The sequence below is a fragment of the Bacillus sp. BS3(2021) genome (genome assembly GCF_021043345.1).
In the GTDB taxonomy this organism is placed as follows: Bacteria; Bacillota; Bacilli; order Bacillales; family Bacillaceae; genus Bacillus; species Bacillus paralicheniformis.
The window spans coordinates 519,044-634,386 of sequence record NZ_JAJNDM010000001.1 but is presented as its reverse complement, the minus strand read 5'-3'; the positions used below and the strand labels follow the sequence as shown (position 1 = coordinate 634,386).

Here is a 115,343-nt window from a genome sequence, read left to right as displayed (position 1 = left end):
TTGTAAACACAAAAACCCTCCTCACGTTTCTTGATCTTATTCGATTATATTAAAGAACAAAGAAACGGACAAACATGGACACTCATTCATTTTGTCCATTATCATGCCGCGTTATTCGGAATCAGACTTTAAAAGGCGAAAAAGAACGAGATTCCGGCTGCCAGGAGGTTCGGCATGGCGAAAACGGCGAGTGCGTTTGCCAGTTTGCCGTTCCACTCCCTGTGCTCCTTCGTTTCCGAATCGTGATTTCCCTTGAACCGGTCACCGCTGACAAATACGCTGGAACATAAAGCAGACAGCAGAATTGCGCCTAGTCCGGCGGATCCCGAAACTTTGAAAATCAACGTCCAATCCCCGGCCGCAGCCGAAATCAATACAGCTATCAAACAAACAAAAACACCGGCGAGAAAAGCCTTTTTCATCAATCATTCTCCTTCAATCGGTTCTATCCATCATCCTAGCGGAACGTTTTGTAAAAGACAACCAAAAAGATTCCCCAAAAGGAAAAGCAAAAGCGCCCGAAAAAGCGGCGCTTTATTAACATCAATTATTCTGTTTCTTGTGAGGCGGCTGCCTCAGCGTGCTTCATCGCCGCATCCTCTTCTTTTACAAAGATGATGCCAAGCTCATGATGCTCTCCTTCATATGAAGCTCTTTGTTCAAAACGAATTTCATTGTTTAAACCGACGACTTCAAGTTTGAAGAAAGCACGGTTCTTTTGAAGCGCTTCGTAGAAGTCCGCCGCATTTTTCACTGAAATCCCGTTAACCTTCGTGATGATTTCGCCGATCTTGAGACCGAGATCGGCTGCCGGCGTGTTCGGAATAATGCCGAGCACCACGAGCCCCTGGTCTCTCTTTGAAAAATGGAAAGGGGCGGAATTATCGTTCATCCGCTGTTTCCATGATAAAAAGGCCCTTCCTGCGATCGCCGCTCCGGCGGCAAGAGCGGCAAGCGGCGTCCACCATACGCTTCCGGCCGCGAGCAGCAGAATGATAATACCAAGCACGCTGATGCGCTTCGCTGTAATTTTAATGCTTTCAATCGGAAGCGATCCTTGAACTCTTTGGCCGAAGCCGATGAAATAAGGAATCCAGAGGAGCTCAAAGCCTCCGTTAAATGACAGAACGGGCCACCACGGAACCGATGATTCGATCGCATGTCCCGGAATGAGAATGAACAACGGCAAAAGCCAGGTTCTGCCCGCAATCTGCTGGCCGATCGGGAGCCCCCTTTTGCTCATAACGATCGCAGGGGAAGTTTTGATATGTGCCGTTTTGTAGACGAGCACTCCTTCCGCTACCAACAGAAGTCCGAGCAAGACGGCAGCAGCCGGCCAATTCGCGAGGGACAGCTGTGGAAGTAATGCGTCAAGCGCTCCGAAACCGGTGTATTCGATACATAAACCGGCGACGATGCTCACGCCAAGCGTATATGCCGCTGACAGCAGACTCTGTCTGAAAGTTAAAGCTGCGGCAACGCTGACCGCCGCTATTAAAAGCAGCATACCCATCGGCAGATACAGCCCTAAGCCGAACGAAACAATGGACAGCACGAGTCCTGCCAAGAGTCCTTTGGAATATGTAAACTTAAACTCGTCATAAATATCTTCAATACGCGTATGAAACGTCTTTCTTTCACGTTTGATCCGGGCATAGCCGTAAGCAAGACTCATGATCATCATAAAATAGAAGAGCGGGTGCAGAAAAAACAATCCTGCTCCTTTTAAAAGTTCAATTAAGCTTTCTTCAACTGACAAGGGAACGTTCACCGCCTCAGCCAAGCATTTCAGGCCGCCTTAAATACGGCAGCTTTTTAACGTTGGATATTTTAGGGAAACCCAGCTTGTCTAAAGCGTCGGCACGAGGAAATGACGCGCGGCCGTTCAGGCGGGATGCCTGAGCCGTCAGCCGCAGAAACTTTCGTCATGATGCTTTAACGCCGGTGCTTTTTAAGCGCATTCGTGACGACAAATGCTGGCACCTTTAGGCAAGCTGGTGCATTTTATTATTATTCTAACAAATAATAAAATGCTTGGGTATGGTAAACGTGAGGTTTATTTCTCCTGGCTCATCCAAAGCGTCACATTCGACAAAGAAAAGTCTTTCAGGTAATGATTGACTTCGACATCTAGAATATCTCCTATCAGCTGCATTGACCGCTTGATATCGGTCAGATTGATGCCGAGCCGCTTGTGGTTGTCCATCAAGTAGTTGAAATAAAGTTCCGCGCAATCCTCATTGATATCCTCCACACTTTCGACCGAAGTGTAGTTTACGAGGTATCTGCTGAACAGCATAAGCAACCCTACTGCCTTTGTAGCGGAAAACGTAACGTCTTGTGATCGAACTTTTAACTGCTCCACTAATTCATAGTATTTTTTCTCTCTCACAATACTTGCCCTTTTCAATCGTGTACCCCCATTTATTATTTATATATAAGAAAAGCGCAAGCGTCAGACGACTCCACCAACAGAGACGAAGAACGCAAACCGCGCTAACATTCTCCGCAAAAAAAATGCACACATTATAATTCTTGAAAAAGCTTTGGTTCTATTTTAAAAAGTTTTCCTTAGTTATACAACTTGCAAAAGTTACATTTTTACTGCATCTTTACATCCTTATAAAGTCTCCCATACACTTATGTTATCGGGTCAATTCTATTCATTATGAATGTTTTTTTTATGAAAAAACAAAAATTTTAGGTAAAAAGATTGAGAATTTATTTTCTGAGAATAAAAAAAGTGAGGACATCCTGTGTCCTCACTTTTTGTTAAACAGCACTTTTAATGCGGTTTGCAGCTGAAGATCGTTCTTTTCTTTCATCTTTTTCTCTTCAATCCGCAGGTTCATTGTATTTGCCGTTTTTTGGTCAATGATGCCCGTTTGTTTCAGCTTGTTTTCAGCCTGAAACGCCATGACGGCTTTTTTTGTGCCTTCACTGTAATAGCCGTCTTCCCGGCCGGGGACAAACCCGAGTCCTTTCAGCAGGTGCTGTGCCCGCTTAATTTCATTGTTGTTCATATCCGGCTTGAGAGGCTCCTTCAGCTGTACAGGCCCCACCGAGAAATATGCAGGCTGGGCGACTGGAACGGTCGGCTGAATTCCCTGCTTATGGATCCAATTCCCTTTAGGCGTCAGCCATTTATACAGCGTCAGCTTAATATTGCTTCCGTCTCCCATCGGAACCGCTTGCTGGACGGTTCCCTTTCCAAAGGAAGGATCGCCCACCACGTCGTAACCCTCGGCTTCTTTTAATGCACCTGCAAGAATTTCCGACGCTGAAGCGCTGCCCTTGTCCGTAATCACGCTCACAGGATATGGTTTTTTCTCTTTTAATTTTGAGAAGTATTGTTTTTTATTTCCGTTTCTTTCGGCGATTTGTATATATGGATGATCTTTTGTCACAAAATGTTTTAAAATGTCTTCAACGCTTTGCAAGTATCCGCCCGGATTGCCTCTTACATCCAAAACGAGCCCTTTTATTCCCTTTTTCTCAAGCTTTTTCAGTTCAGCAGTAAAATCTTTTGCCGTATGTTCGGAAAAGGAAGATATTGCGATATAGCCGACAGGTTTGTCCTGTATTTTTTTAATGGAAGCAAATACCGTTTCCAGCGGAATTTCATCGCGCTTAATTGTAAATGTCAGCTGATCTTTCATGCCGGGCCGATGAACTTTCAGCGTAACCGTCGATCCCTTTTTGCCCCTGATCTTTAATACGGCGTCATTCAAATCCATTCCGGCCATGGAATCGCCGTCGATACTGATGATTTCATCGTTCGGCTTTAATCCGGCTTTCTCTGCCGGAGACTGTTTAAAAGGAGAAACGATAATGATTTTCCTGTCTTCCATTCCGATTTCTGCGCCGATTCCTTCAAAAGAGGAATCAAGGGAATCTGAAAACCGCTTTGCCGTCTGTTTATCCATATAAACCGAGTATGGGTCATTCAATGTTGAAAGCATGCCCTGTATGGCTCCTTCCAACAGCTTTTCCCTGTCGACCTGCTCTACATATTCATTTGAAATCAGGTCATATGCTTTCTCAATTTTCTCCAATTCGTTTCTGGCGGCAGCCGCTGATGCTTTTGGAACGGCATCATGAAACGGAATCGGACCGGCGCCTGTTACCAAGCCGCATAACAGGCTGAGTGCAATGATGAGCCGTGCAATCTTCTGATTCATCCTATACCTCCTCTTCTGCCTGCACTATGTTTTGTTGCTTGAAGTATTATGCGCAAAAACCGCCCGTATCATGTAATCGATTTTCCATTCACAGCAAAAAAACTGCCGGATTGCCGGCAGCTTTTGCTTATATAGTCTTCACACGCTTGATGATTTCTTCTGTCACTTCATCCGTCGTACTTGAACCACCGATATCAGGCGTCAAGTAACCGCTTTTTAGAACGTCTTCGATCACGTCAAGCAATCTGGCACCGAGTTCTTCTTCTCCAAAATGATCAAGCATCATTTTAGCTGTCCAAATTTGGCCGATCGGGTTTGCAATTCCTTTGCCGATAATATCCGGGGCAGAGCCGTGCACAGGCTCAAACATGGACGGATATTTGCCGTTTACATTGATATTGGCGGCCGGCGCCACGCCTATACTCCCCATAATCGCCGCCCCGATATCGGTCAAAATATCACCGAATAAGTTGCTGGCAACAATGACGTCAAGCTTCTCCGGCTTCGTTACAAAAAAGGCCGACAGCGCGTCAATGTGCTGCGAATCAGCGGTAATGCCAGGGTAGTCTTTTGCCGTGTTCGCAAAGACTTCATCCCAAAAAGGCATTGAATATACGATTCCGTTCGATTTTGTTGCGCTTGTGACATGCTTTTTCCGTTTAGCCGCCAACTCAAATGCAAAGCGCATCGCCCTCTCCGCCCCTTTTCTTGAAAAAACGGCATTTTGGATGGCGATTTCATCTTCATCTCTGAAGATTCTGCCTCCGATCGAGCTGTATTCCCCTTCACTGTTTTCCCTGACGACAAGAAGATCGAAATCTTTTGGATTGGCCAGCGGAGACTTGATTCCTTGCAAATATTTCGCAGGTCTAACATTGATGACCTGTTCAAATTCGCGGCGGATTTTAATGAGCAGCCCCCATAGGGAAATATGGTCGGGGACAAGCTTGCTGTTTCCTACCGCTCCAAGGAAGATGCTGTCGAACTCTTTCAGCTGCTCCATACCGTCATCGGGCATCATTTCCCCGTGTTCCAAATAATACTCGCAGCTGTATGGAAACTCCGTAAACCGAAATGAGAGTCCTCCGTGAACATCAGAAACCGCTTTCAAAACTCGCTGTGCAGCAGGTACGACTTCTTTTCCTACTCCGTCACCGGGTATGCTGGCAATGTTGAATACTTTCATTAGATCATCCCCTATTCAAATAGTCGACTGTCGACAGATGTCACTTTCATTCTATACCTTGTGTTATTTTCTGACAAGAACAAATTTTGAAGCATCTCGATTTGAATAACAAAAAGCCGATTCGGTCCATTTCCGGACGAATCGGCTTTCATTTTTAAAGCGGTATATAATTGGCCGGGTCAACAGCATTGGATTTCGCGTTGTTCCAAAGGCCTTTATGAATTTCAAAGTGAAGATGCTGCCCGTAGGATTGGCCTGTATTTCCCATCGTTCCGATCACTTGTCCCTGTTCAACACGCTGGCCTGTCTGCACTTTAATCGAAGACATGTGAGCGTAGACCGTCTGATATGTTTGCCCGTTGATATTATGGGTAATAAACACAACATTGCCGTAGCTGGACGAGTAATGGGCGTTATAGACCGTTCCGGCGGCTGCCGCATGAATCGGAACACCTGAACCGCGCTTGGCGATATCTACGCCGAAGTGATTCCCGAGCGAACGATTTCCGAACCCGGAAGTAAATGTGCCGGAAGCAGGACGGATAAAGCCCGAGCTGCTTGGTGCCGACGGTTTAGAAGAAGAGGCTTCCGATTGGCCGCTTGAAGCCCGGCGGCTCGCTTCAGCTTCCTGCTTTTTCCGATGCGCCTCTTCAGCTTTGATCGCTTCATCCTGACGCTTTAAAATTTCTGCTTCATTTTCGAGTGAACCAAGTTCTTCATGCGCATGATCTTTATCTTGCTTCACTTTTTTCATGACGTTTGCTTTCTCTTTTTGCTGCTTGTCGAGCGTCTTTTTTAAATCTTCCAGGTCTTTGAGCGCTTTTTCAAGGCTTTCAAGATCCTTGCTCAGCTTTGTCTCCTTTTCCTCAACAAGCTGAAGATCGCGCTTTTGCTCTTCCATCAGGTCTTTATCAGCTTCGACAATTGTCGAAACCGCACCCGCACGGCTGATGAAATCCCCAAAGCTTTTCGAGCCGAGAAGCACATCTATGTATTGAACGGAACCGCCGTTTTCCTGCATGGAGCGAACCCGGTCTTTCAATATTTTATTGCGTTTCTCAATCTTTTCTTTAAGCTTTTTGATTTGCTTTTTCAGCTCTTCAATGCTTTTCTTTGTTTGGTCGATTTCTTCGTTTTTCTTTTCCAGCTTTTCATTCGTGTTCGTCATCTGACGGTCGATTTTCTCGATCTCGCTTTTCAGGCCTGCTTCTTTTGATTCAAGCTTTGAAAGCTCCTGTTTCTTTTTTTCGAGTTTTGACTCGTTTTCAGATTTTTTGCTTTGAACGTCGCTCTTTTTTTTCTCCAAGTCTTCATAAGCTAAAGCATGGTTGCTTTTTAGGGGGATCAGCACTGCCGACGATCCGAGCACAGCGGTCAGCCCCAGCGTCATAAGCTTTCTTTTCAACCTTGGTTCCTCCTTGCCTTCAGAATCAAGGGAGCCCGGCGCTTTGCAGGCATCCCAGCTTTAAACATGATACAACCGGCGAGAGCGCCGGTTTAAACTTTTAAGAATTTGCGAATCGACATCAAGCTTCCCCATACACCGATAACGGCTCCGATCAGCACAAGGATCGCTGAAATTTGGAAGACGAACGGATTGTACGGCAAGAGCTGTATGAATGTGCCCTGAACTTTCGGAGCGATCCACTGAACGGCATGATGATACGTTCCGAGCAAAATAGCGATCGGAATGATAGAACCGCATACGCCTAAGAGCAGACCTTCAATGAAGAACGGCCAGCGAATGAACCAGTTTGTCGCGCCTACAAGTTTCATAATCTCGATTTCTTTGCGTCTTGCAAAAATCGTGATTTTGATCGTATTAGAGATTAAAAACATCGCCGTAAACAGCAGGCCGACAACCAATGCAATCCCGATTACTTTGGTGACACCACTGATTTTAAACAGGCGGTCTACCTGCTCCTGCCCGTATGTCACCTTATAGACGTTGGTCAGCTTCTCAAGCTTCTTGGCAGCTTTCGGCGTGTCTTTTGGATCTGTGGTCTTTACGACAAACGCATCGTTCAGCGGATTTTCCTGCTCGAACATCGCAAAGAATTTCCCGTCTTCGCCAAAGCTGTCTTTCAGGTTTTTCAGCTCTTCATCTTTAGATGAATATTTGACACTGCTGATTTCCGGTATTTGTTTAATTTCTTTTTCCAATGTATTTTTTTGATCCTGGTTGGCCGTCAAGTCAACAAGCACTTTGACTTCGACTTCCTGTTCGGCTTTTAATGTCATATTGTATACGTTCAGCATGATGACCATGAACACGCCGACCAATATAAGTGTTACAGTTACAGCACTGATGGATGCGAAAGTCATCCACGCGTTTCTCCCGAGAGATTTTAAGCTCTCGCGCAAATGCCGTCCGAGAGTTCTAATCATAAGAACCATACTCCCCTCTAGCTTCATCACGCACAATGACCCCGTCTTCGATTGCGATGACCCGTTTCTTCATGGTGTTTACGATTTCTTTGTTATGAGTCGCCATAACGACTGTTGTTCCGCGGTTGTTGATCTCCTCGAGCGTCTTCATGATTTCCCAAGACGTCTCAGGGTCAAGGTTTCCCGTCGGCTCGTCAGCGATCACGACATCAGGGTCGTTGACGATTGACCGTGCAATTGAAACCCGTTGCTGTTCTCCCCCGGACAGCTGATCAGGGAATTGCCTTGCTTTGTGCTTCAGCTGGACAAGATCAAGCACTTCAAGCACTTTTTTTCTGATCACCTCTGGACGCTCCCCGATGACCTCTAAAGCAAATGCAACATTTTCAAACACCGTCAGCTTTGGCAGCAGTTTAAAGTCCTGGAATACAACGCCGATTTTCCTTCTGATAAAAGGAATCTCTTTTTCTTTGAGCTGCGCCAAATTTTTATTGTTTATGACAATCTTCCCTTTGGAAGGCTTTTCTTCGCGGTAGATCATTTTAATGAAGGTTGATTTTCCTGCTCCGCTCGGTCCTACAACATAAACAAATTCCCCGGGATATATAGAGATGCTTATTCCGTTCAGCGCCGAGACCCCGTTGGAATAAGTCTTATATACATCTTTTATTTCGATCATGTAATCACCTAATCTTCTATGTTTATACGGTCATACTCTTCGAAAGGACATGTCGTTTTGTGTCCTGCTAAATTCACGGTAAATGGTATTGATCCAAGCCCTTTTTCAACAACACCCATTATACGTCAAGATTAGACAAAATGATATTACAGTTTTGTTTCAATGCCGACATAAGTTATAGGAAAAACGCAAAATCAGACAAAAAATTTGTACTTTGGGCCTTTCATGTGATAAAAGAACTTGTTTTTCTTCGTTCTTTAATAGGTATAAAGGCCTTTTCAACAAAAAAAGAACCTTTTTCACCCGAATGTGAAGAAGGTTCTCTTCGCCTCCTGACCGGCAAGGCATTCTTATTTTTTCTCTGAAAGCCACTTCGCGACCGCTTCAGCTTCTTTTTCGTCTACAAGATTGCCAGGCATTCCGCCGCGACCGTTGACTACAATGTCTTTAATTTCGCTTTCCTTATACTTGCCGCCAACTTCTTTCAAGCTCGGGGCGGAACCGCCGGACAAATCCTTACCATGGCAGCCTGTGCAGTTTTGCTGGTAAATCTCTTCCCCGTCCGTTGCAGTTGCTTGCCCGCCTGTGTTTTTCTCTTTGCTTTCATTGTTATTGCCCCCGCAGGCAGCCAGCACAAAAGAAACAGCCATAAACAGAGTAAACAGCTTCATTTTCATTTTTTTAAGTCAGCTCCTTTAACAAGTCAACCTTTATTATAACCTCGATTACGCGCGTTTAAAACCCTCGCCAAGCACCTCTGAAGCATCCATCGCAATGACAAATGCAGACTCATCAATGTGTTTCACAAGTTGTTTCAGCTTTGTGAACTCGGTCTGGCCGACCACGCACATCAAAATGGGCCGCTCATCATCTGTATAGCCTCCGACCGCTGATATTTTCGTAATCCCTCTGTCAATTTTATTCAGTACCGCATGTCGAACTTCCTCTTCCCGGTTGGTAATGATCATTGCCATTTTGGAACGGTTCAGCCCGACCTGGATAACATCGATGGTTTTGCTTGATATATAAACGCCAAGCATAGCATACAGTCCCTGTTCGATGTTAAAAACAAACATCGCCGACAGGACGATCGTTCCGTCGATCAGCGCCAAACATTTGCCTTGCGAAAGCCCGGTGTACTTATGAATGATTTGCGCAGCCAGCGCAGTCCCGCCTGTAGAACCCCTTCCGAGAAAGACCATCCCGATACCAACTCCGATGCCGACACCGCCGAAAATGGCGGCTAAGAGCGGATTCTCTGTCGCCGGAGCAATGTCCCGTGTCATATATACGATAAAGGGGAGAAAAACAGACCCGACAAGCGTTTTAATGCCGAATTTTCCTCCGAGTATGAGAATCCCGGCAATAAATAAAGGAATATTAAATGCCCATTGCACATAGGCAGCTTCAAAGCCGAATGATTGCAAAATGGTGCTGATGCCGCTGACTCCGCCGGCTGCAATCCGGTTGGGAAGCAGAAACATATTAAATGTCATAGCGACGACAGCTGATCCAAACAGGATATAGCCGTAGTCACGCAACACCGCAAACAATTGATGTCTCGTTTTATCCATATTCATATCTGTCATCCTCCGCACGATTCGTTACCAATCGAGAGTATAGCATTTAGCTTATTGTAAGTAAATAACAGCCAAATAACGTATTAATCGGATAAAGCGGCAGAGGGACAAAGCTTCTTACGGCTTAGGCTGAACATATCCAGGCGGATTTACCCGCAAAAAAAAAGACACATCTCACAATATGGATGTGTCTTTCTCCAATTTAGGAAAGCTTTGAACGCAAATATGCGTCGATGAAAGAGTCAATGTCTCCGTCCATAACCGCCTGCACGTTCCCCATTTCCGTGTTCGTTCTATGATCCTTCACTAGGGAATACGGATGGAAAACGTATGAGCGGATCTGGCTTCCCCAGCCGATTTCTTTTTGTTCGCCGCGAATTTCGTCAAGCTGTGCCTGCTGCTCTTCGATTCTGCGCTGATACAGCTTCGACTTCAGCATTTTCATGGCACGTTCGCGGTTTTTAATTTGTGAGCGCTCCGTTTGGCAAGTGACGATGACGCCTGTCGGCAGGTGGGTGATCCTGACGGCGGAGTCTGTCGTATTGACGTGCTGCCCGCCGGCGCCGCTTGCCCTGTACGTATCGACTTTAATATCTTCCGTACGGATCTCAATGTCGATTTCTTCGTTGAATTCAGGCATGACATCACAAGACACAAACGACGTGTGCCTGCGCCCTGATGAGTCGAACGGAGAAATTCTGACGAGCCTGTGTACGCCTTTCTCGGCTTTTAAATAGCCGTAGGCATTGTGTCCTTTGATCAGGAGAGTGACAGACTTGATTCCTGCTTCATCCCCTGGGAGGTAATCAAGGGTTTCCACCTTAAATCCTCGGCGCTCTGCCCACCTGGTGTACATTCTGAGAAGCATTGAACCCCAATCCTGTGATTCGGTGCCGCCGGCTCCCGGGTGAAGCTCAAGGATCGCATTGTTTTTATCATACGGCTCGCTTAACAATAGCTGCAGCTCAAATTCGTTAAATTGCTTTGTTAAGCTTTTCAGCTCGCTGACCAGTTCATTTTGCAGGTCTTGGTCAGGATCTTCTTTTAAAAGATCGTGTGTCATTTGCAGTTCTTCATGAGATTCGCTCAACTTGTTATACGTGTTGACATAATCTTTTAACGCATTCGCTTCATTAATGATCGTCTGCGCTTTCTGCTGATCTCCCCAAAAATCAGGGTCAGCCATCTGCTCGTCTAATTCGCTGATTCTTGCTTCCTTTGTTTCGAGGTCAAAGAGACCCCCTGAAGTCCGCTAATCGAGTAGCCATATTTTCAAGTTCCTGTCTGATTTCTGCCAATTCCATTATTCTTTCACCTCATCATAGATTTCAGCCTGTTCAAAATAAAAAGAGGCGTGCACCTCTTTTTATTCTGTTCTTCCGCAGCAGTTTTTATATTTTTTTCCGCTCCCGCAGTAGCAAGGATCATTGCGTCCGATATCCACCGCTTTGCGGACCGGTTTTTTCTTTGCTTGTTTTTCCTCATCGCCTTCTTTCGGCTGATGGGCTGTCGTCTGTCCTTGAATGACCTCTTCGCGCTCAAGGTTGTTTTCAATTTCAGCCTTCATGACGAATTTGGCTACATCATCTTCGATGGCCGCGATCATGTTTTCAAACATTGCAAAGCCTTCCATTTGATACTCGCGAAGCGGGTTTGTCTGAGCGTAAGCGCGCAGATGAATTCCTTGACGCAGCTGATCCATCGCATCGATGTGATCCATCCATTTCGTATCCACTTCGCGGAGAACGATGACTTTCTCAAATTCGCGCATTTGTTCAGAACCGTACCGCTCTTCTTTCTCATCGTATTTCGTCTTGATCCTGTCATAAATGAGCTCTGTAATCTCCTCAGGCTCTTTTCCGAAAATGTCGCTTTTCTCCACTCCGCCCTCATCAAGGAAATTCGCATTTACAAGCTCGACAAGGCCTTCAAGATTCCACTCTTCAGGCAGATGTTCCTTTGGCGTGTATGAAGCAACAGCCCTCTCAAGTGAAGCTTTAATCATATTTTCGACGATGGAGCGGAGGTTGTCGGAATCGATGACCTCAAAGCGCTGTTTATAGATGACCTCACGCTGCTGGCGGAGCACGTCATCGTATTGCAGAAGCTGCTTACGGGCATCAAAGTTGTTGCCTTCCACACGCTTCTGTGAAGATTCGACCGCTCTTGAAACCATCTTGCTCTGAATCGGCGTCGAATCGTCCATTCCGAAGCGGTCAAGCATCGCCATCGTCCGTTCTGCACCGAAGCGTTTCATTAATTCATCTTCCATGGAAAGATAAAATTGGGTGATACCAGGGTCCCCCTGACGGCCTGAACGTCCGCGCAGCTGGTTGTCAATCCGCCGTGATTCATGGCGCTCTGTACCGATAACGGCCAGTCCGCCAAGCTCTTTTACGCCTTCGCCAAGCTTGATGTCCGTACCACGTCCCGCCATGTTGGTCGCGATGGTGACCGCGCCTTTTTGCCCGGCATCTTCGATAATCTGGGCTTCCCGCTCGTGGTTTTTCGCGTTTAACACCTGATGCGGAATGCCTTTATTTTTAAGCAGCTTTGAAATCAATTCAGATGTTTCAACCGCAACCGTACCGACAAGAACCGGCTGACCGACCATATAGCGCTGGGCGACATCCTCTGCAACAGCTTTAAATTTTCCTTCCATGGTCCGGTAAATTAAATCCGGGCGGTCATCACGGGCGATCGGCTTGTTGGTCGGAATCGTTACAACCTGCATGTTGTAGATGTTGCGGAATTCTTCTTCTTCCGTTTTTGCCGTACCCGTCATCCCTGCCAATTTTTCATACATGCGGAAATAGTTCTGGAAGGTGATCGTCGCGAGCGTCATGCTCTCATTTTGGATCTCAAGTCCTTCCTTCGCTTCAATGGCCTGGTGGAGCCCGTCGCTGTAGCGGCGGCCTTTCATCAGACGGCCTGTGAAAGAGTCGACGATAACGACCTGGCCGTCTTCGACGACGTAATCGACGTCTTTATGCATCGCCGCATGGGCTTTAAGCGCCTGGGCAATATGATGGTTTAAGGCGACATGGCGGACATCAAACAAGTTTTCGATGCCAAATGCCTTTTCTGCTTTTGTCATCCCTTCTTCAGTCAGCTGAACGCCTTTTGTTTTCACATCGTATGTGTAGTCCTGATCCACTTTTAACGTGCGGACAAACGCATTGGCCTGAACGTAAAGCTTTGTGGATTTGGCCGCTTGTCCAGAAATGATGAGCGGCGTTCTTGCTTCATCGATCAAAATCGAGTCGACTTCATCGATGACTGCAAAATGAAGCGGACGCTGAACCATCTGCTCTTTATAAAGCACCATGTTGTCGCGCAAGTAGTCAAAGCCAAGCTCATTATTCGTAGAGTACGTAATATCGGCTGCATAGGCTTCACGCTTCTCGTCTTTTGAAAGGCTGTTCAGGTTTAAGCCGACTGTCAGCCCGAGAAATTCATAGATTTTTCCCATCTCTTCAGCATCGCGGCTCGCCAGGTATTCGTTGACCGTCACGATGTGAACGCCTTTCCCTGACAAAGCGTTCAAATAAACAGGCATTGTGGACGTCAGCGTTTTACCTTCCCCCGTTTTCATTTCGGCGATATTCCCTTCATGAAGGGCAACGCCTCCCATCAGCTGAACCTTAAACGGGAACATGCCTGTCACACGCCGGGAAGCTTCCCTGACAACGGCAAACGCTTCAGTCAAAAGATCGTCAACTGTTTCGCCTTTTTCAAGGCGCTCTTTGAACTCGATTGTCTTTTGTTTCAAAGCTTCGTCTGAAAGCCTCTCTATATCTGCCTTGAGCGCATCAATCTCGTTCGCTTTCTTTTCATAACGGCTGAGCGTGCGTTTTGTCGGATCAAACACTTTATTTAAAATTCCAAGCATAGAATAACGCTCCTCTTTATTTTCCTTGTTTAAGTATGAGTAAACAGTAATTTTTATATATGCAATATCATATCATACCTTTTGTCATTTCCAAACAATTTACCGCGGGGAAACGGAAAAAATCCCCTCTGCGGAAGATCCGGGAGGGGACTTGATATATTTATTCGTTCGGTTCGATCAAACCGTATTTTCCGTCGTTTCTTCGGTAGACCACATTGGTCAGATTGGTTTCGGCGTTCGTGAATACAAAGAAGCTGTGTCCAAGCATATTCATTTGTAAAATCGCTTCTTCATTATCCATCGGTTTTAAATTAAAGCGTTTTTGACGGACAACCTGCGGCTGTTCATCCTCAGCGTCATCCTGCACGGCCGTTCCGATGCCGTTTTCTTCGGCAAAAACATACTTCGGAGAACCTTTTTCGCGGAATTTCCGGTTCACTTTTGTTTTGTGCTTGCGAATTTGACGCTCCAGTTTGTTCGTTGCGAGATCGATTGCATTGTACATATCTTCGTGGTGAACTTCCGCACGGAGAGAGAGGTCTGTCATTGGAATTGTCACTTCCACCTTAGATTCCTGATCGTTGTAGAATTTCAAGTTGACGTGAACAATCGCATCAACGTTATTTTCAAAATAACGCTCAAGCTTTCCAATTTTCTTCACGACGTGTTCTCTTAACGCTGGTGTTACCTCAATGTTTTCTCCTCTGACGTTGTACTCCATCAAAAGAACGCCTCCTTTATATTAAGGATATGTAAATACATTTCGTCTTTTCCCTGCTGAATTCCTGCATAAACGTAAAAATTATGTGAAAAATCCGTGAATTTTGACGAAGATTGTCTCCTGTCATTTGAACCCCTTTATTAAATCTTAAATATATTCACATGCGAATAAAATCAGAACGCCATTTTTGCTTTTTAAAAAATATGGCATACACCTGTCAGGTGTATGCCGTCAATGGATAACGTAAGGTCTCATGCATTGGTGGATCGTTTTCATCCATTCCCGATAAAGCGGTAAAAAATGATGGGTTAAGTCATGCTGAAATTCAGCAGACGGATAATTGTAATAAATCAGACTGTCAAACTCACGGAAGACTCTGTCAAAAAAACGAATCGAAGATTTGGCACAGCTTGTCTCCAAAATCGACAGCAATACAGCGTGCGACGAATCCAACTGAAAAAAAGCATAGATTAAATCGTTAAAAATCCGCTCTCCTTCTGTCTTCGCCAAATCTTGATTCGCTTCTATTAAATAGCAAAACCCCTCTTCAATCGTAAACAAAAGCTGATAATAAGTCGTTAAGAGCATGTAATCGTCGGTGCTTGTCAAAGCGATCACCTATTTGCGCTTGTCATAATATGTGCCGTCAATCGTCATGTTGGCGTACGGATTGATATAGGAATGATGCATGGCTCGCTTCTGCTTCGCCTGAAGCAGCTCATGTTTGACAGCCTGCTGCAGCCTTTTCAGTTCGGCCATGAGCAATGGCTCCATATCCGTCACTTGCCGCAGCTGCTGCTTTTCTGTCTCAGAAAGAGGCGGCTTGATCTCCTTGATCAAGCCATCGCGTTTTTCAAGAAAAGCTTCGATTGCCTGAACCAGCTCATCACTTTCCGGAGCGTCTTTTATTTGAGCGAGCATATGTTTTGTTTCGCTGTACAGCAGCTCAATCTTTTCCATTATGCCAGCCCGCCCGATCCGAACCGGCCCTGCCGTTCGATTTGAAGCGCTTGCTTCCAGGCATCGCGTAAATCTTTAACATACCCTTCGACTTCCGTCACGATATCTTTGTCATTGCGAATGTTGGCTTCAACCAGGCGGCGGTGGATATACTCGTACATTGCCCCCATTGATGCGGCCAATTCGACTTTCCGGTCAAGAGTGATATTGAGCTCCTGAATAATCTTTTGAGCTTTAACAAGGTTCGTATTTTTCGTTTCCATATCCTCTTGTTCAATTGCCTGTTTCGCCAGCTTCATAAATTTAAGGCAGCCATCAAATAGCATAAGCGTCAATTCTCCAGGGGTCGCCGTGTTGATTGAATTTTGCTGATAAGCTGCATACGGGTTGTTTAAAGCCATTCTTGATCCTCCACAATATTATTGTCCAAGCATTTGTAATAAGTATGTCGATTGTTCGTTCGCTTTTTGAATCGCTTTTTCCATCGCCGTGAATTTTGTGTAATAGCGATTTTCGACTTGTTTCAGGCGGGCGTTCATTGACGAAATGTCAGATTCAACTGTATTCAAGTTTTTCCCGATTGTAAATTGATTGTTTGTCATTGCTGAATTTCCGGCTTTATCCTCAATCTGCTTTTTCGTATCGGTCAAAACTGTCTGAAGGCGTCTCATGATGCCTTTTTCATTATAGTTTTCAGTGCTGCTCGTTCCCGCCATAAAGAGATTAGCCACACTGTCGGGATCTTCTGCGATCTTTTCTTTCAGTTTTTTTTCATTTATCTCTAAATGACCGCGCTGACTGTAAACGCTCGATGTCGTAATTCCAAACTGAGTGAGCTGCAGCGATTCGCCGTTTACAGAAACATTTGAATAAAAATCAGTACGCATTTGGTTGGTGGCACCGCTTAAAATCGTGTCACCCCTTAACAGTCCGCTTTTCGCTTTTTCTTCCCACAGCTCAATTTGCTTTTCCGTCATATCTTTTTTCTGTTCTTCTGTCAGCGGTGTATAGTCGCGGTATTTCTTTTCCGTGAGCTTGCCGTTGGCCATATCGATCAGTTCATTGTACTGTGTAACAAAATCTTTAATCTTTTCGTATATACCGTCCACATCAGTAGATACATCTATCGAAACGGGGCTGTTTGTCGTATTCTTCAGCTGATATGTCACATTATTAACGGTAAAGTTGTTCGTTGTCTTCTCAATCTGCAATCCGTTGATGACAACTTCGGCATTTTGACCTGCCTGACTGGCTGTCAGCTTGTTGTCTGCGTCAAGCGCAAAACCGAGCTGATTGGACATAAAGCTTGCCGTCGCATCATCAGCTGCCTGGATGCTGCCCCCTGCGCCGGTTGCTTTTGATGTGAAAGCGATCGTTTCTACGTATTCAGAACCGTTATAAATCTTTTCTTTCATAGCGGTTACGCCCAAATTTGATTTATTGACTTTGGAAACGATGTCATCCAGCGTATCCGTGCTGCTGACGCTGATTTCAACTTTTTTTGCAGTCGTTTCTCCAGGAGCTGTCACTTGGAAAGTTAACGTTTGATCGCTCCCTGTATACCCTGAAAGGCTAGAAGTCTTATAGGTGGCGGCGGTTGCCAGCTTGTTGATTTGAATCGTGCCTGATGCCGCATTCGTGGTACCTGTTGCCGTAACAGCCGACTCGTTAGAGCTTATCACCTTTTTCGCGCCGTACGTGCTGGGACGGAGCATAAGGTTGATTGATTCCTGCAAGCCTTTGATTTTCGTATTGATTTCACGATAACTGTCACGCTGCCATTCCAAAGTCTGTTTCTTTTGTGTGAGCTTATCGAGCGGGACGCGCTCCGTTTTCATTAATTTGCTGACAATATCGTCTACATCCATCCCTGAAGCCAAACCTGATATTCTGATCGCCATATCATCTAACACTCCTGTTCTATGTAGTTTTATCGACAATTAATCCCATGAACTCCGCCATCGCCGCATAAAAATCGAGCCACTCTTTTGGCGGGATCTCACGGACGACTTCCTCTGTCCGATTGTCCACGACTTTCACATAATACTCTCCCAGTTTTTCATGAAGCACAAACTGAAGGTGGACTTGCGACGGCTCTAAAAGGTTGTTTGCACCTTGTACGGTTTTCTCAAGCTGAGCAAATGTAAATTCTGCAGCGTCCGTCTGCTGCGGGCGTTCTACAGCTTCAGACTGTTTATTCATCATCTGCGTTTTGTAAGCATCAATAATGGGTTCTAAAGATGACAATCTATTGATCGACAATTTTTACCATCCCCTATGCTATGATCTAAAACTTATATCGGCTAAGGGAGAATGAGATTAAACATCTTTATGGAAAAAAATTATGAGAAAGGCAAAGCGGCTTAAATAAAAAAAGAATCCCTGCAAAGGATTCTTGGACAAATATAAAAAAAGACCTTGGCAAAGGCCAAGATCTTTTTAAAATTAACGAAGCAACTGAAGAACGTTTTGCGGCTGTTGGTTCGCTTGAGCAAGCATCGCTTGAGAAGCTTGAGAAAGAATGTTGTTCTTCGTGAACTCGCTCATTTCTTTCGCCATGTCAACGTCACGGATACGAGACTCAGCAGCTGTTAGGTTTTCACCTGAAGCGCTTAGGTTGTTGATTGTGTGCTCTAGACGGTTTTGAACTGCACCGAGCTTAGCACGTTGTGCAGAGACTTGGTTGATCGCTGAATCAACGATTTTAAGTTGAGTATCAAAACCTACATCTGTTGCATCTGCTGCATTATCAGCAAATTTAGTTACATCGATATCTTTAACTGATTGGTTAGCTAACATAGTTTGACCAGTAGTATCTGCAGGGTCTTTAACTCCTAATGCATCAGTGCTCATTTTTTCAATGTTAACAGAAATTTGTTGCTTTGCGTTAGCACCAATTTGGAAAACTAAAGATTTGTCACCTGCCGCTGGGGCTGTTGGATCTGCCGGTGCTTTGAAAGTACCGTCTAACAATTTCTTACCGTTGAATTCTGTACGGTTTGAAATTCCATCAACCTCTTCTTTTAATGCTTTGATTTCGTCTTGAATAGCTGTTAAGTCCTCAGTTTGTTGTGTACCAGTGTTTCCAGCTTGAACAACTAGTTCACGAACACGTTGAAGGATTGAGTGAGTTTCAGTCAATGCACCTTCAGCTGTTTGGATAAGAGAGATGCCGTCTTGAGCGTTCTTAGAAGCCATTTCTAGACCGCGGATTTGGCCTCTCATTTTTTCAGAGATTGCAAGACCTGCTGCGTCATCTCCAGCACGGTTGATGCGAAGACCAGAAGAAAGCTTCTCCATGTTCTTTTGGCTTGCGCCGTTGTTTGAAGACAGACGGTTCAGCGTGTTAAGCGCTGCAATGTTGTGGTTGATTCTCATTGTATATTTCCTCCTTGAAATGTGTTTGATTGCACGTCCATGTGCATATTTTGGAGCATTCAGGCTGTCCTTCCTGCTACATACTTTATATCGGAGATGCCTTAAAATTGTTTATAGCAAAAATAAAAAAATCCTCACTTTTTTTGTGAGGACAATTTCGCAAGCAAATCGTTTGAGATGGAAGCGGCCCGGCTGTTTTCTTCCTGGATCGCCAAATAGATTTCCTTGCGGTGAATTTCGATATGCTTCGGCGCGTCAATGCCGATTTTCACCTGGTCGCCGTCAACGGATATGATCTTCACTTCGATATCGTCTCCGATTTGAATCGCTTCATTGAGCTTGCGGGATAGAACTAGCATGCTTCCCCTCCTATCGGCTGCTTTGTTTGATAAGAAGAGTCATGCAAAATCACTTGTTTGGCAAGCATTTTTCTGCGGTTTACGACAATCGGCGCCATCAAATTGGCCGTTGATTTCTCGAACGGCTCTTCGATCGTTAAAATCGCCATCACTTCAACGTCTTCGGCAGATTCGATTTCAAGAAGTTCAACCGTCGTTTCATCAAGATCAAAGCCATAATCTTTGAAAAAGACGAACGGACTGGCGACAATGAATGCAAGCTCTTCCGACTGCACCGACTGAAGGACGACAAACGGCGAATCCTCGGACAGCGGCAGAATGACAAATTTCTTTTCGCCTGTAAATCCGGGCAGGCCGTTTTTAAACATGATCGTCTGATCTTCTTGAATTTGTGTTTCTCCGTGATACTTCGTTTTGATGATCATCATTCACGATCCTTTGCTAAATTACTTTTGTTTTGGGTATTCCACATCTATTTTTACCTCCGGATATTGGAGCATGTCAACCTTCACACTGCCTGGCGTATAGTTAACAACCGGTTTATTCGGCGTTGCTTCGATAACAGGCTTACGCAGCGTCGCTTCAATGTTCACTTTAGCAGGTTCATATGCGATCTTCACCCTGTCAAATGACGGCGTAAAATGAACGCCGATTTGAATCGGTTCAGGCTCGCTGATTCGTCTCGCCTGGTCTGCAAGCGGATTGCCTTCGATTTCAATCCGCATCATCTCGTCCCCTTCTTCAGCGGTCCGAGCCATTCCGGCAAGCCAATCCTGATAGCCTTGCTGCGCCCCTTCTTCAATCCTTTTAAAGATATGCTTTCTTTCTAAGTCTTCCCATGCTTTAGTCTGGTCAATCGTGAGCTTCGAAGGGGTAGTTGTCATCTCCAGTTCAGCCGGCGGCTGCTCGATTTTCAAGTCGGCGCGCGGCTGTTCCATTTTCAAATCCGGCGGCGTTGTTGTTAAACCGATGCGGCCCGGGATATTTTGCATGATCAGCCTCGGCATCTCCATTATGATATCCTCCTTTTGCTGAAAAAAAGCAACTCGGATAGAGTCGCTTTTATCTTAAAAAGTCAACCAGTGTCGGCTGAACGATTTTCGCGTTTATAGCAAGTGCAGCTCTGTGAACCGATTGCTGTGTAATAAATTCAGTAATGATTTCTTCAAGCTCAACATCTTCGTTGTCTGACAAAACTTTTGTCGCCGTCTCTTCCTGTTCGCTCAGCCGTGAATTGATCAATTCGAGCCGATTGTAGCGCGCTCCAATATCAGACCGCTCATTGCTCATCTGATTGGAAAACTGGTCAATGTCTGAGAGGGCGTTTTCCATCCCTTCCATTGTTCCCGCTTTTAAGGCGTTCTCGAGAGACTCAATCATTTCAAACACATTTTGTCCGCTGCCTGACTGCCCGCCGAAAGCCGAAATCGGATTTGAGTTTACATTTAAGGTTGCGTTTGGCGAAACATTGATGTTGACGTCAGAGCTGCTTGTATAGTTTTCAAAATTGTATGTGTAAGTACCATCGGCGTTTTTTGTGATCGGAGCGACGTCAGAGTTCGTACCGTTAAAGAGGTAGCGGCCGTTGACCTGCGTATTGGCGATCTGAATCAGCTGGTCTTTCAGCTGGCCGATTTCGACTCCGATCGCATTTAGTTCATCCCCGCCGTTTGTACTGTTTTGAGCCTTAACAGTCAGCTCCCTGATTTTCCCCATGATATCAATGCCTTCTGTAATGTTCGTTTCCGTGTTTTCAAGCCATGTAAAAGCTTGGGAGGCATTGCTTTGATATTGTTTAACCTGGGACAATTGCGTATTGTACTTCAGGCTTTTCATTGCGACGACGGGATCATCGGACGCCTTTGAAATCTTTTTTCCTGACGAAATCTGGGATTGAAGCTTATCCAGCTTTCCATAGCTTGAATTGATGTAGCGCAAAGAGTTTTTTGCGATCATCCCTTGGGTTACCCGCATGAATCTTTACCTACCTTCCCACGACACCCATGCCGTTAATAATTTTATCGAGGACTTCGTCCTGCAGCGTTATCATTCTCGCAGCTGCGTTATAAGCATGCTGGAATTGGATCATGTTCGACATTTCTTCGTCTAATGATACGGCGCTTACAGACTGCCTGTTCAACTCAGCAGTGTTTACAAGCGTTTCTGTATTTTTAGCCAGTCTGTTTGTTTCCTGAGCTTTTACACCCATTTCACCGATGATGCCTGCATAATAGTCTAAAACGGTCGTCGTTTTGTCGCCGATTTGAATTTTCTTGGTGAAGACATTAGCGAGATTTGTCGCGTTGGAGTTGTCGCTCGCTTCACCATTCAGCGATGCAGCGACTTTATCGCCTTTTGAATTCATGATCTCATCGGCTACTTTGATTTTGCCGGCGGCTCCCTTTGCAGGCTCAGCCTCTCCTCCGGTAAATTCAAAAAAGATGCCTCCCGGTTCTCCCGATGAAGTAAACCCGCTTTGATGGACTGCATTAAACTCTTTCGCAAAAGCAAGCGCCAGCGTATCCAGATCTGCGAGCATTTCAGGATACAAACCCTTTTCTTTACCGTTTGACATATATCCGTAAGACTCGATTAAACCGAGCAGCGATCCTTTGCTAGTAAACGAATCGATGCCGATGTCCGTCCCGCCGAGGGAAACACCTGTCACAAGGCCTGTATCGTTGTCGTAATTTACTTTGACAGTTTCAGTCGTAAAGTTTGGTCCGTCAAGAACCTTGCCCAGAGACTGGCCGTTTTCGTCCAGGATTTCGATTGATGCAATGCCTTCAGCGGTTGCAAGTGGGTTGCCGCCAGTCTTCGTATAGCTGACTTTGATATTAACCATTGAAGACAGTTCATCAAGGAGCTGATCACGTTTATCGTACAAATCATTCGGGAGATAGCCGTTCGGCTCGACTTTGGCAATTTGCTCGTTTAAGCTGTTCAGCTGTGACAAAAGCGAGTTGATCGTCATCACATCTTGATCAATCTGGTCGCCTAAATTTGATTGAACGGTTGTCAGCGATTTATACAGAGTGTTAAATGTCTCGGCGACCGCCTGCCCTTTTTGTCCGACGACAGAAGCAGCGCTCGGCTCGTGAGCGTTGTTCGTCAATTCCTGAATGGAATTCCAGAATGAATTCAGAACCTTGTTTAATCCGGTGTCATTCAGTTCATTCATAATCCCTTCCATTTGGTTAAAAGCGTCCACTTTTGCATTGTAATAGCCTGCCTTTGTATTCTGCGTCCGGTATTGATAGTCCAGAAAGCTGTCTCTTACCCGTTCAACCGAACCGACCTCAACGCCTGTACCCATCTGGCCGGCAAGCCCGACAGAGTTTCTTGATACGGACGGATAAGGGGTTGACGCTTTAAATGTGACACGCTGTCTTGAATACCCTTCGGTATTGGCATTGGATATATTGTTCGCTGTCACGCTCAGAGCTGATTGCTGCGCGGACAAGCCTCTTTTGGCGATTTCCAGCCCTAAAAAAGTTGGGTTTGTCATCTTTTTCACTCCGTTCTAAGCTTTTGAGTCGAATAAAGAAAGCCGTTTTGTCCCGCCTGTCTGATTTGACTGCTGCTCTTTTCCATAATTCGAACCGCTTTCTTTCGGAAGGAGCATATCAAATGTAAGCGAGATAAATTGAAGCGACTGAAAAGTCAGCTGCTTATTCAAATCGTTCACATCCTTTAAACGGATGACGAGCTGTGAGAGCTTGGCATACAGCTGTTCCAGCACCTTTTTCTCGCCGCCCGCAGCTCTGCTGATACATGCGCTGATGGTCGCGTCCGAGCTGCCGATACAGCTTTTAGTTGCTTCAATGCGGGACTGCTCCGTTTGTTCAATGGCTTGCACATACTTTTGTTCTTTCGTCACGATTTCTGAAAGTGCCTTTATTTCGTTCGTCTTCAGCGCCTCCGTTTTTTGTTCCGACAGAGACAGCAGATGTTCATGCAGCACGCATAAGCGCTCCAGCTCTTCAATCACCCGTTTCACTGAACTGACTTCCTCCTTTTATTGCTGTTTATAAAAATTAACCATTTTTTCAGCTATGCCTTTGCCGTCCACTTTGTATGTTCCATTCTCCACGGCTGCTTTCAGCTGGGCAATTTTCTCCTGACGCTCCTTCATTAAATCAGGGCCTTTTTGCAGCTCCTTTGCTTTCGCAGAAATCTCAACTTTATCTTCCGGCTGTGCTGCAGCCTGGGAAGAAGCTGTTTGTTTTTCAAATGATTTATGATAAGGATTAACAGGTTGTGTTCCATATTGGTTGATCTTCATGGGATTCCTCTCACTTTCCGCCATAGTTATCTATGATCATACTCATTTTATCGTCTGAGCTTCAAGTTAGTTTAGGGAATCAGTCATTTTTAGGATTAAAGGTATAGTACGTGCCTTTAGAACTATTTCTCTTCTCTTTTTCAAGCTGCTCCAGCTGGTCTAATTGACTCATTTGCGATGCTAAATCTTGATCGCATGACAGGCAATAACGCCCCTCCCGAATAAGTGTGCCGCACCTTTCGCACGGATAGCCGAGATTCGGAAAATTGGAGATTTGAATGCGTTTCTGTCTGATGAACTTCAATATTAACTCTTCTTCGACACCTGTTTTTTCTACGATCTGAAACATTGTAGACTGTCGGTTTTCCTGTTTTTTCAGAAATTTATAAACGGTTTCAAACGCACGTTCTTCTTCTTTCAAGCATGAAACGCAAACGGTTTGAAAACTGCTTTTCATAAACAATGCATTACATCTTGGACAATTCGCCAATTGACTCATAAATTTTGACCCCTATCCTTAAATTCTATCTTTTATATCGGCAGGGAAAAAAAATGATTTAGCTTCGAATTAATGTAAATGATGATACAGATTTTGCCTCACCGGATGTCATCAGACAATCAGCGCCATGATGAAGGGTCGCCCCTGTCGTATACAAGTCGTCGATCAATATGATATCCAGATTCTTTACCGATCCCTTTTCGGTTCTAAAAACCGTTTTGGGCTTGATCCGTTCTTTTCTGCTTTTTTTGGATTGTTTTTCATTTTCGATTCTGATCAAAGGATGCATAACGGGTTTTTTTAATAAGGAAGCAAGCCTCTCCGCCTGATTGAATCCCCGCTCCGCTTTACGTTCTTCACTGAGTGGTATCGGAACTAAAACAGCTGGAGTGTGGCGGTAATATTGGTGGAAAGCATTGATAAATGAAGGAGCAAAAGCGAAGACCAGTTCAGCATCACCTCTGAACTTAAAACGGGCAAGGACTTCTTTCATGAAGGTATTGTAGATATAGACAGAGCGGTTTTGCCTCAAAAGAGAGCGGGTTAACGGATCAGCTTCCCATTTTAGGCAGTCACCGCAAAGTTCTTCGCTCTCTTGGGGGCGCCCGCACTTAGGGCACACCGTTCTTCCTTCGATCCTGATAAAATTGTCTTTACATGCCCTGCATATTTTCTCTTCTGATCGTAAAAAGAATAAAGCGCGCCATGAAAGAGAATGTAAAAGAGGCGCTTCACAAATTAAACAATGCAGTTCATTTCCTCCCTTTTCGATTGCTTTCGCAAAGCGGGTTGTCATTCACCTTTCTGGCAGCTTCAGCCAAGGTGACGAGCATTGATGTATTTTTTTGTTTGTCAACGAGCTCTGCTTTTATGTAAGTCAGCTTCGACTCATCTGTTACATATTGCGGTTTTACTGCATTTAAAGCCAAGGCGAGCACATCCTCTCTGCACCTGCTGCACTTACAGCTCATGTGCAGCTGTTCGATATACTGATCAAACAACTCTTCCAAAACAGCCTCTTTAGCATTGACTAGCATCCGGCACCGCTCCTCATTTTATATTCATAGGTATACTTTACCATGAATATCAGACTAGTCAATCAACATTTCCTTTTTAGACAGTTTATTCATATATTGAATATGACGTCGTGCCGCATTCATCGACTTTGTCCTGCCGTGATGAAAGAAACAGACGTCTCCATCTGTGTGCTCGGGATGCCTGCCGGCTCTGCCGGCCATTTGGACAAGAGCGCTTTCCGAAAAAACAGCCGACTCTGCCCCCAATACTCCAACCTGTGCTTTTTTGACGGTTACACCTCTTTCCAAAATCGTTGTCGTCACGAGCACCTCAAGCTTACTTTTCCTAAACCGGTTCACTTTTTCATTTCTCTCAGGGTCTTCGGCATAGACTCCTTCTGCGCGAAATGTTTCCTTTTTCAGCAGACTGACCACGGTTTTAAGAACAGGGATAGAGGGAACAAACAGAAAAACCGGATGCTGCAGTTCCTGGTGCTTAAAAAGCCATTTTTTGAGGCGAAAAGGAACTTTTCTTCGTTTCAAACCCCTTTCCCAATTTCCGCACCAAATCAATGTAGGTTCAGGCAGCGGGCTGCGGTGGAATCTTGCGGGAATACGGACGGTGTGCAGCTTTCCGCTCTCAGCCCTTTTCTTCATATCTCTAGAAGGCGTGGCGGTTAAATAGATATGTGCGCTTTGCCGTTTTGCCGATTTTTTAACAGCGTATTGCAGCGTATTATCAATAGAATACGGAAAAGCATCCACTTCATCTAAGATGATCACGTCAAATGCTTCTTTATAGCGGAGCAGCTGGTGGGTAGTTGAAATGACAAGCGGCGAGAGAGTTCCAACGTCTGGGCTCCCTCCGTATAAAGCGGCGATTTCCACCCCGGGAAAGGCGTGGCGAAACCGCGGTTCAAGCTCAAGCACAACGTCTGTTCTCGGAGTGGCGATACATACTCTCAAACCGTTGTTCAGCGCGAATTCGATCCCTTGAAAAAGAAGTTCCGTTTTTCCCGATCCGCAAACCGCCCAGATCAACAGCTCTTCTTTCCTGCGTATAGCATCGATAATAGATTTTGCCGCTTTTTCCTGACCGGCTGAAAGTACGCCTTTCCACTCCGTGTAAACAGGCGCCCATTCATGTCTGCCATGTCCACGCCAAGTCAACAGAGACGTACACTCGCTCACCCTGCCCATCATGACACAGGCTCGGCAGTACACGCAGCATTTATTGCACCTATAGCAAGGATATCGAGCGAAACAGAAGCGCTCGTGCTGGCCGCACCTCAAGCAAACAAAGCCTCTCTTCGTTTTTTTAATGCCTTCCTCCGTTTTTATCAGGCCTTCTTGGATATGCCAATCAATGACAGGTTCCGGAAAAGGAAGTTCGCTTTTCAGAAGGTGGCGCTGCTCCAAACATGACCGCAATTCACAGGAATAGGATGCCGGATGTTCGATGTGAATCACCTCCAATCTGCCATTCAGTATCTATCATCCATGTTTTCTTGTAAAACAGTCAAAATCTAAAAATCTCCCTCCAAAACCGTAGAAAAAGAAAAAATCTCCGTTTTGCAAAACGGAGATTGGCTTTTATACTGTATACCAGGCGATACCCATTGCTCCTTCACCAAGGTGGGTGCCGATCACAGGCCCGAAATAGCTTTTATAAAATTCGACATGTGCGTATTGCTGCGACAATTCTTCGATTATTTGATCGGCTTCTTCTTCACGGTTGGCATGAATCACAACCGCTCTCAACGGCTTTCCTTTTTCGGCATCTTCGCCAAAAAGCTCAAATAAACGGTTCATCGCTTTTTTTCTCGTCCGGATTTTTTCGAAGGGAACGATCAGCTTGTTCTCAAAATGCAAAATCGGCTTTACTTTTAAAAGGCTTCCGACAAAAGCCTGGGCGCCGCTCAGGCGTCCTCCCCTTTGCAAATGCGAAAGGTCGTCAACCATAAAATAAGCCCTCATTGAGGTTTTCATATGATCCAAGTGGCGAATGATTTCTTCCGGAGCCGCTCCTTTTTCCGCCATCTCAGCCGCTTCGATCGCATAAAAACCTTGAGCCATGCAGCTGATTTCTGAATCAAACGGATACACTTTAATTCCTTCAAGCATACCGCGTGCTGATACAGCGCTGTTGAATGTTCCGCTGATGCCGCTGGAAAGGTGGATGCTGATGACCGCATCATATGTTTCCCCGAGTTTTTCATAGAGAGAAATCAGCTCGCCGTATGCGGGCTGGGAAGTCGTCGGGAGATTTTCGTGAGCTTTTACTTCTTTGTAATAGTCCTTCCAGCTCATATCGATTTCTTCCCTGTATGAAGTCTCTCCAAAGATCACATTGAGAGGTATCATATAAATATTGTAGCGCTCACGCAGGTCTTTAGGTATATATGCCGTACTGTCTGTTACTACTGCTGTTTTCATGAAATAAACCTTCCTTATGAAAGATACTCTTTTCTATTCTAAAAGAAAAAGCAGCTTTTTTCATTATAAAGTTTGATTTTCTGCTAAAAGAAAAGACCTGCCTTATGGCAAGTCCACCTTTATCTCATTTCTACCCAGCCATTTTTAATGGCTACAACGACAGCCTGCGTTCTGTCGTTTACATTCATTTTTTGAAGGATGTTGCTGACATGGTTTTTAACCGTTTTTTCACTGATAAATAATGATTCGCCGATTCCGCGGTTGCTTTTTCCGTCCGCCAGCATCTGCAGAACCTCGCATTCCCTTCTGGTAAGAATGTGAAGAGGTCTCCGGATTTCCGGATACACTTCATGTTGAGCGTGAGATGATACACCGCTTGTTGCAAGACGGCGGAATTCATTCACAAGATTATGAGTAACCTTAGGATGCAGATAAGATCCGCCTTCAGCCACAACTTTCACGGCTTCGATCAGCGTGTCGGCATCCATTTCTTTCAGCAGATAGCCGCGGGCTCCTGTTTTTAATGCATGTGTAACATAGTTTTCATCGTCATGGATAGATAAAATAATAACCTTTGATTCCGGATACAAGTCGACCAGTTGTTTTGTCGCTTCTACGCCGTTTACATTCGGCATATTAATATCCATGATTACCACATCAGGATGGTAGTGCTCGACAATGCGAGCCGCTTCATCTCCGTCGTCTCCTTCGGCCACTACCTCAAAGGTAGGTTCGAAATCCAAAATCCGTTTGACACCTTCACGGAATAACTGATGATCGTCAATAATTACAATATTTACTTTAGTCACAAGCTACGCCTCCCCATTCTCATTGTTAAACACACCGCTTTTATGGTCAATATGTCTTTTGTCTCTATTTTACAATTATCTTTACAAAGACAGCGGAACTTTAATCAAAATAAATGTCCCAAGACCTATTTTCGAATCGATTGTCATTGAACCTTCGAGCAAATCGACTCTTTCTTTCATACCTAGCAGACCGAAAGATTTGTTCTTCTTGCCTTTAACTTCTTTTAAGTCAAAGCCGTTTCCATTGTCTTTGATAATCAACGTCACAAAATCTTTTGTCACTTCTACTTTAACATGAATCTCAGTTGATTCGGAGTGTTTTAAGGCGTTTGTCACTGCTTCCTGTGCAAGCCGGAAAAGTGCAACCTCAAACCGCGGTGCTATTCTTCTATCTTCGGATTCACCGATGCATTGGAAATGGATCTTTGCTTTTCCATGATAATCTTCGATCGTGTTCAAGTATTTTCTGAGCGTCGGTATCAATCCCAAATCATCTAAAGCCATCGGTCTTAAATCATAAATGATTCTTCTGACTTCATAAAGAGCATTTCTGACGTTTTGCCGGAGGTTTCTAATTTCCTGAAAGCCTTCTTCTGTTCCTTTGTCTCTGAAGATGCGTTCGATCAGCTCAGATCTCATCATGACGTTGGCCAGCATTTGCGCAGGGCCGTCGTGGATTTCCCTTGAGACCCTTTTTCTTTCTTCCTCTTGGGCTTCGATGATCCGCAGTCCGAAATCCTGTTTGGCCTGCGCATCTTCTAGGAGAACGCCAACCTGGCGCAGATCCTGATTTAAATAGTTTAAGACGACGGTAATCTGGCTGACAAGCCCTTCTGAACGCTCGATGATTTCCTGAAGCCCCAAAAGGCGCCGTTCCAGATCATCACGCTTCTCTCTCAGCTGCTTTTCACGCTGCTGGATCATCGTCAGTTCAACCTGCAGTTTGTGGGCTTTTTCATAAGCTTCGCGAATCTCTTCTTCACTGAATTTATGAAAGTTTCTGCTGACCTCAGACAAGCGGTTTCGCGCATGGCGGGCATGCACTTCCAGCCTGTCTCCAAGATCGATGACTTCGTTGACCTGCTGTTTAATCTGCTTCAGCTCTTCTACCAAGCCTTCATATTGCTGACGGGACTGCTCTCCGATTTGAAAGACCTCATCCTTGCTCCCATCAACCGTTTTTAACATCTTCATAATGATTGAATCTAAAACTTTGGAGTCCATTTTGGAAACACTCACCCATTTTCCCTCCGTAACAGCATTGTCATTTACTTTTATCATAAATTTCATTGAACTGAAATTCGTGTCGAATTATAATGAAAGAATGCGTATTCTGGTTTTTTGGTCTTTTTATGGTTACCGATCCATTTCTATTTAATCATAACAAAATACGCGCCAAAATTCTAAGTCTGTTCGATTTTTAGGAGAACAGCCGCATGGCTTGTCAGGAGGTAAGCAGGCATGCTGCAAAGTTATCTCACTGTTGCAGGTGAAGGGACCCATGAAATCGTGATTGAAAAATCCCGGTTTATATGTCACTTAAGCCGCGTCAGTACTGAAGAAGAAGCACAGAACTTTATCAATCACATAAAAAAGCAGCATTGGAATGCGACGCATAATTGCTCGGCTTACGTCATAGGAGAAAATGATCAAATTCAAAAAGCGAATGATGACGGAGAACCGAGCGGGACAGCTGGAGTTCCGATGCTTGAAGTTTTGAAGAAACGCAACCTTAAAGATACGTGCGCCGTTGTGACGAGGTATTTCGGCGGTATTAAACTCGGCGCTGGAGGGCTGATACGGGCTTATGGAAAATCCGTGTCAGAGGGGCTGAACCATGTCGGCGTTGTCGAACGAAAGCTGATGCGGGTGATGCACACGACAGTGAACTATACATGGCTCGGCAAGCTTGAAAACGAGCTTCGCGAGTCCCCTTATCAAATAAAAGACATTCATTATGCCGACGATGTCGAATTTGAAACGTATGTGAAGGAAAGTGAAAAACAGGCATTTACGGAATGGATAACCGAATTAACAAATGGCAAGAGTGAGAATAGAGAAGGCATTCAAGTTTATTTGGAAGAAGCTTTTAACAATTAAAGGAGAATTATTATATGGCTGAGCGTATTAAAGTGAAAGTGCGAAAAAAAAAGAATAAAAAGAGAAAGCTGATTAAACGGTTTATAGTCCTTATGCTGCTCGCACTTCTCGTAGTCGGCGGAGTGGGCATATATAAAATTATTAACACGATTTCCGCTGCTGACGGCACTTATGATGAGCTTGAGCGCGGAGAGAAGTCAAAGCTCAGGGACGATGTCGTTAATATTCAAAAAAAGCCGTTTTCGATTCTTTTTATGGGTGTTGAAGATTATTCGACAAACGGCGAGCACGGACGGACGGATTCCCTGATTGTCGTGACGCTCGATCCTAAAAAGAAGTCGATGAAAATGCTGAGCATTCCGAGGGACACAAGGGTGCATTTGGCCAGTGACACAACCGGCACAAAAACAAAAATAAATGCGGCCTATGCAAAAGGCGGCAAGGATGAAACAATCGAGACGGTAGAGGACTTCCTCGGAATCCCGATCGATTACTATGCCACAGTCGATTTTGACGGGTTCAAAGATGTCATCGATGAAATCGGCGGAATCGATATTGACGTCCCGTTTGATTTCAGCGAAAAAAGCGATGTCTCCAAATCCAAGAGAATCTATTTTAAAAAAGGGAACATGCATCTAAATGGAGAGGAAGCTCTTGCCTACGCAAGGATGAGAAAACAGGATAAGCGGGGAGACTTCGGGAGAAACGACAGACAAAAGCAAATCTTAAAAGCCGTTCTTGATCAAATCTCAAAACCGCAAAACCTCGCTAAAATTGATAAAATAGCCCAAAAAGCAAGCAAAAACATTCAGACAAACTTCAAAATCACACAGGCTCTGGCGCTTCAGCAAATCTACAGCGGCTTTGCTGGTGATGATATAAAAACATTAAACATCACAGGAAAAGATCTTACGATCGCTGATGTTTACTACTTTGAGCCTGACCAGCAAAACCTTGCAAACGTGCAAAATGAATTGACCCATCACTTGTATCCGGACTCAACCGCTGATTCAAGCGGAACATCGTCTGAATCTTCCGCAACCGCTGACGGGACAGACAGCTCAGCTGAATCGTCTGCTGCTTCTTCTTAATGAAAAAACCTCTTGAAAACTGATGACAGTTTCCAAGAGGTTTTTTAGTTATTAAAATTATTTCTTATATTTATTGACTTCAAACATCAAAATATTATTAAAGACGACATAATCCTTTTTGCTCTCAAATGGTCCTTTATTATTATCATGTTCATCAATTTCATAAAAACCTGGACCCTCACCGGCATCTCTCTGCTTGTACCAACTCAAAAAAGCATTCACTTCTTTTATTGAAAGCTGATACTCCTTTTGAAGGCCGTTTACCATCGTAATAACAAGCAGCGCGTCTCCTTCTTCTGATTGGTCTTTGTCATCTGTTTTGCCTTGGTTGTCGTCATTCGGATTCTTTGAATCTAGTGACAGCATTTCAACAGACCTAAATTTAGAAGAATGCAACGAATTAAGGTTTACACTTTCACTTCCACCTATTGCATATAAATCCTTTCCAACAGCAACTGTTGCTGCACCTGCCCGTTTATATTGAAGATTTTGAATTTCCTCTACTGTATCACTTTTTGGATCATATACTTGGACTTTAGAAGTAACAGAATTTTTGCCTATAGCTCCGCCTGCAATATAAATTTTGTTACCAACCACTGCAGCTGATACATATGTAGCCAGACTTTTTAAGTTACTCTTCTTAACCCAATTGTCTGTTTTTGGATCATATTCATAGATAAATCCTGAAATAAGTGAACCACCACTGTTATGCGTTCCCCCACCTATATAATATATTTTTCCGTTGACAGTAGCAGCTGCTGCACCTGAATTATTTCTAGGTTGACGATATTTTGTGTCCCACTTCTTCGTTGCTGTGTTATATGCAAAATGCGTTGGCATACTTGGCCCTTGTTGAGTAAATAAGTGAATCGTATTATCTATAACAGCCGCTGAAGATAAATAACTTTTTACTGGGGCATCAACCCCCCTTTCCCAAGTGTCAGTTTTATAATCATAAATTTCAACTTTTTCAGTGTTTGCATAATTGCTGGTATTAAATGTATTACCACCAATCACATATATTTTATGATCCACAACTGCCACTGCAGCACCTGCTCTTTTGGTAGGCATATCCGTTTTTTGCGTCCACTCATTTGTTTTAGGATCATAAACATATGTTGTGTTAGTCGCTATATTTTCAGATCCGAATCCTCCAATCACATAAATCTTTCCATCAACAACAGCAGTAGCCGCGGCGCTTCTGACCTCCGGTAAATCAGCTTTACTTACCCAGCTCTTCCCGCTGTTTTCCTCTGCTGACGCACTTCCAAACGGCGACAAAACAGCTGAAAACAAAATTACAAACATAAAGAACAGCTTTTTCACAAAAAACACTCCTTATAATAAAATATTCCTCCATTTCCTTTATCGTCTAATCAGATGGATATTTAACATTAGCTTGTATTTAAAAGACAAAAAGACCTGATTTCAAAAATGAATGAAATCAGGTCTTTTCTCAATTCCTCTTCACCATCCGCCTGTAAAACTTCGTAAAGGGCTTGTACTGCTCATTTACAAGGCCTGTCACCTCTGCGATGATCTGCATGAACAGAATTAAGCCGAAGATGATGAAGATGGACACCCAGAGCGTCGCGGTTTTTAAAAGAATGGCGCTCAGGCTGAAGACGACGCCGATTAAATAAATGACGATGACGGCTTTCCGATGGGACAGGCCAAAGGCCATCAGCCTGTGGTGAATATGCGATTTGTCGGGCGCCGAAATCGGCTGTTTGTTTAAAATACGCCTGATGATCGCGAATGTCGTGTCAAATATCGGCACTCCTAATATAATGATTGGAATGACGACGCTGAACAGGGTCACGCTTTTATACAGTCCGAGCAGCGACAGAACCGAGATCACATAGCCCAAGAAGAGCGAGCCCGTGTCTCCCATAAAAATTTTCGCCGGGTGGAAGTTATAGAACAGAAAGCCGATCGTGCTTCCGATGACAACCAGCGACAGAGAGAAGATCAAGATTTTATCGGCAGAAAAAGCCATGACGGCAATCGTCGAAAGGCCGATGACGGATATACCCGCAGCCAGTCCGTCCAATCCGTCGATTAAGTTGATGGCATTGGTGATCCCGACGATCCATAAAATCGTCAGAGGGTATGCGAGCCACCCCAAATCAAAGCGAAGATCCCAAAATGGAATCGATAAAAATTCCATTTTTAAGCCTGTACTGACGATGATGCAGGCTACTAATATTTGAACGATAAATTTAATTCTCGCGCTTAAATTGTGTTTGTCATCTACAATGCCCAAAATGACAATCATAAAAGCACCGAGTGTAATTGCTGTTATTCTGTTTTCATAAAGGCCGCCGGCAAGCGAACCGGTCAATACTCCTATAAAAATGGCTAAACCGCCCATTCTCGGCATTACTTTATCATGTATCTTTCGTTTATCCGGCTGATCCACGACCCCGGATTTGATTGCTAGACGTTTGACAAGCGGAGTAATAATTAAAACAGTAATGAGAGAGACAAAAAACGCAAGTACAGTGCGTTCATAAGACATAAGGAAGTCTCCTTTTTAAATGAAGTCTGGTCGTATTAAAGATCATACCTTTTCATTATACAATTTCATTATTTATTATAACAAGCTCCAGCCAAAAGAAACATCATGAATTAATATCCCCCGCCGCAAATTATGCATCTTTATTCAAGTTCAATTTATCAAGCATCGATAAAAATAAATGATGCCAGTCTCTTTCATGTGCGATCTTTCTGCGCAGTTCCACATGGGAGACATCTTCATGCGCAAGCTCCAGCTCTTCACACAGCGCTGTAAATTCAACGGGGTCGTTTCCTGTTAGATGACGGTAAACGTGTTCCTGTTCAACCTTTTTTGTTGAAGGAAGGTTCATACCGGCGACAGGCTTTCCGGCAGCCAAAAATTCAAACAGCTTTAAAGGGAATACCGCATTATTATATGGCGACGGTTTATACGGCATGATCCCGATATCCACTACATTCATATAAGCCGGTACTTCCGACGGCGCAGCGGGCCCCGTCCAAATGACATTTTCTTCTTCAAGAAGCGCTTTAAAATCTTCATCTCCGTTTGTCCCGTCAGGACCGACAAATAAAAACGTCCACTCTTTTTTGGTTTTGGCAGCTTCTTTGATGAGCTTAAAATCGAGCTTCGGCTTAATTCCGCCGATAAAGCCGAGGACGGTGCCTTCCCTTCCGTTCAATACATCGGCTTTTTGCTTATTTTTCGCAAACAAGCTGTATTCCACACCATTTTCGATTGTAAAAACCGGCTTTGTCTCTCCTTGAAGCCGGTCTGCTACGTTTTGGTGCAAATATTCAGAAGTGCAAAAAATCGTATCAGCAGCTTTAATGATTCTGCCTTCAGCTTCAAAAATAACCTTTTGCCTGAATCCTGAGACAAGGCTTTGGCTTCCGCTGATCGGCGCCGCCCACAGGTCACTGCAGTCATAGATGACCTGATCCCACTGATAAAGTGATGACAGCAGCGGAAAACCGGGGAATGTGTACCATAAGCACACCTTTTCCCCCTGAACGTCTTCTTTCAGCCGGTCAAGCAGCGGCTTCAGCTTGCTTTTATAAAAAACATCCTTGTAGCGGGCAAACCTGAATATTTTCTTTTTCAAAAAATCTTTGACTGCAAATTGCTTGATTCCGTTGTCAAGCAATGTAAATGTCTCGCGGGAAGGATTTTCAGACGGACAGACCCAAATGACTTCCTTCGTCTCCTGGCGGCCAGCCAAAAACTCAGCAAGGCGGTGCCTTCTGTACCTTAGCTGATCCTGTCCCCATTCACCTGTCGCTACTATGACGTGTATGACTTGATCTGCTTTCACTTTCAATCACCTTTTCTGTCAATGCCGTTATAATCTTTTCATGACTGCGTTCTTAGCGTAATGGAAAAAGCACCATGTCGCTTTCATCAAGTGAAGGCGTTCGATTTCCCTGTACACATACCAGGTTTTTCGCGCCGCCTTCCACTTGTTTCTGGAGATCGATGTTTCAACGATGCGGTATTCGGCGAGGGGTTCGTGCAGGCCGAATGCCTTGAATCCTCGCTTTAATACGGACAGCCATGTCGCCAAATCCTGACGGGTTCTGATATTCGGCATCCGGATATCACCCGTTTGCTCTCTGTCAATCATTACCGTCAAACAGCCGATAATCGTATTTTTTAATACATCATCATATGTAAGGCTGACGGGTGCATGAATGGTTTTATGAAGCGGTTCGCCGTCTTGGCTGATCAGCTCGTATGCCGTAAATGTGAAAGCGTGCTGATGCTTCCTCATAAAGGCAAGCTGCTTATCCAGCTTTTCTGCTTTCCACACATCATCGCTGTCCAAAAAGGCGACATAGCGCCCTTCGGCTTTGCTGAGCGCTGCATTTCGAGCCGCTGCAGCGCCTTGATTTTCTTTCAGAAAAATGGCATGGATCCGTTCATCATCTTCTTCATAGCGCTTCAAAATGTCTCTTGTCCCATCTGTTGAGCAATCATCGGCAATGATCATTTCCCAGTCGGAAAACGTCTGATTTAAGACGGACTGAATGGTTTTTTCGATAAATTCCTCCGCGTTATAGGAAGGCGTAATGACAGAGATTAAAGGTTTTTGCCTCGTCATGGTCCTGATCCACATCCCCAATTAAAAATTTAACGTTCTCTGAATACTTCCGGAACGACAATGATAAAAAACGACAGCGCTAAACCGATCAGTACGCCTAATACCGCTCTTTTTTTAGGCGACATGCCGGCAGCCTGGTTATCCAGCACGATCAAGGGCTCAATTTCTTCAGCAGCCTTCATATCAAGCTTGCTTGTTTCAAGTTCATACAAAAACCGCTGTTTATCAACTTTGGAATCAGCGCTGACTGTTTCGCCTTCAAGCGCCTTTATATTCTTTTCGATGACTTCTTCCCTTTTTGAAAACAGCGCCTTATCGCCTTTCATATAGGCATCTTTAACTTTTCCTAAAGTATCCAATGTTTTCTGTTTGTCAGGCCCTGTATAACTTAAGTTAAAAAGTGAATCCGTTCTGATTTCAATCGCCAGATCGTCTTTCAACTGCGCCAGATCCTCTTCCGGCATATCCGGGAAAATGTCCTTTAAAAAGGCTTCGTTTTTCAACAGCAGCGGCACCTGCTTTGCATTGTTGTACTTCGCTTCTCCATAGTTCCCGGTTGATATCGTTACAGTAGCCGTGTAATCGGACGGAGCAACGTTCCCCTTCGGCATAAAATAGCCGACAAGACCAAGAATAAGAGGAAGCGCAATAATCGCCACAATAAACTTTTTCACTCTACCAGCAATACGTTTGATTAAATTCATCACATGAATTTCTCCCTGTTTTTAAATTCGATTTTCAAAAATCACCTATACTGTTCGGTTTCATCCGTTCCGCTGACTCTAAAGGTATTAACCGTCGCAATCACAAGGGCGAGAAACACCCAATGGAAATATAGATTCGAGACGGAACTCGGACTGATGCTTGATACAAGGAAGGCGACGAGCGCGGCTGTCAAACCTTCAATGAGAAGCTTGTACCGCTTTCCAAGCGATCTTTTATAATATCGGTAAAGCACGGTTATTAAATAAATGTACATCGTTAAATAACCAAGCATCATCACAACTCCAAAATTCGTCATGATCTCTACGAGCCAGTTATGAACCTCCACGACCCGGTCTGTATCGAACAATGCGTGATGTTCCAAATAATAAGGTACATTGCCGGCGCCGACGCCAAATCCGTAAGTATCCAGCACATAATGCCCGGCGTTTTTCAACAAGTTTGCCCTGGCGACATTGGATGGCAGCGGCTCGCTGAAATCGTGTGTAGTTTGCGGAGCCAAAAAGTATGTATAAAAAGCTCCGGTGATCTTTCCTGCAAACAGTGTGACAAAAGCGATACATCCTGCAGCTGCGGCGATGAGCGCCCATTTTTTAAGCACCTTCGGCAGCAAAATAAACGCATAAACGGCAAGTCCGGCTATAATTCCCAGGATGCTGGCTCTTGATCCTGTCAGGAAAATCAAGTAGGCCGAACAGAACGCAAGGAGCAGCCCCGCTATTTTTAAATAGCTGTTTTTAATGTTTTTGAAAAAAGATAAATAAAAGAAAAAGCTGATGGATAGAAATGTCGCAAAGTCATTCTGATTGAAAAAGACGGATGTCGGATAGTGCTGTTTATAGTGCGGCCCGTTATAAAGAGTCGAGCTCGGCAGGTGGTTTAATGTAAAGTGGTTGTAAAACCCGATGACCATTAAAAATACGGTCATGACCAACCATATGTAATAAAACGCGAGAATTCGATCCATTTTTTGAAAAAACATAACAATCAGAAAAACAAAAAACATTCCCATTGCCAATAGGAACAGATATTTTACGCCCTCAGTAGCAGACTTGACCCAAAGCAGCGAAATCATTCCATAGCAGAACCAAAACGTGAAAAACATCAGAATGCCTTTAACATGCACCTGCTTCCACTTTTCAAGGTGCTGGCTGCCTTTCAACATTTCCGCTATGAATAAGAACCCTGCCAGAATCAGAAGAATTCGATATGGAAACAGGCTGAAAAAGCCCAATTTAATCGTAAAAAAAGCATTGTTGGCAAATGTTGCAGCGATAAGCAGATATAATACGGGCATCAGCAATTGCTCGGACGACAAATACTTCCGGAGCACAATGATCAAAGTCAGCGCAATCAAAATCAGACATGCTAACAAGACTTTTTTTGCATTGGACTGGGCCAATACAACGAATGCTAACCCTGCGGTCAATGCGGCGAGCCAAACCAAAACATTGACCGCGGAACGTTTGAGACTCATTTTTCCCCCTCCTTCCGCTTCTTTCTGGAAAAGGGCTGCCGACATCAGCCAGCAGCCAGTGATTTACATATTCATTTCTTTTTTATAATATGAAATGGTCTTTTCCAGTCCTTCAGCGAGCGGCATTTTTGGTTCCCAGTTTAAAATTTTCTTTGTTTCTTCATTACACAGTGTGCTGTGGCGGATATCCCCCGGTCTTTCATCTTGATAAATCGGAGACAGCGCCGAGTTCGTCGCTTTTTTCATCTCTGCAAACAGCTCATTGACTGTGATCGAAAAGCCGTTCGAAACGTTTAAACAAACGTTTGATTGAGCTTTGAGCGCCTTGATATTGGCGGAAGCCACATCACCGACATAAATAAAATCGCGCGATTGTTCTCCGTCTCCAAAAATCACCGGAGCCTTGCCGCTTGTCAGCAAATCGGAGAAAATCGATACGACGCCGCCCTCTCCTTTTGCGTCCTGGCGCGGCCCGTATACATTGCTGTACCGCAAAATGCAATACTCGGTTCCATACAGATCATAGGCCAGCTTTAAGTAGTTCTCCACCGTAAGCTTCGTCAGCCCGTAGGGTGAGCCTGGATTTGTTTTATGACGAGTGTCGACAGGCAGATATTCAGGATCTCCATAAACAGCTGCTGATGATGCAAAGACAATCTTTTTCACGCTGCATTCACCCGCTGCCTTAATGATATGGAGCGATCCCTTGATATTGATGTTTTCATCATTTAAAAAATCGCTGACAGACTCCGCCACGCTTACTTGTGCAGCTAAATGAATAATATAATCGGGATCAATGCTTTTGATGACGTCGATGACTTCCGGCTTTGTTATATCCTGCTCATAAAAGTCAACCGCGAGACCTTCAATGTTGGAGCGGTGTCCCGTAGTTAAATTGTCAAGAATTGAAACCCGGTAATTTTCTTTCAGAAGCTGTTCAGCGATATGCGAGCCTATAAATCCGCATCCGCCTGTCACTAGTACTTTTTCCATTGTTATCCCCCCGTTGTTTATACGTTGGTCAGGATTCCTTCTCCCTGTACTTCCGGCCGGCCGATTGAATGATAGATCATACCTTCGTTTCTCATTTGTTCAATCTCAAATATATTACGTCCATCGATCAAGACGGGGTTTTTCAAGGTTGCCTTAAGTTTGGTAATATCCATGTTCTGTACTTCCGGCCACTCCGTCAATATGACGCAAGCGTCCGTATCTTGAATCGTCTCGTACAGATCTTCGCTGTAAACGGCTTGATCCCCGAGAAGCTTTTCTGCTTCGGGTACAGCTATCGGATCAAACGCTTTGACTTTAGCACCAAGACTTCTCAGCATCGGAATGACATCCAGAGACGGCGCCGAGCGCATATCGTTTGTATTCGGCTTGAACGCCAGCCCAAGAATCGAAATGGTCATACCGTTTAAGTCACCAAACACATCAAGGAGCTTTTGCACAATGTGGGCGCGCTGCTTTTGATTCGTCTCAATAACGGCTTCAATCATTTTAAAAGGATAGCCGACTGACTTCGCGATGTGCAATAAAGCCATTGTATCTTTAGGGAAGCAAGAGCCGCCAAAGCCGATTCCGGCTTTCAGAAATTTATTGCCGATTCTGCTGTCCAGTCCGACACCTTCAGACACCTTTGATACATCAGCTCCGACCCTTTCACAAATATTCGCGATATCATTAATGAACGAGATCTTTGTAGCCAAAAATGCATTTGCAGCGTATTTAATCATTTCTGCACTTTCAAGGTTAGACTTGACGATTTTCGTTTGAAAAGGCTTATGGAGCTCTTCAATAATCGCAGCAGCCTTTTCACTTGTCGCACCGATGACGGCTCTTTCCATATTCATCGTATCGTAAATAGCTGTTCCTTCACGAAGGAACTCCGGATTCGAAACGACGTCGAAAGGGAATTCCCCTTTTGAATTGCGTTCTATAATGGCTTGTACGAGCTTTCCTGTTCCAACAGGGACAGTGCTTTTGTTGACGACGACTTTATAGCCGTTCAGATGCTTCCCGATCATTTCGGCAACAGATTTGACAAATGTCAGGTCTGCTTCCCCTGTTTCCGACATCGGTGTTCCGACTGCAATATAAATAATCTCTGCTTCTTCAATCGCCTTGGGAATATCGGTAGAGAAAAATAAGCGATGTTCGTTTACGTTTTTATCCACAAGTTCTTTTAGGCCGTTTTCATAAATCGGCATCACTCCTGCTGAGAGTCCTCTTATTTTTTCTGCATCAATATCGCAGCAGACAACCGAGTTTCCCACTTCGGCAAAACAAGTTCCAGACACCAGCCCGACATATCCCGTTCCAATGACAGCGATTCTTTTCAACATTATCATTCCCTTCTTTCAGCTGACCCTTCAAATCCAATAGCTTGATTTAGGTAATGATCTTTATCTCTTTCTATTGAAAAAATCTGGGTTTTCCGTTTTCCCAATTCTTATTTTTATTAGCTTAGACGCAAATAAATGGGTTTAAACAGTATTATATTCAACACTCATAAGCATATTAACCGACAGATCCCAACTTAATTTTTGTTCTCAGCAACATCCCCATACACATCCAGTAACTTGCCGGCATTTTCAAAGGCGTCATAATCATCGTGTACCGTTTGATACAGCTCTTCAGCGATGTCTTCTTGCCAATCCGCACCTTCCAAATAACCTTTGACAGCTTCTGTTATGCTGGAAGCCGAGCGCGGCTTGATCAGCAGATGTTCGTGTTTCCCGAATAAAGACGGAACCCCTCCGACCGCCGTACAAAGCACCGGAACCTTGAGGGCGAGCGCTTCAATGACGACAGTCGGCATCCCCTCAGAATACGAAGGAAGCACAAACAGATCTGATGCAGCCAGATATTCTGATATCTCATGGTTTGCGACCTGCCCCGTCAATATCGCTTTTTCACCGGCGGTTTGACGAATGTGCTGCTTCTCCGGTCCGTCGCCGATAAACACAGCTCTGTAGCTGTCATCAAGCTGCTTGACCGCTTCCGCCAGCTCGGCTACTCCTTTTCCTTTCACCAAGCGGCCGACGAACGTCAGCAATTTTTTGTCTTTCGGCAGGCCGAATTTCTCCCTCAATTCAAATGTTGAAGCGGAGGGTTTTTGAAACCGGTCCAGGTTGACGCCGATAGGAAGAACCGAGCATTCAGCACCGGTCATTTCTTTTGTTTTGGCTTTCAGCTCATCGCTGACAGCCAGAACTTTTGCCGCGGAATGCACAGCTGTTTCAAATGCTCGAAATGCACCTTTGCTGTATTGGGGATAAATATTGACATCGCTTCCGTGCAAAGTCAGAACATAAGGAACTTTCAGCCTCTGTGAAACAACGGCAGCGGCACCCCCGGATGGCATCGCGAAATGGGCATGGATAAGATCCGGCGCAAGCCCGTGCTTCTCGATCGTCCTCAATACGGACTTTGCAATCCGGCGATGCGGCTGAGCCCATTTTAGCTGTCCAGGCAGAGCCGTATACGGCGGTCTGTAGACCGGGATGCCTTTTCTTTCTTCATATTCCGGGACTGTTCGTGCTTGACGGTATTTTTTTTTCAGCAGCCTGAGGGGAGCAGGGTTCACAGGTGATGGACATATGACCGCCACATCAACGCCCTGCATCTGCAGCGCCTGAACCTGTGTTTCATGAAAAACGCCTTCTCCCGGTTTTTGACTGCTTGGATAAACACTGGTAATCCAAAGAACCTTCAATGATGAAACGCCCTTTCTGCTGTCATCTTCCTAATTGGATCTTCATAGCCCGCCGATAAAATTTACTGACCAGAAAACCGTAAAAAATTCCGCTGATTCCGACGGAAACTGCCAGCTGAAGCATGGCGCCGTGAAGCAGATGTCTGCTGCCGACGCTCAAGACAAGAGCCAGCAATGCCATGAGCAGTGTCAAGGCCAGCGGTTTTCCAACGGTTCTGAAATATTCGCCCATCTTCAGCTGGATGACATATTTGAGCAGCCATCTGCCGATAAAGAAATTGATCAAGCTGATCGCTGCATAGGTCCAGGCGGTGATCGTCAAATCCTTCGTTAATACCGCCGCATAAAGAGACAGCCCGTAAAGGAGCATGATCCCGCTGTCCCAATAAAATGCCAGGTCTGCTCTCCCCTTCGCCAGCAAAACCGATCCGTTCGGATTCATCAAAACCCTGAGCAGCCCGACAATCGCGAGGATATTCAGAACCGGTACGGCCTGCAGCCATTTTTCTCCGAAGACGACTTCAATAAATAAATCTGAAACAGTCATCAGTCCGATCAGAAGCGGGAATGAAATCAGCGAGAGAAGCTTTGTCATATTTAAAAAGCCTTCGCGCAGCGTTTGATTGTTCCCTTGATTCTTTGAGAAGACGGGAAACGCTACCCGTGTCACGATCGGATTGATTTTTAATACGGGAATCGTAATAATTTGATACGCCAGGTTATAGATTCCCAATGCTTCCGCACCGAGAAACCGTCCGATCAAAATCATGTCGATATTGGCGCCAAGCCTGTTTACAAGCCTTGAAGCGAGCTGAAACGCGCCGAACGAGAAAAATTCTTTCACTTCCCCCAACGCAAAGACGAGAGAAGGACGCCATTTTTTTAAATATACAGCAAAAAACATGATGCCTTTAACCGAATTAAGAAAAACTTGTGACAATGCATAGGCCACAATCGGATTCATCAGAAAAACCAAAACGAGCAGGAGCACAAATGACAAAACGGTGACACCCGCTTCTATTTTGCTCAGCACATTAAACTTCAGATCTTTTTGCAGCATATATTGATACTGCTGGCCGACCGGGGCGATCAAAAACATGACGGCCAAAATCCGCACAAGAAAAACCAGTTCGTCCCGCTGATAAAAGTCTGCGATGAACGGACTCAGGAAAAAGAGGCCGATAAACAAAAGGATGCCCGTTAGGATATTCAGCCAATATAAGGTCGATAATTGGCGTTCACTGATGTTCTCCTTTTGAATTAAAGCGGCCCCGAATCCCATATCGAGTACAATTTGTGTAAAAATCGTTACGGTGGTCAGCATTCCGACCAAACCGAATTCGGCAATTGTCATGATATTGCCGAGCAGTGCAAACTGTATAATTTGAATGACCGTGACGATCAAAGTTGAAACACTTGTCCATTTTGCACCGCTTAATATTTGTTTCGTAATGGTAGACATAGCATATTCCTAACTTCCTCGTATTATCTGGCTCCTTCGCCGGTTAATACTACTTTAATCGTTTTCAGCATAACCTTCAAATCGAGAAGAAACGTTAAATTCCGAATGTAATACAGATCGTGCACCAATTTTTCTCTCGGACCGATATCATAGCCTCCGTTTACCTGTGCAAGTCCCGTTAACCCAGGCTTAACAATTAAGCGGTTTTTAAATCCCGGAATTTCATGGTGAAACTGAGCGGTAAACATCGGTCTTTCAGGCCTTGGTCCCACAAGGCTCATATCTCCGGTCAGAACATTGATCAGCTGCGGAAGTTCATCGATTCTTGTTCTTCTTATAAAAGACCCGACTGCAGTGATGCGCGGATCATCCTTCTGCGCCCATTTCGCACCGGATTTTTCTGCGTCAATTCTCATAGAACGCAGCTTGATCACCTTAAAATGCTTTCCGTCTTTTCCGACGCGTTCCTGCCGGTATAACGGAGAACCCGGTGTTTCGATACAGATTAATATACAAAACAGCAGAATAAACGGCAGTGTAAGAGCGAGCCCAATCAAGGAAAGGACGATATCCATTATCCGCTTCATATATAAATAACGTACTGCTTTTTTTGATAGAGCACAGGAATAAGTTTGCTGGCTTGAATATTCATTGTACATTCTTAAACTTTTGTCGATACTCACTAGCATACACCTCGATTAGTATGTTACTGTTTGATCTATTCGTCAGTGTAGCATACGAACGTAAACACAATGTAAAGGAGTTATTAAAATTAGTAAATTCATTGATTTTATGTTAAAAATGCACCGCCTCCGTTTTGTCTTTAAATTCACCAAAAATATCATACTATATTATAAAGACAAAACAAAGGCAGCATAGGCAATTTTTCCGAAAAACGAATTTCTTTATATTTTAATAGTAAGCAACAATTCCGTCGTAAATCGCTTTAGCGCCTTTTTCTTTGTAAGTCGAGCTTTTGAGTTTTGTCGCATCACTTACATTGCTGATAAACGCAAGTTCAACAAGGCAGCTTGGCATTTTTGATTCCCTGATGACATGGAAGTTGCCGATTTTCACACCGCGGTTTGACGTATTCAATGCAACATAGAGACGGTTTTGAATCCCGGTTGCCAGCCTTTTGCTGTTGGCCGATTCATACGTTGTATAATAGTAGGTTTCTGTTCCGGAAGCAGCAGGTGTTGCCGAGTTTGCATGGATGCTGACAAACAAATCTGCATGATTTGACTGCGCTTTTGATACACGCTGTGAGAGCGTCAGGTAAGTGTCGTTCGTTCTCGCCATAACTGGCAGCGCCCCGCCGTTTGATAGTTTCGTATTAATTAATTTTGCGACATCAAGGTTCACGCTTTTCTCATATAAACCGTTGCCGACAGCACCGCTGTCTGTACCACCGTGCCCTGCATCAATGAAGATTTTTTTGCCGACGATCGGATTCTTCAGCTGTGATACGACATTGGATTGAAGAGAAACCGTTCCGCCAAGCACGGTAAACGTCGTCATGTTTTTGGAACCGATCACTTCTCTTGTCGGTGTCGGCAAAGATGATGCATTCGTGAACATCATCGGACGGTTTTGCTTAGCCGCCAGAACAGATCCTGTTAATCCGTCGGCATACGCATAGCCATTGCTGATGATTGCACTCTTGGCAGAAGAATAGTATTTCTTGACGACATTGGCCGCGACTTCATAGCGGTTGCTGCCGCCGATTCGCGTCGGAGAAGCAAGCTGTTTATATACGGTGCTGGAGATGCTGACTTCACCGCCTACGACAATGGTCGATGTTGTTCCTTTGCTCTTCATTGCATTTTTTGTCGCTGTCGGGATGGAATTGGACGATGTTAAAAGGATCGGGATGCCGTTTCTCGCGGCATATGCGCCGATCGCAAGGCTGTCAGCATACGCCGTTCCGTTGGCGATGACAGCTTTTGAATTGCTCGGCAGCTTATTCGCAATATTTGCCGCAACCTCGTAGCGATTTGCCCCACCGATGCGTTCGACAGATGACACACCAAGCTTTTTAATCTCGCTTACGACGCCGTTTTGAACGCTGACGGTTCCGCCGATTACAATCACTTTGCTAGGTTTTAACTGACTGATTCGGTTTTTAGTGGCCGTTGGCAATTTGGACGCTTCCGTTAATAGGACAGGCGCGTTGTTTCGGTAAGCAAATGGAGTCGCTGAAAGGACGTCGGCATATGCCTTTCCATTTGCAACAATGACTGTGCTTGCACTTGACCATCCCTGCTTGGAAACATTCACCGCAACCTCATAACGGTTTGCACCGTCTAATCTTGTGACAGAGTTGGCTGCAAATACATTAGGTACAAACAAAAAGAACCCTAACAACAACATAGGTACAGCTTTAAGAAAGACCCTCAAAAAAATAACCTCCAAAAATGTAAATGTTATGTTTTCCCCTGAACATGAACAGAGGAGGCACTGCTGCCTCCTGTTCTAACTCTATTAATAGCTTGATAGAGTCGTATTTGGATAATAGAAACTTAAGATTTTCTTGTAATCGTGCCCGGCAGCAGCTCTGGCATTTGCTCCGTACTGACTCATGCCGATGCCATGGCCGAATCCTTTACCGCTGAGAGTAAAAGCGTTCGTATTGTTGGATACAGAAGCATACGTGCTCTTCATATTCATGCCGCCCAGCATCGATCTTAATTGAGTCGTCGTCACGGAAATCGTCGCTGTTTTTTCTGAGAGATTTCCGTTTGACAGAACATAGCCGTTTGATTTTTCTTTGACAAAGTAAGAAAACTTCACCTCTGCTGTTTTCGGCCGCTGACCGGCAGTTTTCGCGCTGCTCAAGGTCAGGCTCGAGATTTTCGTGATCTTAATAGATTCTGCACTAGGATATTTATTGGTAATAAACCAGCTTTTCAGCCCAGACAAATAGGCGGAGTTCGTTTCATTTGTCGTATTCCACCATGTGCCAGGGCTCTTAAGGTTTAAGCCGCTGGTATTGATCTGCGTTTTATTCAAGGATATCGACCAGCTGTTTTTCGGGTCGTATGTATCCGCTTTGGCGATTAAATATGGAACATTGCCACCCCATACCTCTGCGCTTGCTTCCGTATATCCCCCGTTGCTCGATGAGTAAACAGCCGAAATCAAGTTGCCGTTATATTTTAAAACTTGTCCTTTTGTTGTATTTACAACGCTGGATGTCTTCGAATTCCAGTCGTATCCGCCGTAAACCTGAAACGCTTGCGTATCGGCCACTACTTTTCCTGCGGAACCGACCGAATATGTTCTCGCTGCCACAGCTTGGGCTTTTAACGCTTCCGTCTGCCAGCTTGCCGGCATTTCGTGCGGCACAACACCTTTTAAATAATCTTCGAACGGAATGTTTTCGTTTATCGGCCGAACATATTTGCTTGATTCAATCGTAAACTTCATATTGCCTAAATAAGGCCTTCCGTTGATGCTAATGGAATTTGATGTCGAGTATTTTTTAGGTGATGCCGTAAATGTCGTTCCAAGCGTTTTGACAGCTTTATTATTTTTGTAGAGTACAAGCTTTCCGCTTGATAGATTAACAGAGTATCCATCTCCGGTAAGCATGTCTGCCAGACTATTTTTCAATGAATCCGTGACTGAAGTGGTCCCCCCAAGCAAAGCAAAAGACTGGGTTCCTTTTTTCGCGACTACATCTGCTACAGGAGTCGGCAGGCTGCCCGATTGGACAAGCAGCAAAGGATGCTTTTGTTTGGCTGCAAGAACGGAACCGGCCAATGCATCCGCAAAAGTCGTTCCGTTAGACATGAAAACCTTTGATGCGTTCATGTTAAGCGTGTTGACAATATTCGCCGACACTTCGTATCTGTTCGCTCCGCCGATACGGGTAACAGACGCTTTTTTCTTTAATGTGTTTTCAACGCCTGTGCTGACACTCAACGGACCGCCGACGATCGTAACCTTGCTCGGAATATTGTAATCGCTTCGGATCGTATTATTCCCTGAAAGCAGTATCGGATAACCGTTCATTGCCGCATAAGGCGCGATCGACAGAGCGTCGGAGAAGACTAGACCTGTGGCAACAATCGCCTGGCTGTAGGATCCCATCCGGCTCGCGATGTTTTTGGACACATCATAGCGGTTGGCGCCGCCGATGCGGTCAATGGCCCCATACTTTTTCAGCGTGTTTTCAACATTTTTGGAAACGCTCGCCGTTCCCCCGATAATTAAGATGTTATCAGGCTTCATCTTGGCAATTTGAGTTTCGGTTTTCGCCGTCAGCGTGCCCGCATCAGTTAATAGAATCGGCGCATCGTACTTCTTTGCAAGCGGAGATGCAGAAAGCGCATCCGCAAAAGCGTCCCGATTGACAATTACGACAGTGCTCGGGTTCGTCCATCCGGCTGATGCAACATTGTTTGCCACATCGAAGCGGGTCGCCCCGCCGTACCGCTCTGTCGCGGAAATTCCCGAGCCCGGAATTTCGTATGCGCCGGTAATGCCGACATCAACGCTTGATTTATTGCCCAAATAATTGCTTAATTTTACCGAGATTGTTTTGTCGGCAGCCTGGGCAGATTGTGTAAACATCAGAGCTGCAGCAGTTACTGACGACAGAAGCAGAAGCTTCATTTTTTTCAAAACGTTATAACCCCCCTTGATTCAGCTCTTTATTTTGTTTCGATGCTTTTCAGCTCCAAAACGCTATTTTCGCCTTTTATATATTGGACTTCTACTTTTTTGCCTTCTTCAATGGAATTGACTTTATCCTGAAGATCTTCATCGACTTGAAGCGTTGTTTCTTTGCCATCGATGTTCACCGCAATTGTGTGGCTGTCAGCCAACCCCACGAATGAGCCTTCTTTAGTGACGGTTTCTTCAGATGCCGCATTTTTATTGTTTGTGCTTGACTTGTCCTCCGATTGGCCCGAAGTGCCGCAGGCAGACAACAAAAGCAGCATTGATAATGTTAGAACTATGAGTTTTTTCATCTTCTTCACCTCTCCCTTTTTATCGACAAATTCCAACAGATTCTTTAATTATAGCGAAAAATTTTGCAGATTGATTGGTTTTTTTGAAACATTTTTCTAAGAGTTTCGTCTATCCAAAAGGACACATATAACTTTTTGTTGTTTTTGAATTTTAAGAAACTTATAATCAAAGTAGAACATTAAAAGGTGAGGGCTATATGAGAGCTGAAAAGAGGAAGAAAAAGAAAAAAATTCTTTATACAATTATCGCTTTGATTGGTATTTTTGTTCTCAGCACAGGCAGTTACGCCTATTACTTATGGCATAAAGCGGCATCTACTGTAGCGAACATTCATGAAAATATTAACAAATCAAAAAAACGCGATTCAGCTGTTGACATTGATAACCATGACCCGTTTTCCGTGCTTCTCATGGGTGTCGATGAACGGGACGGTGATAAGGGGCGCGCAGACTCCCTCATCTATATGACGGTGAACCCGAAAACGAAAACGACTGAAATGGTCAGCATCCCGCGGGATACGTATACTGAAATTATCGGCAAAGGCAAGTTGGATAAAATCAACCATTCATACGCATTCGGTGGTGTTCAGATGACGGTAGACACGGTTGAGAACTTCCTCGATGTTCCTGTCGACTACTTTATCAAAGTCAATATGGAAAGCTTCAGGGATGTCGTAGATACGCTTGGCGGCATTACCGTGAACAGTACGTTTGCTTTCAACTATGACGGATATTCATTCGGCAAAGGCGAGATTACGCTGAACGGAAAAGAAGCGCTCGCTTATACGAGAATGAGGAAAGAAGACCCGAACGGCGACTTCGGACGCCAGAACAGGCAGCGTCAAGTCATCGAAGGAATCATTAATAAAGGCGCCAATATATCGTCTATCACGAAATTCGGAGATATGTTCAAAGTGATCGAAAACAACGTTAAAACGAATCTCACGTTTGACGATATGTGGGATATTCAATCCGGCTATAAAGAAGCCCGCTCAAAAGTCATCCAGCATGAGCTTAAAGGCGACGGCACAAAAATCAACGGAATCTATTATTACAAAGCTGACGAAAGTTCCCTTTCCGACATTACAGCCGAACTGAAAGAAAGCCTTAATAAATAAAAAAAGCTTCCTGAAAAGGAAGCTTTTTTATTAGTCTTTAAACACGTCAGGCCGCGCGCTTCGATATCCGTACCGATAAAGCAGCGCCTCTGCAATTCGCCGCGAAGCCTGTCCGTCCCCGTATGGGTTTGAAGCCCGTGACATTTTGCGATATTCATCTTGATCGGTCAACAGCTGTTTAGTCAGCTGATAGATCTTATCTTGATCCGTGCCTGCCAGCTTAAGCGTCCCGGCCTGAACGCCTTCGGGCCGTTCCGTCGTATCTCGAAGCACGAGGACCGGCTTTCCGAGCGACGGCGCTTCTTCCTGCACCCCGCCCGAGTCAGTGAGGATGAAATGAGCTTCAGCCGCAAAGTTGTGAAAATCAATGACTTCGAGCGGCTCTATCAGATGGACCTTCTCCAAATCACCAAAATGCTTTGCAGCCGCTTCACGAACAGCGGGATTGAGATGAACGGGATAAACAACCTGTACGTCGTCAAATTCTTCGACGATCCGCCTGATTGCTTTAAACATATTTTCCATCGGCTCACCTAAATTTTCACGTCGGTGGGCAGTAAGCAAAATCATCTTGTCATTTCCTATTTTTTCAAGAACGGGATGTGAATAGCCGTCCCTCACTGTTGTGTGAAGCGCATCGATTGCCGTATTTCCAGTGACGTAAATCGTTTCCTGGTCTTTATTTTCACGGAGCAGATTCTTTTCGGCCTGCTCTGTCGGCGCAAAATGAAGATCGGCAATCGATCCCGTCAGCTGCCTGTTCAGCTCTTCGGGAAACGGCGAGTATTTGTTTCCGGTCCTGAGTCCCGCCTCTACATGGCCGACGGAAATCTGGTGATAATAAGCGGCAAGACTTCCCGCAAATGTCGTTGTCGTATCACCGTGAACAAGCACAATGTCCGGTTTGATGGACTGAAACAGCTCGTCCAGTTTCACAAGTGCATTAGACGTAATTTCAGCCAGCGTTTGCCTTTCTTTCATGATATTCAAATCAAAATCAGGCTTTATATTAAAAGCTTCAAGCACCTGGTCAAGCATTTGCCTGTGCTGTGCTGTAACCGTCACATAAGACTCAATTTCGGGGTGTTTTCTTAATTCAAGCACAAGCGGCGCCATCTTAATGGCTTCAGGGCGCGTGCCGAATACTGTCATGACTTTTAGTTTCTTCATTTTTCTATCACCTGTTTTCTGTATGAACAGCTTTTTTTAAGAATCGTCTATTATTATAATTTTGCCCATGTTCCTCGTTGGAATAAATCGCCCCCATCGAGAATTGCTTACGGACGATATTCTCATCATAAAACATCCATTGATCAAACCGCAAACCATCCTGTTGAAGAATGAGATTTCCCTTCATTATATAACATCTTTACGCTTTATACCTGTTTACACTTGTTTAAGAATTGTTTTTCTTATATGATGAGTTTGTAATTGTAATTTTTCGGGGTATACCATACATATATTCAGCATACTCTCCGCTTGCTAAAGCGTATTTTTTCTCGCTGAGTAGAAAACATAGTTTAAGGAAGGTGTATTGAGTTGAAGAAAGTTCGTAAAGCGATTATTCCCGCAGCAGGTCTTGGAACACGTTTCCTCCCTGCAACGAAAGCGATGCCTAAAGAAATGCTTCCAATCGTAGATAAGCCAACCATTCAATATATTATTGAAGAAGCCGTTGAAGCCGGCATTGAAGACATTATCATCGTTACCGGTAAAAGCAAACGAGCGATAGAAGATCATTTCGATTTCTCGCCGGAGCTCGAACGAAACCTGGAAGAAAAAGGAAAAACTGAACTGCTTGAAAAAGTAAAGAAAGCGTCAAATCTCGCTGACATCCACTATATTCGCCAAAAAGAACCGAAAGGACTCGGACATGCCGTTTGGTGCGCCCGCAACTTTATTGGGGACGAGCCGTTCGCAGTGCTCCTTGGAGACGATATTGTCCAAGCGGAAAAACCAGGCCTTCGCCAACTGATGGACGAGTACGAAAAAACTCTCTCATCCGTTATCGGCGTTCAGCAAGTGCCTGAAGACCAAACGCACCGCTACGGAATTATTGATCCACTAACAAACGAAGGACGCCTATACCAGGTCAAAAACTTCGTTGAAAAACCAAAACCGGGAACAGCACCGTCTAACCTTGCGATTTTGGGACGATATGTCTTTACTCCTGAAATTTTCATGTACTTAGATAAACAGCAAATCGGCGCGGGTGGAGAGATCCAGCTGACAGATGCGATTCAGAAGTTAAACGAAATCCAGCGCGTATTCGCTTATGATTTTGAAGGCAAACGCTATGACGTCGGAGAAAAACTCGGTTTTATCCAGACAACTCTCGAATTTGCCATGCAGGACAGCGAACTGAAGGATTCACTGATTCCATTTATGCAGGACCTTCTGGCAAAAGAAGAAGTTTAATAAAAAAGCTATTGGATGGATATCCAATAGCTTTTTATAATATCATCTGCAAGACAAGCCTTTTCTTTTAAACAAACATCGCTCCGGCGGCCAATACGGCCAGGATGGACAAACCCGCAATCGGAATGATATTTGCCAAAGATTTTTGTTTTTTCTTGTCTTTTTCACGATGAGCAAGATCTTCTTCAGACAAGACCTGTTTGCGGCTGGCTAATTGTTCTTTTTTATATTTGTCTTTCTCTTTTTTGGAAAGCTTTTTAAACCAGCTTATAAATTCTTTATATTCCTTTACGACCATCTTTGTGTCATCAAACATGCGCAGCTCGCCATTATCGATCCAGGCGACTCGATCGCAAATTTTCTCAATTTGACCGATGGAATGGCTGACGAAGAAAATGGTCTTTCCTTGATTTTTAAACTCGGTAATTCTGTCAACACATTTATCGTAGAAGGTTTGGTCCCCTACTGACAATGCTTCGTCAATAATTAAAATATCAGGATCGATATGCACTGAGATCGCAAAGCCGAGCCGGGATTTCATCCCGCTGGAGTAACTTTTGACCGGCTGATTGATAAACTCGCCGATTTCTGCGAATTCAACGATGCTGTCATACATCTCATCAATTTCTTTATTTGTGAGACCCATCATTAAGCATTTGAGACGAATGTTGTCTCTGCCCGTCAGCGCGTTGTTTAATCCTGCGGAAATCGCAATCAGGGACGGCTGCCCGTTCATTTCAATTTCACCGCTTGTCGGCGGAATGATTTTTGCCAGCAGGTTGGACATCGTCGATTTCCCCGATCCGTTAATCCCTACAAATCCGATCGTCTCCCCTTCATACACGTCAAAGGAGACATTCCGCACAGCAAAAAAACCTTTATCCTTAATCGGAAAAAACAGCCCTTTAATTTTATCCGATTGTTTTTCATAAAGCTGATACTGTTTTGAAACATTTCGAAACGAAACTTTTAGTTTCATCATTAAAATCTCCTTACGTATTAAAGAAAGTCAACAAACCTGTCCCTGAATTTCATATGCAAGACAGCTCCTACAGTCAAGAGCAATAATGTGAAAGCCCAGAAATACAGCATGTAAGTTGCATCTTCGAAAAACCAGCTTCCGCCGAGAAAACTGTTTCTGAATCCGTCGATAATATAAAAAAGCGGATTCAGCTTAATCACGTTCAACAATGCCGGGTGCTTGTCCCCCAGCTGCGTGGAAATATCCCAAAAAATCGGCAGCAGGAAAAACAACAGCCTTGTTACAGATTGCAACAGGAACTGATAATCCCTGACCAGCACACTGATCGTTGAATTAAACAAACTGAATGCGAACATAAAAACAATCATGCAAAACAAATAATAAATATATTCAAGCCATTGAAGATTTGGATAAATGCCAAACGCAAGCAGCACAATGACATAAATCGCCATCATCACAAAATAGCTGAACAGGTTAGCCGCAATCGCCACTGAAGGAAGAGAGCTGATTGGAAAATTCATTTTGGCCACCATGTTGATTCGCTTATATACACTGTTTGAACCATCAAGGATTGTCGGACTGATAAAAAACCAAGGAATCAAGCCGGCAAGCATCCAGATGATGAAAGGCACTTCTCCGACACCTGTAACCATCTCACTGCTCTTTCTGATTCCGATCCCAAATACAAACCAATAAGCCAGCATCTGAATGAGCGGATTCAAAAACTGCCATAACACGCCCAAGTAATTCATTTGATATTTTGATTTTGTTTCGTAAACCGCCAAACGCAAGGTTAAAGGAAACGATGTTACTTGTTCTTTCAGTATTTTCACTAATGCATTCATTCTAATCTTCCTTAGGGGATTAAGATTTGGGCTGTAAAAGAACCCTAATTAAAAGCACTGCTCTTTATTGTAACAGATGATCAGTTTTTTTTCACTTTCGGGGCCAATTCAAACCTCATAAAAGCTCCAAATTCCCGAACCACTTCACTGATTCAGTGATACTAAAAAGCAAATGTTGAGGCATTTGCCTCAACATTTTCTGTTAGTTCAAAACTTTGTAGAAAGTATCCATAGCTTTTTTATTATATTCATTATAATCAAAGGCTTGCATAACTGTATTAATCTCTGTTCGTACTGTTTTTAAACCATTTTCAAGTCCAGCTATACTATCATCTACTAAGGTTCCGTATCTGCCGTTTTCTAAAACTGTTCTATTGGCAATAATGTCAGTTGCCAATATTCTCATTCCTAAAGTCATGGCCTCTAATAATACCATTGGTTGCCCTTCATAATGGGAAGACAATACAAAACAGTTGCACATTTTCATGAAATCAAACGGATTTTCCAGTTGTCCTAACAGATAGACGTGATCTTGAAGTTCTAAACTGTCCACTATTTTTTGGAGATCTTTCCTTAAAGGGCCGTCCCCTAAAATATAAAGCCTGCTATCAGGATAACTCTGAATATGTGTATGGAAAGCTTTTATTAGATTATCCTGCCCTTTTTCAGGAGAAAGTCTGCCCATATTAACAAAGTTGTAGTTACATTCAGATGGATAAGGAATGAAAGTCTTACCTACTTTTATTCCAGGAGGCTCAATTACATTTAAAGCTTTGCGTCCTATCCATCCCAACACTTCATTATTTAAGACTGCTTTGCAATAAGTGCCTTCTTGTGTAAGAGCTTCTTCAACAATTTCCACTTCTTTTTCATTAAATTTTTGATAGTCTTCTATAGGTGTGCATCCAGGTAAAGCGAAAGGTTTATTGTAAATGAAATCAGTTTCGCTTAAGTTCACAATCGCACTGTATTCCACTTCTCTGCTTCTTGCAATGATAGGCTCTTCTATAATATTAAAGGCTTTGGAGTCCAACCACCCAATTGCTTTTCCATCTGCAAAGAATCGGTAGTACTCACCTTCTTTTGTCTTATGGCTTTTTTTGATAATAACAATGGTATCGTTAAATTCTTCAGCAGTGGATATTTCTTTACACCCGTTATTAGGATAGGCTTTGGTCCAGATTGTATAATTTTCGCCATTTGTAATAGTCGCGAATAAATTCAGCTTTATTTCTTCTAATGTTCTGTTCTCCAGCCCTTGGATAATCTTTGAGTGTTCTTCATAATTTTTACGCTTAATTTTGGCCTTTTCTTTGTTTATCGCAGATTGTTTTTCTGTATCCTCTGGATGCGGTTCATACTCTTTTACAATTCTCAATGCTGAGTTATCAATCCATCCTATTAATACATCATTAATATATATTCTGCTGTAGAAAGAATGCTGAGTTCTGACTTCTTTATCTACCTCGACGATAATCCCTTTATATTGTTTGCTGGAAGATACTTTTTCTACGTCTAATGTTTTATAAGGTTTATTCCAGATATCGTTTCCATTAGGGTGTTGAATGACTGCCAATCTATTCACTTTCTTTTCCAGTAAAATACTGTCTGGCAATAATTCAAAAGCCTCTTGGTTCAGCCACCCAATAATACTGTCATTTATAGTAAATTTATAAAATACGTTTCCATCATGCGTATGCGCTTCTCGTATTATGGCGACCTCTTTATTTTCAAATTCCTTAGCCGGTGTTAATTTTTGGTTCGCCTTATCATACAGTGAATTGATAATGGAGAAGTCTTCACCATTTACAATCTTTGCCCTTGCTTTAAAACTTTTAATGGGTATGATTTCATCAGGATTTTGTTCAGCGATTGCTGAATTCTCAGTGTCCTTTTCTTTTAAATGATCGATCCCGAGAATTTTTCCAGGATTAATGGAGTTCATTATATAATCAAATTTATCCTCATCAGCATAAATAGAAAGATTCTTTTTGTTTAACTCCATCGTTCCCTTTGAAACACTTACCAGCTTATCAAATTTATTATAAATAGAGAATAATCCTCTTAGATTGATTTTGTGCGGGCGACGTCCATTAACTAATCTTTCACTATCTGACAAAAGGTCATTGTGCATGTAGCAAATCTTCTTTTTTGCATCAGCACAAACTAAATACTTGGCCCAGTATAAGCTGTAACCGCTGAAATCAATTACATAATCAAATTTAGATTTTCCAAAAAGCCTTTTATGTTCTCTTAAATATGCATCCTCCGGGAATAACTTCTTTTCAAGTTTCCCGTTAGCTCCCCTATTGTGTACCAGCTTATCTTTATATACATCATACAGCGTATAAACTGGTAAACCAGGCTTAAATATAAACCTGACATTTTTATTCACTTTGTTGATATTGTTTAGAACCTCTCTTGAGTGCGGAGTTTTCATAAAACAGCTTACATCATATTTATCAAAGTCAATATTATTCATTAGATTAAGAAAGGAAGAAGTAATGCCGTTATTTTTCATTCCCCCCGGATAGATCAAGATCTTTTCTTTCTTTTTATCCAGATCTCTTATTACATTCAATTGTCCCTTGTTTTTAAAGATTTTCTCAACTACTCTTTTAGTAACATTTCCGTCGTCGTGATTTGTAAATTTCACTTTATTCTTTTTATAATTTGTTTCAAATTCTGATTTCACTTTATCAATATTACCAATCGATTCGACTAATTCCCTCACATTGTATAGGACCGGACCCGGAAGATCTTCATTCTCAATATATTTCCCTCGTTGCTTATTGTAGTCATCCGCATCCCACATATAAAACAAAATTGGCCGATCAGTGACAAGAAAATCAAAAAATATACTTGAATAGTCAGTTATTAATATGTCAACAGCGCTTAACAACTGGTTAGTGTCAATAAAGTCAGGTATCAGTTTTCCTTTCAGCTCTGAAACTTTGGAAGCCTCACTATATAAAAACGGGTGAACTTTAATTAACACATTATATTCACTGCCGATTTTCTCCTCTAAATAATTCATATCAGAAATAATTTGGAAAACGTCGTTTTTTACTTTTGATACACTATTCCCTTTCCATGTTGGAGCGTATAAGATCGTTTGCTTTTCATTTGCGATCCGCACACTTAAATCTTTTAAATAATTTTTAAACTCTTCAGGGTTGGTGTTAAGAGTGAAATCGATCCTTGGATAACCTTCTTCAATAATCTCGCCGCTGTACAGCCCTTCTAACTTATAGCTGTTCACAAACATATTGGTAGTATGTTTATTTGGACTCAGAAGGTAATCTGCACTTATAAAGTTTCTAAGTACGTTTTGTGAATGGGCTGGATTTCCGGGAATATCAAATCCCATGCTTTTTAACGGCGTTCCATGCCACGTGTTTATATATACTTGTTCTTCTTTGCATATAAAAAATGACTGTAATGTAGAGTTATTGATTAGATACTTTGCAGTAGCCAAGTATTCCAGGTATTTATCTGAATTTCTTTTAACAAACTCAACATTCGGCATATCTTTATACTTGGAGATAACCGGCTCAAGCGTTTCAAAATCTGCAATAGTCCAAATATGCCTATAATGTTTGAATTCTGGATTTTTTATCAAATAGTCAAATATTGCAAAAGGACTGTCAGTGATACTATTCCCGTCACGGCTTTCATACAAGATTGTGTTATCCACAACATCCAACTTTTTATAAAATTTAGCGTATTTATTGTTTCTTCTATGATTTCCTTTTTTGAGATAGTTCTCAATAGGGTCTTTAATAAATTTTACTTTTCTTTTCAAAACTTTTTTGTTCATTATTTTTCTTGTCTCCTTCAGGATTTCATACGTATTCTTTTATTATAAGAAGTTTTTATTTGTAATTTAGTCTATTTGTTCAATTTCCTCAAAACCATTATTTGTATTTCGGAACATTTTCATATTATGAAAAATCAGATTTTCCGAGTGATTGTTAATGGCAAGAAAAAAAGAAGTAACATACATCACTTCTAAAAATAATGTTACCATTCCAAACTAATTACCACTGAAATTTTAACATTCCCGCAAAAAATATTAAACCTGTTTTTGCTTTACAGCATCTGTTGATTTCACAACATCTCCAAACACTATATTAAATCTTTGACTGTTGATTATTTTTATGATAAAAATTATAATAGCATAAGTTTGTTTAAAAGTTAAGACCATTTAGGGAATTAGGAATCCTATTTTTGTAACATTTTACCTGGAAAAATTTTTACTCTCCTAGAGAGTATTTTTTGTCCTCTGAAAACTTCGCCTTCTTTCTTTATTGTTATCAGAGGATATTTTACAAAAAAGCCATTACAGAATGCAATGGCTTTTTTTGTATTTATTCGAATACTGTTTTCACAACTTTTTCCGAAGAATTTCCCGTCTCCAGGTAACAAAACTTTTCATAAAAAGGCTCAAAAATGTCAGGCAGACGATAGTCAGATGTCTCTGTTTCCTTAATTTTCTCAATTACTTCTTCGGTCGTTTTGACTAACGGACCCGGTGCTTCTTGTTCAAAGTCAAAATAAAAGCCGCGCAGCTTGTCACGATAAGTTTCGATGTCTGGAACAAAGAAAATCATCGGCCGTTTCAGATTTGCGAAATCAAAGAATACTGAAGAGTAATCTGTTATTAATAAATCAGATACCATATAAAGTTCACGAATATCTTCGTATGATGAGAAGTCATATGCAAATCCTTTGTATGGCGAAAGGTCAAAATTTTCCGCGACTAAATAGTGCATTCTTAAAACGATGACGTAATTATCGCCGATCTCCTCTCTCAGCTTATCCAAATTCAAATCAAGGTCAAATTTGTATTTTCCTTTTTTATAGAACTGATCGTCCCGCCATGTCGGTGCATATAAGATGACCTTTTTATCTTCGGGGATATTTATTTTTCTCTTAATGGCCTTCATCGTTTCTGGGCGGTTGTCTGTATACAGAAAGTCATTCCTCGGGTAGCCGGATTCAATCATTGTTTTGTTAAATTGAAAAGCGCGGGCAAAGATTTCGGTTGAATAGCGATTTGGGGATATTAAATAGTCCCACTTCGATGCTTCTTTAGTGAAATTTTGCTTGTACTTCTCAGTGTTGGTGCCCGGCATGTGCACTTCTTCCATATCGACGGCAAGCCTTTTTAGCGGAGTCCCGTGCCATGTCTGCACATATGTCGTATGCTTTGGTTTGGGAATCCATAAAGGAAGCCGGCTGTTTACAACCCAATACTCCGCTCTTGCCATGGCAAACAGCCACTTCAGGGTGAATCGGTGAATATAAGGAACGTTTTTTTCTTCGAAAATCTCTGTATAACTCGGATTTACACTCCATATTAAGTTGTATTCAGGATGATGTTCCTTCATATATTCGTAAATGGCTCTCGGATTGCAGCTGTACTGCTTGCCGGCAAAGCTTTCAAAAATGACAGTTTTCTTTTTAACAGGCAGTTTGCCGGCCAGTCCAAAAGTAAAATAATATGCTCTTTTCACCATGCCCGAAATCTTTTTCTTTACTTTATTCTTGCCTTTGCGAATGACTGACACCAGCCTTTTACTTTTTCCTTTGGTAAAATAAACCGCACGGGTTTTGATCGTATAGTCGTTCATTCTTAGGCGCATGCTCCTTTTTCGTTTCTGCGGATAGATGTGGAAACGGGCCGGTCCTTTTTTTGTGTCAATAATTGAAAAACGGTCTATATCATCTCTAAGCCTGAATGCCCTGCTTTTTATAACGATTTCCTCCCCTGTTACAGCATCTTCACCTACGTATTCTATAAAAAATTGAAAGAAAGCAGGCATCCTGTTCTCTTCATAAAGCTTTTTCAAATCAATTTCCGCCTCGAATCCAACGGCGTGACCTGAATCACCGCGCTGAACGTCTTTTAAAGGAAAATCAAAAACCCTTTCCTCATCTTTTTGACTAATTTCCTTTAAAATCAGCCTTTTGCTTTTTATCATCGAACGTTCTTCCGCATCTAGCAGAAAAGTATAGCCTTCGATCATGAGTTTTCCTTCGGAGCTTAACTTAATGCCGTCCGCCTCCGCCACTGCTTTTCTTCGTAGAACATCAAGAGCGAAATGGCCTTTACGGGTCGTATATGGCAAATAAATGAACTGATTGGCTCGATCCTGATGCCAAGACAGCTCTATCGGTTTTGAGGCTGTGTAAATCCTCTTTTTACATTGATTTTTTTCATCATTTTCATATATCACATAAAAATCGATGACCGTTTCATCTATCACCAGATTAAATAGATCATCTAAAGATATCTCCGCTGCTTTCAGCTGCTTTGAATCGCTTATTTTGTTACAAGTTACACGCATCTCTTTTTTCGAATTGCGGTTAACTGCCAAAACACCGACATGATCAAGAGAGACAGAACTTTCGAACGCAAAATAGAGGCAAGCATCGTTAATTTTTATTTCCCGCAGCTGAAATTCTATCGGAATTGCACTATCCATAAGATCAGTCTACTCCTCTTTTTTTATTCAAAAGCAAAGCTGTTCATACTTATTATATTAAAATGACTCGTAAACGAAACAAAAAGCACTTCTTATGATTTTTAAGAAGTACTTTTTGAACTTTTATTAAGCTGATCCGGCATTACAGGTTCGCGATTTCCTCTTTAATCTTCGTCGTGGAAATCCCTTCGGTTCTCGGAAGGTAAACAACCTCGCAGTAATCCTTCAGGAAGTCGAATTTTCCTTCCCAGTCATCCCCCATGACAAACACATCGATGTCATGGTCGATCACATCTTGTACCTTTTGATCCCAGTTTTTTTCCGGGATAACTTCGTCTACGTAGCGGATCGTTTCTAGAATGAGCTTACGGTGCTCATAGCTGTGATAAGCTTTTTTCTGCTTTTGAAGATTGAATTCGTCAGTCGAAATCGCGACGACGAGATAATCCCCCAATTGTTTTGCCCGTTCCAATAACTTGATATGTCCCCAATGCAATAAATCAAACGTTCCATATGTGATGACTTTCTTCATTGTCATGCGCTCTCCTTTCTAATCTTAAGGCGAAAAGCTATATTGATATATCAAAAACACTCGATAAGTTACATTCATTTCACAGGTCTTTACTGATCATTCATTATAGCACATCGCCTATCAAACGTTAAGTATTGTTTACGGTAAATGAAATTCCAAATTTTATTTAAAAAAATCGAGCCCTTTCTGAATAAGACGTAAAAAATCTTAATCTAATGTAAAGATATTGTTAAGCTTTTATGAATGATCTATGCTAAAATATACGTTAGACCTCCTGAATTTTTGGGCTGGTCTCTTAAACTTCGACTTTCATACATTCGTATATACTTACACTTCTTAACCGGAAGGAGGAAAAAAACTATGCTGCAAACGGAAACGGTTCATCATCTTGCATATGTTAACGGGGATTTGCCCGGATTTTTGAATCATCTTGAAGAATCCTTTATCGACCGTAATGAGGGGGCATTTATCGCAACGGTAAACCCTGAGATCGGGTACGCGGCTGCAAAAGACAAGGATTATTATCAAACGGTTTCATCTGCTGACTTTATCCTGCCGGACGGAATCGGCATCGTCCTGACGTCAAGGCTGATCAACAGCAGATTAAAATCGAGGATCGCGGGGTACGATGTATTTATCAACCTCTTGAGCCTGGCTGACCGCAAAAAGAAAAGAGTCTTTTTATACGGGGCCAAACAAGAGGTTATTCAAGCGGTTGCCGATCGGCTTTCAACCGAGTATCCCGGAATTGAGCTGGCCGGGTACTCACACGGCTATGTCAAAGACAAAGGCAAAGTTGCCAAGCAAATCGCGGCAGCCAAGCCCGACATGGTTTTTGTGGCTCTCGGATATCCGCATCAGGAAAAGTTTATTTATGAACATAAGCATTTATTTCCTCAAGCGATTGCGATCGGCATCGGTGGGAGCTTCGACGTGTTCAGCGGAAAAGTGAAAAGAGCACCGAAAATGTTCATCAAGCTGAATCTTGAATGGATGTACCGTCTGCTGACCAATCCGACGAGGTGGAAGCGGATGCTGAACATCCCGAAATATGTCCTTTCCGTTCTGAAAGAGGAAAGAGTTCAAAAACAGCGGCACTACTATCCGGAGCAGATCAAAGAGCAATCCAAAATCGATTTGTAGAAAAGAGTCTGGGTAACGAATGAATATACGTTCTTTATTGGTTATGTTTTACTCGGCCGGTCTCGCTTTGACCGGCTTTATTTTCAAAAGGATAAAAGCACGCGACAGAGCTGTGTTGCTCGTTTCCTTTCCGGATAATGCGCGCGCGCTGCTGGATGAGTATGTCAGCAGCAGCCGGCCGTTTGAAATGGAAGTCCTTTATACAAGGCACGCCGTTTCCCTTGCAGATGAATATCCTTCCGTTCGATCGCAAGTGATCAACGAGAAAAATCCGATTCATCTCATAAAGGCCGTATACCGGATGTTTAAGTCAAAATTCGTGTTAACGGATAATTATTTTCTGCTGACAAGCGTATTGAATGCACGCCCTCAGACGACGTGCATTCAAATTTGGCATGCGTCCGGCGCTTTGAAAAAGTTCGGACTCGAAGATATCGGAAACCGATATCGATCCACTGGCGATATCAAGCGGTTTAAAAAGGTGTATCGTTCATTTGATTACATCGCCGTCGGTTCGGAGAAAATGGCGGAGATTTTCAAGCGGTCATTCGGCGTGGAAGATGACCGTTTTTTGCGGACGGGTGTTCCGTTAACTGATGAATATTTTCATGCCGGAAAACAAACAGCGGACCGTCCAGACCAAAAGGTTATTCTATATACGCCGACATACAGGGACTATTGTTTGACGTCCGTTCGCCTCCCTTTCTCTAAGGAGCAGCTCTCCGGGGAACTGAAGGGAGAATTTCTGCTTTTGGTCAAACTGCATCCGGCCGTGCGGGAACAGGTTACTTTTGAAGAACATGAAGGGCTGATCAAAGATGTATCAGACGTTCCGCTAAAGGATCTGCTGATGGAATGCGACATTCTGATTTCCGATTATTCGTCAGTCGCCTTTGAGTACGCTTTGTTAAATAAACCGATTTTGTTTTTCACGTATGATATGGCAGAATATAATGAAAAGCGCGGACTGATCGATGATTTTGAAGCAGTGATTCCCGGCAAAGCCTGCATGGACAGCGACATGCTGCTGAAAGAAATCAAAAAAATGTCCATCACAAAGGAAGAGATCAAGAGGTTTGCACAAGAATGGCATCAATATTCAACAGGCGATGCCAGCATGCGCCTGTTGAACTTTTTAAGCGAGCATATGACAGCAAATGAAAAAAGGCCGGCCGGTTCCTAATGGAACATGGCCGGTCTTTTTATGATGATGACCGATAAACCGGCACATCATAGTACAGCGTATATTGATCGAGCAATGTATAAAGACTGTACATTCTCCCCACCTGCTTATAAGCCCAGCCGACATCTGTCGCATATTGGTGAAGGGCGTTCGGAGACCATCTCATTTTATAGAGGGTATCCTGTTTGTAAGTCGGGTGGTGAATGTATTTTTCACCGATGAATTTGGCTCCGCCCATAATGGCTGCCTCAGGTGTGAACCACCCTTGTTCATAGGCGTATTTTGCACCGTAGTAAAGCGGATTGCTGTCGTAAGCCCCGACGCCGTACATATTGTAAACCTTTTTGCCGTTGAACATCGTTCCTTTTGCCAACTCGGAAGTTCCGTTGCCCGTCTCAAGGAGCGAGTGCGAAATGAGGTACAGTTCATTGATGCTGTATGCTCTTGCCGCGTCGATGAACGCTTGGCCTTTGCCTGTCAAAATCCCTTTATTATAAAGGATTTTCGCATTGACTTCGGCGGCATTCAAGCCAGCCGTTTGCGAGAGTTTTAAAAATTGGAAGTATGCCGAGCTGTCTTGTGTAAAGTTTTGCGGGTTGACATATTTTTCGACTTCTTCTCTGCTGGCATTACGCCAATTCATTCTGATTTTTGCCCAGCCGTTTTCCTGGGAGATGATATTGACTTTATCCCCTTTTTGCAGCTGTCCAATGATGTTCCCGCTTGTCACAAGGGGGCTTGACCTGATATTCAGCAGATCAGCCGTAACGGTTTGGTTCGCCGTATTGATGTAGCTTAATGAAACATAAGCCGGCGCATCCGTTTGCGGGCTGACTTTCATCTGTTTGTCGACCATCTGGCTGAGCGTGATTCCGTAGTCAGTCGTTGTGATTTGCGGGCCGTTTTTCACTTTGATGACATTCACCGGCCAGCCGTAATTCGTTTTAATCCGATTGGCGGCAGCATCCGCACGGTCTTTCCCTGTAAATAGTTCATTGATTGAGATATGAAACAGGCTGACCGTCTTTGTTTGGTAAGTTGCGCTGACTTTGTTCTTTTTAAAGACATTCAGTCCCTTGTCGAGATCTGCTTTGCTTGTGACCTGACCTGCCGTCACCCGGTACTGCCTGTAGCCGTACTCACCCGTTTGTTCAATCTTGCCCGGTATACTCCGCTTGCTGAAAAATTCAAGCGCATGCTGTAATTTCTCCGAGCCGATCAGAGCTTCCGAACTCAGTTTGTACCGGCTGTAATACTGGCCGGTCTTGACGGCCTCTGCGTGAATGCCTGTTTCTTTAAAGAAATTGAGCGCCTTCGTCACTTTGTCCTGTTCGTATACGGACTCCGTTGTCAGCTGATAATGGCTGTACACTTTTTTTCCCGTCGGTCCGGACGTTCCCGCTGCACCGTTTTTCTTGAAGAATTCCAGCCCTTTATTGATTCGCGCTTGAACGGCTGTTTCGCCGGACGCGATCCGGAAGCGATTGACGGTCGTACCGCCGGCGTTTTGGGCGGAAGCCTGAATGTTTTTGTTTTTAAAAAACCGGATGCCGTCGTTTGCTTTCTTTTGATCTGAAACCGGGACGGAAACGATTCTGAAAGATGTCTGCTTTCTCCCTGCCTTTGCAGCAGTATAACGCCACGTTTTCTTTTTAAAAAAGGCGTCGACTTTTTTAAGGTTTTGGCTGTCTACGCTTTTCATGCTGACGATCCAGAAACGCGTGCCTTTTACCTTTTCCGTGCTTGAGGTGAGACCGGTATTCTTTTTAATTTGGCCGGCGGCATTTTTCGCGGTCTTTTCGTCATTAAAATATCCCGATTTCACATTGTAAAGCTGCGCCGGCTGACCGGCGGCTTCATATGCCCCTTTGACCTTGAGCTCTTTTTCAAACTGCTTCAGCAGATTTTTTGCGTTTGTTTCGCCTTGTATCGCACCTGTCACAATTTTATATCTGGGCTGTTGTTTCTTTACTGTTTCTATCGTTCCTTTAAGAGCGGTTTCTTTTTCAAATTGGACAAGCAGGCTTTTCGCTTTGCTCTCATCTGCGATTTCTCCTGAATAAAGCCTGACGATCGCTTGTCCCGCTCCGTATGGTGCGTACGACGCTTTGAGGCCGGTCGCTTTTTGAAAACGATCGAGGATGGCTTTCGTGTTGTCTTCGCCTTCGATTCCTCCGGCGGCAACCTTCACGTATGCTTCCCTGTTCCCTGCAAGTGTATAGGTTGCTTTCAGCCCCGTTTCTTTTTCAAATTGGAGCGCCCATTCCTTGGCTTTTGCTTCACCGGCAAATTCCTTTGATACCGCTTTGGAAAACGGTTCTTTCTGTCCAATCGGACCATAGGACGCCTTCAAACCGGTTTCTTTTTCAAACTGCAAAAGCAGATTTTTTGCTCTGCTCTCCCCTTCTATCCCCCCTGTTGTCAAAACGTAAGTTGTGCCGTTTTTCCCTGAAGGTTTGACCTCGGCTTTCCATCCCGTGTCCTTTTTCAGTTGTTCGGCTGCTTTGAGCGCCTCGCTTTCGCTATTAAACTCTTTTGTTGTTTCGATTTTGTAGACGGAAGTATCGGTATATGCTGCTAAAGCAGGGATTGCCGGGACTGCCGTATGTATGAGCAAAATGATTGCAGCAAAAATAACGGTTTTTCTAATGTTTTTCACATTCTCTACTCCCCTCGACTATAAACCTCCTAATTTCAAAAACTTGCTTTCTCTTTTTATCGGCGAGCCGGACTATTTTTTCACAATAAAAAAGCTTAACGGCCTTCTTTTGAAGACCGTTAAGCTTTTTATATGTGAGACACGATTAATTCGCATGTTCCTTCTATCGTAAAGTCATTCGTTTCCGCCGGCAGGATAAAATTTGCTCCTTTGCTGATCGGAAATAATTCTCCGCCCTGAGTGAGCTTTCCTTCTCCTTCAATCACACTGCATAACAGGAAAGGGGCATCCTGCGTCAGCTCAGCGGCACCGTCGATCTCCCATTTATATACGGAGAAGTATTCGGCTTCTACAAAAGTCTTAATGGTAATCCCTTTTTGAGTTTCTGTCGATTCGTCAACATAGCTGTCAACGTGCGGTACTGTTGTGACATTGATCGCCTGTGTCAGGTGAAGCTCGCGCTTTTCTCCATTTTGATCGGTCCGGTCATAATCGTATACCCTGTACGTCGTATCAGAGCTCTGCTGTGTCTCCAAAACGACCGTCCCTTCGCAAAGAGCGTGAATCGTGCCGCTTGGCACATAATAAAAATCGCCCGGCTTGATTTTGATCCGCCTTAACAGGTTGTCCCAATCACCGCTGTTGATCATGGTGACCAGCTCTGTCCGCGTTCTCGCCGTATGGCCGTAAACGATCTCGGCACCTTCTTTGCAATCGATGATATACCAGCATTCCGTCTTACCGAGTTCCCCGTTTTCGTGTTCGCCCGCATAATAGTCATCGGGGTGGACTTGAACGGAAAGGTCTTGATTGGCATCAAGTATTTTCGTTAACAGCGGGAAACGGTCTCCCTCTGCACCGCCGAACAATTCGCGGTGCTCGTCCCAAAGCTCGGCAAGCGTTTTTCCTTTGTAAGGACCCGAAGCAACGAGGTTCGGCCCGTTTGGATGGGCGGAAATGGCCCAGCATTCACCTGTCAAATCAGAGGGAATGTCATAGCCGAATGTCTCGCGCAAAGCCGCTCCCCCCCAGATCCTCTCTTTAAACTCAGGCTGCAGAAATATCGGTGATTGAGTCATGAAGCCATCTCCTCCCTTAATTCACGATTGTCTTATGTAAATAAAACGCTTTCTTTTATTGATAGACATGTATGATAAAATATAAACCTTTTCATATTTATTATGACGTTATCTCGATAGAAGTCAATGCCGGAAAGGAAAAACAGAAGCCCCAGAGGCTTCTGTTTTAGATTGTTGACAAAATCCCAAAACGGCTTTTTGTTTTGGGATTTTGTCATCCTTTCAGCGTGATTGAAAACCCTTGCAGTCTAGGAAGGCCGAGCATCGGAGCGGAGCGAATGTTGGAATTCGTGAGCACCGACGCGCAGGCCTGACAACGAATGCGAGGGTTTCTCGACATGCTGAAACAGAAGCCCCGGAGGCTTCTGTTTCAGATTATGCCAGCTCGATAATGCGCTGATTTGAGCTTCCTCTGTAAAGGAGCGTCAAGTCCCTTTTTTTGATTTCGAACGGGCCGTCTACCAGGACATCGCAATAGGCCAGCAAAGCGCTGTGCTTTTCATTTTTCAAGATTTGTTCGTACGTATAGCCGCTGTAAAGCCAGATGTCTTTTTCGGATTGCTGCTTAATTCTCTCAGACAGTTCGATCAGTTCGCCCGCGTGCAAAAGCGGCTCTCCTCCTGAATAGGTGACGTTTGTAAGCGGGTTTTTCATAATTTCCTCAAATACTTCGTCTACACTCATATCAAATCCGTTATTGATATTCCAGCTTTGTTTATTATGGCAGCCTTCACACATATGCGGGCAGCCCGCTAAAAACACGACTGTTCTCAGTCCTTCTCCGTCTACTATGCTGTCATGGATAATATTCATCACTTTCATAGGTGCTTCACTCTGTCCTTTTCTTCTTGTCTTTTCGCCGAATTCCACTTTGACATATCTCCGACTAAATATCCCGTAATCCGTCTGATCCGTTCAATCAAAGCCTCATCTCGATTTTTGCACTGCGGGCACTCGTTATCGATGATTCCGGTAAATCCGCACGCCTTGCAGTGGTCGACAGGATGGTTGATCGAGGCGTAGCCCATGCCTGACCGGCGCATGGCGGTTACAATCATGTCCATCGCTTTAATGTTTTTTTTCGGGTCTCCGTCCAGCTCAATGTAGCTGATATGCCCGCCATTGCACATCAAATGGAACGGCGCTTCTTTTCTGATCTTTTCAACCGCAGTCAGCTTATAGTGAACAGGGATGTGAAACGAGTTCGTATAGTAGATCCGGTCTGTGACATTGTGGATCGAACCGAACTCCAATTTATCTTTTTTGACAAATTTCCCTGAAAGTCCTTCTGCCGGTGTGGCGATCAAAGAAAAGTTCAGCTTGTGTTTTTCTGTGGCTTCATCGGCCTTATCTCTCATCGACTGAACGATTTTTTTGCCGAGTTCAAACGACTCCTCGCTTTCTCCGTGATGTTTTCCTGTCAATGCAGTCAAAGCTTCAGCCAGTCCGATAAATCCGATGCTCAATGTTCCGTGCTTTAGCACATCCTCGAGCGTGTCCTCAGGATCAAGCTTCTCGCTTTCATGCCAGATGCCTTGCGAATACAGGAACTTAAAGTCTTTTGCTCTTTTTTTGCATTGAAAGGCGTACCGTTCAAGCAGCTGTTGAATCGTTAATTCCATGTAGCGGTTCAGCAAAGCAAAAAACTGTTCAACGTTTTCGCTGAGCAGCGCTATTTTGACAATGTTGATCGAGGTGAATGACAAATTCCCTCTGCCGATGCTGTTTTCTTTCCCATGAATATTGGCCATGACGCGCGTTCTGCATCCCATATAAGCGATTTCGCTTTCCGGTGTTCCGTCATAAAAAGGTTTATTCACGGGCGAATCGATAAAGCTAAAGTTCGGAAACAGCCTTTCAGCGCTCGTTTCCAATGCAAGCCGGTACAAGTCATAGTTAGGGTCTGTTTGATCGACGTTGACGCCTTCTTTCATTTTGAAGATCTGAATCGGAAAAATCGGCGTCTCCCCCTTGCCGAGACCTGCTTTTGTCGCCTTCAGAATATTTTTGATCAAAAGGCGGCCTTCCCTTGACGTATCCGTGCCGTAATTAATTGAAACAAACGGAACCTGTCCGCCGCCCCGCGAATGCATGCTGTTGGCATTATGTATAAAGGCTTCGCACGCTTGGTAAGTTGTGTTGTCCGTTTCTTCCCACGCTCTTTCCCTTATCTCTTCTTCTGTCAAAGTTGTCGGGTATTGTTTGATTTTCACCAGATGCTTTTCGTACGTTTTGCGGACGTAAGGCGCCAGGTCGTAATCGAACATCGGAAATGACTGGCCGCCGTGCTGCATATTTTGATTCGATTGAAAAATGATGGATGCGAGTGACAATGCGCTCATAATGTCCTTCGGTTCCCTGAGGGAGCCGTGGCCTGTATGGAATCCGCCTTTTAACAGCCGGCCCAAAGGGATCTGGCAGCAAGTCGTTGTCCCGCTCGGCATATAGTCTAAATCGTGCGGATATATCAAGTTGTCATCGACTGCTTTCTTGATTTCCGGCGACATTAAGTACTGGAGCGCATAATGTCTGGAACTCTCGGATGCAAACCGGCTCATTTGCCCCATCGGAGAGCGGCCGTCTACGTTGGCATTTTCCTGCATAATATCGTGATCTCCATACCCGACGATATCATGAAATGTTTCTGTCAATTGCAATAATCCCTGTTCTTTAAAGCCTGTTGTCATCCTAATCTCTCCTAAAAAGTAGCATATATAGTGCCCGAACTTTCACGAGACACTATATATTGATATTAGCACAAATGATACCCGTTAAATTTAGCAATTTGGTGACGTTATTTCAAAACGGTCATAAAAAAAAAACGCCCCGGACAAAATGTCCCGGTGCGTCAGCGGCGAAATGACTTGTAATCGATCGTCATTTGTTTCGGAGGTTTTCTTTGTTTTGTCCGTTTTTCGATCCAGACGGTTGCAAGCGGCGTCAGAAGCGAGGTGACAATGACGCTTGTCGCGATGATCGCGGTCGCTGAATCAGCCACCGGCGCAAACACGGGGTTTGCATCGGCAAGCGCATACGGCACGGCTACCGCAGCCCCGGCCGTTGACGATGCCGCGACGCCCGCGACGCCGTCTCCTCTTGCGACAAAGCGGTCCAGCAGGTATAGAGAAGCACCCGAGAGAACGACGACTGATACGCCGACAACAATACCTAAAAGGCCGGATTGGATTAACATTTTAAAATCGAGCGTGTTTCCCAGTGAAAATGCGAAGAACGGAATGATCGCCGGTACGACTTTTCCGAACAAATCATGCAATTCAGGGTCAAGGTTTCCGAGAATGCAGCCGAGTAAAAACGGGATGACGGTTGCAGCCAGCGTCTCCCAGGGAAATGCCGCGAGCCCTGTCACACCGAAAGTGACCATCGTCATAAACGGGCCCGATTCTGTGCTGATAAAGGCGAAAGCACCGGCGTCTTCCTTTCTTCCCATATGGTTCATTAACGCCAAATACAGACCGCCGTTCGTTTCATTCATAACGGCTACAATAGCAAGCACTGACAGTCCGGCAAAAAACCCGCTTTGAATGCCTTCATCTGGAATGAACTGCGCTGCGATCAAACCCAATAATGCGGCAATGCCGACTTTGCCGATCAGAAGTGTCAGTCCCTTCCTCGCAATATATCCTGAAGAACGAAAATCTATTGTTGCACCAACGCAAAAGATAAATACTCCTAAAATCGGCAGCGTTCCGGTAATCAGGGCGCCTGTAAATCCGCCGAAAAACTCCGCGGTTCCCGGAGCAAACGTATTCAGCGTTGCGCCCAGAAAGAGCGGAATGATCATCATGCCGCCCGGCACACGTTCAATCGTTGCTTTAATTTTCATCATTTTTTCTCCCATTCTAGAAATTAATGAAAAAGCAAAGCTGTCGATCTTGCAAAATCTGAAGTCTTTTCACGCTGCGCACGCTTTAATTCTGCCGAATCCGACGCTGAAAGATACGCTGGATATCCGCTTCTGACACTTTGTTCAGCTGGCTTCCCACTCCAACTGCCAATGCTCCGGCATCGAGCCATTTCTCCACATCGCCCGGATGGATCCCCCCGGTTGGTATGAAACGAACCTTCGGAAAGGGGCCCGCGAGGTTTTTCATGTAAGGAATCCCGGAAGTCCCCCCTGGAAACAGCTTAAGAACCCGAAAACCCTTTGAGACCGCTTCCATAATTTCGCTCGGTGTTAATACGCCGGGAATAAAAAATGTATGCAATGAGGCGGCTTCCTCAGCCAATTTTTCCGAAAAACCCGGACTGACGATGAATTTTGCCCCCGCTGCCGCGGCTTCCCTCGCCTGTTCGCTTTCAACCACCGTTCCGGCTCCGACAAGGAGGCCGTCTTTTCCTGCAAATTTTTCAATCAGCTCAGACGCTCCCGGCGTCGTATATGTGATTTCAATCGCAGTAATTCCTTTGTCGATCAATCTGTGAATGCTTTCCTCAGCAGCTTCCTTATCGCCTGCGCGGACGACCGCGATCAGCCCGGCCTCGGCCAGCTGCTCCTGCACTTTTCCGATCATAGACATTTCCATTACGGTCAACCTCCTGTTTTTTGGTTGTTTGCCTCTGCGGCCATAAAAGCTTTCAATTGATCCCTTGACGGCAGACCGTCCATATCACCCGGAGCCATGACGGCCAGAGCTCCGATCGCATTTGCCCTCTGAACTGCTTCTTCAAGCGGCAATCCGTCTAATAGACCGCTGATCATGCCGACGGCAAAACCGTCACCAGCGCCAACGGTATCAACAACCTTTTCCACCTGATAACCCGGCACATAACCCTCTTTGTCCGGTGTCCGGTAATAAGCCCCCTCTTTTCCAAGCTTGATGACAATGACCTTGACCCCCTGCATCACATAATATTTAGCGATATCCTCGGGAGAATTGCAGCCTGTCAGGAGTTTTCCTTCATTGATCCCAGGCAGAAACCAGTCTGCTTGCGCGGCGATCTCATGAATCGTGTGAACCATTGTCTGCTGGTCCGGCCAAAGCTGGAAGCGGAGATTCGGGTCAAACGAAATCGTCTTTCCATCTTTTTTCATCTGGTGAACGGCGTGGCGGGCGAAGCCCCGCATTTCCCTTGAAAGGGCAGGAGGTATGCCTGTCACATGCATATGTTTGGCTTCTTTGAAATACTCTGCCGGGTAGTCATCAATGCTCATCGTGCTTGCGGCTGATCCTCTGCGGTAATACGTGACATCAGGGTCCCCGCTTTCAACCTTTGACTTGAGCAGGATGCCTGTCTGCCGGTCTGCACTGCGTTTGACTTCAGAGATGTCGACGCCTTCTTTTTTCAATTCATTTAAAATAAAAGTTCCAAGCGAATCGGCGCCGACCTTGCTCATCCAGCCGACTCGAAAGCCCAGGCGCGACAGTCCGACGGCAACGTTTGTTTCCGCTCCGGCAAGAGCCTTGGAAAACGAAGAAGCCTCATGCAGTCGGCCTGTTTCATTTGCGTAAAACATAGCCATCGATTCTCCGAATGTCATCACATCAAGCGACATGATTTCACTCTCCTTTCGAAATGGTACCGGTTTCAAAAAAAGTTGCAGAAAAACACTCTCCCCTAAATTGTCGGGTGTATGAGTGTCTCCATTTGACGAGTTCTACAGCGACTGTCTGAGAACAAGCTCTGCCTCAAGCTGAATCGTCTGCGGTGCACTTTCATCTCCTTCAATCCGTTTGATGATCCGCTCCATGGCGGCTCTGCCCATTTCATGCGACGGCTGGGCGATGGTGGTAATGCCCGGACCGATCAATTTATACCATTCCGTATCATCAAATCCGGCAATTCCGACGTCTTCCGGAATCGAAATGCCAAGCTCATAAAGGCAGCTGATGATTTTCAGCATCAGAAGCCCGTTGTTTCCAAGAATGGCTTTTTTCCCTTCTTTCATTTCTAAAAAGCTTTTGACGGAATGTAAAAGAGATTCTTTGTCTTTGACATCTGCCTCATATACAAGGGGATTGCCGCCGGCATTGCGTTTAAGCGCGATTTCTGTATAGGCGGAAACCCTTTCCTCCCTTGGACTGATCCCTTTAATCGGCTCGGTAAACAGAGCGACCTGGGCATAGCCTTTGTCATACATGAGATTGACGATTTGACTTGTCACTTCGCGGTTGTTCGTTGTAACTGCATCGATTTTGAGCCCGGGCACTTTCCGGTCAACGAGCACAATCGACACATCCTGGCTGATTAAATCCATGAGCACATCGTTATTTCTTCCCGTCGTATTAATAATCAGCCCTTCAATATAATGCGCGTTCAGCTTGTGCAGCATCTCCCGTTCTTTTTCAGGACTGTTGTCCGTGTTGCAGACCATGATGCTGTACCCGTACTGATCGCAAACCTCTTCCACCCCTCTCAAGGTGGCGACTGAAAACGGGTTTGTAATATCGGCGACCAAAAATCCGATAACCTTGCTTTTTTTCACCTTCAGCCCCTGTGCCATCTGACTGGGGCGGTAATTAAGCTCCTCGATCGCTTTTTTGATGCTTTTCACCTTTTTCGGTGAGATGGCATCAATCTTCCCGTTGATATAACGGGAAACCGTTGATTTTGATACACCTGCATGTGCGGCTACTTCGTTGATGGTTACTTTCGCTGTTTGCTTATCCCTCATTCAAGTACTCCTATGACCTTATGATTTGAAACCGATTTCAAAAACTTTATACCATCAGCATATCACATCATTTAAAATTTGGAAGAGTCTTTTTTAATATTTCAAGATTGACCTTGACAATATTCAGAAAAAAGTGAAAAGACTGTTGACGATTTCCATTATTTACTTTACAATTCATGTTTGAAACCGTTACCAAAAACTTTGGCCCCTTCATTCAAGTCAGTCTAAAAACGTCCAATTCAAGGAGGAGAAGGTATGGAAAATCGTTATTCTGTTCATCCTGAACAAGCGAAACGATTCACAACCGCAGAGCTTCGCGAGCATTTTTTAATAGAGTCATTGTTTGTTGAAAACAAACTGAACATGGTTTATTCGCATGAAGACAGAGTCGTGATCGGCGGGGCCGTTCCAGTGAAGGAATCCATCGCGCTCGATGCCGGCGATTTTTTAAAAACGGACTATTTTCTGGAACGGCGCGAAATCGGAATTGTAAATGTCGGGAAACCCGGTGCGGTCAAAGTCGGTGATGAAGAATACGTACTGGAGCACAAAGATTTTCTGTATATCGGCCTGGGAAATAAAGACGTTTCTTTCTCAAGCTTGAATGAAGGCGGAGCCAAATTTTATTTCATCTCAGCGACCGCACACCAAAAGTATCCGGTGCAAAAAGCTTCGCTTTCAGAGCTTCCATACGATCATTTAGGAGAAGAAGCCTCTTCAAATGTCCGCAATCTATACAAAGTGATTCATGCAGACGGCATTCAAAGCTGCCAGCTGATGATGGGCATTACATTTCTTGAACCCAATAACACATGGAACACGATGCCGGCGCATGTTCATGACCGGCGGATGGAAGCTTATCTGTATCTTGACCTTGCTGAAGATGCAAAGGTGTTTCATTTCATGGGCGAACCGACGGAGACAAGGCACCTCGTCGTCGGCAACGAACAGGCAGTCATTTCACCGGCGTGGTCTGTCCACTCGGGCTCCGGCACATCCAACTACTGCTTTATATGGGCGATGGCCGGAGAAAACTACACATTTAAGGACATGGATGCTGTCCCGATGAATGTCATACGGTAAGGGCGTGAACGTGAGATGGGATATCTTGAATCGTATTTTTCACTTGAAGGCAAAACCGCGCTTGTCACAGGCCCGGGAACTGGAATCGGCAAAGGAATTGCCGAAGCGCTGGCAAAAGCGGGAGCGGATATCATCGGCACTTCACATACGAGCGGGCTTGATGAAACAAAGCGGCTGATCGAAGAAACCGGTAGAACGTTTACGTCTTATCAGCTTGATATGGGCAGCCTTGACGAGGTTGAAACCTTTGCAAAAGAGGTGCTTGACCGTCATCAGATTGATATTCTCGTCAATAATGCCGGGACGATCCGCAGAGAAAAAGCGGCTGATTTTTCCCGGGAGAACTGGGAAGCGGTGATCAATGTCAATTTGAACAGCTTATTTTTGCTGACGCAGGCTGTCGGCCGGCAGATGATTGAGCGAAAGCAGGGGAAAATCATCAATATTGCCTCGCTTCTCTCATTTCAAGGAGGCATTCTCGTCCCTGCATATACGGCAAGCAAGCATGCAGTAGCCGGATTGACGAAGTCTTTTGCCAATGAATGGGCGGCGCACAATGTCCAGGTCAATGCAATTGCGCCGGGCTATATCGCAACGAACAATACAAAGCAGATCCGCGAGGACCAAAACCGCAATGCCGAAATCTTAAAACGGATTCCGGCCGAGCGCTGGGGTCAGCCGGATGACATTGCCGGAGCCGCCGTATTCCTTTCGGCGCCGGCATCCGATTATGTGAATGGACATGTGCTGGCGGTCGATGGCGGATGGCTGGCAAGATAATGCACGCAAAGGCTGCCGGTAGCTCGGCAGCCTTTATCATAGCTATGGCTTCAAAATCACTTTAATGCAATCATCTTCATGGCCGTTGAACAATTGGTAAGCGCGGCCGGCTTCTTCAAGCGGAAGCTGATGCGTAATGATTTCCTTCGGATCAAATTGATTCTCTTCGATCTTCTTGTAAATCTCAGGCATCAAATGGATAACCGGGGCCTGCCCCATTTTCAGTGTAACATTTCTGGAAAAGAACGCGCCGAGCGGAAACATATTATAATTGCTTCCATATACCCCCGTAATCTGTACGGTCCCGCACTTTCTGACCGCCTTTGTAGAAATTTGAATCGGTCCGAGCGTGCCGCCCTGAAGCTTCAGTTTTTGCTCCAGGTACTCAAGCGGAGATTTTTTGCCGTCCATCCCCACGCAGTCGATCACGACATCCGCCCCGCCTTTTGTAATCTCCTTTAAATGCTCGCCCATGTCAGGATATTTTGTAAAGTCAAATACTTCGACGCGGTTTAACGCTTCAGCCTGCCTTAGGCGGTAGTCCAAGTAGTCTACTGCAATGACCCGCTTCGCCCCTTCCATCCAGGCAAACTTCTGCGCCATTAATCCGACCGGTCCGCAGCCGAGAACAATGACGGTGTCTCCCTTTTTAACGCCAGCGTGAAGCACGCTCCAATACGCGGTTGGCAGGACATCTGATAAAAACAGGAGCGACTCGTCCTCCATCTCGCATGATTCAGGGATGACAAACGGCGTGAAGTTGCCAAACGGCACTTTTAAATATTCGGCCTGTCCGCCAGGGTGGTTTCCGAACTTTTCCGAGTAGCCGAAATATCCGCCTGAATCATAATGGGGATTGGCATTATCACACTGGCTTTCCAGCTTGTTTTCGCAATAAAAGCAATGTCCGCATGCAACGGTAAACGGGATGACGACCCGGTCCCCTTTTTTCACTTTTGTTACATCAGGTCCTGTTTCTTCTACAATTCCCATCGGTTCATGGCCGAGCTGGAAGCCTTTCGGAAGAGGAAAATTCCCTTGATAAAGATGGAGGTCTGATCCGCAAATCGCCGTAGAAGTAATTCTGACAACGATATCATCGCTTCTTTCTATTTTGGCGTCCTCCACCTGGCTGACTTTAACATGCTGAGGCCCTTGAAACGTTACAGCTTTCAAATCGTCACACTCCCATTATCGTTCAGTTGACTTTAGTGTGAGATAAACCCGGGTTCTTATTCAGTTTTTTAAACAAACGTTTCATTAACCGTCATGCAGAGCGGTCATGATTCATACATAGAAGAAAACGGAGGTGTTGGGATGCTGCTGCAAATACTAGTCGGAGGGCTGGTTGTTTTCGTTATTTTCTTTCTCGTGTTTCGGGCGATCAGAACGGGTAATCTGCCGCGCCATGACGATTCGCAGCCAGAAGACGGAGAAAACAGAGATCAGCCATGATTGGCTTGGCTGGCCTCCTCACACAAAAAAGGATGGGGCCATGCCCATCCTTTTGCCTATCGTTCAACCGGCTGCGTGTCAGTTCCCGTGATTCCGCCGTGCCTGTCCCGTAAATCCTGCTCGATTTCTTCAAGGCTTTTGCCTTTTGTTTCTGTTACTTTAAAGAAAACGAACAGGAAGGCCGCGATTCCGATGGCCGCATAGCACAGGAACAGGTAACTGATGCCCATCGCTTCCATGAGGACCGGAAAACTTAATGTCACAATTAAGTTCCCTGCATGAAGCATTAAAGTCGATACTCCGGTTCCCACCCCTCTGACATGAAGGGGGAACAGCTCAGGCAGCACCACCCAGACGATCGGTCCCCAGCTGACGGCAAATACGACAATGAATACACCTAAACAGATGACAGTCGTCCATGCCGCACCAGTCGTATTGCCAAAAAAGATATTGGTGAAAGAAAGCACGATTAAACTGATGACCATGCCGGCATTTCCAAATAATAAAAGCGGCTTCCGGCCAATCCTGTCAATAAAGCGGATCGCCACAAGCGTCATCAGAACATTGATCATACCGATGCCGACTGTCCCCAAAATGGCCGCCGAATCTTCAAATCCGACATTCGTAAACGTTTTTGGGGCATAGTAAATAATCGTGTTGGTTCCGATAAATTGCTGGAGAAACGCCAGTCCGACCCCTGCGATTAACGCCGGGCGCACCCACGGTTCCAGCAGCTCTTTCAAGCCCCCCTGCTCCTGCTTTTCCGCTTCCTTAATTTCTTTGATTTCCTGATCGACCTGCTTTCCTCCCCTCATCTTGGACAAAACCCGTCGCGCTTTCTCTTCTTTTCCTTTTGTTAAGAGCCAGCGTGGGCTTTCCGGCATGAAAAAGATACCGATTAAAAGGCCGATTGACGGAATAAGAGCCAAGCCCAGCATCCAGCGCCATGCACCTGCATCACTAAATGCATAATTGATCAAATAAGAGACCAGAATCCCGATCGTAATCATCAGCTGATTTAATGAAGAAAGCGCGCCCCTAGATTCCTTCGGCGCAAGCTCTGAAAGGTACAAAGGAACAATGGTCGTTGAACAGCCAACCGCAAGGCCGAGCACGATCCTGAAAACCACCATATATTCCGTGCTTGGCGCCAGGGCCGTTCCGAGCCCCCCAATGCAATACAGCACTGCCGCTGACATAATCGCCCTTCTTCTCCCGAAGCGGTCTGTCAGCCTGCCGGACAAACCCGATCCGAAAATCGCCCCGATTAAAATTGCGCTGACAACCAGCCCTTCTGTAAAGGCATTGAGCCCAAGCTCATCTTTCATAAATAAAATCGCCCCGGAAATGACGCCCGTATCATAACCGTAGAGCACACCGCCCAAGGCTCCAAAAAAATAAAGCCAGGCATTCGATCTTTTTCCCTTCATCAGTATATCCTCCTAACAAGGCTTGTCTTTTATAATCTTTAACCTTGTCTCGCTTTCTTCAAACCTAAGAAACATGGAGTACCATTAAAAGGAATTTAAAAATATGAAACATTTTATCTGTTTCATCGTCTTATTTAAGGCGGCAAAATGATCAGATCCCGCGGAATTTCCAGAGAATTCCCATATGCAAAACAGCAAATATCTTGTAAAATCCAAGATTGGGAAACCATTTTTTTATCAAAATTTAGACTTATTCAACAATTGTACGTTTTAATATAAATAAAAGAGGAGCTTATACATGCTACGATCGCAACGAACGAAGAAAAAGAGACTAAGAAAATGGGTGAAATACTCATTGTTTTTCATTGCTTTAATCCTGACGGCGACAGCAGCCGCAGGCGGCTATGCGTACTACAAAGTGGCGAACGCCTCCAAAGATGCGCAAGTCACCCTTTCCAGAGGAGAACAGTCCGTCAAGCGGATTAAAGAGTTTAATCCTAAAAAAGATAACTTCTCCATCCTGTTGATGGGGATTGACGCCCGTCCCGGACAAAGCATGGACAAAGAACGAAGCGATGCGATGGTTCTCGCCACGTTCAACAGAAAAAACAAATCAGTGAAACTATTAAGCATCCCGCGGGATTCCTATGTTAACATCCCTGGACGCGGCTTTGATAAAATCACGCATGCCCACTCATTAGGCGGGCGCGACCTCAGTACAGAAACCGTTGAAAACCTGCTCGACATTCCGGTTGATTACGTCATGGAAGCCAATTTTTCAGCTTTCAAAGAAGTAGTTGACGAGCTCGGCGGTGTACCGATCACAATCAAAGAAGACTATATTGTCCGGCAGATTAAAAAGGATACGAAAGGCAAAGTCAATCTCCAAACAGGTGAGCAAACGCTAAACGGAGAAGAGGCCCTTGCTTATGTAAGAACGAGAAAAGCCGATACGGATTTGAAGCGCGGCGATCGCCAGATGGAAGTCATCAAATCGATTATCAACAAATCCAAATCGCTTACTGCCATTCCGGCTTACGACGATATCCTTGATACAGTCGGAAAGAACGTATCAATGAACTTGTCGCTGAATGATGCAATCGGGCTGATCCCGTTTATGACGTCCATTCAAACGATCGATACCCTTCAATTGAAAGGGAGCGATTATCAACCAGGCAAAGTCTACTATTTCCAGCTTGACCAGGAAAATCTCAACGAAATCAAGCAGGAATTAAAACAGCAGCTGGATGTATAATTAGAAAAAGGATGAAGATGATTCATCCTTTTTCTCTTTAATGAAACTCAAGATTTACTATTGAAAAAATCTAAATTTAGGTTTAGCCTTTTACATAACATGTCCTTTTAGGGAATACTGCCGAAGAGAGCTGTTTTTCGCCTCCCGAAAAACGGCAAACTGCTCTTACAGGAGGTTATCTTTACATAATGAGGTTAATTGCGATCGATTTAGACGGGACTCTTTTAAATACCGAAAGCCAAATATCCGCAGAAAACCGGGCCGCTATCAAAAAGGCGCTCATCTCAGACTGCATCGTAACCATTTGCACGGGACGGGCCACATTTGACGTCAAAGCGCTTCTGAACGATTTGGATATTCCGATTATCGCCGCAAACGGGGGAACAGTTCACGATTTCAACTATAAACTCCTAAGCAGAACGTTAATGGACAAGGAAGCGGGAAAAAAGGCCGCCCAATACTTAACAGATCATCAAATCTATTTTGAGGTTTATACGGACGATGCGCTGCTTTCTCCTTATGACGGAGAGCAGAAGCTTGAAGCAGAGCTCGATATCGTCACAAGCGCCAACCCTGATGAAGACAGGGATACGCTTTGGCAGGGCGCACTGACTCAGTTTAAACAATTCGGCATCAAACCGGTCCCCGACATTCGCGAGGTTTTTAACGGAGACGAACATATTTATAAGCTGTTGTGCTTCTCATTTGATATGGAAAAACTGAAAAAAGCAAAAGAAGACCTTTCAGCCTTTCCAAAATTGGGACTCACATCTTCCGGAAGACATATCATCGAAATTCTGCCTGATGAATCCGGCAAAGGCCGCGCTTTAAAAGAACTGGCCCGCCACTATGGAATCGAGAAAAAAGACATCTACGCGATCGGCGACAGCCCGAACGACCTGTCAATGTTTGAGGAAGCCGGCCATCGGATCGCGATGGGCAATGCAATCGATGAGCTGAAGCATATCAGCACGTTTATCACGAAAAGCAATGACGAAAACGGCGTCGCTTATTTCATTAATAAACTGCTGGAAAATGAATATCAATAATTAGAAAACCGCTCGAAGATGACTCGAGCGGTTTTCTGCTACTTAATTCTGACGCTTCCGGCGTATTTCTCTTTCCAATAGGCGCTCGTCTCCATATCTGCTGTCGTCACACCGGCAGACAAGGTGACAAGAACGACCTGGCCATTTCCGATATAGATGGCGGGATTCAGAACAGTGGTTCCTTTAAAGAACACGATGTCTCCAGGCTCCAGCTCCTTTTTTGTGATTTTCTTACCTGTACTGTATTGTTTATCAGCGTACCGCGGAAGTTCCACTCCTGCCGCCGTTTTATAGACATATTGGATAAAACCCGCCGTATCAAAGCCTTCTTTAGGCGATGTGCCGCCTTTTTGATAACCGACTTCGCCGATATGCCTGATCGCTTCAGATACAATCGGATTTTTCGGCAGGGACATGTTGTCAAAACGTCTGACTCCTGTGAACTTCTTCTGCCAGTAGGAAGCCGACAAGTAAGAGATCGTCACTTTATTTGAACGGCTCGCATGGATAAACCGGCCGCCCCCGGCATAGATGGCGTTATGGGATATTCCCGGTTTGTACGTATTGCTGAAAAACAAAACATCACCCGGCCGGATATCTTCAAGCTTCACCTTTTGACCGACCGCCCATTGCTGTTCCGCCGATCTTGGCAAATAAACACCGAGCACCTCTCTGAAAACGTATTGGGTCAGTCCTGAACAGTCAAACCCGAGATCCGGAGAGTTTCCTCCAAATACATATGGAACACCGACATAGCTCTTCGCTTTTTGAACGACCGGGTCCATAGAAATCTTAGGCTCTTTTGTGATCCTTTTCGCTTTAAGATACCCCGAGCTCCAGTAAGAACTGCCTTCAAGCTTTGTCACGACAACTCCGTTTGATTTTGTGCTGTGGATGATTTGATCATTTCCCATGTAGATGGCGACATGAGTCGGTCCGTCCGATTCCAGCTCGGCATTCTTGAAAAAGACAAGATCCCCCTTTTCGAGCTGCTGACGGCTGACGCTGCTTCCAAGGGTCGATTGCTCCTTTACCGTTCTCGGGAGCGTAATATCGAGCGATTGAAACACATATTGTACAAAGCCTGACGAGTCAAACCCCGTTTTCGGCTTCTCTCCGCCGTAGCTGTATTTCGCACCCTCAAGATGTCTGGCGGTTTCTGCTATTTTCTCGCCGATCGTATCGGCGTATACGTCATTGTGATTCGTTAAAAATAAAGACATCAAAAACACCGCAATTCCACAAAACAAAACCAACTTTTTGTTTGCCGCTTTTTTTATCAATTGTTCTGTTCCTCCTCTTCTTTCCTCTTTCATCGTCATTCAATTGAGATATTTAAAGGACTTTTTTTGCGTGTACAGCAGCGTCATACGAGAAGAAACGCGCAGCACAGCATGATCAGCTTTTTCACCTAAGCGCGGATTAAATGGATGAAGGGAAATATTCTAAAGAGGTCATGAACATGAGTTGCAGTTCCCATTCCGAATTGGTCAGGTGATGCATGTTTGAAGCTTAGTCGAAATTTGTCAGTTTTTATTCCCTTCAAAAGAATACAATAAACACGAACCCCAAAACCATGTATATATACTCCTGATTTTCTATAAAACTTTATACACTGACCGATTAAGAAAATTGTCGTGTTTCCCAGCCGCTTTTCACAGGTCTTTTATAACCGGAATCAGCACACGCAAAAAGAGAGTGCCGCCGGCACTCTCTTTTATGCACTGTTATTGTTGGTTTTCCGTTGTTTGATCCTGCTGATTCACTTTTTGGATTTCCGTTGAGATTTTAGCTTTTTCATCGTTTGACAATTCATCAGAATACTTGAAAGCAGACATGAATGCAATGATCAACACTAAACCTACGAACGGCCAAATGGCTCTGACAAATTTCATTTGTTCACCACTCCGTTTTTGTTATTTTTCAGTTTGTCCGCATGATCGACTTCAAACGTCAATTTTCCGTTCTCTTCTTTCCAGTCAAGGTTTGTTCCTTTTGTCAATTGACGGAAGATCGCTTTTCGTTTTAAGAAATCGCTTTTGCCTAAAGGCGTCGGCGTTGCTTCACGAATGTTGAGAGGTGTTACCTCAAAGCGCCCTTTGCCGTCATTCATTAAATGGTATTGTACAAGTGCGCTGTCCCGTGTTCTTGACCAGCCCTGATCAAACACAAAGTTACCGAGGCTGTAGAAAATCACAGTGCCGTTATACACTTCAATCGGTTCGAGAACATGGGGGTGAGCACCGATGATGACATCTGCTCCGGCATCCGCAATCGCTTTGGCCAGATCCTTCTGTCTGTCGTTCGGTTCATTGTCATATTCTTGTCCCCAGTGCACATGAACAAGGACAAGATCCGCCTTTTTGGATGCTTCCGCGATCATTGGAATAAAGATTTTCGGGCTGAGCGGCAGCACTCCGCCTCTGTTCTTTTTGGCTGTAAAGTTCTTCGTGTAGACGTCTGTAAAACCGAGCGTTGCGATTTTAATACCGTTCACATCCTGATAGGATACGTGCTGTTTCGCGTCTTTGAGATTATTCCCTGCTCCGACAAGCTCCAAGTCCTCATTTGAGAATTTATTCAGCGTATCCTTCAAACCGTCTTCCCCGTAGTCCATCGCATGGTTGTTGGCAAAGTTCAGTACGCTGAAGTTCAGCTTTTTCAAAGTTTCGACTGATTCTTGATTCGTTTGCAGATGGATGTTCTTTTCTGCCTCTTGATAGTCCTTTGCATTGGTTACAGGGTTTTCAAAGTTTCCTGTGATAAAATCTGACACATTAAAGTATGGCTTCACATTTTTGAAGACACTTTCCGAACCGTGCAAGTTTGTCACTTTTTCTACGTTTCTTCCCATCATGATATCGCCCACAAAAGTAGCTGTAAGCTTGGCATCTTCTTTTTTGTCCATTTGCGAAGGAGTTTTGGCGCTTCCGACCCAAGTAAAGACAAACATTAAACAGAAAATAACGGGCAATACGATAAAGACGTGCTTGTTTGTTTTCTTTTTCTCCTGCTTCGTCAGCTTCAGCAGTTTTTCCTGAAAGTTCAGTTGTTTTTTCATCGATTTGACACACCTAACTTTAGATTAGATAGTAAGCATACATAATGACGAATGTTGCTCCGCTCAATAAAAGCGTACTTCCAAGCGTAATCGTTAATCCCTGTCTTTGAATGGTATTCGCGATCAGCCCCGGCACAATAATTCCGATTCCCCTGAATTCGGCAATCTCAAACGGCATCACCGGATATATAAAATCAAAACCGATTTTCAAAAGAATTCCCGTTATCAACATCGCTGCGAATTTTCTGCGTCCGTATAGAATCATAATTTTGGAAAGTCCGAATTTCACGATGACATACGTCAGCAAACTGACAAAAAGAACGAGTAACATGAAAATCGGCTGATTGAACACAAGTCCCAAATAACCCGGTACGACGAGGCCGGCTGGTACAATTCCCGTTTTCTCTGCAAAAATCAAACTGAGTAAGACTCCTAAAATGAGGGCGATATATAAATCTGATCCAAACATTGTGTTTTCTTCCTCCTAGCTAACGAGCTGCTTAATCTTGTAATCTTGTATTTTTTCAATGAGAGGCTCCGCTGCTCCGTGGATATTTCCGACTCCGTAAATGACGCGGCCCTCAAGCTTGTTTTTCAGCATGAACATGATTTCTTCCGTTGATTTGTGCTCAAAATCAAACAGCTTGTCCGCAGGAATTTTGCCTGCTTCATATGCTTTGACGATCGGCTCTGTTGTTTCTCCAATCAGCACAAGTTCACTTGCTTCAATATAAGGAAGGACATCATCCGCAAACTGCTGTGTTCTGTCTACCCTGTCGGCGCGGCAGTTCATAATGACGATCGGCTGATCCGTAGGATAGCCTATTTCTTTTACACGCTTCCATATGTTTAAAGTGGAAGCTGCGTCATTGGCCGCAAAACCGTTGACGAAATGTCCGGGATTTTTGGCGTTCATCAGCGGCAGAATTCTCATGGCTCCCGGATCAGGCGGCGCATTCAGCATGCCTTTAAAAGCGGTTTCTTCGTCAATGCCCAACGCTTGAGCCACACCGAGCGCAAGAGACGCATTATCAGGGAATACCATGTACTCAAACTGTCTGAGGTATTCATCTGTTATTTTAGAATTGTCTGCGACGATGACTTTTGTATTCCTTTCTTTTGCAATCTGCTTAAAGAAATCGGTATACTCACTATCAGTGATAACTAAATGTCCATTATAAGGAATGGTTGCTGTAAAAGCTTCTGCAATTTCATCCAAAGTCGGTCCCATCACATCCATGTGATCTTCCAGCACGTTCACGATCACGCCGATATTAGCCTGAAGCAATTCTTCCTGAAAGATGATTTGGTAATCAGGGTTAACGGCCATGCACTCACTGACAATCGCATTGGCCCCTCTTTCCACCGTTTCTTTCATAACCTCTTTCTGTTCTCCGATATTCGGACCTTGAGGTTTCCTTTTGATCGGTTTCTCTTCCGGTGTGTCCCAATAAATCATCCTTGCGTCTGTCCCGGTTGTTTTTCCTACTGTTTTGTAGCCTGCCTCGATTAATATCCCTGTTGTTAATCTTGTCACCGTGGACTTTCCGCGTATCCCGTTGATGTTCACTCGGACAGGCAGCGCATCGATGTTTTGCTGGTGGCGCCTTTTTTCATAAATGCCGATCCCAACAACGATCACACAGGCTAATAGCATTACCCACATTGTTTGTCTACATCTCCTTCTTGGAATCTGATATGTAAATTCATTCATCAGTATATAGGTTCACTATGAAATCACAATCGGCATTATGTAACAGAAGACGACGAAATTTTCCGTGACAAAGATCACCTCGTCCGAGTCAATAATGCCTATCTTTTTATTGATATTTTTGGCAATCGAAAGTTCTTAATTCCTATCAGTTTTTTGTCAGCGTTTTAAGTATGCGCTTTCAAAATTCGACATTATGATTTTTGTACTTTTCTCCCTATTTCTGATGAAAGATTGAAGGATGAATTCAGGGTCTCTTTTTCCCCCGGATGAAATCCCCTAGAAATGGGCTGTCAACCGGGATATCCCTTTTATTTTTGTATTTTCGCTCTTTTCCAACAGGTTAAAAAGTCACCAATGTGCCCTCTTCAAAACAAATACGTCCTATGACAATCAGATTACCTATTAAAAAATGAAAATCTTTATTAGCATAAAGCGGGATTCATTAACAAATCCAAATTTTTTGTGAGCCGTTCGATTCACCTTGTTTCTTCAGATTTTAGGTTAAAATCCTAAGATTTAAAAAGCCATTAATTTTTTTCAACGATAATTCATCAAACTTTAACATTTTTAATTTTTCTTACTATTCTCATTGTTACTGTATTCGCCAATTTATGCCGAATGAAGGTTATTTTCTATTCAACACAACTGTATATGTCTCTATATCCCAACCCGGCTAAAAATTTCAGTGCCGGACCTTTTTTTATTGAGATTTTAAAAGGATCATGATAATCTTTATGTAAACGGTTACACAAATAGAAGGGAGAAGTCTTTTTGGCTACGATTAAAGACGTCGCACTTGCTGCAAAAGTATCTGTCGCTACGGTTTCCCGGGTATTAAATGAGACGGGATACGTCCATGAAGACACGAGGACACGCGTGTTAAAAGCGATGGAAGAACTGAATTACCACCCGAATGAAGTAGCCAGGTCTCTCTATAAAAGGGAGTCCAGACTGATCGGACTGCTCCTGCCGGATATCACAAACCCGTTCTTTCCTCAGCTTGCGCGCGGCGTTGAAGATGAAATCCACCGCCTCGGCTTTCGGCTCATCTTCGGAAACAGCGATGAAAATTTGGAAAAAGAGCTTGATTATTTGCAGACGTTTAAACAAAATCATGTGGTCGGAGTCATTTCAGCGACCAATTATCCGGATGCGCCAAATTATCAAGACTTGTCCATGCCGATCGTCTTCCTTGACCGGACGGGCGAGAATGCGCCGGCTGTATTCGCGGACAGCCGCGAAGGCGGCAGAATCGCAGCGGCTGAAATGGTCAGGAGAAACGCGAAACGAATTACGCTGATTAAAGGACCGGCCCACCTTCAGACTGCAAGAGACCGTTTCAACGGAGCGCTGGAGATGCTAAGCGGGGCCGATATCGATTTTCATGTTATGAAAACCGAGACATTTTCATTTCCGGAAGCTCAAAAACGGGCAGCGGAGCTGTTTGCCACCTATCCGGAAACAGACGGCGTAATCGCAAGCAATGATATTGTGGCGACAGCCGTTTTGCATGAAGCCTTAAAACGGAAGATCAAAGTTCCCGACGAACTGCAGATTATCGGCTTTGATGACATTCCGCAAAGCGAATTGCTTTTCCCCTCTTTATCAACGATCAGGCAGCCCGCCTATGAAATGGGAAAAGAAGCGGCAAAACTGCTGCTGAAATTAATGAAAAATGAATATATTGAACAATCGGCAGTGCAGATGCCGGTTGCCTTTATTGAAAGACAAACGACAAGAAAGGCGGAATGACAATGAGTAAAATATGCGTGATTGGCAGCTCTTCGATGGATTTAGTCGTGACATCGCCCAAGCGGCCGGCTGCCGGAGAAACGGTGCTTGGCGAATCTTTTAAAACGGTTCCGGGCGGAAAGGGCGCCAACCAGGCAGTCGCTGCGGCCCGGCTTGGTGCAGAGGTCCATATGATCGGCTGCGTCGGCGATGATCATTACGGAAAAGCCATCCTCGACAATTTTCAAGCGAACGGTGTTTTGACAGACTATGTGGAACCGGTTACAGGTCAGGAAAGCGGCACCGCACATATCGTTCTCGCAGACGGCGACAACAGTATTATCGTCGTCAAAGGGGCAAATGACCATGTCACACCTGAATACGTTCAAAAAGCGCTGCCTGCGATTAAACAGGCAGACATCGTTCTGATTCAGCAGGAGATTCCGGAAGAAACCGTCGATTATGTCAGCGGACTGTGCAGCTCACTCGGCATTCCTCTCCTGCTGAATCCGGCACCAGCCCGTCCGCTTTGCCCGGAAACGGTCGAACATGCGGCCTACATCACACCAAACGAGCATGAAGCTTCGGTACTGTTTCAGGGCATGTCCCGGGATGAAGCGTTAAAGCGCTATCCGGAGAAGCTGTTCATCACAGAAGGAAAAAACGGGGTCCGCTATCACAATGGTCTGGAAGAAAGGGTCGTTCCTTCATTCCCTGTCAATGCGATTGATACGACGGGAGCCGGAGACACCTTCAATGCGGGGTTGGCCGTTGCGCTTTCCGAAGGACAAAGCATCGAATCTGCCTTGCGCTTTGCGAACCGGGCGGCTTCCCTCTCGGTTTTGAAATTCGGCGCGCAAGGCGGCATGCCGAAACGCGATGAAGTGGAGCGTGAATTGTCATGAAAAAACACGGGATTTTAAACAGCCATATCGCAAAATTACTGGCCGATCTCGGGCATACCGACACCGTCGTCATCGCGGATGCCGGCCTGCCCGTTCCTCCCGGCGTCCCCAAAATCGATCTTGCACTGACATTGGGTACGCCCGGATTTCAAGAGGTCACAAAGCTCATCGCTGATGAAATGTCCGTCGAAAAAGTGACGGCAGCCGAAGAAATAGAAAGCGTCAATCCTGATCAAGCCGCGTTTTTAAAAGCGGAATTTTCAAACCAAAAAATTGACTATATTCCCCACGAAGCATTCAAAAAAGCGACGAGCCGTGCAAAAGCGGTCATTCGCACAGGGGAAGCAACACCTTATGCAAATTGCATCTTGCACGCGGGAGTGATCTTTTAGATGTTTACATTCTACATCTGGAAAGAAGGGATAGCCCATGCATATTAAAATGAAGGACATTTATAAAGCTTTTGGCCAAAACCAGGTGCTGTCCGGCGTTACTTTCGAACTTCAGGAAGGTGAAGTCCACGCTTTAATGGGAGAAAACGGCGCCGGAAAGTCGACACTCATGAATCTGTTGACTGGACTTCACAGGCTGGACAGCGGAACGATCGAGATCGACGGAAAAGAAATGTATTTTTCAGATCCAAAAAAAGCCGAACAGAACGGCATCGCCTTTATCCATCAGGAGCTGAACATTTGGCCTGAAATGACCGTTTTGGAAAATTTGTTTATCGGCAGAGAGCTTTCTTCTAAACTTGGTTTTTTAAATAACAAGAAAATGAAAGCGCTAGCAAAAGAGCAGCTTGAAAGACTTGGAGTCTCGATTTCTCTTGAAAAAGAAGCCGGAGACTGTTCTGTCGGCCAGCAGCAAATGATCGAAATCGCAAAAGCCCTTATGACAGACGCGAAAGTGATCATCATGGATGAACCGACGGCAGCGTTGACAGAAAGAGAAATTGAAAAACTGTTCGGCGTCATTAGAGCATTAAAGAAAAACGGCGTCTCCATCGTCTATATATCCCACCGCATGGAAGAAATCTTCACGATTTGCGACCGGATCACGGTGATGCGCGACGGAAAAACAGTCGACACGAAACGGATTCCCGACACCGATTTTCATGAAGTGGTGAAAAAGATGGTCGGACGGGAGCTGACCGAACGCTATCCTGAAAGACAGCCAAATCCGGGACGCGTCGTTCTCGAAGTCAAGCAGGCATCCAAAAAAGGCGTCTTCCAAAATATCAGCTTTACCGTCCGCTCCGGTGAAATCGTCGGGATTTCAGGACTGATGGGTGCAGGGCGCACCGAGCTGATGAGGGCGGTTTTCGGGCTCGATCCGCTTGATTCGGGAGACATTTTCATCGAAGGCAAAAAAGCGACGCTCAAAAAACCGAGCGATGCCGTTCAAAAAGGAATCGGTTTTATTACTGAGAACCGCAAGGATGAAGGACTTGTGCTCGACACGTCCATCAGGGAAAATATCGCCCTTCCGAATCTCGCCAGCTTTTCACCGAAAGGATGGATCGACAAAAAAAGCGAGCAGGAATTTGTCGACCTTCTGATCAAGCGGCTGACGATCAAAACGGAATCGCCGGAAACCCACGCGCGAAACCTTTCAGGAGGGAACCAGCAAAAAGTGGTCATCGCCAAATGGATCGGAATCGGTCCTAAAGTGCTGATTTTGGATGAGCCGACGCGAGGCGTCGATGTCGGCGCGAAAAGGGAGATTTATCAGCTGATGAACGAGCTGACAGACCGCGGCGTCGCGATCGTCATGGTCTCTTCAGAGCTGCCCGAGATTCTCGGGATGAGCGACCGCGTCCTTGTGATCCATGAAGGAACGCTAAGCGGTGAGCTATCAAGAAATGATGCCACGCAAGAACGAATTATGACACTCGCTACAGGAGGGCGGTAACATGAAAACTCAACCGGCTGTAAAAAAAAGCCTTAATGTCGATTCTGTAATGCAAAAGCTCGGTCCGTTTCTCGGCCTGATTATTCTCGTCGTCATCGTATCAGTATTAAACCCGAGCTTTTTAGAACCGTTAAATATTTTAAACTTGTTAAGACAAGTCGCTATTAATGCGCTGATCGCGTTCGGCATGACCTTTGTCATTTTGACCGGCGGCATCGACCTTTCCGTCGGAGCGATTTTGGCGCTGTCGAGCGCATTGATCGCCGGCATGATCGCCGGCGGCATCGATCCTGTTTTTGCCGTCATCATCGGCTGCCTAATCGGAGCCCTGCTCGGCTTGGTCAACGGGCTGTTAATCACGAAGGGCAAAATGGCCCCGTTCATCGCAACACTTGCGACAATGACGATTTTCCGCGGATTGACGATGGTTTACACAGACGGCAATCCGATTACAGGGCTCGGCAATCACTACGGCTTCCAGCTTTTCGGACGCGGCTACTTTTTAGGCATCCCCGTCCCTGCGATAACTATGGCGGCCGCCTTTATCATCCTCTGGGTGATCCTTCACAAAACACCTTTCGGCCGCCGCACGTATGCAATCGGCGGAAATGAAAAAGCGGCCCTGATCTCGGGCATTAAAGTTCCGCGCGTCAAAATGATGATTTATTCTCTTGCCGGCCTATTATCCGCGTTGGCTGGAGCCATCTTGACGTCACGGCTAAACTCAGCCCAGCCGACGGCAGGCACTTCCTATGAACTCGACGCCATTGCCGCGGTTGTATTAGGCGGTACAAGCCTTGCCGGAGGAAGAGGACGAATTGCCGGCACACTCATCGGCGTTCTGATCATCGGAACGTTGAACAACGGCTTGAACCTGCTTGGCGTCTCTTCCTTTTTCCAAATGGTCGTCAAAGGTGTCGTCATTTTGATCGCAGTCCTGCTGGACCGCAAGAAATCCGCTTAAGGAGGGCTATACTGATGAAAAAAACATTAACGGTTTTCACCGCATTGGCGCTTCTGTTTCTGTCCGCCTGCTCGCTGGAACCGCCGGAATGGGCAAAGCCAAATAAAGAAAAAGGAACGGATATCAAAATCGGTTTATCTGTCTCGACTTTGAAAAACCCGTTTTTCGTTTCATTAAAAAACGGAGTTGTCAAAGAAGCCAAAAAACAAGGGATTGAAGTGATTGTCGTCGATGCACAGGATGATTCAGCAAAGCAGACGAATGATGTCGAAGATCTTCTGCAGCAAGGCGTTGACGCTTTATTGATCAATCCGGCCGACTCCTCCGCCATCTCAACGGCAGTCCAATCGGCCAATTCGCTTGGCATCCCGGTCGTCACCCTTGACCGCTCCGCCGAAAACGGAAAAGTAGAAACGCTCGTCGCTTCAGATAACGTAAAAGGCGGGCAAATGGCAGCAGACTTTATCGTACAGCAGCTCGGCAAAGGCGCAAAAGTGGCTGAACTTGAAGGCGTCCCCGGCGCATCGGCAACAAGGGAACGGGGCTCAGGGTTTCATAAGACCGCTGACGACAAGCTGAATGTGATCGCCAAGCAAACAGCCGACTTTGACCGGACAAAAGGGTTGAACGTCATGGAGAACCTTCTTCAAGGAAATCCTGATATTCAAGCGGTTTTCGCCCATAATGACGAAATGGCGCTCGGCGCGATTGAAGCGATCAGAAGCTCAGGGAAAGAGATTCTTGTCGTCGGCTTCGACGGCAATGAAGATGCGGTTAAGGCGGTTAAGGCCGGAGACATGTCGGCCACGATCGCCCAGCAGCCTGAATTGATCGGTAAGCTCGCCGTACAAGCGGCCCGCGATATTTTGAACGGTAAAAAAGTTGAAAAAACGATACCCGCACCGCTCAAACTGGAAACGAAAAAGTAACGACAAAATCAGACCTCTTCATACATGGAGGTCTGATTTTTTTTGGCCATCTCCATAAACGCTTTTGCCGCCCGGCTCAAATAGCATGTTTCCGAATAAGCAAACACAAGCGTCCGGGACGGATCGGATTGTAAAGGAACATAGACGATTCTGTCAGACTCTTTTCGCATGACCATCCGGGGCACGACCGTGACCCCCATTCCGTGTTCAACGAGAGATTGGGCGGTTTCAATGCTGCTTGTTTTGAAGGTCACTTTCGGTTGAAACCCTTCCTCCGCACATAAATCGAGTACCATTCTACGGAAGCCGTAGCCTTCTTTTAATAAAATAAACGGCACATCCTCGACAGTTTTCAAAGCAAGAGGGGAATTTTCGGGATTCGACCGGACCGAATCGATGAGCTTCCGCAATTGGCCGGTCATCCAGCTCTCCCTTTCATTTGGAATCGCCAAAAAAAGCGGCTCGGTCAGTATCGGCCGGATCGCGAGCCTGTCATTTTCAATCGGCAAAGGGAGAATCGACAGATCCACCGCTCCGTTTTCCGTCATGTTTTCCAATGCCGCCGGCGAATCTTCTATCAGCTGAACCTGTACGTTCAGATGCTTTTTCAGAAAGGCTTTCAGGAGCGGCGGAAGAAGATATCCTCCTGTGACAGCGGGAACGCCGATCGATAATTCCGTCCCCATTTCCTCGAGCTGATCGCGCATTTCACACAGCAGTTCATCTCTTGACCGCAAAATATCCTGTGCTTTTCGGATGAAGCGCATCCCTTGAGGAGTCGGCGAGACCCCCTCTCTGTTTCTGTAAAACAGCGGAAAGCCAAGCTCGCTTTCCAGCTTTTTTATTTGCTGGCTCAGTGAAGGCTGAGCGATATGCAGGCTGGCAGCCGCCTTTGTAAAACTGCCTTTTTTGAAAATCTCTGCCGCGTATTCAAAAAGCCTCATATCCAATTCCCGCACCCCCATAGTTTCCGCCTATCATTTTCATACATTTTATATCTTAGACTGATGGCTGTCGACTCCCCTAATATAAATACATAGCCGATAGGAGGATGATACAAATGAAAACTAGCGCGCAACGGCAATTTTCAAAAAACCCGGAGCAATATCGCGATGAGCCGCTGTTCTCATCGGGAAAAGATCTTGATGCCATGGTCAGCTGCCGAAATCTGACCGGCGGTGAAACCCTGCTTGATATCGGAACCGGAGCGGGACATACGGCCATTGCCTTTTCGCCTTTTGTCAAGCATTGCACAGGAATCGATATTACAGAAAAAATGGTTCAAACCGCCGCTCAATTTGCCGAACAGAAAAATGCTGAAAATGTGGTTTTTCTTCAAGGCGATGCAGCACAATTGGATTTTGTAAGCGAGTCTTTTGATATTGTCACATGCCGGTATGCAGCCCACCATTTTCCGGAGATCAGCCGGTCCATCCAGGAAATAGCGCGCGTCTTGAAAAAAGGCGGCTCCTTTCTCCTCATCGATCATTGTGCGCCGGAGGACGAAGCTTTAGACCGATTTATAAATCGGCTCAATCAATTGAGAGACCCGTCACACGTAAGGGAATATTCAGAGAACGAATGGCAGAAGCTGTTTGAAGAGAACGGACTCGATTTTGCCGTCCTGGAGAGATGGAATCTTCCGATCGATTACGAGAGCTGGCTTCGAAGAGGCGCCGTGCCTGAACAAAGAAAGGCAGCCATCCATGCCCATTTGTCAGAACCGTCCCAGTCTTGCCGTGACATGTTTAACATCGTCCACGATGAAAACGGGCATCCGGTGTCTTTTTGTCTGAAAGCGGTTTTGATTGCCGGAATGAAAGCATAAGCTAAACGGCCCGCCGGATTCCGGACTTTTTCGCAACCGAATTTTTAAAGAAGAAAAAGCCCCCTTTTTAAAGAGGGGGCTTTTTCATTTACTCGGGATTGCCTTCGGCCGCTTCAATTCCGGCTGCAAGATCATGTTTATTGAGATCCGCTTTAAAGAAATCTTGCGTATTCGGCAATCTGAGATTCATATTAAGTTTTTGAGAAATTTGTACCGTGCATTCTTCGATTTCATAATCGAAAACGTGTCCGCCGACATTGCGGTCTTCATCAATAAAGTGAAGATGGAAGCCGGAAACTGCGATTCCGTTGGCATATTGCGGCGTCCAAAAGCCGACGATCGTCCCTTTAATATCATTAAAATCAAAGATTGGCTGCGATTTTACCGCATCGACCATCGGCACGTACGGTTTTTCCTGCAGTTCAACCGTTCTCGTTTTGACTTTCTTAAAGATTCCGTCCATGCGGATCGCGTAAAACAGGTTTTCGCTCGGCATGATCCGTTTCATTTCTTCCTCGAACGCCTTAAGCGGCATCCGCTGCTTGATTTCGTGATAAATATCTGGCCGGAAGAAAGCGAGCGAGCAAAACGGAGAACAATCGCTTCCTTGAACAGGATAGGCTTTGCCATCGGAACGAAGACGGTAAAACTCACCGTCAAAACCGATCAGCTCACCGTCGAGCCGATTGAACGTTCCGATTCCGAAGTCTCCGTGATCCTTTGCTTCAGACATGTAAAAATCCCCGTCATAAATTCCGTCCAATAACGATATCATCGTTGAGACCTGAAAGACCTGGTCAAGGTTCTTGTCAACGGGCTGAACCACTTTTTGTTTGCTTGCACTTTTCATTTTCCTCGTTTCACTCCCTTGATTTTGTTTGTTATGACTGGACTTGCTGTGATCAAGATTGCTTAGAGGCTTGTTTACTAAAATGTTCCTCAAAGTTTTTTGGAAAACGCTGATCAGCCAAATGAACGTTGTCGCTGTAATCAACCGGAATATCAATGACAACCGGACCCTCTGCATCAAGACCAGCTTTAAGCACCTCTGCCAATTCGTCAGGCGAATTGACCCTTAAACCTTTTGCTCCAAAGCTTTCAGCATATTTTACAATATCGATTCCGCCGAAGTCGACTCCGGACGTCCGCTTGTATTTCATCTCCTGCTGGAACGCAACCATATCGTATGTGCTGTCATTCCAGACAATGTGAACGATCGGCGCTTTCAATCTGACCGCTGTCTCAAGCTCCATCGCGGAGAACAGGAAGCCTCCGTCCCCGGAAACAGACACGACTTTCTGTCCCGGATTGACCAGTGTTGCTGCGATCGCCCACGGCAAAGCAACGCCCAGCGTTTGCATGCCGTTTGAAGTCAGCAGTCCATACGGACGGTATGTGCGGAAATATCTCGACATCCAAATCGCATGGGAGCCGATGTCGCAAGTCACTGTGATGTCATCACTCAGCAAATCACGCAAATCGCGAACGATTTGCAACGGATGAACAAGATCCGTTTTTGTTTCTTTAGGGGGCTCGCTTTGCTCCTCCAGCGCTTTCTTCAAATAATCAAGCACAGGTGCAAATGATTCATCGATGGAAACCGGCAAAGAATCATGTTCAATATGGTTTAATGTCTCTGCGATATCGCCGATCAGCTCAATTTCAGGCTGATAGTCATGATCGATATCGGCTTGTATTTCATCAAGATGAATCACACTGCGCTCGCCTTTTCCGTTCCAAAAGACGGGGTCGTATTCAATCGGATCATAGCCGACCGTCAAAACGAGATCCGCTTTTTCCAACAAAATATCTCCGGGCTGATTGCGGAATAATCCGATCCGGCCGAAGTACTGGTCTTCCAAATCGTGAGACAGCGTACCCGCTGCTTGGTATGTTTCAACGAACGGCAGTTTCACTTTTCTCAGCAGACGGCGGACCGCTTCAATCGCTTCAGGTCTTCCGCCTTTCATCCCTACAAGCACGACGGGAAGGTTCGCATTGTGTATTTTGGCGATAGCCGCGCTGATTACTTCATCCGGAGCCGCGCCGAGCTTCGGCGCCGGCATGGTTTTCACCGGCTTGGCAGTTGCCGGACCGGCCGTAACGTCCTGCGGAAAGCTGAGAAACGCTGCCCCGGCCTGTCCGGAAGCTGCCGCTCTGAATGCATTGGTTACCGCCTCAGGGATGTTGTTCGCATCTTCCACTTCTGCGCTATATTTTGTAATCGGCTGAAACAACGCCGCATTATCCATCGATTGATGAGTTCTTTTGAGACGATCCGCTCTTTTTACAGCACCCGCCAGGGCAACAACCGGATCTCCTTCTGTATTGGCTGTTACAAGACCGGTCGCTAAATTAGACGCTCCCGGACCCGAAGTCACCAGGCAAACACCGGGCTTTCCAGTCAATCGTCCGACTGCCGCCGCCATAAATGCTGCATTCTGCTCGTGACGACAAACAATCAGTTCAGGCCCCTTGTCTTTCAATACGTCATACACCGCATCGATTTTCGCTCCCGGAATACCGAAAACATGAGTGACACCTTGCTGAATGAGACTATCCACCACAAGCTCTGCTCCTCTTACAGTAAGAGTTTCATTTTTAGCGGCTACATTTTTCAAAGCCCTCACTCCTCCATTTTCATTCGTTTACAATGAATTTTTAATAAAATTATTGTATTATTAAATATACATCTTGTGGAAATTGTTTTCCAATACTTCTTTGTCTTACAATTAATATGTAAAACGACTGAAATCGCATTCAGAAAGGAATGAGTGAATAATGGAGCTGCGCCATCTTCGTTATTTTATGGTTGTTGCCGAAGAACTGCATTTCGGAAAAGCAGCTCTTCGGCTGAACATGACTCAGCCTCCGCTCAGCCAGCAGATTAAACAGCTAGAAAGTGAAATAGGCGTCACCTTGCTGAAGAGGTCAAAAAGAGCCGTCAGGCTGACGGCGGCAGGCGGGGTCTTTTTAAAACAAATCAAGGAAGGACTTTCCCAGATTGATCAAGCCGTCGACATGGCTCAGCGGACGGCCCGCGGGGAGCTGGGCAGACTCGTGATCGGCTTTGTCGGCTCCGCCACATACGAGATCATGCCTCCCATCATCAGGGAATACCGAAACCGGTACCCGTCCGTCCAGATTGATCTTCGGGAGCTTTCAACCCCCAATCAGGTCAATGCACTGCTAAACGGACACATTGACATCGGAGTGCTGCATCCCCCGTTGGGAAACGACGAGCTAAAGTCATACACAGTGAAGAAAAGCCACTGTGTCCTTGCACTTCCGAAACACCACCCGCTGTCAGAAAAACCCCGGGTACATTTGAAAGATCTTGAAGACGAATCGCTGATCGTCATTGCCAAAGAAGCGTGGCCCTCTTTATACACGGAATTTAATTTCTTGTGTGAAAAAGCCGGGTTTATCCCCAACATCGCCCAGGAAGCTACAGAATACCAAATGGTGATCGGCCTCGTGACAGCCGGAATGGGAATCGCCGTTGTGCCTACAGCGGCTAAACGATTATTTAACCTCGATGTTGTATACAAAGAAATCGAAGACTTTCCCCTTCGCGCAGAATGGATTACCGCACATCGAAAAGACAACCGCAATCCGGCGCTTAAGCATTTCATCGAAATCTCGGATCAATACTCATAGCCGGATAGAGAAAAACCCGCGGACAAATCCTCCTTGTTCACGGGTTTTTTTCTCATATTGACGTTTGCGCGTTTTGAAAACGGAGTTAACTGCCGATTGCCGCTCCATCGCTTCTCGGATCGCTTCCTCCTCTCAGGAAACCTCGATCATCAATCTCGATGATGCCGGCATGACCCATCACACCGTCAAAGTCGCCGACAACGGTTACATGATGCCCATGCTTACGCAGTTTTTCAATCACTTCGGGCGCCACTCTGCTTTCTATTCTTGCACCTTCCACCCGTTCTCCCCATGTTCTGCCCCACAGCCATCTCGGTTCATGAACGGCTGTTTGCGGATCCATCCCGTAATCTATCATTCTCGTGATAAGAGCCGTCTGCGTCTGCGGCTGTCCTTCTCCCCCCTGCGTTCCGTAAAGAAATTTCGGCTTGCCGCCTTTGAACGCCATGGCGGGCATCAGCGTATGAAAAGTTCTTTTTCCCGGCTCCAGTGTATTGACATGGTCAGGATCAAGCGAGAAAAACGACCCTCTGTTCTGCAAAATGACGCCGGTATCTCCAGCTGTCACACCTGAGCCGAATTCGAAATACAAACTTTGGATAAACGAAACAGCATTCCCGTCTTCATCTACTGCTGCAGCATAAGCCGTATCACTGCCGAGCGGCCGGCTCTCCGCCTGAAGAGCCGACAGTCCGATTTTTGCGGCCAGCTCCCGCGCATACCCTTTGTCAAGCAGGCGCTCCAGCGGTATTTGTGAAAATGTTGGGTCAGTCAATACTTTATTGCTGTCGGAAATACTTAATTTCAATGCTTCGATGAGCAGGTGATAATATTCGAAAGAACCGTGCTCGATCATGCCAAAGTCGTAGTTTTCCAAAATATTCAATGCCATAAGACCGGTAAATCCTTGTGAATTCGGAGGCATTTGATAGATCGCATATCCTCTGTATGTAGAGGAAAGCGGAGACACCCATTCCCCTTGATGCCGCTCGAAATCTTCCAGAGTCAAGATGCCTCCGTTGTTTTGCAGATAGGCTGCTGAAGCTTGGGCAATTTCCCCTTTATAAAAGGCGTCTCTTCCTTTCTCAGCGATCATCGCCAAAGTGCGCGCGAGCTCTTTTTGCACAAAGCGCTCACCTGGAGTGGGCGGGTTTCCTCCCGGAAGATAAATATCTGCAGTGATCGGCATACCGGAAAGCCACTCAGCGTTTTTCACCGTGTTTTGACATTGATCGGGCGAGACCGGGAAACCCTTTTCTGCATACATGATCGCCGGCTTCAGCACCTCCCGAAGCGATAAACGGCCGTATGCCGCCAGTATTTCGGCCCAGCTGTCCGCCATCCCCGGCACGGTAATCGCACTGCTCATGCCCCTGACCGGAATGGCACGCTCTCCTTTATACTGATTCCGGTCCGCTTTCCGCCCCGACCGCCCGCTGCCATTGTATCCTTTGATCTCACCGCTTCCTTTGTGATACATCAGCCAAAAAGCATCCCCTCCGAGTCCTGTCATATGCGGATAGACAACAGCAAGGCACGCGCTTACTGCCACAGCCGCGTCAAACGCGTTTCCTCCCTTCTCCATGATGCTGTTCCCTGCAAGCGAAGCGAGATAATGAGGACTGACAACCATTTGTTTCGAACCGATCTTCAGTTTCTCCATAGCTCTCTTCCTTTCTTTCAAGCATCCATTTGTCTTTGAAGTATAGTGGCCCGTTTAAGGAGGCGCTACTTTCAGGGAAGAAAAACTAACAACCCTTTTTCAATAAGTATTAAAAAAACGTTAAAATGATTCATATCGAAATCCGTATTATGATACAATTTACAAAATGTTCATTTATAACGTGATTGACAAGCAATTTCGTATGATCATGACCAAACAGAAAGGAAGGGACATTTGTGAGCCTCGACTACCATATGCCAAATTTAATTCTTGATGAAACGGATAAAAAAATCCTTTCGATCTTGCATGAGGAAGGAAGAATCTCTTATACGGATTTAGGAAAGCGCGTGGGACTTTCAAGAGTTGCCGTACAAACGCGGATCAACAACTTGATTGAAGAAGGCATCATTGAAAAATTCACAGCCGTCATCAATCCAGTCAAAGTTGGAATTCATGTATCGGTGTTTTTCAATGTTGAAGTCGAACCCCAATATTTAGAGGCTGTTGCCGTTGCTTTAGAAAGAGAGCCCGCCGTGACAAGCCTCTATCATATGACAGGGCCGAGCAAACTGCATATGCACGGCATTTTCGCAAATGATCAGGAGATGGAGGAATTTTTGACAAAGCGCCTGTACCCTCTGAAAGGCGTCGTGAGTGTCGACTGCCAGATGCTGATTAAACGATATAAGAGCCGAATGGGAATGAAGCTTTAACTGAATAGGAGGAAACGCGAAATGAAGCACCCTTACCGGGAACTGATCATCGCAATGACAAGAACGGGGATATTGGGATTTGGCGGCGGACCGTCCGTTATCCCGCTGATCCGTCATGAAGCCGTTTCAAAGTTCAAATGGATCGATGATGATGAATTCGGGGAAATTTTGGCGATTGCCAATGCGCTGCCCGGACCGATCGCTACAAAAATGTCGGCATATTTAGGTCATAAAGTCAAGGGCGTTCCGGGCGCTGTCGTGGCTACAGCGGCCCATATCTTGCCGACGTGCGTTGCGATGGCCGCCTTGTTCGCAGCCGTTAATGTGCTCAGCCACTCCAAAATCGTAAGCGGCATGATCGGCGCTGTTACCCCTGTCATCGCCGTCATGCTCGGCATCATGGCTTACGAATTTGGGCAAAAAGCATTGAAAGGCTTCGGCTTGCTTGCCGGCGTGCTTTTCTTTATTCTTGCATTTTTGGGTCTTCAGGTGTTTTCCATCCATCCCGGCATCATTGTCATCCTGTTTTTAACGTATGGCGCGTTCCACTTTAAATTAAAAAGAAAAGCGGCCCGGGAAAAGGATAAGGGAGTGTCCGCTTCATGATCATCTTTTATTTATTTTGGGCTTTCTTTATTGCAAATTTATTGGGCTACGGGGGCGGTCCGGCTTCAATTCCGCTTAATTTTGAAGAAGTTGTTCAGCATTTTCACTGGCTGTCAAAAGAAGAATTTTCAAACATGCTTGCGCTCGCAAACGCACTGCCGGGTCCAATCGCGACAAAAATCGCCGCTTATGTCGGCTACAGCGTGCTCGGATGGCCCGGTGTCTTCATTGCTCTTATCGCAACTGTGCTGCCTTCGGCCATCGCGCTCGTTTTGCTGCTCAAGCTGATCGGCCGCTACCGCCAGTCGCCGGTCGTCAAAGGAATGACTTTGGCGGTTCAGCCGGTTATCGCCGTGATGATGCTTATTTTGACATGGGAAATCGGCGGTGACGCGATCCGGTCGATCGGCATGGTTCAATCACTTGTCATCGCGCTGATCTCTTTGGCGGCCTTGACGAAGTTCCGCGTCCATCCGGCTTTCCTGATCGTGGCCGCCTTCGCTTACGGCGGGCTTGTCATTCCGCTGTTGTAGAGAGGGATGTCCGGTCGCTTTCTAACAGATGATATAAAAAATCAGCGCCGCATAACCGGCGCTGATATTCTGGCTGACGGGCTTTTGTGAACAACCTTTCACAGCAGGCCCATCAGCTTTTTCTTTTTGACGGGACGGGGTGTTTCTTTATGAATCTCCCGGTTTTCCAGGAGAAGGCCCGCGTTTTTTGTAAACACGTATAAGAAATCGCGGCCGTAATCGCTTTCCACTGCATCAAAAAAGAAAGATCGGCTCGTGAGGTTGTGGGCGTCTGATGCGATAAAGTGGACGAGGTTCGCTTCAAGAAAGCGGCGGGCGAGCCGTTTCACGCTTCTGCCAAAGCGGCCTGTAAGACTTGAACATGTCAGCTGGGCGCACGCGCCGTTTTTGACGAGGCGGTACAGCAGATCAGGATTCTCCATCAATTCAAGGTTCCGCTCGGGGTGTGCGATAATCGGAATGTAACCATTTAACTGTAGATCGAACAACAGCTTTTCGGCATATCGCGGAACATGGTGGTAAGGAAGTTCAATCAGCAAATACTTTGTGCCGGCGAGGCTGAGCAGTCTGCCGCGATCAAGATCACGCTTCAATTCGCCGTACAGGCGGATTTCCTGTCCGGGAGCAATAAGCACCGGGATGTTTTCCTTTTGCACCCGCGTCTTTAAACTCGAAACAGCTGCCAGAATGGCCTCTTTTTGGTGTTCGTATACACCGTTTCGGTGGTGAGGTGTGGCGATAATCGTATGAATCCCTTGACGGGCGGCTTGTTTAGCCATTTCTATACTGTCATACATACATGCTGCCCCATCATCAATGTCCGCTAGAATATGGCAATGAATATCGATCATAGGCGGCCTCCCCGTGTTTTCCCGTTTTAGATCGTATGGTCTTTACCGATAAAGCTTTCCAGCTTCCGGGCTTGTCCTTTTTTCGGTTTTACATACAGAATATTTCCCAACACATGAACGTTCAGCTCTTTTTCGATGTCTTCTTCATTTCGAACGGTATTTTTCAAAAGCTCGAGTAAAAATGCAAGCCCTGCGCCAAACAGCAGGCCGAATCCTGTAGAAACAGCGATGTTGAACTTCTTGTTCGGGCTGACGGGAGCAGGCGAATGTTCGGGGTTTGCTTTCGCAACAAGGCTGACTTCGGTATTTTCACCCATAATGCCGTCAATGTCCCTTTGGAATACGGCGACGACCGTGTTCGCGATGTCCGCCGCCTTGGAATAATCCTTGTCAGTCGCGGAGATACTGACAATCTGTGATTCATTTTCGCTGATAACTGTGATTTTTTGCTTCAAGTCTTCAGCCGTTTCCGGAAGGTTTAGTTCGTCTTTAACCTTATTTAAGATGAGCGGGCTTTTCATAATCACGTTATAAGTGTTGATTAGCTCAAGGTTGGTCTGAATATCGGTGAAGTTCGACGTTTGACGGCCGTTGATGAGGATTTGGGCGGATGCCTGGTAGACGGGTGTGAGCCAATAAAAGTTGACGGCAGCGCTGGACAGAGCGGCCGCAATGGTGATCAGTGCGATCAGAACGAATCTTTTTTTCAAAATGATGAACACATCTTTAAAGCCGATATGATCTCTCATAAAAGCCTCCCTCTAGGATTCGCGTATTTATTTAAATTTTCAGCAAATTAAACACCTCCCTTTGATTATACATGGTTCTTTCGTTTCCGAAAGAAATGAATCCTGACAAATAACGGGAGATACCGGGGAAATCGCGTCTTTATATGGTATTAAATATCGACTTTTGCAGGACCTGCGCGCTTTTTGCTGAACGAAAAAGTGTGCAAACCGAAGTTTGCACACCTTTTACGTCGTATATCCATTTTTGATATGAAGAATGAGATCTTCAAGAAGTTCTTTCGTCGTTATGTCTTTTGATTTTTCACCAATGTCATACGCATGCATAAGAATTCTCAAAAATTCTTCCTGATTCAATTCCTTGTCATCCATATCCTTTTCCTTTCAGATTCCATAAATTAAAACATTTCTGATTATATTTCAAATTATATGATGTAAAGAATCAATTTGCCATAGTCTATTACATTATTCGACAGCCATCCGTTTTTATGTCCTTTTCCTGAGAAAATCTTTTTTGGACGGATTGATTAAGCTATAATAGAGAGATTGGAAACTTTTTAAAAGCCATTCGGTTAGGAGCGATAGACATGCTTCAAGACATGATTTCAAAAACGGTTGTGATGGATGCAGCTGAACAGTTTAAGCATGTACTGCCGTGCACAGAAGCTAACATTCAGCTCATGAAAAAAGCCCTTATTTTATACAGACAGGATTCCGTCTATCGGGTCAAGCCGATGAGCGGGCATACGGTCAGTGCTTACGTTCAGGATGTGGTCCCGGTGAAGGTCTTCATCGACCTCGCCGACGTTAAAAAAAGCAGCTGTTCCTGCCCTGCTCAAAACATCTGCCGGCATGTGCTTGCCGTTTATTTATATCTGTATGCACAATATGATCGATTGGGAACGTTTACGGAGTTTTGGAAAGAAGCCCAAAAACGCCGCGAAAACAGGGATATTCTCGGACAGCTTCAGCGTGGAATGAAACCCCGCAGCCACACGCTCGATCAATGGACATCGTTTTTCAAAACGGAGTTCAGACGATGGGAAGAGCATACGCCTAAAAACCAGCAAACGATGCAATACCTTTACTACGGGTATTTTTCAGCTTTAAAAAAGCGGACGCCTGCGGAGCCGGAGCTGAAAAAAATGTACCAAATCCACGCGGCTCTTGCGACATGGCTTGCCATGCATTCGCTCGTCGAGAAAGGGCGCATTGATCCTGAAAAAGATTTTTACTCGCTGAATCCTTATATCGAACAGCTGATGGACACGATCTACAGCTCAATCGATGAACTGAAAACATATGCGCTATCATTCTCCCTTGATCCGTTTTTAGAAAAAACCCCCGGCGCGATTCGGGAACTGCTGCTCAAGAAAGACATTTTTCAGTATGAAAGGCTGCGGATTTTCGGGGAAATCTGGAGTGCGCTTCTGTCCCGGCCAAACTGGCTGAAGCGGGAGCTCGATGTGCTGAACGATCTGGAGCCGTCGCCTGAAATACAATTCGGCAGGCTGCATCTTGAATTTCTGCTGAAAAACGACGATGTGATTCTTGATCAAGCCGGATCGTTTTCACCTGAGATTCTTCCTTATACATTTCAATGGCTCAGCGTCATGACCGCCAAAAAAGACTGGAAGCGCCTTAAAAAATGGTACGAACACCTTGAACAGCTTGCATCCGGCTTCTGCAGACTGGATAAACCGTACCGGGAAATACGCGATGTTTTAAGCGAATTCTTCCTGTTTCTGAGCGATTACAGCAAAAACGCAAAAGAAGAGCATGTATATGAACGGTACTGCAAAAAGTGCCTTCCTTATACGTTTACTGAATACAGCCATTTTTTATATAACAAAAACCGCTTTACGGAGTGGATGGAGATCCACAGCCTTGTCGGTTTTTCTATCTCTGAGATCGGACAGAACGCCTTGAAAGATATCGCAGCAGCAGCCCCTGAAGCTTTGATTCCTTCCTATCACAGAGAAATTTCCGGGCTGGTTGAACAAAAAAACCGCTCAAGCTACAAAGAAGCCGTCAAACAATTAAAAAAGCTGCGCACCCTCTATAAGAAATCGAAAAAACAGGATGTCTGGAACCGGTTTATGGAGCAGTTTTCAGCTCGCTATAAACGGCTGAGAGCCTTCCAGGAGGAACTTAAGAAAGGAAAGTTGATCGATGGCGAGTCTTAAGGAAATCGTGATACATGTCGAACAATCAGAAGACTATACATTCATTTTATCTTGTCATGACGAGGATCATCAGTTTCTTACGCGGAATGAAATGGAAAGGTATTTGTTTCAGTGGCACGAATCGTCTTTTTACGGAACGTTTCTCGAAGATGCCGGTTTAGAGACTCCAGCGGTTCTGCTGTCTCCGTGGATGGCGGTCGAATTTCTCGGCAAAAACTCATTTAATTCGTACAGCGACATCAATCTCACCGAGGAAACCGAACCTTTGATGAAAACGGCTTCCACCATTTATGAGTTTATCGCAGATGAAGATTTTCTTCCCGACTATGAAGCATGGAAGCAAGAGGTGCTGCGTTGGAAAGATAAAGAAGGGATTTTGGAAGGCTATACAGCTGAATGGTTTTCACACGCTGTCGAAGACTACATCAACTACAATGACGAGTTAAAAGCAAAATGGGAATCGATTGTCGCACATTCTCCCGCCGTCACCACATTTCAGGGCCACTTTCTCGATGAAGACGATTTTCTTGAAACGATCGGCTGGCATGAAAACCCTATGCCGTTTACTGTCGGACTCCGCTTAAATGAACCTGACTTTGACGGAGACGATTGGAAAATCGAACTGTTTTTGCGCGACAAAAAAAGCGGAGCCATTCAGTTCTTTGAAGGCTTGAACAGGCTGAAAAAATCGTGGCAGGCATACGCTGATAAAATCGCCCGGGAACAAGACAGATTCCGCCAAATCGTGCCGTGGCTAACGATCGACTCGGGAACGACGCTTTTAACGGAAGAGGAAGCATGGATCTTCCTATCCGAAGCAAGTGAAACTCTTGTCAGCATGGGGATTGAAATTTTGCTGCCGTCATGGTGGCAAATCGTCAGAGACAGCAACATGCTGCTGAAAGCGAAAGTGTCATCGGCTCCCCGCGGCGAGTCCTTTGTCGGAATGAATGCATTGATGGACTTCAACTGGCGTTTTGCTACGAACGGAATCGAACTCACAGAAGAAGAATTCGAGCAGCTTGTCGCCAATAAAAGACGGCTTGTCAACATACGCGGGCAGTGGATTAAAATCGATCCGAATTTTATCAAACAAATGAAAAAGCTGATGGAGCGAGCAGAAACAGAGGGGCTTCATATGTCTGACATCCTGGCGCGCGAGCTGACGGAGCGGAGCGAAACCCGCGAGGATGATGATCTGTTCGATGCTTCCGCATTCAGCGAGGTGCGGTTTGAACTGTCCTATCAGCTGAAAAACATGATCAGAAAGCTGAGCCAGCGCGATGATCTCCCGTCATACCCGGTCAGCAAATTTTTTGACGGAACGCTCAGGGCTTATCAGGAAGACGGTTTGAACTGGCTGATCTTTCTCAGAAACTGCGGCTTCGGCGCCTGCCTGGCAGACGATATGGGTCTTGGAAAAACCATCCAGATGATCGCCTATTTCGCCTATTTAAAAGAACAGGGACAACAAACGCCATCTCTCATCATTGCGCCGACTTCCGTCCTCGGGAACTGGCAGCGCGAACTTGAGACCTTCGCGCCCGACCTGACGGCGGCGCTCCATTACGGGCCAAAACGCCCTAAAGGTGAAGCGTTTCAGGAATGTTACAAAGATGCAGATATCGTCTTGACGTCATACGGCCTCGCCCAATCCGACTTTGACGATCTCAGCAGCGTCGCCTGGAACTGCATCTGCCTTGACGAAGCCCAGAATATTAAAAATGCGCACACGAAACAATCCCGCTCAATCAGAAAGCTGAAAGGCATGCATCATATCGCGCTCAGCGGGACTCCGATGGAAAATCGCCTGACGGAGCTGTGGTCGATCTACGATTTCATGAACAAAGGCTATCTCGGAAGCCTTGGCAGCTTCCATAAGCGATTTGTCCTGCCGATTGAAAAAGACCGCGACGAAAAACGGATCGAACAGCTCCAGCAGCTGATCAAACCATTTTTATTAAGGCGGACAAAGCAGGACAAGGAAGTCGCGCTCAACCTGCCTGAAAAACAGGAAGAAAAAGAGTTCATCCCGCTCTCGGCAGAACAGGCCTCACTATATGAACAGCTTGTCAAAGATACGTTTGAACATATGTCAAGCCTCGCCGGAATGCAGCGCAAAGCTCTCATCTTAAGCATGCTCGGCAAGCTCAAACAAATCTGCGGCCATCCTGCCCTTTACTTAAAAGAGACCGGGAGCGAGCTCCTTAACGGAAGGTCAGTCAAGCTCGAAAAACTGTTGGAACTGACGAAGACGATTCGCGAAAGCGATGAAAGCTGCCTGATTTTCACCCAATATCTCGGGATGGGAGATATGATGAAACGCCTGCTCGAGAAATCATTCGGCGAACCGGTCAAGTTTCTGAACGGCAGTTTATCCAAGCTAGAACGGGACAAAATGGTGGAGCAGTTTCAGAACAAGGAATTTCCGATTCTGATCTTATCATTAAAAGCCGGCGGCACAGGCCTCAATTTGACGGCCGCCAATCACGTCATCCACTATGACAGATGGTGGAATCCCGCGGTTGAAAATCAGGCGACAGACCGCGCCTACAGAATCGGACAGAAACGGTTCGTCCACGTTCATAAACTGATCACCACTGGCACAATTGAAGAAAAAATCGACCACATGCTCGAATCGAAGCAATCGCTGAACGATCAAATCATCCAAAGCGAAAATTGGATCACCGAGCTTTCCGAACATGAACTAGAAGAGTTATTTACCCTGAACGCTTCGGCTATTACAGGTTAAACAAAACAGCTGTCTGAAATAGACAGCTGTTTTTTGTGTTAATGACAGTCCCAATTATATAATACGTTTGAAAAGTCCTTATTCTTTAAATCATCAGGCCTTATAAAAAAATTGGCAATCCCGACATCTCCCCACATCGCGTCAATGTTCTCATCAGAATCAATTTGCAATAGCAGAACGGTATGATCCGGATAATCGCCTTCCCGCGGATCATCTTGCGTGAAGGCTGCGTAGCCCCCGATCTTATGGGAGAAGCCGCCGTACATTTCACTGTATTCTTCGAACACCGTTTCCTCTTGATCGCCGAATTGCTCAAAGAACGTCCAAGCATCCTTTCCCGCGTATCGCTCAAATTGAAAGTCGGACGCAGAGACAAGTTCAGACCCTGTGTCAGGTGTGAGTGAGGATTCGCATCCAATCGGAAAGGCCAGCTCATCCTCAAGCTTCACAAACGAAAAATCGTCGACAAGCTCGTCTTCATTTTCGATGACATTCTCAAAATACTTGATGCAAAAACTCGACTGTTCACACGGATCATCAAAATTCAATCCGTAAACATCATCACTGACAGAGATAAAAAAAAGCAGAATACCGGATTCCGGGAAATTCTCAAGGCGGGGCATGTCTGAAAAATTAATTTGCGCAAGCAGTTTCATCGGTTTTCCCTGTGAATCGACAGGATACTGTTCAGACTTTGGAAAATAAGGATCTCCGGCCAGTTTGCTTTCATATCGGCCTGTTTTTCCTTTTCTCGTGTCCAGCTTCAAAAAATCCCGCGCTGATTGTTCAAATTGCCCGCGGTATCGGGCCATTTTTTCGGGCAATTGAAACGGCTTTTTCATACTTATCATTCTCCTTTTGACCGAGTGACACTTTAAAATGCGGAGGTCACCTATTTGAGCTTATTTCTCTTCATATAATCAAGAACGGATTGATATGCTTTATTCGCATCACTAAACATGGCATAGTTTTTCGCTGTTGAAAACCATTCAAGCGTTGAAGGCACTCTCCCTTGAAGGCTGCTTTCAAGATCTGTCTGATGGACAGGCGACAGCTTTCCTAGCTGAAGCGACCGTTCGATCGCCTGATCTAAAGCATCGCTGACCAATTGTTCTAAATCAGCCCCCGAAAAATGGCAAGTCTTTTTGGCAATTTTCAGTACATCAATCTGATCATGCGGCTTACCGGACAGCTTTAAATTTAAAATGTCGACACGTTCTTCTTCAGATGGGGGCGGCATAAATACCATCTTATTAAATCTGCCGGGACGGCGTAAGGCAGGATCTAAATACCACGGTGTATTCGTTGCACCGATCACATACACACCGTCATTAAACGTCCCTAAACCATCTAATTCTATCAGCAACTGATTGACCAGCACCCTGTCATGATGCTGGCTCATTCCCTGCCGATTCCCCCCGATCGAATCAAGCTCATCAATAAAAAGAACGCAAGGACTGTTATCACGCGCTTTTTCAAAAATATCATGCAGATTATGTTCGCTCTGCCCAACATACATGGACAATATCGCTTGAAGCTCCAAGTGTATAAAGTTTGCTTTGATCTCGCCGGCAATCGCTTTCGCGATAAATGTTTTTCCACATCCCGGCGGGCCAAACAGAAGAAGACTTCCCCCCGTCGCTTTTCCAAACGCTTTAAAATATTCAGGATTTTGCAAAGGCAAAATAAAGTCCATGTTGATTTTCTTTTTAATATCTTCTAATCCGCCGACATCAGCAAAAGTTTCACAGTGTTGTTCTAATTCGGTTAAAGCATGTTGATGTTGATCAAACTGAATGACTTTCACCTTTGCGCGTTTTTCCGTATCATCCCTCTTCATATTTATCCTTCCTATCTATGATTTGTACCGGTTAAGATCCTTTTCACCACTTTATAGTTCGCCTTGGAACCCGCATGTTTTTCTAGCTGGGCCTGATCTTTCTTTTTGATTCCGCTTCTTTCAATATGTATTCCTTGCCGCTGCAGGAGCTTATCAAGTTCATCAGCTTTATTGTAAAACTCGTCGGACAAGGCGGCATCGATTTTTTTTCCGTCATTTAACGTCAGATCATACTTCAGGTAAAGTGCCCCTTTTAACCCTTTTTGATAATAGGCATGGACAGAAGTGACATCTTCCATATCGTAATGTTTGGTGCTGGAAATTAGCCCTTCTCTCATGACAATGCTGTTTTTCCCGATATTTTGATATTGAAAAAAAGCATTGCATAGCAGCGTCAGCCCTACCACTAGAAGAATCAAGGATAAAGGCAGCTGCAAGCGCCCCTGATAGCCTTTGGAAGTTATCACTTTTCTAACGGTGTAAGGTATACAAATGAAGGTCAGCAACAGGCTGTAAAATATGCTTACATCAGAGCAAAAAAGCAAGTTGTCGGAAGCCGCCAGCATTTTCATTTGAAGATTCCCAAATCGGTCATACAAAGACATCGTGCCGACAAAACTGAGCAGTCCGAAAAAAACAAAAAATAGAGTTCCCGGTTTATCTTTATGTATTTCCATTATTTCCACTCTTTCATTCATTTAAAATATCAATCTGTATAAGAATGATATGATCCCTATCACAATGATCAGCAATACAAAAAGGATCCAAATCGGTGTGTACCTCAAAAATGTGAGGACCGAACTACCTCGCATCTGTTCGGGCAATTTTCGCTGCATGAGGGCTCCCGCCAGCCCGTTCATCATATAAGGTGTACTGTAGACGAGAAACACGTATGGAATCATAAGCCACTTGAAGACCAATGTCACAATGACTAGAAGCGGCCAAAACAACACCGGTTTTTTAACACGCAGCTTCTCATGGAAGCGCCTGACTTTCAACGGGTATTTCATAAACCAAAAATTACACATGTTGTATAACGCTAAATTGGGTACAATCCCTGGATTGTTCGGATTGATTTGTAGAGCTGTTTTATTTAAAGTCAAGGCTTGTGCATAATCTCCTCTTCTATACGCCGCAGAAGCGGCCATTCCCGTGATCATGGCATCATCGGCATTTTGGGCAAGCGCTCTGTCTGAACACGCCCTTGATAATCCATCCTCAAAAAACACCGCCAAAATTTCACTGTATACGACAAGAGAAAATGGATCGTCAGGTTCTAATTCCACTGCCTTTTCTATATAAAAACGCGATTTTTCATACTCATTTTTATCATGGAAAAGAAATTGAGCGTGCATTGCATAAGTGTAGTGATAATCAGGGTACTCTGAAATCATTAATTCATTTATTTCCTCATGCTCTTCGTACATTCCCAATTCATAGTATGCAAGAGTTAAGACAGCCAAAATTTCAAAGTTCATCGGATCTAAATTTAAAGCCTCTTTTGCAAACTGTACGGCTTTTTCATATTCTTTCGCATTAAAATATATATTTGAAAGCAATTGATAGCCTTCGTGTGAGTCGGGGTAGTTGGATAAAAACTGCTCTGCTTCCTTCAAGGCTTCCTTTGTTTTCCCCCACTTTGAAAGCCGCTCTGCTTTCTCATACATTATGCTCATTTGATTATCCAAATCGATCACCTGTTATTTACTCTTTTTCAATGAGTTCTAGTATCTTTTTCTAAATTCGAGGATTTAAACTAATGATAAAGTCACCTTCCATTCTTGGAATTTGAAATAATAGTTAAATAGTAACAAACATCACCATATCAAACAATGAATAAAAAGTAACGAAAATAATACTTCATAGTTCACGAGTCAGCGTTAAAATAAATAAAGGCCGCCGACATTGTCGGCGGCCCGCGGATCAATAACATCCGCTGCTTAACCGCACTCCTTCAATCGTTACGCTGCCATGTACCGGCATCACGCCGATTTGAAAGGATGTACGAATTAAACCGGTTTGACTTGTTGTTCAATCAGCTGATTCAGGATGTGAGCGACGCCATTTTCATCATTAGTGAGCGTCACCTCATCAGCCATCTCTTTAATGTCTTCGCGCGCATTGCCCATGGCAAAGCTTTTCCCCGCGATCTTCAGCATCGAAAAATCATTGAGACTGTCTCCGACAGCAGCTGTTTCCTGAAGGGAAATGCCGAGCTTGCGTGAAAGCTTTTCCAACGCCAGCCCTTTTGACGCCTGAAGATGCTCAATTTCAAAGTTATGCTCGGCTGAAGTGACAAGCGTAATATCTTGCGCATCTTTAAATCGCTGCCATCCCGTTTCCAGTTTTTCTTTATGAAAAGAAAAAGCTAATATGTTATATACATTGACATCTTTTCCCGCTAAAAACAGGTCGGTATAGGAGCTGATGTACGCGTATCCGTTTTGACTGAGCTGCTGTTCAGCAGCGAGTTCCAGTCTTGAAAGATCGGCCCCGGGATTTGCGCTTTTCAAGCGGTCCAGCTCAATGTCAAGCAGCTCGCGGCCGTTTTGCGGCGTGAAGATCGCTTCATCGCTGAATACCTCATAATAGTAATTCTTTTCTTCAAGCCATTGAAGAATTCCTTCCGCCCGTTTCCTGTCAAGCGGCACCGAGTGGTAAAGGCGGCCTTCAGGATCATGAATCACCGCTCCGTTGGCACTAATAATCCATGTTTTAATACCTGTCGGCTCAAAAATCGTTTGAACATCGAAGGATGCTCTCCCTGTGGCAACTACTACTTCAATCCCGTGTTCCCGCGCTTTTTTAATCGCATCGATGTTTTCTTGTGAGATCTTGCTTTCACTGTTTAACAACGTCCCGTCTAAATCGACCGCAATCATTTTCATCTGCTGTTTTCCCCCTTAAATATCGTGATGTTCAGCCACGAGCAGCTCCACATCATGTTCATCAAGCAGTTTCTGAAACGGTTTCGGCGGCAGCCGGTCTGTAATGAGAAGGTCGATGTCACTGAGTTCAGCATACCGGTAAAAATCCGTTCTCCCGATTTTCGAATGGTCGGCAAGCGCTATGACTTGTTTCGCTTGGGAAATAATTTTCCGCTTCACCATTCCATCCTCCTCATGGGCAATTGTAAGCCCGTGTTCGGAAACCCCCACCACGCCGATCAGCGCTTTATCAACATGATAGCATGACAGCTTTTCAATGACGGAGGCGCCGTACAAAAAGCGGTGCTCTTTTTGAAGCTTCCCTCCAAGCAGGTGGATATCAGCACCTTTTCTTGAGGAAAGAACCTCCGCAAGGTTAATCGAATTGGTGATGATCGTGCAATTGACATCCGGCAAATGCTCGGCGCACGATTGGACTGTCGTGGAAGCATCCAAAATCATACGGTCGCCTTCTCTGATTAAAGAAGCGGCTGCTTTTCCGATCATGCTTTTCTCTTCGGAAACCATGCCCAGCCTGCCCGAATAGTCTTTGACCTCATCATGAACGGTAGGCAGAATCGCCCCTCCCCTTGTTCTGATAATAGCGCCTTGCTCCTGCAGTTTGACCAGATCCCGCCTTGCCGTATCTCTTGAAACTCCGAATAAAGAACAAATTTGTTCAACGGAAATCCGTTTACGCTCTTTTAAATAGTCGATGATGGAAATTAACCTTTCCTCTTGATACACTCGATCATTCCTTCTTTACACAAGTAAAATTCATTATTTATAAGTGATTATAAGTTATTACACAGAATAAATCAAGAACACATAAGTAATTATAAGTAAAAATAAAGCCTGAGTCCGGTTTCCCGATCCTCAGGCTCGCATGCTAAAATGAAAATGATCCATATTGAGAGTGCCAAATTTCACGAAACGCATGGATATCACGGTCTACAGCCGGATGATCAGCCAAATGGCTTAAAAGCTCAGGGCTGATTGTCGCCTCGTGGCTCCCCGCTTCCATGACGGCAAGAATTTGACGGTTATGTTTAAAGCTTGCCGCAAGCACTTTGCAATTTAAACGGTATGTGTTAAATAAGTCGACAATTGTTTTGACAACGCCCGCCCCATGACCATACTCTTGATCAATACGATTGACATACGGCGCGACATAGGAGGCGCCGGCTTTTGCGGCCAGAACAGCCTGTGCAGCGGTATAAACCGTTGTCCCGGTGGTCTGGATGTTTTCAGCCGCGAGCTCTCTGATCGCGTAAAGTCCTTGAGCCGTCACCGGAATCTTCACCGACACGTTTCCATCCAGCCAGTTATAGAGCGCCTTCGCCTGATCGGCTATATCCCGCCAATGGTCGGCGATCACTTGGGCATGGAGAGGCAGATGCTCGGGAAGGAGCCGCCGAATATCTTGAATCTGCTGTTTAAAGGGCTGCTTTTCCCTTGCGATCAGCGCCGGGTTTGTCGTGACGCCGCCAGCGGGAAATGAATCCAGCAATCTTTCAATCTCCGGTATATGCGCTGAATCAATCAGCATGTTCATCATCGCTTCCCCCTCGTGTTTTAATGCATGACCTGCCCTCCGGTTACATTAATCGACTGACCCGTCATATAGGATGCTTGATCAGAAGCGTAAAATAAGATGGCATTGGCGATGTCATCATACGTACAGCCCCGTCCGAGCGGCACTTTTTCGGTGTACACGCGCTCTACTTCGCTCTCTGGAATGCCGAGCTTTTTCGCGTATTGCGGAATCAAGCTTTGGAACATCGGCGATTTCAACAAATTTCCCGGCATAATGCTGTTCACGCGAATGTTGTGTTCGGCAAGATCGAGCGCGAGGCTTTGAGTGAGACCGACACCTCCAAATTTGGAAGCTGAATAAGCTGTATTATGTTTGCTGCCGACCTTTCCCGATTTGGAGTTAATTTGAATGATTGACCCGCTTCCCTGCTCAATCATGACCTTCGACGTTTCCCTCGCGCAAAGAAAATACCCGGTCAAATTGACTTCGATGGTCCGTTCCCAGTCTTCAAGCTCAAAATCTGTGATCTTATTGCTTTTGGCGATTCCCGCACTGTACACCATCACATCGATTTTATTGAATTCCTCCGTGATCCTGCCGATCATTTTTTCCACATCGGCTTCTTTTGTAAAATCTGCTTGAATCCACAGCGATTTGACCCCGTATTGACCGGCTGCATGTTCAGCCGTCCTTTCGGCGTTCTCGCCGTTGATGTCTGCGACCGCGATGTTATATCCCGCCTCTGCCATGCGGTAGGACAGCGCTTCTCCGAGACTTTGGCCGCCGCCGCATATCAATGCCACTTTTCCTTTATTCATCTCCATATTGCACCCGCTCCTTATGAGAATCTTTTAACTTGAATACAGTCTCCTGCTGAAACCTCCGGCAGTTGTTCCTTTCGTTCAAGGTACAGCGTTCCCGGCAGCTCGGCTGAAGCCGATCCGTCAAATTTCAGCGTAATATGCCCGAGATTCGCCAGGTTCTGGCGAACGGCTCCCCCAACGGCTGTGATTTTGTAGGACTCGCCGCCCAGTATGAGCTTATCGCCTTCATTGAAGTCGCCTTCTACAGGCTTTATATCAATTGATAAACAATAATCTTTCAATTCATCCGGAGCGCCTTCGCCGAATAATATAAGCATCTTTTCATCTGAAAATGCCGTTGCTTGATCTCCGATTCTGTTTATTTTTGTTTCATACAGCATGACCATAATTCTCCCTCCTTAAGAAAACCTCAGCTGTCATACATGCCAAAGCTGGCCAGCCAAGCAATGAAAACGGTTGGCGCCCCAGTCAAAAAACGCGAATACAGCACCGACGGCACCCCGACTTCAACCGTTTCGACTTCCGCTTCCGCAAGACCCAGGCCGACCGGAACAAAGTCGGCAGCTGCTTGCGAATTGATCGCAAATAACGCCGGCAGCGCCAAATTCGGCGGAATGTTTCCTTTGCCGATCTCAACGCCGATCAGCGAACCGACAACTTGTGCAATCACCGCCCCGGGTCCAAGAAACGGGGAAAGCAGCGGAAATGAACAAACAAGCGAGATTAATAGCAATCCGGGCAGTGACCCTGCAAATGGTGATAAATATTTGGCAAAAATGTCTCCGATG

General features: G+C 45.0%; 109 protein-coding genes and 1 pseudogene (2 of these 110 running past the window's edge). 24 read left to right on the top strand and 86 right to left on the bottom strand.

From position 1 onward, the window contains the following. The 34 genes from LQ247_RS03070 to LQ247_RS02905 form a co-directional block, all read right to left on the bottom strand. On the bottom strand, nucleotides 1-10 hold the 5' end (the start) of the coding sequence (locus LQ247_RS03070; RefSeq protein WP_020453089.1) for a CsbA family protein. Its footprint begins 224 nt before the window's first position; 10 of the gene's 234 nt are visible here — the first part of the coding sequence; it begins with the start codon at nucleotides 8-10; its stop codon lies off the left edge, out of view. Between the two features lie 118 nt (nucleotides 11-128). Continuing rightward, a complete protein-coding gene (locus LQ247_RS03065; RefSeq protein WP_144497824.1) occupies nucleotides 129-422 on the bottom strand; it encodes a DUF5316 domain-containing protein in 294 nt (97 codons plus the stop codon). Between the two features lie 125 nt (nucleotides 423-547). Next, complete coding sequence (locus LQ247_RS03060) at nucleotides 548-1,783, bottom strand: PDZ domain-containing protein (protein ID WP_081376397.1); 1,236 nt, start codon at nucleotides 1,781-1,783, stop codon at nucleotides 548-550. A 273-nt stretch (nucleotides 1,784-2,056) separates the two neighbouring features. Further along, complete coding sequence (gene swrA / locus LQ247_RS03055) at nucleotides 2,057-2,410, bottom strand: swarming motility protein SwrAA (RefSeq protein WP_003185659.1); 354 nt, start codon at nucleotides 2,408-2,410, stop codon at nucleotides 2,057-2,059. A gap of 352 nt (nucleotides 2,411-2,762) precedes the next feature. Beyond that, on the bottom strand, nucleotides 2,763-4,181 hold the full coding sequence (ctpB, locus tag LQ247_RS03050) for a carboxy-terminal processing protease CtpB (protein ID WP_101561419.1): 1,419 nt from the start codon (nucleotides 4,179-4,181) through the stop codon (nucleotides 2,763-2,765). Nucleotides 4,182-4,308: 127 nt separating this feature from the next. Then, on the bottom strand, nucleotides 4,309-5,367 hold the full coding sequence (locus LQ247_RS03045; protein ID WP_020453093.1) for a tartrate dehydrogenase: 1,059 nt from the start codon (nucleotides 5,365-5,367) through the stop codon (nucleotides 4,309-4,311). Between the two features lie 154 nt (nucleotides 5,368-5,521). Further along, complete coding sequence (locus LQ247_RS03040; RefSeq protein ID WP_035337775.1) at nucleotides 5,522-6,772, bottom strand: murein hydrolase activator EnvC family protein; 1,251 nt, start codon at nucleotides 6,770-6,772, stop codon at nucleotides 5,522-5,524. A gap of 92 nt (nucleotides 6,773-6,864) precedes the next feature. Beyond that, nucleotides 6,865-7,755, bottom strand: coding sequence for a permease-like cell division protein FtsX (gene ftsX / locus LQ247_RS03035; protein WP_195258263.1), 891 nt, complete (start codon nucleotides 7,753-7,755; stop codon nucleotides 6,865-6,867). Continuing rightward, complete coding sequence (gene ftsE / locus LQ247_RS03030; RefSeq protein WP_003185670.1) at nucleotides 7,748-8,434, bottom strand: cell division ATP-binding protein FtsE; 687 nt, start codon at nucleotides 8,432-8,434, stop codon at nucleotides 7,748-7,750. The genes ftsX and ftsE overlap by 8 nt, the downstream gene beginning before the upstream one ends. A gap of 350 nt (nucleotides 8,435-8,784) precedes the next feature. After that, a complete protein-coding gene (cccB, locus tag LQ247_RS03025) occupies nucleotides 8,785-9,111 on the bottom strand; it encodes a cytochrome c551 (RefSeq protein WP_020453096.1) in 327 nt (108 codons plus the stop codon). Nucleotides 9,112-9,159: 48 nt separating this feature from the next. Further along, nucleotides 9,160-10,014 (bottom strand): YitT family protein, encoded by an 855-nt coding sequence (locus tag LQ247_RS03020; protein ID WP_020453097.1) that lies wholly within the window; start codon nucleotides 10,012-10,014, stop codon nucleotides 9,160-9,162. A gap of 202 nt (nucleotides 10,015-10,216) precedes the next feature. Beyond that, nucleotides 10,217-11,318, bottom strand: a protein-coding gene (prfB, locus tag LQ247_RS03015) for a peptide chain release factor 2 (RefSeq protein WP_096748347.1) whose coding sequence is annotated in 2 segments (ribosomal slippage) — nucleotides 10,217-11,245 and nucleotides 11,247-11,318 — 1,101 coding nt in all. Because the reading frame shifts where the segments join, the coding sequence is not laid out codon by codon here. A 62-nt stretch (nucleotides 11,319-11,380) separates the two neighbouring features. Next, a complete protein-coding gene (secA, locus tag LQ247_RS03010) occupies nucleotides 11,381-13,906 on the bottom strand; it encodes a preprotein translocase subunit SecA (RefSeq protein ID WP_231005556.1) in 2,526 nt (841 codons plus the stop codon). A gap of 160 nt (nucleotides 13,907-14,066) precedes the next feature. Then, nucleotides 14,067-14,627: a ribosome hibernation-promoting factor, HPF/YfiA family gene (hpf, locus tag LQ247_RS03005; protein WP_020453100.1), complete on the bottom strand. Its 561-nt coding sequence runs from the start codon at nucleotides 14,625-14,627 to the stop codon at nucleotides 14,067-14,069. A gap of 231 nt (nucleotides 14,628-14,858) precedes the next feature. Then, nucleotides 14,859-15,236: a hypothetical protein gene (locus LQ247_RS03000; protein WP_020453101.1), complete on the bottom strand. Its 378-nt coding sequence runs from the start codon at nucleotides 15,234-15,236 to the stop codon at nucleotides 14,859-14,861. Between the two features lie 9 nt (nucleotides 15,237-15,245). After that, nucleotides 15,246-15,587 carry a flagellar protein FliT gene (locus tag LQ247_RS02995; RefSeq protein ID WP_020453102.1) on the bottom strand — a complete coding sequence of 114 codons (342 nt, stop codon included), beginning with the start codon at nucleotides 15,585-15,587 and terminating at the stop codon, nucleotides 15,246-15,248. Continuing rightward, nucleotides 15,587-15,988, bottom strand: coding sequence for a flagellar export chaperone FliS (gene fliS, locus LQ247_RS02990; RefSeq protein WP_020453103.1), 402 nt, complete (start codon nucleotides 15,986-15,988; stop codon nucleotides 15,587-15,589). Before fliS ends, LQ247_RS02995 begins: the two co-directional genes overlap by 1 nt. 18 nt (nucleotides 15,989-16,006) lie before the next feature. Then, entirely contained in the window at nucleotides 16,007-17,488 is a 1,482-nt protein-coding gene (locus LQ247_RS02985; protein WP_023856382.1) for a flagellar hook-associated protein 2, read from the bottom strand. 19 nt (nucleotides 17,489-17,507) lie between these two features. After that, complete coding sequence (flaG, locus tag LQ247_RS02980) at nucleotides 17,508-17,849, bottom strand: flagellar protein FlaG (RefSeq protein WP_023856383.1); 342 nt, start codon at nucleotides 17,847-17,849, stop codon at nucleotides 17,508-17,510. A 183-nt stretch (nucleotides 17,850-18,032) separates the two neighbouring features. Further along, complete coding sequence (gene hag, locus LQ247_RS02975; RefSeq protein WP_231005555.1) at nucleotides 18,033-18,965, bottom strand: flagellin Hag; 933 nt, start codon at nucleotides 18,963-18,965, stop codon at nucleotides 18,033-18,035. 134 nt (nucleotides 18,966-19,099) lie between these two features. Further along, the gene (gene csrA / locus LQ247_RS02970; protein WP_003185697.1) at nucleotides 19,100-19,324 is read right to left on the bottom strand and encodes a carbon storage regulator CsrA; all 225 of its coding nucleotides are present in this window, start codon (nucleotides 19,322-19,324) and stop codon (nucleotides 19,100-19,102) included. Continuing rightward, entirely contained in the window at nucleotides 19,318-19,749 is a 432-nt protein-coding gene (gene fliW, locus LQ247_RS02965; protein ID WP_023856387.1) for a flagellar assembly protein FliW, read from the bottom strand. Before fliW ends, csrA begins: the two co-directional genes overlap by 7 nt. A gap of 21 nt (nucleotides 19,750-19,770) precedes the next feature. Beyond that, nucleotides 19,771-20,337, bottom strand: coding sequence for a DUF6470 family protein (locus LQ247_RS02960; RefSeq protein ID WP_231005553.1), 567 nt, complete (start codon nucleotides 20,335-20,337; stop codon nucleotides 19,771-19,773). 49 nt (nucleotides 20,338-20,386) lie between these two features. Continuing rightward, a complete protein-coding gene (gene flgL, locus LQ247_RS02955) occupies nucleotides 20,387-21,298 on the bottom strand; it encodes a flagellar hook-associated protein FlgL (RefSeq protein ID WP_231005551.1) in 912 nt (303 codons plus the stop codon). Nucleotides 21,299-21,308: 10 nt separating this feature from the next. Continuing rightward, nucleotides 21,309-22,832, bottom strand: coding sequence for a flagellar hook-associated protein FlgK (gene flgK / locus LQ247_RS02950; RefSeq protein WP_149169325.1), 1,524 nt, complete (start codon nucleotides 22,830-22,832; stop codon nucleotides 21,309-21,311). Nucleotides 22,833-22,847: 15 nt separating this feature from the next. Next, nucleotides 22,848-23,324 (bottom strand): flagellar protein FlgN, encoded by a 477-nt coding sequence (locus tag LQ247_RS02945; protein WP_023856391.1) that lies wholly within the window; start codon nucleotides 23,322-23,324, stop codon nucleotides 22,848-22,850. Nucleotides 23,325-23,342: 18 nt separating this feature from the next. Then, nucleotides 23,343-23,609 carry a flagellar biosynthesis anti-sigma factor FlgM gene (gene flgM / locus LQ247_RS02940; RefSeq protein WP_020453113.1) on the bottom strand — a complete coding sequence of 89 codons (267 nt, stop codon included), beginning with the start codon at nucleotides 23,607-23,609 and terminating at the stop codon, nucleotides 23,343-23,345. 79 nt (nucleotides 23,610-23,688) lie between these two features. Further along, nucleotides 23,689-24,108, bottom strand: coding sequence for a TIGR03826 family flagellar region protein (locus LQ247_RS02935; protein ID WP_020453114.1), 420 nt, complete (start codon nucleotides 24,106-24,108; stop codon nucleotides 23,689-23,691). A gap of 58 nt (nucleotides 24,109-24,166) precedes the next feature. Next, entirely contained in the window at nucleotides 24,167-24,904 is a 738-nt protein-coding gene (locus tag LQ247_RS02930; RefSeq protein WP_101561407.1) for a double zinc ribbon domain-containing protein, read from the bottom strand. Further along, nucleotides 24,861-25,145: a late competence development ComFB family protein gene (locus LQ247_RS02925; protein ID WP_020453116.1), complete on the bottom strand. Its 285-nt coding sequence runs from the start codon at nucleotides 25,143-25,145 to the stop codon at nucleotides 24,861-24,863. The genes LQ247_RS02930 and LQ247_RS02925 overlap by 44 nt, the downstream gene beginning before the upstream one ends. 54 nt (nucleotides 25,146-25,199) lie before the next feature. Next, nucleotides 25,200-26,594 (bottom strand): DEAD/DEAH box helicase, encoded by a 1,395-nt coding sequence (locus tag LQ247_RS02920; protein WP_144497830.1) that lies wholly within the window; start codon nucleotides 26,592-26,594, stop codon nucleotides 25,200-25,202. A 123-nt stretch (nucleotides 26,595-26,717) separates the two neighbouring features. Next, complete coding sequence (locus LQ247_RS02915) at nucleotides 26,718-27,560, bottom strand: DegV family protein (protein WP_020453118.1); 843 nt, start codon at nucleotides 27,558-27,560, stop codon at nucleotides 26,718-26,720. 119 nt (nucleotides 27,561-27,679) lie between these two features. Then, on the bottom strand, nucleotides 27,680-28,369 hold the full coding sequence (degU, locus tag LQ247_RS02910; RefSeq protein ID WP_003185730.1) for a two-component system response regulator DegU: 690 nt from the start codon (nucleotides 28,367-28,369) through the stop codon (nucleotides 27,680-27,682). 81 nt (nucleotides 28,370-28,450) lie between these two features. Next, entirely contained in the window at nucleotides 28,451-29,608 is a 1,158-nt protein-coding gene (locus tag LQ247_RS02905; RefSeq protein ID WP_020453119.1) for a sensor histidine kinase, read from the bottom strand. A gap of 222 nt (nucleotides 29,609-29,830) precedes the next feature. On the opposite strand from LQ247_RS02905, the gene LQ247_RS02900 reads away from it, so the two are divergent. Beyond that, a complete protein-coding gene (locus LQ247_RS02900) occupies nucleotides 29,831-30,469 on the top strand; it encodes a YigZ family protein (protein ID WP_023856394.1) in 639 nt (212 codons plus the stop codon). Nucleotides 30,470-30,483: 14 nt separating this feature from the next. Beyond that, nucleotides 30,484-31,560: an LCP family protein gene (locus LQ247_RS02895; RefSeq protein WP_144497831.1), complete on the top strand. Its 1,077-nt coding sequence runs from the start codon at nucleotides 30,484-30,486 to the stop codon at nucleotides 31,558-31,560. 57 nt (nucleotides 31,561-31,617) lie between these two features. Here LQ247_RS02895 and LQ247_RS02890 read toward each other — a convergent pair whose 3' ends face one another. From LQ247_RS02890 to LQ247_RS02825, 14 genes are all read right to left on the bottom strand, one after another. Further along, a complete protein-coding gene (locus LQ247_RS02890; RefSeq protein WP_231005549.1) occupies nucleotides 31,618-32,886 on the bottom strand; it encodes a Kelch repeat-containing protein in 1,269 nt (422 codons plus the stop codon). A 130-nt stretch (nucleotides 32,887-33,016) separates the two neighbouring features. Continuing rightward, nucleotides 33,017-34,081 carry a glycosyltransferase family 4 protein gene (locus tag LQ247_RS02885; RefSeq protein ID WP_095292064.1) on the bottom strand — a complete coding sequence of 355 codons (1,065 nt, stop codon included), beginning with the start codon at nucleotides 34,079-34,081 and terminating at the stop codon, nucleotides 33,017-33,019. Between the two features lie 130 nt (nucleotides 34,082-34,211). Continuing rightward, on the bottom strand, nucleotides 34,212-35,399 hold the full coding sequence (gene tuaH, locus LQ247_RS02880; RefSeq protein WP_231005547.1) for a teichuronic acid biosynthesis protein TuaH: 1,188 nt from the start codon (nucleotides 35,397-35,399) through the stop codon (nucleotides 34,212-34,214). 21 nt (nucleotides 35,400-35,420) lie between these two features. Next, nucleotides 35,421-36,179, bottom strand: a complete 759-nt coding sequence (gene tuaG / locus LQ247_RS02875; RefSeq protein ID WP_186439810.1) for a teichuronic acid biosynthesis protein TuaG — start codon at nucleotides 36,177-36,179, stop codon at nucleotides 35,421-35,423. A 29-nt stretch (nucleotides 36,180-36,208) separates the two neighbouring features. Continuing rightward, nucleotides 36,209-36,883 carry a teichuronic acid biosynthesis protein TuaF gene (gene tuaF / locus LQ247_RS02870; RefSeq protein WP_231005545.1) on the bottom strand — a complete coding sequence of 225 codons (675 nt, stop codon included), beginning with the start codon at nucleotides 36,881-36,883 and terminating at the stop codon, nucleotides 36,209-36,211. 41 nt (nucleotides 36,884-36,924) lie between these two features. Then, nucleotides 36,925-38,379: a teichuronic acid biosynthesis protein TuaE gene (gene tuaE, locus LQ247_RS02865; RefSeq protein ID WP_020453127.1), complete on the bottom strand. Its 1,455-nt coding sequence runs from the start codon at nucleotides 38,377-38,379 to the stop codon at nucleotides 36,925-36,927. A gap of 63 nt (nucleotides 38,380-38,442) precedes the next feature. Next, nucleotides 38,443-39,372: an NAD-dependent epimerase/dehydratase family protein gene (locus LQ247_RS02860; protein WP_101561403.1), complete on the bottom strand. Its 930-nt coding sequence runs from the start codon at nucleotides 39,370-39,372 to the stop codon at nucleotides 38,443-38,445. Nucleotides 39,373-39,389: 17 nt separating this feature from the next. Next, nucleotides 39,390-40,730, bottom strand: coding sequence for a UDP-glucose 6-dehydrogenase TuaD (gene tuaD / locus LQ247_RS02855; protein WP_276810777.1), 1,341 nt, complete (start codon nucleotides 40,728-40,730; stop codon nucleotides 39,390-39,392). 188 nt (nucleotides 40,731-40,918) lie between these two features. Continuing rightward, nucleotides 40,919-42,097: a teichuronic acid biosynthesis protein TuaC gene (gene tuaC, locus LQ247_RS02850; protein ID WP_231005543.1), complete on the bottom strand. Its 1,179-nt coding sequence runs from the start codon at nucleotides 42,095-42,097 to the stop codon at nucleotides 40,919-40,921. Between the two features lie 22 nt (nucleotides 42,098-42,119). Continuing rightward, nucleotides 42,120-43,559, bottom strand: coding sequence for a teichuronic acid biosynthesis protein TuaB (tuaB, locus tag LQ247_RS02845; protein WP_231005541.1), 1,440 nt, complete (start codon nucleotides 43,557-43,559; stop codon nucleotides 42,120-42,122). 23 nt (nucleotides 43,560-43,582) lie between these two features. Next, nucleotides 43,583-44,242: a sugar transferase gene (locus tag LQ247_RS02840; protein WP_105979651.1), complete on the bottom strand. Its 660-nt coding sequence runs from the start codon at nucleotides 44,240-44,242 to the stop codon at nucleotides 43,583-43,585. A 229-nt stretch (nucleotides 44,243-44,471) separates the two neighbouring features. Further along, nucleotides 44,472-45,959, bottom strand: a complete 1,488-nt coding sequence (locus LQ247_RS02835; RefSeq protein WP_144497835.1) for an N-acetylmuramoyl-L-alanine amidase — start codon at nucleotides 45,957-45,959, stop codon at nucleotides 44,472-44,474. An 84-nt stretch (nucleotides 45,960-46,043) separates the two neighbouring features. After that, a complete protein-coding gene (locus LQ247_RS02830; protein ID WP_231005539.1) occupies nucleotides 46,044-48,188 on the bottom strand; it encodes a SpoIID/LytB domain-containing protein in 2,145 nt (714 codons plus the stop codon). A gap of 29 nt (nucleotides 48,189-48,217) precedes the next feature. Continuing rightward, a complete protein-coding gene (locus tag LQ247_RS02825) occupies nucleotides 48,218-48,538 on the bottom strand; it encodes a hypothetical protein (RefSeq protein WP_101561400.1) in 321 nt (106 codons plus the stop codon). Nucleotides 48,539-48,735: 197 nt separating this feature from the next. On the opposite strand from LQ247_RS02825, the gene tagU reads away from it, so the two are divergent. Continuing rightward, nucleotides 48,736-49,656, top strand: a complete 921-nt coding sequence (gene tagU, locus LQ247_RS02820) for a polyisoprenyl-teichoic acid--peptidoglycan teichoic acid transferase TagU (protein WP_035337801.1) — start codon at nucleotides 48,736-48,738, stop codon at nucleotides 49,654-49,656. Nucleotides 49,657-49,686: 30 nt separating this feature from the next. On the opposite strand, the gene wecB is transcribed toward tagU, so the two are convergent. Continuing rightward, nucleotides 49,687-50,826, bottom strand: coding sequence for a non-hydrolyzing UDP-N-acetylglucosamine 2-epimerase (wecB, locus tag LQ247_RS02815; protein WP_144497838.1), 1,140 nt, complete (start codon nucleotides 50,824-50,826; stop codon nucleotides 49,687-49,689). Between the two features lie 369 nt (nucleotides 50,827-51,195). Here wecB and galU point away from each other — a divergent pair, with 369 nt between their 5' ends. Beyond that, a complete protein-coding gene (gene galU, locus LQ247_RS02810) occupies nucleotides 51,196-52,074 on the top strand; it encodes a UTP--glucose-1-phosphate uridylyltransferase GalU (RefSeq protein WP_075751504.1) in 879 nt (292 codons plus the stop codon). A 73-nt stretch (nucleotides 52,075-52,147) separates the two neighbouring features. Here galU and tagH read toward each other — a convergent pair. The 5 genes and pseudogenes from tagH to tagD form a co-directional block, all read right to left on the bottom strand. Next, a pseudogene (gene tagH / locus LQ247_RS02805) lies at nucleotides 52,148-53,053 on the bottom strand (teichoic acids export ABC transporter ATP-binding subunit TagH); the annotation flags it as partial. Nucleotides 53,054-53,073: 20 nt separating this feature from the next. After that, nucleotides 53,074-53,901 carry an ABC transporter permease gene (locus tag LQ247_RS02800; protein ID WP_144497840.1) on the bottom strand — a complete coding sequence of 276 codons (828 nt, stop codon included), beginning with the start codon at nucleotides 53,899-53,901 and terminating at the stop codon, nucleotides 53,074-53,076. Between the two features lie 202 nt (nucleotides 53,902-54,103). Continuing rightward, a complete protein-coding gene (locus LQ247_RS02795; RefSeq protein WP_231005537.1) occupies nucleotides 54,104-57,721 on the bottom strand; it encodes a CDP-glycerol glycerophosphotransferase family protein in 3,618 nt (1,205 codons plus the stop codon). Between the two features lie 550 nt (nucleotides 57,722-58,271). Further along, nucleotides 58,272-60,392, bottom strand: a complete 2,121-nt coding sequence (locus LQ247_RS02790) for a CDP-glycerol glycerophosphotransferase family protein (protein WP_144497842.1) — start codon at nucleotides 60,390-60,392, stop codon at nucleotides 58,272-58,274. 142 nt (nucleotides 60,393-60,534) lie between these two features. Next, the gene (gene tagD, locus LQ247_RS02785) at nucleotides 60,535-60,924 is read right to left on the bottom strand and encodes a glycerol-3-phosphate cytidylyltransferase (protein ID WP_011198365.1); all 390 of its coding nucleotides are present in this window, start codon (nucleotides 60,922-60,924) and stop codon (nucleotides 60,535-60,537) included. Between the two features lie 363 nt (nucleotides 60,925-61,287). Between tagD and LQ247_RS02780 the strand changes: the two genes are divergently transcribed. After that, the gene (locus tag LQ247_RS02780) at nucleotides 61,288-62,067 is read left to right on the top strand and encodes a WecB/TagA/CpsF family glycosyltransferase (protein ID WP_026580196.1); all 780 of its coding nucleotides are present in this window, start codon (nucleotides 61,288-61,290) and stop codon (nucleotides 62,065-62,067) included. 19 nt (nucleotides 62,068-62,086) lie between these two features. Further along, nucleotides 62,087-63,250 carry a CDP-glycerol glycerophosphotransferase family protein gene (locus tag LQ247_RS02775; RefSeq protein WP_144497843.1) on the top strand — a complete coding sequence of 388 codons (1,164 nt, stop codon included), beginning with the start codon at nucleotides 62,087-62,089 and terminating at the stop codon, nucleotides 63,248-63,250. 19 nt (nucleotides 63,251-63,269) lie between these two features. Here the strand turns inward: LQ247_RS02775 and LQ247_RS02770 are convergent, their stop codons facing one another. From LQ247_RS02770 to LQ247_RS02735, 8 genes are all read right to left on the bottom strand, one after another. Next, nucleotides 63,270-65,909, bottom strand: coding sequence for an N-acetylglucosaminidase (locus tag LQ247_RS02770; RefSeq protein WP_231005535.1), 2,640 nt, complete (start codon nucleotides 65,907-65,909; stop codon nucleotides 63,270-63,272). A gap of 128 nt (nucleotides 65,910-66,037) precedes the next feature. Beyond that, on the bottom strand, nucleotides 66,038-66,988 hold the full coding sequence (manA, locus tag LQ247_RS02765) for a mannose-6-phosphate isomerase, class I (RefSeq protein ID WP_023857168.1): 951 nt from the start codon (nucleotides 66,986-66,988) through the stop codon (nucleotides 66,038-66,040). A 375-nt stretch (nucleotides 66,989-67,363) separates the two neighbouring features. After that, nucleotides 67,364-67,810, bottom strand: a complete 447-nt coding sequence (gene nrdG / locus LQ247_RS02760; RefSeq protein ID WP_020453157.1) for an anaerobic ribonucleoside-triphosphate reductase activating protein — start codon at nucleotides 67,808-67,810, stop codon at nucleotides 67,364-67,366. Further along, on the bottom strand, nucleotides 67,807-69,675 hold the full coding sequence (locus tag LQ247_RS02755) for an anaerobic ribonucleoside triphosphate reductase (RefSeq protein WP_025810685.1): 1,869 nt from the start codon (nucleotides 69,673-69,675) through the stop codon (nucleotides 67,807-67,809). Before LQ247_RS02755 ends, nrdG begins: the two co-directional genes overlap by 4 nt. 161 nt (nucleotides 69,676-69,836) lie before the next feature. Then, the gene (gene kdgT / locus LQ247_RS02750; RefSeq protein ID WP_231005661.1) at nucleotides 69,837-70,832 is read right to left on the bottom strand and encodes a 2-keto-3-deoxygluconate transporter; all 996 of its coding nucleotides are present in this window, start codon (nucleotides 70,830-70,832) and stop codon (nucleotides 69,837-69,839) included. 85 nt (nucleotides 70,833-70,917) lie between these two features. Beyond that, complete coding sequence (locus LQ247_RS02745; RefSeq protein WP_020453160.1) at nucleotides 70,918-71,532, bottom strand: bifunctional 4-hydroxy-2-oxoglutarate aldolase/2-dehydro-3-deoxy-phosphogluconate aldolase; 615 nt, start codon at nucleotides 71,530-71,532, stop codon at nucleotides 70,918-70,920. Between the two features lie 5 nt (nucleotides 71,533-71,537). Then, nucleotides 71,538-72,503 (bottom strand): sugar kinase, encoded by a 966-nt coding sequence (locus tag LQ247_RS02740; protein WP_231005533.1) that lies wholly within the window; start codon nucleotides 72,501-72,503, stop codon nucleotides 71,538-71,540. A 102-nt stretch (nucleotides 72,504-72,605) separates the two neighbouring features. Next, nucleotides 72,606-73,622, bottom strand: coding sequence for a LacI family DNA-binding transcriptional regulator (locus tag LQ247_RS02735; protein WP_144497846.1), 1,017 nt, complete (start codon nucleotides 73,620-73,622; stop codon nucleotides 72,606-72,608). A gap of 255 nt (nucleotides 73,623-73,877) precedes the next feature. Between LQ247_RS02735 and kduI the strand changes: the two genes are divergently transcribed. Both kduI and kduD read left to right on the top strand, forming a co-directional pair. Further along, nucleotides 73,878-74,705 (top strand): 5-dehydro-4-deoxy-D-glucuronate isomerase, encoded by an 828-nt coding sequence (gene kduI / locus LQ247_RS02730; protein WP_020453163.1) that lies wholly within the window; start codon nucleotides 73,878-73,880, stop codon nucleotides 74,703-74,705. A 15-nt stretch (nucleotides 74,706-74,720) separates the two neighbouring features. Beyond that, entirely contained in the window at nucleotides 74,721-75,485 is a 765-nt protein-coding gene (gene kduD / locus LQ247_RS02725) for a 2-dehydro-3-deoxy-D-gluconate 5-dehydrogenase KduD (protein WP_143261122.1), read from the top strand. A gap of 42 nt (nucleotides 75,486-75,527) precedes the next feature. Here kduD and LQ247_RS02720 read toward each other — a convergent pair whose 3' ends face one another. Next, nucleotides 75,528-76,661, bottom strand: a complete 1,134-nt coding sequence (locus tag LQ247_RS02720; RefSeq protein ID WP_023857162.1) for a zinc-dependent alcohol dehydrogenase — start codon at nucleotides 76,659-76,661, stop codon at nucleotides 75,528-75,530. Nucleotides 76,662-76,802: 141 nt separating this feature from the next. On the opposite strand from LQ247_RS02720, the gene LQ247_RS02715 reads away from it, so the two are divergent. After that, complete coding sequence (locus LQ247_RS02715) at nucleotides 76,803-76,940, top strand: hypothetical protein (RefSeq protein ID WP_023857161.1); 138 nt, start codon at nucleotides 76,803-76,805, stop codon at nucleotides 76,938-76,940. A gap of 56 nt (nucleotides 76,941-76,996) precedes the next feature. Here the strand turns inward: LQ247_RS02715 and LQ247_RS02710 are convergent, their stop codons facing one another. Continuing rightward, nucleotides 76,997-78,370: a sugar porter family MFS transporter gene (locus LQ247_RS02710; RefSeq protein ID WP_020453166.1), complete on the bottom strand. Its 1,374-nt coding sequence runs from the start codon at nucleotides 78,368-78,370 to the stop codon at nucleotides 76,997-76,999. A gap of 298 nt (nucleotides 78,371-78,668) precedes the next feature. On the opposite strand from LQ247_RS02710, the gene LQ247_RS02705 reads away from it, so the two are divergent. Both LQ247_RS02705 and LQ247_RS02700 read left to right on the top strand, forming a co-directional pair. Beyond that, entirely contained in the window at nucleotides 78,669-79,625 is a 957-nt protein-coding gene (locus LQ247_RS02705) for an LCP family protein (protein WP_020453167.1), read from the top strand. Nucleotides 79,626-79,813: 188 nt separating this feature from the next. Next, nucleotides 79,814-80,674 (top strand): Cof-type HAD-IIB family hydrolase, encoded by an 861-nt coding sequence (locus LQ247_RS02700; protein WP_065644241.1) that lies wholly within the window; start codon nucleotides 79,814-79,816, stop codon nucleotides 80,672-80,674. 38 nt (nucleotides 80,675-80,712) lie between these two features. On the opposite strand, the gene LQ247_RS02695 is transcribed toward LQ247_RS02700, so the two are convergent. The 5 genes from LQ247_RS02695 to pgsB form a co-directional block, all read right to left on the bottom strand. After that, nucleotides 80,713-81,957: a C40 family peptidase gene (locus tag LQ247_RS02695; protein ID WP_075212727.1), complete on the bottom strand. Its 1,245-nt coding sequence runs from the start codon at nucleotides 81,955-81,957 to the stop codon at nucleotides 80,713-80,715. 444 nt (nucleotides 81,958-82,401) lie between these two features. Further along, nucleotides 82,402-82,569, bottom strand: coding sequence for a hypothetical protein (locus tag LQ247_RS02690; protein WP_023857159.1), 168 nt, complete (start codon nucleotides 82,567-82,569; stop codon nucleotides 82,402-82,404). Beyond that, the gene (locus LQ247_RS02685) at nucleotides 82,566-83,735 is read right to left on the bottom strand and encodes a CapA family protein (protein ID WP_231005532.1); all 1,170 of its coding nucleotides are present in this window, start codon (nucleotides 83,733-83,735) and stop codon (nucleotides 82,566-82,568) included. The genes LQ247_RS02690 and LQ247_RS02685 overlap by 4 nt, the downstream gene beginning before the upstream one ends. 19 nt (nucleotides 83,736-83,754) lie before the next feature. Further along, complete coding sequence (gene pgsC / locus LQ247_RS02680; RefSeq protein ID WP_003185831.1) at nucleotides 83,755-84,204, bottom strand: poly-gamma-glutamate biosynthesis protein PgsC; 450 nt, start codon at nucleotides 84,202-84,204, stop codon at nucleotides 83,755-83,757. 15 nt (nucleotides 84,205-84,219) lie between these two features. Next, nucleotides 84,220-85,401, bottom strand: coding sequence for a poly-gamma-glutamate synthase PgsB (gene pgsB / locus LQ247_RS02675; protein ID WP_023857157.1), 1,182 nt, complete (start codon nucleotides 85,399-85,401; stop codon nucleotides 84,220-84,222). A gap of 819 nt (nucleotides 85,402-86,220) precedes the next feature. On the opposite strand from pgsB, the gene LQ247_RS02670 reads away from it, so the two are divergent. Genes LQ247_RS02670 through rbsB form a run of 6 tightly spaced genes read left to right on the top strand, consistent with a single transcriptional unit; the run spans nucleotide 86,221 to nucleotide 91,889 of the window. Next, entirely contained in the window at nucleotides 86,221-87,201 is a 981-nt protein-coding gene (locus tag LQ247_RS02670) for a LacI family DNA-binding transcriptional regulator (protein WP_023857156.1), read from the top strand. Nucleotides 87,202-87,203: 2 nt separating this feature from the next. Continuing rightward, nucleotides 87,204-88,085, top strand: coding sequence for a ribokinase (gene rbsK, locus LQ247_RS02665; RefSeq protein ID WP_179289514.1), 882 nt, complete (start codon nucleotides 87,204-87,206; stop codon nucleotides 88,083-88,085). Next, nucleotides 88,082-88,477: a D-ribose pyranase gene (gene rbsD, locus LQ247_RS02660; RefSeq protein WP_144497848.1), complete on the top strand. Its 396-nt coding sequence runs from the start codon at nucleotides 88,082-88,084 to the stop codon at nucleotides 88,475-88,477. Before rbsK ends, rbsD begins: the two co-directional genes overlap by 4 nt. A 37-nt stretch (nucleotides 88,478-88,514) precedes the next feature. Then, complete coding sequence (locus LQ247_RS02655) at nucleotides 88,515-89,996, top strand: sugar ABC transporter ATP-binding protein (RefSeq protein WP_025810679.1); 1,482 nt, start codon at nucleotides 88,515-88,517, stop codon at nucleotides 89,994-89,996. 1 nt (nucleotide 89,997) lies between these two features. After that, nucleotides 89,998-90,960: a ribose ABC transporter permease RbsC gene (gene rbsC, locus LQ247_RS02650; RefSeq protein WP_020453175.1), complete on the top strand. Its 963-nt coding sequence runs from the start codon at nucleotides 89,998-90,000 to the stop codon at nucleotides 90,958-90,960. A gap of 14 nt (nucleotides 90,961-90,974) precedes the next feature. Continuing rightward, the gene (rbsB, locus tag LQ247_RS02645; protein ID WP_025810678.1) at nucleotides 90,975-91,889 is read left to right on the top strand and encodes a ribose ABC transporter substrate-binding protein RbsB; all 915 of its coding nucleotides are present in this window, start codon (nucleotides 90,975-90,977) and stop codon (nucleotides 91,887-91,889) included. A gap of 8 nt (nucleotides 91,890-91,897) precedes the next feature. Here the strand turns inward: rbsB and LQ247_RS02640 are convergent, their stop codons facing one another. Further along, the gene (locus LQ247_RS02640) at nucleotides 91,898-92,839 is read right to left on the bottom strand and encodes a LysR family transcriptional regulator (protein ID WP_101561550.1); all 942 of its coding nucleotides are present in this window, start codon (nucleotides 92,837-92,839) and stop codon (nucleotides 91,898-91,900) included. A gap of 110 nt (nucleotides 92,840-92,949) precedes the next feature. Here LQ247_RS02640 and LQ247_RS02635 point away from each other — a divergent pair, with 110 nt between their 5' ends. Next, nucleotides 92,950-93,717: a class I SAM-dependent methyltransferase gene (locus tag LQ247_RS02635; protein WP_231005531.1), complete on the top strand. Its 768-nt coding sequence runs from the start codon at nucleotides 92,950-92,952 to the stop codon at nucleotides 93,715-93,717. Between the two features lie 88 nt (nucleotides 93,718-93,805). On the opposite strand, the gene budA is transcribed toward LQ247_RS02635, so the two are convergent. Then, nucleotides 93,806-94,567, bottom strand: a complete 762-nt coding sequence (budA, locus tag LQ247_RS02630) for an acetolactate decarboxylase (RefSeq protein ID WP_023857150.1) — start codon at nucleotides 94,565-94,567, stop codon at nucleotides 93,806-93,808. Nucleotides 94,568-94,619: 52 nt separating this feature from the next. Continuing rightward, nucleotides 94,620-96,338, bottom strand: coding sequence for an acetolactate synthase AlsS (gene alsS / locus LQ247_RS02625; RefSeq protein ID WP_231005530.1), 1,719 nt, complete (start codon nucleotides 96,336-96,338; stop codon nucleotides 94,620-94,622). Between the two features lie 160 nt (nucleotides 96,339-96,498). Between alsS and alsR the strand changes: the two genes are divergently transcribed. Next, a complete protein-coding gene (gene alsR, locus LQ247_RS02620) occupies nucleotides 96,499-97,377 on the top strand; it encodes an acetoin biosynthesis transcriptional regulator AlsR (RefSeq protein WP_023857148.1) in 879 nt (292 codons plus the stop codon). Between the two features lie 85 nt (nucleotides 97,378-97,462). Here the strand turns inward: alsR and ggt are convergent, their stop codons facing one another. Beyond that, on the bottom strand, nucleotides 97,463-99,040 hold the full coding sequence (ggt, locus tag LQ247_RS02615; RefSeq protein ID WP_231005529.1) for a gamma-glutamyltransferase: 1,578 nt from the start codon (nucleotides 99,038-99,040) through the stop codon (nucleotides 97,463-97,465). 254 nt (nucleotides 99,041-99,294) lie between these two features. On the opposite strand from ggt, the gene LQ247_RS02610 reads away from it, so the two are divergent. Genes LQ247_RS02610 through LQ247_RS02600 form a run of 3 tightly spaced genes read left to right on the top strand, consistent with a single transcriptional unit; the run spans nucleotide 99,295 to nucleotide 100,892 of the window. Then, a complete protein-coding gene (locus LQ247_RS02610) occupies nucleotides 99,295-99,753 on the top strand; it encodes an Lrp/AsnC family transcriptional regulator (protein ID WP_206761243.1) in 459 nt (152 codons plus the stop codon). Nucleotides 99,754-99,774: 21 nt separating this feature from the next. After that, nucleotides 99,775-100,359, top strand: a complete 585-nt coding sequence (locus tag LQ247_RS02605; RefSeq protein WP_023857146.1) for a chromate transporter — start codon at nucleotides 99,775-99,777, stop codon at nucleotides 100,357-100,359. After that, complete coding sequence (locus LQ247_RS02600; protein WP_020453185.1) at nucleotides 100,356-100,892, top strand: chromate transporter; 537 nt, start codon at nucleotides 100,356-100,358, stop codon at nucleotides 100,890-100,892. Before LQ247_RS02605 ends, LQ247_RS02600 begins: the two co-directional genes overlap by 4 nt. A gap of 98 nt (nucleotides 100,893-100,990) precedes the next feature. Here the strand turns inward: LQ247_RS02600 and LQ247_RS02595 are convergent, their stop codons facing one another. The 3 genes from LQ247_RS02595 to LQ247_RS02585 all read right to left on the bottom strand — a co-directional run bounded on the left by LQ247_RS02595 (nucleotide 100,991) and on the right by LQ247_RS02585 (nucleotide 102,861). Then, nucleotides 100,991-101,743 (bottom strand): tyrosine-protein phosphatase, encoded by a 753-nt coding sequence (locus LQ247_RS02595; protein ID WP_231005528.1) that lies wholly within the window; start codon nucleotides 101,741-101,743, stop codon nucleotides 100,991-100,993. A gap of 26 nt (nucleotides 101,744-101,769) precedes the next feature. Next, the gene (locus LQ247_RS02590; RefSeq protein WP_020453187.1) at nucleotides 101,770-102,492 is read right to left on the bottom strand and encodes a YveK family protein; all 723 of its coding nucleotides are present in this window, start codon (nucleotides 102,490-102,492) and stop codon (nucleotides 101,770-101,772) included. Nucleotides 102,493-102,717: 225 nt separating this feature from the next. Continuing rightward, on the bottom strand, nucleotides 102,718-102,861 hold the full coding sequence (locus LQ247_RS02585) for a hypothetical protein (RefSeq protein ID WP_020453188.1): 144 nt from the start codon (nucleotides 102,859-102,861) through the stop codon (nucleotides 102,718-102,720). Nucleotides 102,862-103,076: 215 nt separating this feature from the next. Here LQ247_RS02585 and LQ247_RS02580 point away from each other — a divergent pair, with 215 nt between their 5' ends. Together LQ247_RS02580 and LQ247_RS02575 are read left to right on the top strand one after the other, a co-directional pair. Then, nucleotides 103,077-104,675, top strand: a complete 1,599-nt coding sequence (locus LQ247_RS02580; RefSeq protein ID WP_096748361.1) for an SWIM zinc finger family protein — start codon at nucleotides 103,077-103,079, stop codon at nucleotides 104,673-104,675. Then, nucleotides 104,662-107,427 (top strand): DEAD/DEAH box helicase, encoded by a 2,766-nt coding sequence (locus tag LQ247_RS02575; protein WP_095291483.1) that lies wholly within the window; start codon nucleotides 104,662-104,664, stop codon nucleotides 107,425-107,427. Before LQ247_RS02580 ends, LQ247_RS02575 begins: the two co-directional genes overlap by 14 nt. A gap of 38 nt (nucleotides 107,428-107,465) precedes the next feature. Here the strand turns inward: LQ247_RS02575 and LQ247_RS02570 are convergent, their stop codons facing one another. From LQ247_RS02570 to srlE, 10 genes are all read right to left on the bottom strand, one after another. After that, nucleotides 107,466-108,269: a YwqG family protein gene (locus LQ247_RS02570; protein ID WP_023857142.1), complete on the bottom strand. Its 804-nt coding sequence runs from the start codon at nucleotides 108,267-108,269 to the stop codon at nucleotides 107,466-107,468. Between the two features lie 50 nt (nucleotides 108,270-108,319). Beyond that, nucleotides 108,320-109,267: an ATP-binding protein gene (locus LQ247_RS02565; protein ID WP_231005527.1), complete on the bottom strand. Its 948-nt coding sequence runs from the start codon at nucleotides 109,265-109,267 to the stop codon at nucleotides 108,320-108,322. A gap of 11 nt (nucleotides 109,268-109,278) precedes the next feature. Further along, the gene (locus LQ247_RS02560) at nucleotides 109,279-109,944 is read right to left on the bottom strand and encodes a hypothetical protein (protein ID WP_023857140.1); all 666 of its coding nucleotides are present in this window, start codon (nucleotides 109,942-109,944) and stop codon (nucleotides 109,279-109,281) included. A gap of 21 nt (nucleotides 109,945-109,965) precedes the next feature. Further along, on the bottom strand, nucleotides 109,966-110,955 hold the full coding sequence (locus LQ247_RS02555) for a tetratricopeptide repeat protein (RefSeq protein ID WP_126430470.1): 990 nt from the start codon (nucleotides 110,953-110,955) through the stop codon (nucleotides 109,966-109,968). Nucleotides 110,956-111,276: 321 nt separating this feature from the next. After that, nucleotides 111,277-112,155: a Cof-type HAD-IIB family hydrolase gene (locus LQ247_RS02550; RefSeq protein ID WP_026580210.1), complete on the bottom strand. Its 879-nt coding sequence runs from the start codon at nucleotides 112,153-112,155 to the stop codon at nucleotides 111,277-111,279. Between the two features lie 15 nt (nucleotides 112,156-112,170). Then, on the bottom strand, nucleotides 112,171-112,941 hold the full coding sequence (locus tag LQ247_RS02545; RefSeq protein ID WP_023857137.1) for a DeoR/GlpR family DNA-binding transcription regulator: 771 nt from the start codon (nucleotides 112,939-112,941) through the stop codon (nucleotides 112,171-112,173). A 142-nt stretch (nucleotides 112,942-113,083) separates the two neighbouring features. Next, complete coding sequence (locus LQ247_RS02540) at nucleotides 113,084-113,752, bottom strand: transaldolase family protein (protein ID WP_224066750.1); 669 nt, start codon at nucleotides 113,750-113,752, stop codon at nucleotides 113,084-113,086. Between the two features lie 17 nt (nucleotides 113,753-113,769). Next, nucleotides 113,770-114,555, bottom strand: a complete 786-nt coding sequence (gene srlD / locus LQ247_RS02535; protein WP_020453198.1) for a sorbitol-6-phosphate dehydrogenase — start codon at nucleotides 114,553-114,555, stop codon at nucleotides 113,770-113,772. Nucleotides 114,556-114,569: 14 nt separating this feature from the next. Continuing rightward, on the bottom strand, nucleotides 114,570-114,941 hold the full coding sequence (locus LQ247_RS02530; protein ID WP_020453199.1) for a PTS glucitol/sorbitol transporter subunit IIA: 372 nt from the start codon (nucleotides 114,939-114,941) through the stop codon (nucleotides 114,570-114,572). Between the two features lie 23 nt (nucleotides 114,942-114,964). Beyond that, nucleotides 114,965-115,343 carry the end of a PTS glucitol/sorbitol transporter subunit IIB gene (gene srlE / locus LQ247_RS02525; protein ID WP_020453200.1) on the bottom strand. It continues 629 nt past the right edge of the window, so only the last 379 of its 1,008 coding nucleotides appear in the window; its start codon lies off the right edge, out of view; it ends in the stop codon at nucleotides 114,965-114,967.

Excerpts from the sequence above, each read along its gene's own strand:
- secA (WP_231005556.1), bottom strand. The coding sequence starts at position 13,906 with ATGCTTGGAATTTTAAATAAAGTGTTTGATCCGACAAAACGCACGCTC.
- LQ247_RS03020 (WP_020453097.1), bottom strand. The coding sequence starts at position 10,014 with ATGAATATGGATAAAACGAGACATCAATTGTTTGCGGTGTTGCGTGAC.
- LQ247_RS02755 (WP_025810685.1), bottom strand. The coding sequence starts at position 69,675 with ATGACAACAGGCTTTAAAGAACAGGGATTATTGCAATTGACAGAAACA.
- LQ247_RS02900 (WP_023856394.1), top strand. The coding sequence starts at position 29,831 with ATGCTGCAAAGTTATCTCACTGTTGCAGGTGAAGGGACCCATGAAATC.
- rbsB (WP_025810678.1), top strand. The coding sequence starts at position 90,975 with ATGAAAAAAACATTAACGGTTTTCACCGCATTGGCGCTTCTGTTTCTG.
- tuaF (WP_231005545.1), bottom strand. The coding sequence starts at position 36,883 with ATGAATTTAATCAAACGTATTGCTGGTAGAGTGAAAAAGTTTATTGTG.
- LQ247_RS02705 (WP_020453167.1), top strand. The coding sequence starts at position 78,669 with ATGCTACGATCGCAACGAACGAAGAAAAAGAGACTAAGAAAATGGGTG.
- tuaB (WP_231005541.1), bottom strand. The coding sequence starts at position 43,559 with ATGTCTACCATTACGAAACAAATATTAAGCGGTGCAAAATGGACAAGT.
- LQ247_RS02565 (WP_231005527.1), bottom strand. The coding sequence starts at position 109,267 with ATGAAGAGGGATGATACGGAAAAACGCGCAAAGGTGAAAGTCATTCAG.
- LQ247_RS02655 (WP_025810679.1), top strand. The coding sequence starts at position 88,515 with ATGCATATTAAAATGAAGGACATTTATAAAGCTTTTGGCCAAAACCAG.
- LQ247_RS02860 (WP_101561403.1), bottom strand. The coding sequence starts at position 39,372 with ATGGAAAAAGTACTAGTGACAGGCGGATGCGGATTTATAGGCTCGCAT.
- LQ247_RS02745 (WP_020453160.1), bottom strand. The coding sequence starts at position 71,532 with ATGGAAATGTCTATGATCGGAAAAGTGCAGGAGCAGCTGGCCGAGGCC.
- LQ247_RS02570 (WP_023857142.1), bottom strand. The coding sequence starts at position 108,269 with ATGAAAAAGCCGTTTCAATTGCCCGAAAAAATGGCCCGATACCGCGGG.
- LQ247_RS02995 (WP_020453102.1), bottom strand. The coding sequence starts at position 15,587 with ATGGAAAAGATTGAGCTGCTGTACAGCGAAACAAAACATATGCTCGCT.
- rbsK (WP_179289514.1), top strand. The coding sequence starts at position 87,204 with ATGAGTAAAATATGCGTGATTGGCAGCTCTTCGATGGATTTAGTCGTG.
- manA (WP_023857168.1), bottom strand. The coding sequence starts at position 66,988 with ATGACTCAATCACCGATATTTCTGCAGCCTGAGTTTAAAGAGAGGATC.
- tuaG (WP_186439810.1), bottom strand. The coding sequence starts at position 36,179 with ATGACGAGGCAAAAACCTTTAATCTCTGTCATTACGCCTTCCTATAAC.
- LQ247_RS03045 (WP_020453093.1), bottom strand. The coding sequence starts at position 5,367 with ATGAAAGTATTCAACATTGCCAGCATACCCGGTGACGGAGTAGGAAAA.
- LQ247_RS02605 (WP_023857146.1), top strand. The coding sequence starts at position 99,775 with ATGAAGCACCCTTACCGGGAACTGATCATCGCAATGACAAGAACGGGG.
- cccB (WP_020453096.1), bottom strand. The coding sequence starts at position 9,111 with ATGAAAATGAAGCTGTTTACTCTGTTTATGGCTGTTTCTTTTGTGCTG.
- LQ247_RS02590 (WP_020453187.1), bottom strand. The coding sequence starts at position 102,492 with ATGAGAGATCATATCGGCTTTAAAGATGTGTTCATCATTTTGAAAAAA.
- kduI (WP_020453163.1), top strand. The coding sequence starts at position 73,878 with ATGGAAAATCGTTATTCTGTTCATCCTGAACAAGCGAAACGATTCACA.
- tuaD (WP_276810777.1), bottom strand. The coding sequence starts at position 40,730 with ATGATAATGTTGAAAAGAATCGCTGTCATTGGAACGGGATATGTCGGG.
- flgM (WP_020453113.1), bottom strand. The coding sequence starts at position 23,609 with ATGAAGATCAACCAATATGGAACACAACCTGTTAATCCTTATCATAAA.
- LQ247_RS02685 (WP_231005532.1), bottom strand. The coding sequence starts at position 83,735 with ATGAAAAAACAACTGAACTTTCAGGAAAAACTGCTGAAGCTGACGAAG.
- kdgT (WP_231005661.1), bottom strand. The coding sequence starts at position 70,832 with ATGAAAATTAAAGCAACGATTGAACGTGTGCCGGGCGGCATGATGATC.
- fliS (WP_020453103.1), bottom strand. The coding sequence starts at position 15,988 with ATGGCTTTAAACAACCCGTATGCAGCTTATCAGCAAAATTCAATCAAC.
- flgK (WP_149169325.1), bottom strand. The coding sequence starts at position 22,832 with ATGACAAACCCAACTTTTTTAGGGCTGGAAATCGCCAAAAGAGGCTTG.
- LQ247_RS02710 (WP_020453166.1), bottom strand. The coding sequence starts at position 78,370 with ATGAAGGGAAAAAGATCGAATGCCTGGCTTTATTTTTTTGGAGCCTTG.
- alsR (WP_023857148.1), top strand. The coding sequence starts at position 96,499 with ATGGAGCTGCGCCATCTTCGTTATTTTATGGTTGTTGCCGAAGAACTG.
- LQ247_RS02735 (WP_144497846.1), bottom strand. The coding sequence starts at position 73,622 with ATGAGGGATAAGCAAACAGCGAAAGTAACCATCAACGAAGTAGCCGCA.
- LQ247_RS02895 (WP_144497831.1), top strand. The coding sequence starts at position 30,484 with ATGGCTGAGCGTATTAAAGTGAAAGTGCGAAAAAAAAAGAATAAAAAG.
- wecB (WP_144497838.1), bottom strand. The coding sequence starts at position 50,826 with ATGAAGAAACTAAAAGTCATGACAGTATTCGGCACGCGCCCTGAAGCC.
- budA (WP_023857150.1), bottom strand. The coding sequence starts at position 94,567 with ATGAAAAGTGCAAGCAAACAAAAAGTGGTTCAGCCCGTTGACAAGAAC.
- LQ247_RS02595 (WP_231005528.1), bottom strand. The coding sequence starts at position 101,743 with ATGATCGATATTCATTGCCATATTCTAGCGGACATTGATGATGGGGCA.
- LQ247_RS02690 (WP_023857159.1), bottom strand. The coding sequence starts at position 82,569 with ATGAAATTTGTCAGAGCCATTTGGCCGTTCGTAGGTTTAGTGTTGATC.
- LQ247_RS02795 (WP_231005537.1), bottom strand. The coding sequence starts at position 57,721 with ATGAACAAAAAAGTTTTGAAAAGAAAAGTAAAATTTATTAAAGACCCT.
- LQ247_RS02985 (WP_023856382.1), bottom strand. The coding sequence starts at position 17,488 with ATGGCGATCAGAATATCAGGTTTGGCTTCAGGGATGGATGTAGACGAT.
- hag (WP_231005555.1), bottom strand. The coding sequence starts at position 18,965 with ATGAGAATCAACCACAACATTGCAGCGCTTAACACGCTGAACCGTCTG.
- LQ247_RS02930 (WP_101561407.1), bottom strand. The coding sequence starts at position 24,904 with ATGACAACCCGCTTTGCGAAAGCAATCGAAAAGGGAGGAAATGAACTG.
- pgsC (WP_003185831.1), bottom strand. The coding sequence starts at position 84,204 with ATGTTTGGATCAGATTTATATATCGCCCTCATTTTAGGAGTCTTACTC.
- tagD (WP_011198365.1), bottom strand. The coding sequence starts at position 60,924 with ATGAAGAAAGTCATCACATATGGAACGTTTGATTTATTGCATTGGGGA.
- LQ247_RS02540 (WP_224066750.1), bottom strand. The coding sequence starts at position 113,752 with ATGATGAACATGCTGATTGATTCAGCGCATATACCGGAGATTGAAAGA.
- LQ247_RS02585 (WP_020453188.1), bottom strand. The coding sequence starts at position 102,861 with ATGGATGACAAGGAATTGAATCAGGAAGAATTTTTGAGAATTCTTATG.
- ctpB (WP_101561419.1), bottom strand. The coding sequence starts at position 4,181 with ATGAATCAGAAGATTGCACGGCTCATCATTGCACTCAGCCTGTTATGC.
- LQ247_RS02925 (WP_020453116.1), bottom strand. The coding sequence starts at position 25,145 with ATGCTAGTCAATGCTAAAGAGGCTGTTTTGGAAGAGTTGTTTGATCAG.
- LQ247_RS02560 (WP_023857140.1), bottom strand. The coding sequence starts at position 109,944 with ATGGAAATACATAAAGATAAACCGGGAACTCTATTTTTTGTTTTTTTC.
- csrA (WP_003185697.1), bottom strand. The coding sequence starts at position 19,324 with ATGCTAGTTCTATCCCGCAAGCTCAATGAAGCGATTCAAATCGGAGAC.
- ftsE (WP_003185670.1), bottom strand. The coding sequence starts at position 8,434 with ATGATCGAAATAAAAGATGTATATAAGACTTATTCCAACGGGGTCTCG.
- LQ247_RS02715 (WP_023857161.1), top strand. The coding sequence starts at position 76,803 with ATGCTGCTGCAAATACTAGTCGGAGGGCTGGTTGTTTTCGTTATTTTC.
- hpf (WP_020453100.1), bottom strand. The coding sequence starts at position 14,627 with ATGGAGTACAACGTCAGAGGAGAAAACATTGAGGTAACACCAGCGTTA.
- LQ247_RS02635 (WP_231005531.1), top strand. The coding sequence starts at position 92,950 with ATGAAAACTAGCGCGCAACGGCAATTTTCAAAAAACCCGGAGCAATAT.
- tagU (WP_035337801.1), top strand. The coding sequence starts at position 48,736 with ATGAGAGCTGAAAAGAGGAAGAAAAAGAAAAAAATTCTTTATACAATT.
- kduD (WP_143261122.1), top strand. The coding sequence starts at position 74,721 with ATGGGATATCTTGAATCGTATTTTTCACTTGAAGGCAAAACCGCGCTT.
- LQ247_RS02530 (WP_020453199.1), bottom strand. The coding sequence starts at position 114,941 with ATGGTCATGCTGTATGAAACAAAAATAAACAGAATCGGAGATCAAGCA.
- rbsD (WP_144497848.1), top strand. The coding sequence starts at position 88,082 with ATGAAAAAACACGGGATTTTAAACAGCCATATCGCAAAATTACTGGCC.
- LQ247_RS02915 (WP_020453118.1), bottom strand. The coding sequence starts at position 27,560 with ATGAAAACAGCAGTAGTAACAGACAGTACGGCATATATACCTAAAGAC.
- LQ247_RS02790 (WP_144497842.1), bottom strand. The coding sequence starts at position 60,392 with ATGGATAGTGCAATTCCGATAGAATTTCAGCTGCGGGAAATAAAAATT.
- tuaE (WP_020453127.1), bottom strand. The coding sequence starts at position 38,379 with ATGAGTCTCAAACGTTCCGCGGTCAATGTTTTGGTTTGGCTCGCCGCA.
- LQ247_RS02550 (WP_026580210.1), bottom strand. The coding sequence starts at position 112,155 with ATGAAAATGATTGCGGTCGATTTAGACGGGACGTTGTTAAACAGTGAA.
- LQ247_RS02775 (WP_144497843.1), top strand. The coding sequence starts at position 62,087 with ATGAATATACGTTCTTTATTGGTTATGTTTTACTCGGCCGGTCTCGCT.
- rbsC (WP_020453175.1), top strand. The coding sequence starts at position 89,998 with ATGAAAACTCAACCGGCTGTAAAAAAAAGCCTTAATGTCGATTCTGTA.
- LQ247_RS02825 (WP_101561400.1), bottom strand. The coding sequence starts at position 48,538 with ATGAAAAAACTCATAGTTCTAACATTATCAATGCTGCTTTTGTTGTCT.
- LQ247_RS03065 (WP_144497824.1), bottom strand. The coding sequence starts at position 422 with ATGAAAAAGGCTTTTCTCGCCGGTGTTTTTGTTTGTTTGATAGCTGTA.
- ggt (WP_231005529.1), bottom strand. The coding sequence starts at position 99,040 with ATGGAGAAACTGAAGATCGGTTCGAAACAAATGGTTGTCAGTCCTCAT.
- LQ247_RS02600 (WP_020453185.1), top strand. The coding sequence starts at position 100,356 with ATGATCATCTTTTATTTATTTTGGGCTTTCTTTATTGCAAATTTATTG.
- LQ247_RS02700 (WP_065644241.1), top strand. The coding sequence starts at position 79,814 with ATGAGGTTAATTGCGATCGATTTAGACGGGACTCTTTTAAATACCGAA.
- nrdG (WP_020453157.1), bottom strand. The coding sequence starts at position 67,810 with ATGAAAGTGATGAATATTATCCATGACAGCATAGTAGACGGAGAAGGA.
- ftsX (WP_195258263.1), bottom strand. The coding sequence starts at position 7,755 with ATGATTAGAACTCTCGGACGGCATTTGCGCGAGAGCTTAAAATCTCTC.
- LQ247_RS02610 (WP_206761243.1), top strand. The coding sequence starts at position 99,295 with ATGCCAAATTTAATTCTTGATGAAACGGATAAAAAAATCCTTTCGATC.
- fliW (WP_023856387.1), bottom strand. The coding sequence starts at position 19,749 with ATGATCATCAAAACGAAGTATCACGGAGAAACACAAATTCAAGAAGAT.
- srlD (WP_020453198.1), bottom strand. The coding sequence starts at position 114,555 with ATGGAGATGAATAAAGGAAAAGTGGCATTGATATGCGGCGGCGGCCAA.
- LQ247_RS02575 (WP_095291483.1), top strand. The coding sequence starts at position 104,662 with ATGGCGAGTCTTAAGGAAATCGTGATACATGTCGAACAATCAGAAGAC.
- LQ247_RS02800 (WP_144497840.1), bottom strand. The coding sequence starts at position 53,901 with ATGAATGCATTAGTGAAAATACTGAAAGAACAAGTAACATCGTTTCCT.
- LQ247_RS02885 (WP_095292064.1), bottom strand. The coding sequence starts at position 34,081 with ATGTCTTATGAACGCACTGTACTTGCGTTTTTTGTCTCTCTCATTACT.
- LQ247_RS02960 (WP_231005553.1), bottom strand. The coding sequence starts at position 20,337 with ATGGAGATGCCGAGGCTGATCATGCAAAATATCCCGGGCCGCATCGGT.
- LQ247_RS02740 (WP_231005533.1), bottom strand. The coding sequence starts at position 72,503 with ATGTCGCTTGATGTGATGACATTCGGAGAATCGATGGCTATGTTTTAC.
- LQ247_RS02935 (WP_020453114.1), bottom strand. The coding sequence starts at position 24,108 with ATGAGTCAATTGGCGAATTGTCCAAGATGTAATGCATTGTTTATGAAA.
- LQ247_RS02580 (WP_096748361.1), top strand. The coding sequence starts at position 103,077 with ATGCTTCAAGACATGATTTCAAAAACGGTTGTGATGGATGCAGCTGAA.
- flgL (WP_231005551.1), bottom strand. The coding sequence starts at position 21,298 with ATGCGGGTAACCCAAGGGATGATCGCAAAAAACTCTTTGCGCTACATC.
- pgsB (WP_023857157.1), bottom strand. The coding sequence starts at position 85,401 with ATGTGGGTAATGCTATTAGCCTGTGTGATCGTTGTTGGGATCGGCATT.